At 59.6% G+C, this 115343-nt stretch carries 97 protein-coding genes, 1 tRNA gene and 5 pseudogenes (2 of these 103 only partly in view); 43 read left to right on the top strand and 60 right to left on the bottom strand.

Features of this window, described 5'->3' with window-relative positions; genetic code table 11:
• The 6 genes from LQ231_RS13205 to LQ231_RS13180 all read left to right on the top strand — a co-directional run.
• On the top strand, nt 1-2282 hold the 3' portion of the coding sequence (locus tag LQ231_RS13205; protein ID WP_230171662.1) for a glycoside hydrolase family 2 protein. 175 nt of this gene lie to the left of the window's left edge; 2282 of the gene's 2457 nt are visible here — the last part of the coding sequence; its start codon lies beyond the left edge, outside the window; it ends in the stop codon at nt 2280-2282.
• 54 nt (nt 2283-2336) lie between these two features.
• A complete protein-coding gene (locus LQ231_RS13200) occupies nt 2337-3098 on the top strand; it encodes a sugar phosphate isomerase/epimerase (RefSeq protein WP_230171661.1) in 762 nt (253 codons plus the stop codon).
• 26 nt (nt 3099-3124) lie between these two features.
• Entirely contained in the window at nt 3125-4258 is a 1134-nt protein-coding gene (locus LQ231_RS13195) for a Gfo/Idh/MocA family oxidoreductase (RefSeq protein WP_230171660.1), read from the top strand.
• A 33-nt stretch (nt 4259-4291) separates the two neighbouring features.
• Complete coding sequence (gene mgrA, locus LQ231_RS13190) at nt 4292-5344, top strand: L-glyceraldehyde 3-phosphate reductase (RefSeq protein ID WP_230171659.1); 1053 nt, start codon at nt 4292-4294, stop codon at nt 5342-5344.
• Between the two features lie 221 nt (nt 5345-5565).
• Nucleotides 5566-7176 (top strand): glycoside hydrolase family 43 protein, encoded by a 1611-nt coding sequence (locus LQ231_RS13185; RefSeq protein ID WP_230171658.1) that lies wholly within the window; start codon nt 5566-5568, stop codon nt 7174-7176.
• Between the two features lie 66 nt (nt 7177-7242).
• Nucleotides 7243-7584: a YciI family protein gene (locus LQ231_RS13180; RefSeq protein ID WP_230171657.1), complete on the top strand. Its 342-nt coding sequence runs from the start codon at nt 7243-7245 to the stop codon at nt 7582-7584.
• A 53-nt stretch (nt 7585-7637) separates the two neighbouring features.
• On the opposite strand, the gene fghA is transcribed toward LQ231_RS13180, so the two are convergent.
• The 9 genes from fghA to LQ231_RS13135 form a co-directional block, all read right to left on the bottom strand.
• Complete coding sequence (gene fghA / locus LQ231_RS13175) at nt 7638-8471, bottom strand: S-formylglutathione hydrolase (protein WP_230171656.1); 834 nt, start codon at nt 8469-8471, stop codon at nt 7638-7640.
• Between the two features lie 58 nt (nt 8472-8529).
• Nucleotides 8530-9195, bottom strand: a complete 666-nt coding sequence (locus LQ231_RS13170) for a DUF1345 domain-containing protein (protein ID WP_230171655.1) — start codon at nt 9193-9195, stop codon at nt 8530-8532.
• A gap of 55 nt (nt 9196-9250) precedes the next feature.
• Nucleotides 9251-9691, bottom strand: coding sequence for a YaiI/YqxD family protein (locus LQ231_RS13165; protein WP_113141466.1), 441 nt, complete (start codon nt 9689-9691; stop codon nt 9251-9253).
• A gap of 31 nt (nt 9692-9722) precedes the next feature.
• Nucleotides 9723-10196 carry a GNAT family N-acetyltransferase gene (locus LQ231_RS13160; RefSeq protein WP_230171654.1) on the bottom strand — a complete coding sequence of 158 codons (474 nt, stop codon included), beginning with the start codon at nt 10194-10196 and terminating at the stop codon, nt 9723-9725.
• Nucleotides 10196-11323, bottom strand: coding sequence for an S-(hydroxymethyl)glutathione dehydrogenase/class III alcohol dehydrogenase (locus tag LQ231_RS13155; protein WP_113141464.1), 1128 nt, complete (start codon nt 11321-11323; stop codon nt 10196-10198). The genes LQ231_RS13160 and LQ231_RS13155 overlap by 1 nt, the downstream gene beginning before the upstream one ends.
• A 112-nt stretch (nt 11324-11435) precedes the next feature.
• The gene (locus LQ231_RS13150; RefSeq protein WP_230171653.1) at nt 11436-12065 is read right to left on the bottom strand and encodes a GNAT family N-acetyltransferase; all 630 of its coding nucleotides are present in this window, start codon (nt 12063-12065) and stop codon (nt 11436-11438) included.
• A gap of 81 nt (nt 12066-12146) precedes the next feature.
• Nucleotides 12147-13418: a hypothetical protein gene (locus LQ231_RS13145; protein ID WP_230171652.1), complete on the bottom strand. Its 1272-nt coding sequence runs from the start codon at nt 13416-13418 to the stop codon at nt 12147-12149.
• Between the two features lie 110 nt (nt 13419-13528).
• Complete coding sequence (locus LQ231_RS13140; protein ID WP_230171651.1) at nt 13529-13879, bottom strand: hypothetical protein; 351 nt, start codon at nt 13877-13879, stop codon at nt 13529-13531.
• Between the two features lie 89 nt (nt 13880-13968).
• Nucleotides 13969-14907 carry a DMT family transporter gene (locus LQ231_RS13135; protein WP_230171650.1) on the bottom strand — a complete coding sequence of 313 codons (939 nt, stop codon included), beginning with the start codon at nt 14905-14907 and terminating at the stop codon, nt 13969-13971.
• A 245-nt stretch (nt 14908-15152) separates the two neighbouring features.
• Here LQ231_RS13135 and LQ231_RS13130 point away from each other — a divergent pair, with 245 nt between their 5' ends.
• Nucleotides 15153-15587 (top strand): helix-turn-helix transcriptional regulator, encoded by a 435-nt coding sequence (locus LQ231_RS13130; RefSeq protein WP_230171649.1) that lies wholly within the window; start codon nt 15153-15155, stop codon nt 15585-15587.
• A gap of 4 nt (nt 15588-15591) precedes the next feature.
• On the opposite strand, the gene lipB is transcribed toward LQ231_RS13130, so the two are convergent.
• On the bottom strand, nt 15592-16314 hold the full coding sequence (gene lipB, locus LQ231_RS13125) for a lipoyl(octanoyl) transferase LipB (protein ID WP_230171648.1): 723 nt from the start codon (nt 16312-16314) through the stop codon (nt 15592-15594).
• A gap of 215 nt (nt 16315-16529) precedes the next feature.
• Between lipB and LQ231_RS13120 the strand changes: the two genes are divergently transcribed.
• Nucleotides 16530-16614 (top strand) — tRNA-Leu (locus LQ231_RS13120).
• An 83-nt stretch (nt 16615-16697) separates the two neighbouring features.
• Here LQ231_RS13120 and LQ231_RS13115 read toward each other — a convergent pair.
• A complete protein-coding gene (locus LQ231_RS13115) occupies nt 16698-17198 on the bottom strand; it encodes a BON domain-containing protein (protein ID WP_230171647.1) in 501 nt (166 codons plus the stop codon).
• A gap of 82 nt (nt 17199-17280) precedes the next feature.
• Nucleotides 17281-17775 carry a peptide deformylase gene (locus LQ231_RS13110; RefSeq protein ID WP_230171646.1) on the bottom strand — a complete coding sequence of 165 codons (495 nt, stop codon included), beginning with the start codon at nt 17773-17775 and terminating at the stop codon, nt 17281-17283.
• A 238-nt stretch (nt 17776-18013) separates the two neighbouring features.
• Here LQ231_RS13110 and mgtE point away from each other — a divergent pair, with 238 nt between their 5' ends.
• Entirely contained in the window at nt 18014-19441 is a 1428-nt protein-coding gene (mgtE, locus tag LQ231_RS13105) for a magnesium transporter (protein WP_230171645.1), read from the top strand.
• 59 nt (nt 19442-19500) lie between these two features.
• The gene (locus LQ231_RS13100; RefSeq protein ID WP_113141454.1) at nt 19501-19887 is read left to right on the top strand and encodes a MerR family DNA-binding transcriptional regulator; all 387 of its coding nucleotides are present in this window, start codon (nt 19501-19503) and stop codon (nt 19885-19887) included.
• Between the two features lie 18 nt (nt 19888-19905).
• Here the strand turns inward: LQ231_RS13100 and LQ231_RS13095 are convergent, their stop codons facing one another.
• From LQ231_RS13095 to LQ231_RS13085, 3 genes are all read right to left on the bottom strand, one after another.
• Complete coding sequence (locus LQ231_RS13095) at nt 19906-20376, bottom strand: isoprenylcysteine carboxylmethyltransferase family protein (protein WP_113141453.1); 471 nt, start codon at nt 20374-20376, stop codon at nt 19906-19908.
• A gap of 24 nt (nt 20377-20400) precedes the next feature.
• On the bottom strand, nt 20401-21357 hold the full coding sequence (locus LQ231_RS13090; protein WP_230173341.1) for a heparan-alpha-glucosaminide N-acetyltransferase: 957 nt from the start codon (nt 21355-21357) through the stop codon (nt 20401-20403).
• Nucleotides 21358-21487: 130 nt separating this feature from the next.
• Nucleotides 21488-22180 carry a DUF599 family protein gene (locus LQ231_RS13085; RefSeq protein WP_113141451.1) on the bottom strand — a complete coding sequence of 231 codons (693 nt, stop codon included), beginning with the start codon at nt 22178-22180 and terminating at the stop codon, nt 21488-21490.
• 589 nt (nt 22181-22769) lie between these two features.
• Between LQ231_RS13085 and LQ231_RS13080 the strand changes: the two genes are divergently transcribed.
• From LQ231_RS13080 to LQ231_RS13070, 3 genes are all read left to right on the top strand, one after another.
• Nucleotides 22770-24170 carry an L-serine ammonia-lyase gene (locus tag LQ231_RS13080; RefSeq protein WP_230171644.1) on the top strand — a complete coding sequence of 467 codons (1401 nt, stop codon included), beginning with the start codon at nt 22770-22772 and terminating at the stop codon, nt 24168-24170.
• 108 nt (nt 24171-24278) lie between these two features.
• The gene (locus tag LQ231_RS13075; protein ID WP_230171643.1) at nt 24279-24716 is read left to right on the top strand and encodes a DUF1489 family protein; all 438 of its coding nucleotides are present in this window, start codon (nt 24279-24281) and stop codon (nt 24714-24716) included.
• Between the two features lie 118 nt (nt 24717-24834).
• Nucleotides 24835-25461, top strand: coding sequence for a tyrosine-protein phosphatase (locus tag LQ231_RS13070; protein ID WP_230171642.1), 627 nt, complete (start codon nt 24835-24837; stop codon nt 25459-25461).
• A gap of 102 nt (nt 25462-25563) precedes the next feature.
• On the opposite strand, the gene LQ231_RS13065 is transcribed toward LQ231_RS13070, so the two are convergent.
• The 5 genes from LQ231_RS13065 to LQ231_RS13045 are packed head-to-tail and all read right to left on the bottom strand — an operon-like array spanning nt 25564 to nt 31521.
• Nucleotides 25564-27081, bottom strand: coding sequence for an ABC transporter substrate-binding protein (locus LQ231_RS13065; protein ID WP_230171641.1), 1518 nt, complete (start codon nt 27079-27081; stop codon nt 25564-25566).
• A 23-nt stretch (nt 27082-27104) separates the two neighbouring features.
• On the bottom strand, nt 27105-28793 hold the full coding sequence (locus LQ231_RS13060; protein WP_230171640.1) for an ABC transporter ATP-binding protein: 1689 nt from the start codon (nt 28791-28793) through the stop codon (nt 27105-27107).
• A complete protein-coding gene (locus LQ231_RS13055; protein ID WP_230173340.1) occupies nt 28790-29617 on the bottom strand; it encodes an ABC transporter permease in 828 nt (275 codons plus the stop codon). Before LQ231_RS13055 ends, LQ231_RS13060 begins: the two co-directional genes overlap by 4 nt.
• A 17-nt stretch (nt 29618-29634) precedes the next feature.
• On the bottom strand, nt 29635-30573 hold the full coding sequence (locus LQ231_RS13050; RefSeq protein WP_230171639.1) for an ABC transporter permease: 939 nt from the start codon (nt 30571-30573) through the stop codon (nt 29635-29637).
• 54 nt (nt 30574-30627) lie between these two features.
• Nucleotides 30628-31521, bottom strand: coding sequence for a proline iminopeptidase-family hydrolase (locus LQ231_RS13045; protein WP_230171638.1), 894 nt, complete (start codon nt 31519-31521; stop codon nt 30628-30630).
• A gap of 147 nt (nt 31522-31668) precedes the next feature.
• On the opposite strand from LQ231_RS13045, the gene LQ231_RS13040 reads away from it, so the two are divergent.
• Together LQ231_RS13040 and LQ231_RS13035 are read left to right on the top strand one after the other, a co-directional pair.
• Nucleotides 31669-32451: a LuxR family transcriptional regulator gene (locus LQ231_RS13040; protein WP_230171637.1), complete on the top strand. Its 783-nt coding sequence runs from the start codon at nt 31669-31671 to the stop codon at nt 32449-32451.
• A gap of 67 nt (nt 32452-32518) precedes the next feature.
• Nucleotides 32519-33427 (top strand): proline iminopeptidase-family hydrolase, encoded by a 909-nt coding sequence (locus LQ231_RS13035; protein ID WP_230171636.1) that lies wholly within the window; start codon nt 32519-32521, stop codon nt 33425-33427.
• Nucleotides 33428-33475: 48 nt separating this feature from the next.
• Here the strand turns inward: LQ231_RS13035 and LQ231_RS13030 are convergent.
• Nucleotides 33476-33571, bottom strand: a pseudogene (locus LQ231_RS13030) (AraC family transcriptional regulator); the annotation flags it as partial.
• A 326-nt stretch (nt 33572-33897) separates the two neighbouring features.
• On the opposite strand from LQ231_RS13030, the gene LQ231_RS13025 reads away from it, so the two are divergent.
• The 5 genes from LQ231_RS13025 to LQ231_RS13005 all read left to right on the top strand — a co-directional run bounded on the left by LQ231_RS13025 (nt 33898) and on the right by LQ231_RS13005 (nt 38545).
• Nucleotides 33898-35235, top strand: coding sequence for an amidase (locus LQ231_RS13025; protein WP_230171635.1), 1338 nt, complete (start codon nt 33898-33900; stop codon nt 35233-35235).
• 44 nt (nt 35236-35279) lie between these two features.
• Nucleotides 35280-36065, top strand: coding sequence for a transporter substrate-binding domain-containing protein (locus tag LQ231_RS13020; protein WP_113141440.1), 786 nt, complete (start codon nt 35280-35282; stop codon nt 36063-36065).
• Between the two features lie 76 nt (nt 36066-36141).
• Entirely contained in the window at nt 36142-36864 is a 723-nt protein-coding gene (locus LQ231_RS13015) for an ABC transporter permease subunit (RefSeq protein WP_230171634.1), read from the top strand.
• Between the two features lies 1 nt (nt 36865).
• Entirely contained in the window at nt 36866-37552 is a 687-nt protein-coding gene (locus LQ231_RS13010) for an ABC transporter permease subunit (RefSeq protein WP_113141438.1), read from the top strand.
• 42 nt (nt 37553-37594) lie between these two features.
• The gene (locus tag LQ231_RS13005) at nt 37595-38545 is read left to right on the top strand and encodes a LysR substrate-binding domain-containing protein (RefSeq protein ID WP_230171633.1); all 951 of its coding nucleotides are present in this window, start codon (nt 37595-37597) and stop codon (nt 38543-38545) included.
• Nucleotides 38546-38573: 28 nt separating this feature from the next.
• Here the strand turns inward: LQ231_RS13005 and LQ231_RS13000 are convergent, their stop codons facing one another.
• Nucleotides 38574-39722, bottom strand: coding sequence for an aminotransferase class V-fold PLP-dependent enzyme (locus LQ231_RS13000; RefSeq protein ID WP_230171632.1), 1149 nt, complete (start codon nt 39720-39722; stop codon nt 38574-38576).
• Nucleotides 39723-39732: 10 nt separating this feature from the next.
• Nucleotides 39733-40752, bottom strand: coding sequence for an ornithine cyclodeaminase family protein (locus LQ231_RS12995; protein WP_230171631.1), 1020 nt, complete (start codon nt 40750-40752; stop codon nt 39733-39735).
• 289 nt (nt 40753-41041) lie between these two features.
• Here LQ231_RS12995 and LQ231_RS12990 point away from each other — a divergent pair, with 289 nt between their 5' ends.
• The 6 genes from LQ231_RS12990 (at nt 41042) to LQ231_RS12965 (ending at nt 46253) form a co-directional block, all read left to right on the top strand.
• A complete protein-coding gene (locus LQ231_RS12990) occupies nt 41042-42169 on the top strand; it encodes an FAD-binding oxidoreductase (RefSeq protein ID WP_230171630.1) in 1128 nt (375 codons plus the stop codon).
• Nucleotides 42166-42519 (top strand): RidA family protein, encoded by a 354-nt coding sequence (locus LQ231_RS12985; protein WP_230171629.1) that lies wholly within the window; start codon nt 42166-42168, stop codon nt 42517-42519. The genes LQ231_RS12990 and LQ231_RS12985 overlap by 4 nt, the downstream gene beginning before the upstream one ends.
• A 71-nt stretch (nt 42520-42590) precedes the next feature.
• Nucleotides 42591-43361, top strand: a complete 771-nt coding sequence (locus LQ231_RS12980) for an amino acid ABC transporter ATP-binding protein (protein WP_230171628.1) — start codon at nt 42591-42593, stop codon at nt 43359-43361.
• 63 nt (nt 43362-43424) lie between these two features.
• On the top strand, nt 43425-43742 hold the full coding sequence (locus LQ231_RS12975) for a (2Fe-2S)-binding protein (protein WP_230171627.1): 318 nt from the start codon (nt 43425-43427) through the stop codon (nt 43740-43742).
• Nucleotides 43739-45163: an NAD(P)/FAD-dependent oxidoreductase gene (locus tag LQ231_RS12970; RefSeq protein ID WP_230171626.1), complete on the top strand. Its 1425-nt coding sequence runs from the start codon at nt 43739-43741 to the stop codon at nt 45161-45163. The genes LQ231_RS12975 and LQ231_RS12970 overlap by 4 nt, the downstream gene beginning before the upstream one ends.
• Nucleotides 45153-46253, top strand: a complete 1101-nt coding sequence (locus tag LQ231_RS12965) for an FAD-dependent oxidoreductase (RefSeq protein WP_230171625.1) — start codon at nt 45153-45155, stop codon at nt 46251-46253. Before LQ231_RS12970 ends, LQ231_RS12965 begins: the two co-directional genes overlap by 11 nt.
• A gap of 109 nt (nt 46254-46362) precedes the next feature.
• Here LQ231_RS12965 and LQ231_RS12960 read toward each other — a convergent pair whose 3' ends face one another.
• The 9 genes from LQ231_RS12960 to LQ231_RS12920 form a co-directional block, all read right to left on the bottom strand.
• Complete coding sequence (locus tag LQ231_RS12960) at nt 46363-47331, bottom strand: aminotransferase class IV (protein ID WP_113141429.1); 969 nt, start codon at nt 47329-47331, stop codon at nt 46363-46365.
• A gap of 42 nt (nt 47332-47373) precedes the next feature.
• Nucleotides 47374-48258, bottom strand: a complete 885-nt coding sequence (locus LQ231_RS12955; RefSeq protein ID WP_162742635.1) for an EamA family transporter — start codon at nt 48256-48258, stop codon at nt 47374-47376.
• Nucleotides 48258-49277, bottom strand: a complete 1020-nt coding sequence (locus LQ231_RS12950) for an oligopeptide/dipeptide ABC transporter ATP-binding protein (RefSeq protein WP_230171624.1) — start codon at nt 49275-49277, stop codon at nt 48258-48260. Before LQ231_RS12950 ends, LQ231_RS12955 begins: the two co-directional genes overlap by 1 nt.
• A complete protein-coding gene (locus LQ231_RS12945; protein ID WP_230171623.1) occupies nt 49274-50269 on the bottom strand; it encodes an ABC transporter ATP-binding protein in 996 nt (331 codons plus the stop codon). Before LQ231_RS12945 ends, LQ231_RS12950 begins: the two co-directional genes overlap by 4 nt.
• A 12-nt stretch (nt 50270-50281) precedes the next feature.
• A complete protein-coding gene (locus LQ231_RS12940) occupies nt 50282-51175 on the bottom strand; it encodes an ABC transporter permease (RefSeq protein WP_230171622.1) in 894 nt (297 codons plus the stop codon).
• 10 nt (nt 51176-51185) lie between these two features.
• Nucleotides 51186-52199 carry an ABC transporter permease gene (locus tag LQ231_RS12935; RefSeq protein ID WP_230171621.1) on the bottom strand — a complete coding sequence of 338 codons (1014 nt, stop codon included), beginning with the start codon at nt 52197-52199 and terminating at the stop codon, nt 51186-51188.
• Nucleotide 52200: 1 nt separating this feature from the next.
• Nucleotides 52201-53811: an ABC transporter substrate-binding protein gene (locus tag LQ231_RS12930; RefSeq protein WP_230171620.1), complete on the bottom strand. Its 1611-nt coding sequence runs from the start codon at nt 53809-53811 to the stop codon at nt 52201-52203.
• Nucleotides 53812-53852: 41 nt separating this feature from the next.
• Nucleotides 53853-55139 carry an aminotransferase class III-fold pyridoxal phosphate-dependent enzyme gene (locus LQ231_RS12925; protein WP_230171619.1) on the bottom strand — a complete coding sequence of 429 codons (1287 nt, stop codon included), beginning with the start codon at nt 55137-55139 and terminating at the stop codon, nt 53853-53855.
• A 285-nt stretch (nt 55140-55424) separates the two neighbouring features.
• Nucleotides 55425-56351: a TetR/AcrR family transcriptional regulator gene (locus tag LQ231_RS12920; protein WP_230171618.1), complete on the bottom strand. Its 927-nt coding sequence runs from the start codon at nt 56349-56351 to the stop codon at nt 55425-55427.
• Here LQ231_RS12920 and LQ231_RS12915 point away from each other — a divergent pair.
• On the top strand, nt 56312-57157 hold the full coding sequence (locus tag LQ231_RS12915) for a DUF2182 domain-containing protein (RefSeq protein ID WP_230171617.1): 846 nt from the start codon (nt 56312-56314) through the stop codon (nt 57155-57157). The two genes, LQ231_RS12920 and LQ231_RS12915, sit on opposite strands and share 40 nt — an antisense overlap.
• Nucleotides 57158-57421: 264 nt before the next feature.
• On the opposite strand, the gene LQ231_RS12910 is transcribed toward LQ231_RS12915, so the two are convergent.
• The 7 genes and pseudogenes from LQ231_RS12910 to LQ231_RS12880 form a co-directional block, all read right to left on the bottom strand.
• A complete protein-coding gene (locus tag LQ231_RS12910; RefSeq protein ID WP_230171616.1) occupies nt 57422-58225 on the bottom strand; it encodes an ABC transporter permease in 804 nt (267 codons plus the stop codon).
• Between the two features lie 13 nt (nt 58226-58238).
• On the bottom strand, nt 58239-59174 hold the full coding sequence (locus tag LQ231_RS12905) for an ABC transporter permease (RefSeq protein ID WP_230171615.1): 936 nt from the start codon (nt 59172-59174) through the stop codon (nt 58239-58241).
• A 30-nt stretch (nt 59175-59204) separates the two neighbouring features.
• Nucleotides 59205-60323 (bottom strand): ABC transporter ATP-binding protein, encoded by a 1119-nt coding sequence (locus LQ231_RS12900; RefSeq protein ID WP_230171614.1) that lies wholly within the window; start codon nt 60321-60323, stop codon nt 59205-59207.
• Between the two features lie 69 nt (nt 60324-60392).
• A complete protein-coding gene (locus LQ231_RS12895) occupies nt 60393-61571 on the bottom strand; it encodes a PotD/PotF family extracellular solute-binding protein (RefSeq protein WP_230171613.1) in 1179 nt (392 codons plus the stop codon).
• Between the two features lie 97 nt (nt 61572-61668).
• Nucleotides 61669-63654: a primary-amine oxidase gene (locus LQ231_RS12890; protein ID WP_230171612.1), complete on the bottom strand. Its 1986-nt coding sequence runs from the start codon at nt 63652-63654 to the stop codon at nt 61669-61671.
• A gap of 255 nt (nt 63655-63909) precedes the next feature.
• Nucleotides 63910-64605 (bottom strand): helix-turn-helix transcriptional regulator, encoded by a 696-nt coding sequence (locus LQ231_RS12885; protein WP_230171611.1) that lies wholly within the window; start codon nt 64603-64605, stop codon nt 63910-63912.
• A gap of 152 nt (nt 64606-64757) precedes the next feature.
• Nucleotides 64758-65228, bottom strand: a pseudogene (locus LQ231_RS12880) (transketolase); the annotation flags it as partial.
• Between LQ231_RS12880 and LQ231_RS12875 the strand changes: the two are divergent.
• Nucleotides 65229-65648 (top strand): annotated as a pseudogene (locus LQ231_RS12875) (transposase); the annotation flags it as partial. It lies immediately after the preceding pseudogene.
• Nucleotides 65649-65873: 225 nt separating this feature from the next.
• Here the strand turns inward: LQ231_RS12875 and putA are convergent.
• The gene (gene putA, locus LQ231_RS12870; protein ID WP_290371358.1) at nt 65874-69590 is read right to left on the bottom strand and encodes a trifunctional transcriptional regulator/proline dehydrogenase/L-glutamate gamma-semialdehyde dehydrogenase; all 3717 of its coding nucleotides are present in this window, start codon (nt 69588-69590) and stop codon (nt 65874-65876) included.
• A gap of 120 nt (nt 69591-69710) precedes the next feature.
• On the opposite strand from putA, the gene LQ231_RS12865 reads away from it, so the two are divergent.
• Nucleotides 69711-70196, top strand: a complete 486-nt coding sequence (locus LQ231_RS12865; protein WP_230171609.1) for an Lrp/AsnC ligand binding domain-containing protein — start codon at nt 69711-69713, stop codon at nt 70194-70196.
• Nucleotides 70197-70362: 166 nt separating this feature from the next.
• Here LQ231_RS12865 and LQ231_RS12860 read toward each other — a convergent pair whose 3' ends face one another.
• The 4 genes from LQ231_RS12860 to LQ231_RS12845 all read right to left on the bottom strand — a co-directional run bounded on the left by LQ231_RS12860 (nt 70363) and on the right by LQ231_RS12845 (nt 74483).
• Nucleotides 70363-70803, bottom strand: a complete 441-nt coding sequence (locus LQ231_RS12860) for a hypothetical protein (RefSeq protein ID WP_230171608.1) — start codon at nt 70801-70803, stop codon at nt 70363-70365.
• 9 nt (nt 70804-70812) lie between these two features.
• On the bottom strand, nt 70813-71010 hold the full coding sequence (locus LQ231_RS12855; protein WP_162742633.1) for a hypothetical protein: 198 nt from the start codon (nt 71008-71010) through the stop codon (nt 70813-70815).
• A 240-nt stretch (nt 71011-71250) separates the two neighbouring features.
• A complete protein-coding gene (locus tag LQ231_RS12850) occupies nt 71251-72141 on the bottom strand; it encodes a hypothetical protein (protein ID WP_230171607.1) in 891 nt (296 codons plus the stop codon).
• A gap of 167 nt (nt 72142-72308) precedes the next feature.
• Nucleotides 72309-74483, bottom strand: a complete 2175-nt coding sequence (locus tag LQ231_RS12845) for a TonB-dependent receptor (protein WP_230171606.1) — start codon at nt 74481-74483, stop codon at nt 72309-72311.
• Between the two features lie 517 nt (nt 74484-75000).
• Here LQ231_RS12845 and LQ231_RS12840 point away from each other — a divergent pair.
• On the top strand, nt 75001-75267 hold the full coding sequence (locus tag LQ231_RS12840; RefSeq protein ID WP_230171605.1) for a hypothetical protein: 267 nt from the start codon (nt 75001-75003) through the stop codon (nt 75265-75267).
• A gap of 100 nt (nt 75268-75367) precedes the next feature.
• Here LQ231_RS12840 and LQ231_RS12835 read toward each other — a convergent pair.
• Nucleotides 75368-75544, bottom strand: a pseudogene (locus LQ231_RS12835) (integrase); the annotation flags it as partial.
• Nucleotides 75545-77776: a GGDEF and EAL domain-containing protein gene (locus LQ231_RS12830; RefSeq protein WP_230171604.1), complete on the bottom strand. Its 2232-nt coding sequence runs from the start codon at nt 77774-77776 to the stop codon at nt 75545-75547. It lies immediately after the preceding pseudogene.
• Nucleotides 77777-79137: 1361 nt separating this feature from the next.
• Between LQ231_RS12830 and LQ231_RS12825 the strand changes: the two genes are divergently transcribed.
• From LQ231_RS12825 to LQ231_RS12805, 5 genes are all read left to right on the top strand, one after another.
• Nucleotides 79138-79749 carry a glutathione S-transferase gene (locus tag LQ231_RS12825; protein ID WP_230171603.1) on the top strand — a complete coding sequence of 204 codons (612 nt, stop codon included), beginning with the start codon at nt 79138-79140 and terminating at the stop codon, nt 79747-79749.
• A 56-nt stretch (nt 79750-79805) separates the two neighbouring features.
• Complete coding sequence (locus LQ231_RS12820; protein WP_230171602.1) at nt 79806-81872, top strand: pyridoxamine 5'-phosphate oxidase family protein; 2067 nt, start codon at nt 79806-79808, stop codon at nt 81870-81872.
• 203 nt (nt 81873-82075) lie between these two features.
• On the top strand, nt 82076-82540 hold the full coding sequence (locus LQ231_RS12815; protein WP_230171601.1) for a DUF1348 family protein: 465 nt from the start codon (nt 82076-82078) through the stop codon (nt 82538-82540).
• 30 nt (nt 82541-82570) lie between these two features.
• The gene (locus LQ231_RS12810; RefSeq protein ID WP_230171600.1) at nt 82571-82888 is read left to right on the top strand and encodes a hypothetical protein; all 318 of its coding nucleotides are present in this window, start codon (nt 82571-82573) and stop codon (nt 82886-82888) included.
• 115 nt (nt 82889-83003) lie between these two features.
• Nucleotides 83004-83894: a LysR family transcriptional regulator gene (locus LQ231_RS12805; protein ID WP_230171599.1), complete on the top strand. Its 891-nt coding sequence runs from the start codon at nt 83004-83006 to the stop codon at nt 83892-83894.
• 309 nt (nt 83895-84203) lie between these two features.
• Here the strand turns inward: LQ231_RS12805 and LQ231_RS12800 are convergent, their stop codons facing one another.
• The 7 genes from LQ231_RS12800 to LQ231_RS12770 all read right to left on the bottom strand — a co-directional run bounded on the left by LQ231_RS12800 (nt 84204) and on the right by LQ231_RS12770 (nt 93719).
• The gene (locus tag LQ231_RS12800) at nt 84204-85190 is read right to left on the bottom strand and encodes an MBL fold metallo-hydrolase (RefSeq protein WP_230171598.1); all 987 of its coding nucleotides are present in this window, start codon (nt 85188-85190) and stop codon (nt 84204-84206) included.
• 484 nt (nt 85191-85674) lie between these two features.
• Nucleotides 85675-88113: an NB-ARC domain-containing protein gene (locus LQ231_RS12795; protein ID WP_230171597.1), complete on the bottom strand. Its 2439-nt coding sequence runs from the start codon at nt 88111-88113 to the stop codon at nt 85675-85677.
• A 617-nt stretch (nt 88114-88730) separates the two neighbouring features.
• Nucleotides 88731-89324 carry a pyridoxamine 5'-phosphate oxidase family protein gene (locus LQ231_RS12790; RefSeq protein WP_230171596.1) on the bottom strand — a complete coding sequence of 198 codons (594 nt, stop codon included), beginning with the start codon at nt 89322-89324 and terminating at the stop codon, nt 88731-88733.
• Nucleotides 89325-89363: 39 nt separating this feature from the next.
• Nucleotides 89364-90959 carry an MFS transporter gene (locus LQ231_RS12785; protein WP_230171595.1) on the bottom strand — a complete coding sequence of 532 codons (1596 nt, stop codon included), beginning with the start codon at nt 90957-90959 and terminating at the stop codon, nt 89364-89366.
• Nucleotides 90956-91408 carry a DoxX family protein gene (locus tag LQ231_RS12780; protein ID WP_230171594.1) on the bottom strand — a complete coding sequence of 151 codons (453 nt, stop codon included), beginning with the start codon at nt 91406-91408 and terminating at the stop codon, nt 90956-90958. The genes LQ231_RS12785 and LQ231_RS12780 overlap by 4 nt, the downstream gene beginning before the upstream one ends.
• Nucleotides 91409-91530: 122 nt before the next feature.
• Nucleotides 91531-93408 carry an amidohydrolase gene (locus LQ231_RS12775; RefSeq protein ID WP_356635975.1) on the bottom strand — a complete coding sequence of 626 codons (1878 nt, stop codon included), beginning with the start codon at nt 93406-93408 and terminating at the stop codon, nt 91531-91533.
• Nucleotides 93409-93440: 32 nt separating this feature from the next.
• Nucleotides 93441-93719 carry a XapX domain-containing protein gene (locus LQ231_RS12770; RefSeq protein ID WP_230171592.1) on the bottom strand — a complete coding sequence of 93 codons (279 nt, stop codon included), beginning with the start codon at nt 93717-93719 and terminating at the stop codon, nt 93441-93443.
• A gap of 449 nt (nt 93720-94168) precedes the next feature.
• Here LQ231_RS12770 and LQ231_RS12765 point away from each other — a divergent pair, with 449 nt between their 5' ends.
• Nucleotides 94169-94999, top strand: a complete 831-nt coding sequence (locus LQ231_RS12765; RefSeq protein WP_230171591.1) for an alpha/beta hydrolase — start codon at nt 94169-94171, stop codon at nt 94997-94999.
• Between the two features lie 104 nt (nt 95000-95103).
• Here the strand turns inward: LQ231_RS12765 and LQ231_RS12760 are convergent, their stop codons facing one another.
• The 4 genes from LQ231_RS12760 to LQ231_RS12745 all read right to left on the bottom strand — a co-directional run bounded on the left by LQ231_RS12760 (nt 95104) and on the right by LQ231_RS12745 (nt 102685).
• Entirely contained in the window at nt 95104-95676 is a 573-nt protein-coding gene (locus LQ231_RS12760; protein ID WP_230171590.1) for a cupin domain-containing protein, read from the bottom strand.
• A 42-nt stretch (nt 95677-95718) separates the two neighbouring features.
• Nucleotides 95719-98604 carry a winged helix-turn-helix domain-containing protein gene (locus LQ231_RS12755; RefSeq protein WP_230171589.1) on the bottom strand — a complete coding sequence of 962 codons (2886 nt, stop codon included), beginning with the start codon at nt 98602-98604 and terminating at the stop codon, nt 95719-95721.
• 41 nt (nt 98605-98645) lie between these two features.
• Entirely contained in the window at nt 98646-101513 is a 2868-nt protein-coding gene (locus LQ231_RS12750) for a winged helix-turn-helix domain-containing protein (protein WP_230171588.1), read from the bottom strand.
• Between the two features lie 185 nt (nt 101514-101698).
• Nucleotides 101699-102685, bottom strand: coding sequence for an alpha/beta hydrolase (locus LQ231_RS12745; RefSeq protein WP_230171587.1), 987 nt, complete (start codon nt 102683-102685; stop codon nt 101699-101701).
• Between the two features lie 272 nt (nt 102686-102957).
• Here LQ231_RS12745 and LQ231_RS12740 point away from each other — a divergent pair, with 272 nt between their 5' ends.
• The 4 genes from LQ231_RS12740 (at nt 102958) to LQ231_RS12725 (ending at nt 107251) form a co-directional block, all read left to right on the top strand.
• Complete coding sequence (locus LQ231_RS12740; protein WP_230171586.1) at nt 102958-104490, top strand: winged helix-turn-helix domain-containing protein; 1533 nt, start codon at nt 102958-102960, stop codon at nt 104488-104490.
• A gap of 134 nt (nt 104491-104624) precedes the next feature.
• Complete coding sequence (locus tag LQ231_RS12735; RefSeq protein WP_230171585.1) at nt 104625-105422, top strand: N-acetyltransferase; 798 nt, start codon at nt 104625-104627, stop codon at nt 105420-105422.
• A gap of 581 nt (nt 105423-106003) precedes the next feature.
• Nucleotides 106004-106684 carry an isochorismatase family protein gene (locus LQ231_RS12730; RefSeq protein WP_230171584.1) on the top strand — a complete coding sequence of 227 codons (681 nt, stop codon included), beginning with the start codon at nt 106004-106006 and terminating at the stop codon, nt 106682-106684.
• A gap of 102 nt (nt 106685-106786) precedes the next feature.
• Entirely contained in the window at nt 106787-107251 is a 465-nt protein-coding gene (locus LQ231_RS12725; protein ID WP_230171583.1) for a nuclear transport factor 2 family protein, read from the top strand.
• Between the two features lie 42 nt (nt 107252-107293).
• Here LQ231_RS12725 and LQ231_RS12720 read toward each other — a convergent pair whose 3' ends face one another.
• Entirely contained in the window at nt 107294-109771 is a 2478-nt protein-coding gene (locus LQ231_RS12720) for an ATPase (protein WP_230171582.1), read from the bottom strand.
• Between the two features lie 791 nt (nt 109772-110562).
• On the opposite strand from LQ231_RS12720, the gene LQ231_RS12715 reads away from it, so the two are divergent.
• Nucleotides 110563-111012, top strand: coding sequence for a Rid family hydrolase (locus LQ231_RS12715; protein WP_230173339.1), 450 nt, complete (start codon nt 110563-110565; stop codon nt 111010-111012).
• Between the two features lie 90 nt (nt 111013-111102).
• On the opposite strand, the pseudogene LQ231_RS12710 reads toward LQ231_RS12715, so the two are convergent.
• Both LQ231_RS12710 and LQ231_RS12705 read right to left on the bottom strand, forming a co-directional pair.
• Nucleotides 111103-111258: pseudogene (locus tag LQ231_RS12710) on the bottom strand (amino acid permease); the annotation flags it as partial.
• A gap of 443 nt (nt 111259-111701) precedes the next feature.
• Nucleotides 111702-114104, bottom strand: a complete 2403-nt coding sequence (locus LQ231_RS12705; protein WP_230171581.1) for a transketolase — start codon at nt 114102-114104, stop codon at nt 111702-111704.
• A gap of 126 nt (nt 114105-114230) precedes the next feature.
• Here LQ231_RS12705 and LQ231_RS12700 point away from each other — a divergent pair, with 126 nt between their 5' ends.
• A complete protein-coding gene (locus tag LQ231_RS12700; RefSeq protein WP_230171580.1) occupies nt 114231-114713 on the top strand; it encodes an Lrp/AsnC family transcriptional regulator in 483 nt (160 codons plus the stop codon).
• A gap of 286 nt (nt 114714-114999) precedes the next feature.
• Nucleotides 115000-115343: the beginning of a catalase family peroxidase gene (locus LQ231_RS12695; RefSeq protein ID WP_230171579.1), read on the top strand. 631 nt of this gene lie beyond the right edge of the window; 344 of the gene's 975 nt are visible here — the first part of the coding sequence; the start codon lies at nt 115000-115002; its stop codon lies off the right edge, out of view.

Raw genomic sequence — 115343 nt, 5'->3', positions numbered from 1 at the left:
TCGCAGAGCGTGACTGGTCGGTCGAGCGCAGCTTCGTTGTTCCTGACGCATCGGGCAGCTGGTATCTCGACATCGACTATCTCGACACGGTCGCCGTCGTCTTCGTCAACGACGTGCCGGTGTTGTCGGCCGACAATTGTTTTCGTCGCTACCGGCCGGACATCTCGGCCGCCCTCCAGCCCGGCGAGAACCGCATCCGCATCGTCTTTCACTCGAGCATAGCAGCCGGCGCCGAGCGCCAGGCACGCCAGCCGTTCTATGTGCCGTATCAGAAAGGAAACTCACCGATTCCGAACGGCAATATGCTGCGCAAGCCGCAATGCCATTTCGGCTGGGACTGGAATATTGCGATTGCACCGCTCGGCGTCTATGGCACGGTGTCGGTGAAAAAGCTCGATCCGGCCCGGATCGAGCATGTCGAGACCGAGCAGCTGCACCATGCCGACGGTCGCGTCGATCTCAAGGTGACCGCCACGATCCATTCGGTCGAGCCGGCCGTGGTGCCGGTGCATTTTATCCTGGACGGCGAGAAGGTCCGGCTCGATGTCGGCATCAATGCCGGTGAGACCAAGGTAGTCTATGTCTTCGAAATCGACAACCCGCGGCTCTGGTGGCCGGCCGGCAATGGTGAGCAGGCGCTCTATACGCTCACCGTCGACATTCCGACCGAGACGGTCACCCGCCAGATCGGCCTGCGTACCGTCGAACTGATCACCGATCCGGACGCCGCCGGCAGCCGGTTTGCGCTGAAAGTCAACGGCCGCGAGATCTTCTGCCGGGGCGCAAACTGGATCCCTTCCGATGCGCTCTATTCGCTGAGCTCGGTTGCCAAGACCGAGGACCTGCTCAATTCCGCCGTCGATGCTAACATGAACATGATCCGCATTTGGGGCGGTGGTTTCTACGAGCAGAACTGGTTCTACGATCTCTGTGACCGGAAGGGTCTGATGGTCTGGCAGGATTTCATGTTCGCCTGCAATCTCTATCCCTGCAGCGACGACTTCCTCGCCAATGTTGCCCACGAAGTCGATTATCAGGTCCGCCGGCTCGCCTCGCATCCGTCGATCGTGCTCTGGTGCGGCGACAATGAACTGGTCGGCGCACTGACCTGGTTCGAGGAATCGGTGAAGAACCGCGACCGTTATCTGGTCGCCTATGACCGGCTCAATCGGGTCATCGAACAGGGGGTGCGCAAGGCCTTCCCGCAAGCCATCTGGTGGCCGTCGAGCCCGGCGTCGGGTTATCTCGACTATAATGATGCCTGGCATGCCGACGGCTCAGGTGACATGCACTACTGGTCCGTCTGGCACGAGAACAAGAGCTTCGACAACTATCGCCGTGTCCGCCCGCGCTTCTGCTCGGAATTCGGCTTCCAGTCCTATACCTCGCTGCCGGTGATCGAGAGCTTCGCCGACAAGGCCGACATGAACATCGCCTCGCCGGTGATCGAGCTTCACCAGAAGAATGCCGGTGGCAATGAGCGGATCGCCGGCACGATGTTCCGCTATTTCCGGTTTCCCAAGGATTTCGCCAATTTCGTCTATCTCAGCCAGATCCAGCAGGGACTGGCGATCAAGACGGCCGTTGATTTCTGGCGATCGCTGAAGCCGCATTGCATGGGCACGCTCTACTGGCAGCTGAACGACACGTGGCCGGTGGCCTCGTGGTCGAGCCTCGACTATGGCGGCAGCTGGAAGGCTCTGCATTACATGGCAAAGCGGTTCTTCCAGCCGGTCGCTGTGGCGGCAATCCCGTCAGAAGACGGCACTTCGCTGACGCTCACCATGGTCAATGACACGCTCGACCCGGTGACCATCGATGCGAACCTGTTTTCACTTGCGCTCGACGGCAAGCGCAGTCCGCTGAAAAGCGTGCAGGGCGATTGCAGCCCGGATCGCGCCGAGGTGCTGCTGACACTCGATACCACGGAAATCCCAGTCGATGGACTGCTCGCCTGGGAATTCACCGCGTCGAACGGCATGCGCGGCGAGGGGCATTTCATTAGCGGCACCTATAAATCGCTCGACCTGATGCCGCCGAAGCTCTCGGCCAAGGTCACAGCACTTGGCGATGGCGCGTTCGAGATTTCGGCCTCGGCCGAAGGGCTTGCCCTGTTCGTGATGATCGAAAGTGCCACGCCTGGTCGCTACAGCGACAATGCCTTCGATCTATCAGCCGGCGAAAACAGGCGGATCGTCTTCACGCCGTCTTCGCCGCTTGAGCCCGGCGCTCTGCCAGACTTTCGCATCTATGATCTCTATTCCTGCCAAGCGGCGGACTGAAACACCAAGGACACAGACCCGGCTCCTGACCGGGCAGCATGAGGAAGAAACACCATGACGAAACTCGGCTTCCAGCTTTACAGCGCCCGCAATTTCCAGCCGTTCAGCGATATCCTGCCCAAGCTCGCCGCGGCCGGTTACAGTGCCGTCGAAGGCTATGGCGCCATGTATGCAGCGCTCGACGATGCCGGTCTCGATGCGTTGAAATCGGATCTCGACAAGAATGGTCTTACGATGCCGACGGCGCATTTCGGTCTCGACATGATCGAAGGCGATCCGGCCAAGGTGATCAGGATTGCCAAGGCGCTCGGCATCGAGGCTGTCTATTGCCCGTATCTTCTGCCCGACCAGCGCCCGAGCGACGCATCCGGCTGGTTTGCCTTCGGTCAGCGCCTGCAGGCGGCCGGCAAGCCGATCCGTGATGCCGGCCTGATCTTCGGCTGGCACAATCACGATTTCGAATTCGCCACGCTTGAGGACGATTCCACGCCGCAGGAGCAGATCCTGGCCGGCGGTCCGGAGCTCGACTGGGAAGCCGACATCGCCTGGGTGATCCGCGGCCATGCGGACCCGTTCGCCTGGATCGAAAGCTACGGCAAGCGTATCAGCGCCGTGCATGTCAAGGATATCGCACCGGCCGGTGAAAATACCGACGAGGATGGCTGGGCCGATGTCGGCCACGGCACCGTCGACTGGAAGGGACTGATGGCCGCACTGCAAGGCACCAAGGTCAAGTATTTCGTCGTCGAGCATGACAATCCGAAGGATATCGACCGTCTGATTTCCCGCTCGATTACCTCTTTCAACGCCTACTGATCCCATTTCAAAGCAGGACATTTCCCATGGCACGCGAACTCGGCGTCGGCATCATCGGATGCGGCAATATCTCCACCACCTACTTCTCGCTGGCACCGCTCTTCCGGGGGCTGAAAGTGCTGGCTTGCAGCGATCTGAACATGAACGCGGCGGAACTCCGGGCCGACGAATACGGCGTCAAGGCGCAGACGCTCGACGAGCTTCTCGCCAATGACGAGCTCGACCTCATCGTCAACCTGACCATCCCGGATGCACACTACGGCGTGTCGAAGCGCATTCTTGAAGCCGGCAAACACGTCTACTCGGAAAAGCCGCTGGTGCTCACGCTCGAACAAGGTGAGGACCTGCGCCGGATCGCGCGCGACAAGGGTCTCTGGGTCGGCTGCGCACCGGACACGTTCCTCGGCGGTTCGCACCAGCTGGCGCGCGCCCATATCGAAAAGGGCGGCATCGGCCGGGTCACGTCCGGTACCTGCCATGTGATGAGCCCGGGTATGGAAATGTGGCACCCCAATCCCGACTTCTTCTTCCTGCCCGGCGGCGGCCCGGTCCTCGACCTCGGCCCCTACTATATCGCCAACCTCGTCAACCTGATCGGTCCGGTCAAGCGGGTTGCGGCCCTGACCTCGATGGCCAGCGAAACGCGCACCATCACCAGCCAACCGCGCGCTGGCGAAACCATCCCGGTCAAGACGCCGACGAATATCCATGCGCTGCTGGAATTCGAAAACGGTGCGACGATCACGCTCTCGGCGAGCTGGGATGTCTGGTCGCATCGCCACGCCAATATGGAACTCTACGGCACAGAAGGCTCGATCTACGTGCCGGATCCGAATTTCTTCGGCGGTGCGGTCGAAGCGTCCGGGCGCGACAAGAATATCCAGCCGCTCGAGGTCTGGGATCATCCGTTCGGCGTCAACAACCAGGAGAGCCCGCAGGGACCGCGTGCCAACTATCGCACCGCTGGCCTTGCCGACATGGCGATCGCCATCCTCGAAGGCCGCGATGCGCGTTGCTCGCTCGACAGGGCGCTGCATGGTGTGGACGTGATGACCTCGATCCTGAAGTCCGGCGAGACGGGAGAATTCGTAACATTGACCACGACATGTACCCAACCGGCCGCACTCGGGATAGAAGAGGCGCAGGCACTGCTTCGTTGAAGCAGTTTGCCCTCAGTATTCCGGAGGATAGACATGAACTGGACCCCAGCCGAAGACCGCTATGAGCGGATGACCTACAACCGTTGCGGCAAGAGCGGCCTCAAGCTGCCGGCGATTTCGCTCGGTCTGTGGCACAATTTCGGCGATGACACGCCACATCAGACCAAGCAGGCAATTTGCCGCAAGGCGTTCGACCTGGGCATTACCCATTTCGATCTCGCCAATAACTATGGTCCACCGCCCGGTTCGGCGGAAACCGCATTCGGTGACATCCTGCGCACCGATTTCCGAGGGCTGCGCGACGAGATGATCATCTCGTCCAAGGCCGGCTACAACATGTGGCCAGGCCCTTACGGCGAATGGGGCAGCCGCAAATATGTGATCGCGTCCTGCGACCAGAGCCTGAAGCGCATGGGGCTCGACTATGTCGATATCTTCTACTCCCATCGTTTCGATCCCGACACACCGCTGGAAGAAACCTGCGGTGCGCTCGATCACATCGTCCGCTCGGGCAGGGCGCAATATGTCGGTATCTCGTCCTATAATTCGAAGCGCACCCGCGAAGCGTATGACATCCTGAAAAGCCTCGGCACGCCGCTGCTGATCCACCAGCCGAGTTATTCGATGATCAACCGCTGGATCGAAGAGGATGGTCTGGTCGATACGCTGGAGGAACTTGGCGTCGGCTCGATCGTGTTCTCGCCGCTCGCCCAGGGCATGCTGACGGCGAAATATCTCGGCGGCGTTCCCGAAGGTAGCCGTGCGGCGCAGGATAAGTCGCTCAATCCCGACTTCCTCACCGAGCGCAATATCGAGAACATCCGCGGCCTCAACCGCATTGCCGAACGCCGTGGCCAGACATTGGCCCAGATGGCGCTCGCCTGGGTTCTGCGTGGCGGCCATATCACCACGGCGCTGATCGGTGCGTCGAAGCCGAGCCAGGTGGAGGATTGCGTCAAGGCGATCGAGAAACCCGATTTTACCGCCGAGGAACTGGCGGAAATCGATGTCTTTGCCAAGGACGCCGACATCAACCTGTGGGCAGCGTCGGCGGAACGCAAGGGGCCGGCGCGGAAGAAGAAGTAGGGGCTGAGGGCTGGGTTACCCCCCTCTGGCCTGTCGGCCATCTCCCCCACAAGGGGGGAGATCGAACCCACGCCGGCGGTAGCGTGCTTGGGCGTGTGACATGGGGAATGAAGACCCTGAGTAAAGGACGTCGCAGCGCCGGCGAATAATCTCCCCCTTGTGGGGGAGATGTCGGCGTCGCCGACAGAGGGGGGTATTTCCCGCACATGGAGGAGACAAACATGATCCACAACCCCATCCTGCCCGGCTTCAATCCGGACCCGTCCTTCGTCAGGGTGGGGGAGGACTACTATATCGCGACCTCGACCTTCGAATGGTATCCGGGCGTGCAGATCCACCATTCGCGCGATCTGGCCAACTGGACGCTGGTGTCGCGCCCGCTGAACCGGGCAAGTCAGCTCGACATGCGCGGCAATCCGGACAGCGGCGGCGTCTGGGCACCGTGCCTGTCTCATGCGGACGGTCTGTTCTGGCTGGTCTATACCGATGTGAAGCGCTTCGAAGGCAGCTTCAAGGATGCGCATAACTATATCGTCACGTCACCAACGATCGAGGGTCCCTGGTCCGATCCGGTCTATATCAACTCGTCGGGTTTTGATCCGTCGCTGTTCCATGACGACGATGGCCGCAAGTGGTTCGTCAATATGCAGTGGAACCACCGGCCAAAGGCCAGCAACACGATCGGCAGACATCCGGCCTTCGATGGTATCCTGCTGCAGGAGTGGGATGCGAAGACGAAGAGCCTTGTCGGCCCGATCCGCAACATCTTTGCCGGCAGCCCGCTCGGGTTGGTCGAGGCACCGCATCTGTTCAAGCGCAATGGCTGGTATTACCTGACGACGGCCGAAGGTGGCACCGGTTACGAGCATGCCGTCACCATGGCCCGCTCGCGGACGATCGACGGCACTTATGAATTGCATCCGAACCAGTATCTGATCACGTCGAAGGACAATCCCGAGGCCGTGCTGCAGCGTTCGGGCCATGGTCAGTATGTCGAGACGCCGGAGGGCGACGTCTATCACACCCATCTGTGCGGCCGGCCGCTGGCGCCGAAACGGCGCTGCACGCTCGGACGCGAGACCGGCATCCAGAAATGCGTGTGGAAGGAGGACGGCTGGCTCTATCTCGAACAGGGCGGCGTCGTGCCGGCGGTCGAGGTTCAGGCGCTGAACGATGCGATGAAGGTGCCGGAGCCCATCGAGATCCTGCGGACCTTCGATTCCGCCGCGCTACCAAATGAGTTCCAGTGGCTGCGAACGCCTGAGCCGGAGCGGATCTTCACGCTGTCGGAACGGGCAGGGCATCTGCGGCTCTTCGGCCGCGAGGGCATCGGTTCGTGGTTCGAGCAGGCGCTGGTCGCGCGTCGGCAGGAGCATCACCGCTTCCGCGTCGAAACCCGCCTCGAATTTTCACCCGAGACCTACCAGCAGGTCGCCGGCATCACGCATTACTACAATCGCTACAAATTCCACGCCCTCGGTGTCTCGACTGACGAGGAAATAGGACGCTGCCTGATCGTGCTATCGGTTCCGGGGGACTATCCGGCCGGCAAACTGACCTTTCCGATCGGCCAGGGCATCGCGATTGGTGACGGTCCTGTCGACCTGGCGATGGAGGTCATCGACAACGACCTGCAATTCTTCTGGCGCTTGTCGGGAGATCCGGACTGGCAGGCGCTCGGGCCGGTTCTCGACGCAGGTGTCATCTCGGATGAAGGCGGCTTCGGCGAACATGGCTCCTTTACCGGGGCGTTCACCGGCATGTTCTGTTTCGACATCACCGGCGGGGCGAAGCCCGCCGACTTCGACCATTTTTTCTATCGCAGGCTGTGAAACCAACGTCGGTTCAATCCAGGTCGCAGGTCTTGCGATCAGGGGGAGCCGCTGAAAGGAGACCTAATGACGCGGTATCTGGTGGCCATTCATCACCCCGACGGCTACGATCCATCGATTGCAGAGGACGAGGCGATGTCGCGCGACATCGACGCGCTGAACGACGAGATGGTGTCTGCCGGCGTTCGTGTTTTTGTCGGCGGATTGCATCCGGCAAGCCGTGCAATGTCGCTCACTTTGCAGGCCGATGGTTCTGTGCGTGTCGCCGATGGGCCGTATCTGCAAACCTCTGAACATGTCGGCGGTTTCTGGGTGCTGGAGGCCGCCGACCTGGGCGCGGCGCTGGCATGGGGTCGCAAAGCCGCCATTGCCTGCCGCGCACCGGTCGAGGTCCGCGCGTTTCACTGACAGCCTCGCCAATGCAGCGTACCCGGGGAAGCCGAGTTGCACGCGACGGCCGGTCAGCCCAGCCGTTCGGCATGCCACTTCAGGTGATCTTCCATGAAGGTTGAGATGAAGTAGTAGGAATGGTCGTAGCGCTCGTGCATCCTGAGCGTCAGCCCGATATCGGTTCCCTTGATCGCCTCTTCGAACAGCCAGGGTGCCAGTCCGGTTTCGAGGAAACTGTCGGCCTTGCCCTGATCAATGAGGAATTCGGGGAAGCGGGCGCCGTCCTCGACCAGTGCGCAGGCATCATACTGCCGCCATTTCGCCCGGTCGGCGCCGAGGTATTTCTCGAAGGCGTCCTGCGTCCAGTCGGCGGTCAGCGGGTTGACAATCGGGGCGAAGGCCGAGCAGCTCTTGTAGCGTTCCGGGTTCTTCAGGGCGATGGTCATGGCGCCGTGGCCGCCCATGGAGTGGCCGAATATGCCCTGGCGGTCCATGTCGACACGGAACTGTTCGGCGATCAGGGCCGGCAGTTCCTCGGTGATGTAGGAATACATCTGGTAGTGCTCTGCCCAGGGCGCCTCGGTGGCGTCGAGATACATGCCGGCGCCCTTGCCCATCTTCCAGTTGGTGAGTTCATCGGCGACGTCGTTGCCGCGCGGGCTGGTGTCGGGGCAGACGATGATCAAGCCGAGTTCGGCGGCCATGCGGCGGTACTCGCCCTTTTCCATCACATTGGCATGGCTGCAGGTCAGGCCCGACAGGTACCAAAGCACGGGCCGCTTCTCGGCAATCGCCTGCGGCGGCACGAAGACGGCGAAGGTCATCTCGGTCCCGGTGGTTTCGCTGTCATGGGCAAAGACGCCCTGCATGCCACCGAAGGCGGTGTTCTGGGAAAGGATCTTCATCGGTCTTCCTTGTCTGGTCTTGGTCGTATCTGTGATGTCGTCTGGGTCATGTGGCGGATCAGCCGGCCAGCGCCACGGCTGCATTGACGGCTGCGGCGATCAGCACGGTGTTGAAAAAATAGGATGTGGTGGCGTGGATCATGTTGAGCTTGCGCATCGATGTGCTGGTAATCGAGACATCGGCGGTCTGCGCCGTCATGCCGATGACCAGGGCGAAATAGACGAAGTCATGGCCGCAGGGCTCCGGCGTGCCAGGAAACTCGAGCCCGCCGCGATGCGGCCGTGCGCCGCCCTTCTGCGCCGGGCTAGGTTTCCAGAAGACATGGGCATAATGCATGGCGGCCATGGTGTGGATGGTCAGCCAGCCGAAAATGACTGATCCGGCAGCTGTGACCAGTTCCAGCGAGCCGCCTTTGACGTCGCGATTGAGCACGGCGAACAGGGATACTATGGCGGCCACGATGGCGAGCGCCGTGACGATGAAGATGACAAAGGCCGGGGCATCCGCCGTCTCGGCATGCTGGCGCAGAAAGGCCGGCGTCAGGCGCCGCAGTCGCCACCAGGCGAGCGTCAGATAGGCGACGAAAAACACGATCGCCGGTCCTTCGACGGCAATCGCCGGCTCCAGGCGTGCGATTACCGGCAGGGCGACCAGTGTCAGCGCACCGGCACCCATGAAGCTGCTGTAGCGGTGGTTGAGGATCCAGTTGCGCTCTTGTGTCATCGGTTCATCCGCTGATGCCTGCCTAGTCCCGGCTTTGGAGCCCGGTCGGGCGTCGTCACTTCTTGAGGCGGCGGCAGAGCCTGTCAAGCGTTTCGAGGAAGGCGGAACGGTCGCGCGGCGAAAACGCGGCGTTGTAGCCCTTGCTCTCGCCGGTCTCGCGCAGATGGGCGCCGAGATCGCGCATCGCGGTCGCCATGCCGATATTGGCAACGTCGAAAACGCGGCCGGTCGGACCGGTGACCTGCGCACCCGCCGCCACGCAGCGGCCGGCCAGCGGCACGTCGGCGGTGATGACGATGTCCTCGGGGCCGGCGCGTTCGGCGATCCAGTCGTCGGCCGCGTCAAAGCCGCTCGAGACGATGACGTTCTTCACCATCGGATCACGCGACGGGCGCAGGCCGGAATTGGCGACAAAGGTCACTTCCATGCCATGGCGCTCGGCCACTTTGAGGATTTCCGGCTTCACCGGGCAGGCATCGGCATCGACATAGATCATCAGGCAGTTTCCCGGCGCAATGGCCGCATGGTCACTTGACGGCGACCGTGGTGGGGCGGAACATGTCGACATGCGGGATGCCGTCTTCGAGATATTCCGCCGAGCAGACCTCGAAGCCGAACGAGGCATAAAAGGCCTTCAGATGGCTCTGCGCCGACAGGGCAAGGGTGCAGGCGGGAAACCGCGCCTCGCAGAGCGCGATCGCCTCGCGCATCACCGCATCGCCAAGCCGCTTGCCGCGGTGCGCTGGCGACACGACGACCCGGCCGATCTTCGCCGGGCCTGCTGCCTCGGAGGGCGCGAAAATCCGCGCCGCAGCGAGCAGATCACCGTCCTGCATCAGCCGCAGATGCAGGGCATGCCGGTCCTTGCCGTCGATCTCCGGATAGGGGCATTTCTGCTCCACCACAAAGACATCGACGCGCATCTTCAGCAGGTCATGAAGTTCGAGCGCGGAGAGCTCTTCCAGTCTCCGCGCATCGACCCGGTAGCTTTCCGCCGTCATCAGTAGACCACGACGCCGCGAATGCTTTCGCCCGAATGCATCAGTTCGAAGCCCTTGTTGATGTCTTCCAATGGCATGGTGTGAGTGATCATAGGATCGATCTGGATCTTGCCGTCCATATACCAGTCGACGATCTTCGGCACGTCGGTGCGGCCGCGCGCGCCACCGAAGGCCGTGCCCATCCAGTTGCGGCCGGTGACCAGCTGGAACGGACGGGTGGAGATTTCCTGTCCGGCACCGGCAACACCGATGATGACCGACTTGCCCCAGCCGCGATGGGATGCTTCGAGCGCCTGGCGCATGACCTTGGTATTGCCGGTGCAGTCGAACGTATAGTCCGCGCCGCCGATCAGGTCGCCATTGCGCTTGGTCAGGTTGACCAGATAGGGCACGATGTCGTCGCCGACTTCCTTCGGATTGACGAAATGCGTCATGCCGAACTTCTCGCCCCAGGCCTTGCGGTCATTGTTGATGTCGACGCCGATGATCATGTCGGCGCCGGCAAGACGCAGGCCCTGCAGAACATTGAGGCCGATGCCGCCGAGGCCGAAGACGATGGCGGTGGCGCCGATCTCGACCTTGGCGGTGTTGATGACAGCGCCGATGCCGGTGGTGACGCCACAGCCGATATAGCAGATCTTGTCGAACGGTGCGTCCGGGTTGACCTTGGCGAGTGCAATTTCCGGCAGAACGGTGAAATTGGCAAAGGTCGAGCAGCCCATATAGTGATGGATCTTGTCCTTGCCGATCGAAAAGCGGCTGGTGCCATCCGGCATCAGGCCCTGGCCCTGCGTGGCGCGGATCGAGGTACAGAGATTGGTCTTGCGGCTGAGGCAGGAGTAGCACTCGCGGCATTCCGGCGTATAGAGCGGAATCACGTGATCGCCCTTCTTCACCGAAGTGACGCCCGGACCGACATCGACGACAATGCCAGCGCCCTCATGGCCGAGAATGGCCGGGAACAGGCCCTCCGGATCGGCACCGGAAAGCGTGAAATCGTCGGTATGACAAATACCTGTGGCCTTTACTTCAATCAGAACCTCACCCGCACGCGGGCCTTCCAACTGAACGGTCATGATTTCCAGCGGCTTGCCAGCCTGCACGGCGACGGCGGCGCGAACGTCCATGATATAGTCTCCCTGTCTGATTTGTCGGCGCGACATTGGCACGCCGGACCAAGGCCGCTCAAGGGCTTTTGGCCGGCTTTTCGTCCTGTGATCGTTTTTGTGAGGGCGGCGGTTACGAAACCGGATCGACCGGACGGATCAACGGCACGTGCTGGGCCGCATCGATCCGCATCTTGCCGGTCAGGCGCGGATCCTCGGTCACCTCGACAAACGTGTCGTACGGCTCGAAGCCGGAGCGGCGATAAAAGGCAATCGCGCCGGGATGGTCGAAATGACAGGTGTGCAGCCAGAGCCTGGTGATCGGCTTTGCCCAGGCCTTTTGCAGTGCCTGGTTCATCAGCCAGCGCCCGGCGCCCTGGCCGATCGCTTCCGGCACGAGGCCGAAAAACACCAGTTCGCATTCGCCGGGCTGTCGAAAGTCCAGTTCAAGTATGCCGACTGGTACATCCTCTTTCATCGCCGCAAAGAGTTCGACACCCGTGTCGGCGAGGATGGCGCTCAGTTCCTCGTCCGGCATGACGAGCCGCGAGACCCACATCCAGTCCTCGCCGACGCGCCGAAACAGGTCGCGATACATGTCGAGGTCGACATCGATCCAACGCTCGAGCGTCAGATTCGGCCCCAAGTGTATTTCGGTGACATCGGGCTTCCTGCGCATTTCCAGACAGGTGACGACATTGGCAAGGGTGCCGGCGGGAAGGGCGGAGTAGCCCATGGGCAGAGGAGGATTGTCGGTTTTCATGGCTCTTTTGGAGCCAGTTCGGGTCTTGAAGTCAAGATCAGCATTCCCGTGTCGGACGATTTTCCTCACCCTGTGCCGGGCTCAGCCAAACAGCCGGTCGCAGGCATAGATTACCGCATACGCATGGATCGAAATGGCGGCGTAGAGGCCGAAGCCGGTCATCAGCCGTTCCGGACCGGACATGGGTATGAGCTCATGGCGCGGCTTGACCGTGCTGGTGCGGATCATGCTCAGCAGCGTAAAGATCGCCAGGCCGGACACCAGCACCATCGAAGGCAGACCGATGCGCCAGCAGGTCCACAAGATGATGCCCGTGATGCCGAAGCTCGCCAGCGCCAACATTTTCTGGCTGACGAAGATCTGGCGCAGAACCTGGCCACCATCGAAGCGGTAGGTGGGCAGCAGGTTGAGGAGGTTGAAGGCGCCGAGAATGACCAGGAAGATCAGGATCGGCCCTTCTGTTGCGGCGGAGTGCTGAATGGTCAGCGCGGACTGATGGCCCGCGACAATGATCGGCACCAGCAGTGCAGACACGCCAGCGCCCATCAGCGCACATGTCGCGACCTCGAACAGACTGTTATAGGGCCGCCCACCAATCGCGATCCCGCCGAGAAACGGGATGAAGACCATGCGCACCCTGGCATGGCCGAAGGCGCGGTAGGCGACCATGTGGCCGAGTTCGTGCAACACGATGACCAGTGTCAGGAAGATCGAGATCATCAGGCCCGCAGGGGTCAGGCCGAAGAACGGCCAGAGCGCCAGAGTAGAGCCGATGACCAGCAGGCTCTGCCAGAACGGATGTTCGATATGGGTGCGGCCCGTATGCGACCGTCCCTCGACATGATCGTCGAGCGCCTGCAGTTCGCGGCGTATGGAAAACAGGCGCAGCAGATAGAAGGCAAGGCCGCGATAGCTGTCGGTTTGCTCGAACGTCACAAGCGCGCCCTTATCGGCGGGTTCGATATGGCGGCTTTCGCGATATCCTGCCCAGAAGGATTGATGCAGCGTGCTGTCGGAAATGACGCGCAGATCGCAGGAGAAACTGCCATTGGCGTTCATCGAGGCACGGTCGACGATCATCGTTCGCTTGGTCGGCTTGCCGTTCCTGTCCGGTTGCCGATAGACAAATTCCACCCGGTCCGGATGCCCAGCGACCGGTTCGACGGCGATGACCGACGGGTGCCAGTCGGTCAATGCGCCGGCGGGTCGGGTGATGTTCCAGAGATCTTCGGGGCGCTTGCGCACCATTCTGCTGATCCGGATGGTCCGGCGACCGAGAGGGGCCGCCATCAGCAGCCAGAGCAGGCCGAGGTTGATCACGAGCAGGAAGATTGCGGCTTGATGGGTCGCCAAAATGAACTCCTCGGGCCGTGGCTGATGCCAAACTAGGCCGCATATCTTACGTTCGAGTTTCTGAAATTGCTAAAATGCGACGCAAGCGCCAGCCAACGGCATCGCTGCCGCTAGCTTGCGTGACCGTTCTCGAGAAAGACCCTGTCCGGCACCTTGAGCCACCGGTCGGCAAGATCATCCACAAGGACGCGCCGCATGCTGTCGTCCTTGGTCGTGCCGACAGCGCCGAAGGGCGCACGGTCTTGGAGGCAATGGTGCGGGGGGTGCTCGACGCAAAAGCTGTTCCCCTCTGCAGATCTGTCAGAGCGGGAATTGTTCGTCGCCGGATGCGGCGTGACATCATCCAATGTCAGCCCGTCATCGGGAAACGTCAGAATGCGTGAAAGAAGAATGTCGTCAGCCGACAGCTTCTGTTTGCCGGCAACGACACGTGCCGGAAACGAGAGGCGAAACTCGCTCATGTTTCTCTATCCTGTTTCATCATGAAACTGGAGGACAGGATAGAGCTCGATCCCTTGCATTTTCGCCAACAAACGACGTTAGCAGGATCTTACCGAGCTGCCTCTGATCTGGCGATCTTGGTGGACTGTTGCTGCTCGCGCCAGAGAATGAAGAGACCCGATCCGACGATGATCACGATACCGAGCCATTTCGAGGCAGTCGGGAATTCGTCGAAGAACAGATAGCCGAGGGCGACAGCGGCAATGATTTCGAAATACTGGAACGGTGCGAGCACCGACAGCGGCGCCATGCGAAACGCGCGCACGACGAGAAGATGGATGAACCCCGATATTGTGCCCAAAAGGGCGAGAAGCATGAGGCCAAACCAGGATGCCGGCAGGGAGGCCGCAAAATTGGCATCCCCTGCGCTTGTTCCGATCGCCATGGCGCCGACCATGAACAGCGTTCCACCGATACCGGCAAATGTCTGCATGGTCATCGGCGAATCGGCTTCACCGATCGCCCGGTTGAGGAACATGTAGAGGGCAAAGAGAAAGGCGCAGGCGACCGGCAGCAGCGCCGTCAGGCCGAAGATCTCATAGCTTGGCTGGATCACGATCATCGCGCCACCGAAGCCGACGACGATGGCCAGCCAGCGGCGCCAGCCGACTTTTTCACCCAGAAACATCGCCGACAAGGCCGTGAGGATGAACGGCTCGACAAAATAGATGGCAAAAACGTCGGCGAGCGGCATGTATTTGACCGCCATGAAGAACAACAGGCTCGCCGCCCCATGCAGCGCGCCACGCAAAAGGTTCATCCACGGACGCTTGGCAGCCAAGGCAGCAATTCCGCGCAAAGCGAACAGGAAGGGCAGGGTGGAAGCGAGTTGGAACAGGAACCGGTAGAATGTCACCTGTCCCGGCGACATGCCCTCGACAGTCGCCATGTATTTGGCAATCGCATCCATTACCGGCAGGACCAGCATGCAACCGGCCATCAGGACCATGCCGCGCAGGGGATTGGACGACGATTGCGACTGCTGCATGAAGGATTGCCTTGCGAATTGTCAGGCCATCAAGCACAGGCTGCAGGGCAGTTCAAGGATACCGTCGATCTCATGACCCGTTGCGAACAGGCATTGTGCGGTGCTGTGGCGAATTCCCGCATGTGCATGGCGTTGCCGGGGTGGCGGCCGCATGTGAGCTATCCTATATTCGTCTGGAGGATGCAAAAGACTGGCTGACAACCGGACGCTTCCGGGCTTGGCTCTTTGCAAAAGGAGGATAAGGCATGCCGACACGCAGCGTTTCACGGATGATCGATTCGAGCGATGACACGCTGGGCGGGCGCCTGTCGGCCGCGCGCGATGCGGCTGGCGTTACGCTGCCCGATCTCGCCAACCGTCTCGGGGTCAAAGCGGACAGCCTGCTCAACTGGGAGGCTGACCGCTGCGAGCCGCGGCCGTCGCGCCTGATTGATCTTGCCGGCATTCTCGGTGTCTCACCGATGTGGCTGATAACCGGCCATGGTTACGGGCCGCTCGAAGAAACCGATGACCTGCCGATTGAGGCGTTGCAGGTGCAACTGCGCCGGCTGAATGATGCCCATCAGGAATGCGGTCGGCTTATCCGCCAGATCAGCCAGCAGATCGAACGCTACGAGGATCGGCAGGACGGCAAGCAGGCGGTGTCCGACCTCGATGGGCCGGCAATCGGGCGGGCTTGACGCATTACGCCTGGCTTTCGTTGACCGTCTCGCCGAAGACCTCCTGGAAGGCATCGCGCAGGCGCATGTCGACATCGGTCATCATCACCGGAAGCCCTAGGTCGACCAGGCTGGTCACGCCATAGGTCCTGATTCCGCAGGGCACGATGCCGGAAAAATGGTCGAGGTCGGGATCGACATTGATCGACAGGCCGTGAAAACTGACCCAGCGGCGCAAGCGGATACCCAGCGCCGCGATCTTGTCCTCGGCCATCGTGCCGTCCGGCAAAAGCGGCTTTTCTGGCCTTCGCACCCAGACGCCGACCCGGTCTTCGCGCCGTTCGCCGCGCACATTCATGCTGTCGAGCGTGCGGATCACCACGTCTTCGAGGGCCGCCACATAGGCGCGCACATCCTGGCGCCTGCGCTTCAGGTCGAGCATGACATAGGCCACCCGCTGGCCGGGGCCGTGATAGGTATATTCGCCGCCACGACCAGTGGCAAAAACCGGAAAGCGGTCGGGCTGGATCAGGTCGGCAGAATCGGCGCTGGTGCCGGCGGTATAAAGCGGCGGATGTTCGACCAGCCAGACGAGTTCATCGGCCGTGCCGTCGGCGATTGCCGCCACCTGGCGCTCCATTTCGGCGACGGCTTCTTCATACGGTACGAGCCCTTCGGTAATCCGCCAGCGAACGGCGGGACAGCCATCGGCCGCCTGCATGGAAAGATCGAGATCGGTGCGTTGCATGAAATTTGCCTTCGGGTGAAAACCCTTGTTTTCCCTTTACTTGGCAAGAAACTCCCGGGAGTTCAAGGGGAGTTGGACGCTTGTCGCTCGCGGCTGTTCACAGGCTTATCCACCGGTTGTACCGAATTTTCAAAAATCTGTCATGGCGGGCTTGTGGACCCCGGATGCTTTTGCTACATGCAGCCCCGCCGGAGCAATTCGGCGCCTACCACGATGCGGTCGTGGCGGAATTGGTAGACGCGCAGCGTTGAGGTCGCTGTGTCGCAAGACGTGGAAGTTCGAGTCTTCTCGACCGCACCAAAAAAAGCCCGGCCATTTGGCCGGGTTTTTTGTTTTCTACTGCAGGATCAACATTCTAGCTGACGACATTATTGTTTCGATCGTTAATCGGTGTCGCTTGGAATGTGGCTGTCGATGCCCAGCGTCGTGATGTGATTGTGCACCGCGTTGACGCCGTCGATCGCGAGCACCTTCAATTCGATCATTCGGCGCTCCTCGGCGGTATCAACAGCGCCGCGCAACGTCACCAGATGGCCATCGACCTGGATGTCGATGCCTGCCAGCGTCGTCTCATCGAGATCGGCGAGCGCTGCATCGATGTCCGATTCGAGCTGGTCGTCGTCGCCGCCAAAGTCCTCGCTCGGAACTTCCGGCGTCGTGGGCGCCCGCTGGGCACCGTTCGCCTCGACCGTGCTCACCCCAAATCCCTTGTTGCGATCACGGTCGAAATTGGCGCCGGTCTCGCCGTAGCCATGGTTGCCGACCGGCTCTGCCGCCGTGCCCGCGCCGTCGGCATAGGGCCAGCCATTGTCGATATCGCGCTGTTCATAGTCGCGGTAATCGTCTTCGCGGGAAAATTCGGTCGTGCTGCGGTCCTTGGCCATGGATCTGCTCCTTCGCTTGCCAGTTGAAGAGCAAACGCATGGGGGGCGGCTTTGTTCTCCGGCACAGGCGGCGGAATGCAATTCAGCGCGCATGCTTGTCCCACTTCTTCAACAGCCGCTCGCGTTTCAGGCGTGACAGTCGATGGATCCAGAAGATGCCTTCGAGCTGGTCGATTTCATGCTGCATGCAGATCGCAGCAAAACCGTCGAGCGTTTCATGTGTCTCCACGCCGTCGAGGGTGCAGTAGCGGATGTCGATGCGGCGCGGCCGCACCACCGTGTCGGTCATTCCCGGCATCGAGACACTGCCCTCGGTGTGTTCCATGGTCTCGTCCGACACAGACACAAGCTCTGGATTGACATAGTCGCGTCGGCCGCCAAGTTCGGCCAGGTCGAGCACGACGACCCGCTGCAAGATGCCGCAATGGGCAGCGGTGATGCCGACGCCCGGTGCTGCCGTCATCGCGGCATGCAGGCCATCGGCCAGGGCCTTGAGGCCGGCGTCGAATACGGTCACCGGCAGGCAGTGGGTTTTCAGGGCGGGATCGGGGTAGCGGCGGATCGAAAGCACTGTCACGGTGGTTGTCGGTCTCGTGTTGCGGGCCGGTCGAGACCCGTTGATGTGGCGGACGCAAGCGACCTCGCGGTCTGCCGGAACGGGACTCGACCGGGCCGCGCCGATAGGTTAGCAGGGAGCCTTCGCATTTGCACATCCGGGCGAGATCAAATCGCTATGCAGTTGTTGACAATACGTTTTTAGCCGCCATTCTGCGGCGGCCGGGCGCGGCACGACAGAATGATGCGAGGGTGCTTGTATGACGGACAACGAGGAAGACCTCCGCACCCGCCCGACGCCGGAAGAGGTGCATGAGGACATCTACGGCGACGATGGCTCGATCCGGCTGGACTTTCTGGCCATGGTCGGCGCAGCTATCGCCGACCGCGACCTGCTCTTCCTGCGCCAGCATGTCGCCCGCCTGCACGAATCGGAACTCGGCGACCTGATCGAGGCTATCCAGCCGGATCAGCGCATCGCGCTTGTCCGCCTGCTTGGCGACGATTTCGACATGACGGCGCTGACCGAGGTCGACGAGGCGATCCGCCTGCAGATCGTCGGCCATCTGCCGAATGCCCAGATTGCGGCTGCCATCGGCGATCTCGATTCCGATGACGCGGTCTACATTCTCGAAGACCTCGACAAGGAAGACCGCGACGAGATCCTGGCGCAGCTGCCATTCACCGAGCGCGTTCGCCTGCGCCGGGCACTTGAATATCCGGAAAGCTCGGCCGGTCGCCGTATGCAGACCGAGTTCGTCGCCGTGCCGCCGTTCTGGACGGTCGGTCAGACGATCGACTACATGCGCGACGAAGAGGGGTTACCGGACAGCTTCACCCAGATCTTCGTCATCGACCCGACCTTCAAACTGCTCGGCGTCATCGATCTCGACCGTATCCTGCGCACCAAACGCCAGGTGAAGATCGAAACCATCATGCGCGAGACCAATCATCCGATTCCGGCCGAAATGGACCAGGAAGAGGCCGCACAGCTTTTCGAGCAGTATGACCTTCTCTCGGCCGCCGTCGTCGACGAGAGTGGCCGTCTGGTCGGCGTCCTGACCATCGACGACGTGGTCGATGTCATCCAGGAAGAGGCCGAGGAAGACCTGATGCGCCTCGGCGGCGTCGGCGACGAAGAACTGTCTGACAGTGTCGCCGAAACGTCGCGCTCACGCGTGCCGTGGCTGGCGGTCAACCTGTTCACCGCCTTCGTCTCGGCCTCGGTCATCTCGCTGTTCGAGGCAACGATCGAGCAGGTGGTGGCTTTGGCGATCCTGATGCCGATCGTTGCCGGCATGGGCGGCAATGCCGGTTCGCAGACCATGACCGTGACCGTCCGGGCGCTGGCAACCCGCAATCTTGACATCCACAATGCCTGGCGCGTCGTGCGTCGTGAAGCGGGGGTTGGGCTGATCAACGGCGTCCTGTTCGGCTGTCTGGTCGGCACGGTTGCGGCGATCTGGTTCCAGAACATCTACATCGGCGGACTGATCACCACGGCCATGCTGATCAACATGTTCGCAGCCGCCATGGCCGGGATCACCATCCCCATACTGCTGGTAAGGAGCGGCGCCGATCCGGCGGTCTCGTCCGCGGTGTTTGTCACGGCGATCACCGATACCATCGGATTTTTCAGTTTCCTCGGCCTTGCCACATGGTGGTTCGGGATTGGGATCGGCAGCTAAAAATTGACTTTTACGTAAATGTAAATATGCTGTCGGTTCTTGATTGAGCAGGAACGCATGTGAAGAAATTTTATAGCATCACCGAGCTGACACGGGAATTCGGCGTGTCGACGCGCACTCTACGCTTCTACGAGGATGAGGGCCTGCTTCATCCCGAGCGGCGCGGCAGAACCCGTCTCTACCGCTCGGCAGATCGTCGACTGCTGCAGGAGATCCTGCGCGGCCGCCGCATCGGCTTCACCATCGCCGAGATCCGCGAGATCGTGCATGTCTACAAGGAACCGCCGGGCGAGATCGGTCAGTTGAAGCTGATGATGAAGCGCATCGACGAGAAACGCGAAGAATTGCGCCAGAAGCGGCGCGATATCGACGAGACCCTGACGGAACTCAACAATGCCGAGGAAGCCTGCCTGACCCGCCTGGTCGAAATCGGCGTCGGCAGCTGACCTTCGCTTGCCTCCGCCTCAGACCCAGCGCCGGGTGTGGCGGCAATACCGTTCGAAATCGATGCCGAAGCGGGCGAGCAGGTGCATTTCCTCACAGCGTATGGCCACCAGACTTGTGGCAAATGCCGCAACGCCAGCGGCGATCAGGAACCAGCCGTTGCCGCTGATCAGGCCTAGGGAAATCGTCAACAACGTATAGCCGAGATATATCGGATTGCGGCTGAGCCTGAACGGCCCGGTGGTGACAAGCCGCTGGGCGCATCGGGTCGGCAGGACTGGCGTGTGGCAGTCCATCAAGGTCTTCACGGCCCAGACATCAAGCGCGACAGCAAAGGCAGCGAGAAGGAGCCCGGCAATCCATCGCCACCTGTCGCCACCGAGCGGCAGAGTGGCGATGAATTTATGCGCAAGCAGCGCAACGATGATGGCAATCCCAAACAGCATGGGTGGCCAGGGATAACGCAAGGGCTGCAGCCGATAGGCATTCATGGCCAGCTTCCGTTTCAGCTAAAGTCATTGGCTTGTGGTCGTACACTCACTTGCAAGCTTCAGGATGCGGTCATCCTGACTGGGCAAGATTGCGCCAGACTGGAGCGGTTCGAGCAGTGATTGCTGCTGCAACTGGTCGAGCGTGCAGCTGCAGAAGCGCTGGCAGAGCTGAAGGTTGCTGCCTTCGGCCAGGCAGCCGCTCTCGCAACTGCGGATATAGGTGAGTGCCGGGTCCGGTTTTGCCGGGGGCACCACCTGGGACACCAGATAGACCAGGGCAAACAGCAGCGGCTGATGCAACAGGTAGACGATCAAGCTGTGGCGACCGCCCCAACGCAGCCAGCCGGGTCCCGCCGGGAGCTTGGCGAGTGCTGCAAACGCGCCGCGATCACGCAGGATGCGGGCTAGCGCTATGCCGCATAGCAAGGCACCCAGCCAGGGAAGCAGCGGGACGAAGTCATTCGAGCGTGGAACGGTCTGCGACAGGCCGGTAAACCAAAACCAGGGTGTGTCGAAGATCTCCGACCGCCATAGGTTCGGCAGGGCGATGGCGCCACCTGCTGCCACCAGCGTGACCAGCGGCGGCAGTCGCAGAAACAGCAGGCCGATGAGACTGGCCGTTGCGATGGAATGCAGGATGCCGAAGAAAATCCAGCCGTCGGGGACGAACCACCATGTTGCCGCCGAGATCGCCAGAGCTGCGGCAACAATGACGGCCAGACGCTTGAGAAAGGCCTGAAGCTTCAGTTGCGGATAATGGGCAAGCACAAGGCTGAAGCCGGCGAGAAAGAGAAAGCTGGAGGCGATGATCCTGGCATAGAGCCGGAGGAAGCCTTCCGTCGATGTTCCGGGCGCCAGATAGCCAAAGAATTCGAGATCCCAGGAAAAGTGGTAGGTTGCCATGGCGATCAGGGCAATGCCGCGCAGGGCATCGAGCCACAAGAGCCGGTGTGTCACCGGCGCTGCTCCGGCGCTGTTCATTTCCGCCACGCTGTGTCCTTCCGGTCTGATTGCCTGCGCCGACATCTTATCCGCGCCGTGCTCGTGGCAAAGCCGTCAAACGCGGCCTTTTCATGGCTGCAGGTCGGCATCGATCGTGTCCCCCGGCCACTTACCGGTCCTTGTCGCTCAACAGTGCCAGCCGTGCTTCGGAAAAGAATTGCCGGCGCAGGAGCACGAAGAAGACAAGGACCGTCGACAGCATGAAGATATACGGGCTGACGAACCAGCCGAGATAGCCGATCGAATAAAAAATGGCGCGCAGGCCGGCGTTGAAATGGCTTGCGGCGATAATGTTCATGCGGATCGTGATTTCGGCCGCCTCGCGTGCCTTTTCCGGGTTCTTTTCGGCTTCGCTCATCATCGGAATGGCGCCGAACAGGATGGTGCAATAGTTGAACAGGCGGTAGGACCAGCCGAACTTGAAGAAGGAGTAGGCAAACAGCGCGATCAGGCCACTGACCTTCATTTCGAAGGCCGCGCGGCCACCCTGGACGAGATAGGGAATGTCCTTGATGATGGCGTCGACCTGCTCGGTCGCGCCGAGCAGGGCAAAACAGCCGCCGATGGCAAAGATCGTGGTCGACGCGAAAAATGCCGTTCCGTTCTGCAAGCCCCCCATGATCTGCGTGTCGATCATCTTCAGATCGCGCGACAGCGAATTGAGGATCCATTCACGCCGGCGCTCTGCCATGGCTTTTGTCAGGCTCGTCCGCTTCAGGATGCGCTTTTGTCCGGTAATCCAGGCATAGGTCACCCAGAGAAAGACGAAGAGTGCCATGGCGCAGTAGTCGATCGTTGTCATTCCGTGAGTCCACCGTAAGATTCCCCGCCCATTGTTAGCTTTGGAGTGCCGACCTCGCTACGGAAATTAACTCTCCCCAATGATTTTGGGCCAAAATGAGGCAGGCTGTCTCGGTGGTGGCTCAAGCGCATATGGCTACAAGCCATTGAAATTACATGTATCCATGCATTGAATGCATACCTGCATCCCGGAATCAGTCTTCGTTTCGCCTTTTTTGCGGTTGCGAAGAGCCGGAAATTTTAATAGATCGTTCTCCACAAGGCGGTCGGGGGACAGCTTTTGTCAACAATGCGTTCTCATTCGGAGTTTCCATGGAAGGCAGTGTCCAGAAGTCGTGCTGGAGCGTTACTATTCGGGCTTTGATGGGGTTTGCCGGCGTTCTTTGCCTGGCTTATCTTTTCAGCAGTATGTAACGCCTACACGCAATTAATTGCCAACAGCGCGGTCTTCGGGTCGCGCTGTTTGCGTTTGTAGCGACATAATCATTCCTTTCGATGTCGCGGCGGTGAAAGCCGATGTCGATCCTCGCCCGCATTCGTGCTACGCGATCCTTTAGCCTCTGATAATTGCAGTGCAGAAGGACGGATCCATGTTTCTTTCGGTTTTCGACGTGTTCAAGATCGGGGTCGGTCCTTCGAGTTCCCATACGATGGGACCGATGACGGCGGCCAACCGGTTTCTCGATCTGATCCTGTCCGACGAGTGGCCGCGGCCTGCGGGTGCGCATGTGACTGCGCTGAAAGCCAGCCTGCACGGGTCGCTCGCCTATACCGGCATCGGCCATGGCACCGGCAATGCCGTGATCATCGGCCTGATGGGCGAGGCGCCCGACAAGGTCGATCCGGACCGGATGGACGAGATCATCGCTGAGGTCGAACGCACCGGACGCGTCACGCCGCCCGGCCATCCGGGTTATCATTTCAAGCCGAAGGACGATCTCGTCTACGACAAGAAGACACCGCTGCCTGGTCATGCCAATGCCATGCGGCTGACGGCCCTCGATCGTGACGGCCGCGTGCTGCTGACCCAGGTCTACTTCTCCATCGGCGGCGGTTTTGTCGTCACCGAGACGGAGTTGCTCGCGATGCAGAAGAACAAGAAGGCAGCCTCGACGCAGAAGGTGCCTTATCCCTTCGCCTCGGCCAAGGAGATGCTGGCCATGGCGGCTAGTTCCGGTCTGAGCATTGCCCAGATGAAGCGGGCGAATGAAGAGGCGGTGATGGACCGCGCCACGCTCGATGCCGGGCTCGACCGGATCTGGGATGCGATGAGCGGCTGCATCGACCGCGGACTGAAACAGGACGGCAGGCTGCCGGGCGGACTGAATGTGCGCCGCCGCGCCCGGTCGATCCATGACAAGCTGCAGGAGGAATGGCGCAGCAACCGGCAGAATCCGCTTCTCGCCAATGACTGGCTCTCCGTCTATGCAATGGCGGTCAACGAGGAAAATGCCGCCGGCGGCCGCGTCGTCACTTCGCCGACCAATGGTGCGGCCGGCGTTGTTCCGGCCACGGTGCGCTACTACCTGCATTTCCATCCGGAAGCGGACCAGGAAGGGGTGCGCGACTATCTGCTGACGGCGGCTGCCATCGGCGGCATCATCAAGCACAATGCCTCGATCTCGGGCGCGGAAGTCGGCTGTCAGGGCGAAGTCGGCTCGGCCTCGGCCATGGCGGCCGCAGGTCTGGCGGCCGTGATGGGCGGCTCGCCGGAGCAGATCGAGAATGCCGCGGAGATCGCGCTGGAACATCATCTCGGCATGACCTGCGACCCGATTGCCGGCCTCGTGCAGGTGCCGTGCATCGAGCGCAATGCCCTCGGTGCCGTCAAGGCGGTGACGGCTGCGTCGCTGGCGATGAAAGGCGACGGCGAACATTTCGTGCCGCTTGACGCCTGTATCGAGACCATGCGCCAGACCGGCAATGACATGAACGAGAAATACAAGGAAACCTCGCTCGGAGGTCTGGCCGTCAACGTCGTCGAATGTTGACGCGCTGCCATTGCCGGCAGCGATCCACGTGATCGATCGGTTGGGGAGGGAAGGGCCTGCGGCACCAGTGCCTCTTGACGGCGGCGTGGAACCGGCTATCTCCGAGGCATGACCCTTCATCTGATCAAGCTCTGTGTCGGCTGCGAAGCCATCGACGACCTGCGGGAATGGGTTGCCGAGCGCGCGCTGGTATCGGTCGCGGCCGGCCTTCAGCCGCAAAGCAGCCACGTCACCCGCATGGTGCCGAAGCGTGCTGAGGAATTGCTCGATGGCGGTTCGCTCTACTGGATCATCAAGGGGCAGGTGGCCGCGCGCCAGGTTTTGCTCAACATCAAGACCTTTACCGGCGGTGACGGGATCAGCCGTTGCGAACTGATCCTCGGCCCTGAGGTAATCGAGACCTCGCCCGTGCCACGCCGGCCGTTTCAGGGATGGCGCTATCTCGAGCCCGATGCCGCTCCGCGCGACCTCGGCGCTTCCGGTGCCAATCTCGAGGCGATGCCGGATGAGCTGAAGCGTGAATTGTCGGAACTCGGTCTTCTCTAGGCCACACACTCATTTTGGCCTGTCGGTTCACAGGCCTTGATCCGCACCGCGCGGCGCCACAGGAAAGCCTTGGTGCGCGGTCATAGGCGTCTGGTCTTGTGGTTGGGGTCTTTGAAGAATGTCGAATACGGCCGGGGTTGAAACACCGATCTCCAATACGCGCGGCGCTGACATTGGTCGCGTCGCGCTGAAAACGCTCAAGCGTTTCGGCATCTTACTCGCTGCGGTTTGCCTCGCCTACGGCGTCTATATCGGGGTCACCTTGCTGCGCGGCAATTTCCACGAAATCCTACCGGGGCAATACTACCGGTCGGCACAACTGTCGGGCAATGCGCTTGGCCAGTATATCGACCAGTACAAGATCAAGACGGTCATCAACCTGCGTGGTGAGCATGTCGGCACGCCCTGGTACGATGCGGAGGCCGCGGCGACAGCGTCGCGGGATACGGCGCTGGTCAATTTCCCGATGTCGGCCCTCAAGGAACTGAAGGCCGAGGATGTGCAGCGACTGCTCGGCATCCTGAAGACCGCGCAGCAGCCGGTCCTGGTGCATTGCGCCTCCGGCGCTGACCGCACCGGTCTGGCCTCGGTGATCTTCCTGCAGCAGGTCGCCGGCATTGACGAAGAGACCGCCGAATGGCAGCTCTCGCCGATCTACGGCCATATCGGCCTGCCGTTCCTTGGTCCCTATGCGATGGACACGACCTGGGAAGCGCTGGAAAAGGTAATCGGCCTGGACAGCTGAACCGTGCACCCGTCATGTTTGCGATGCCGGCGTAGATGATGCAGTCATTCACCATTCGCTGCCAAGACAGCGAATGGTGTGCTCAAGCAGGCTGCTGGCAGCTCAGTTCTTGACGGTGTCTTCGAGGAAGAAGCGACCGAGCGGATTCTGGTAGAAGTTCTCGATATTCTTGCGCGAAACGTTGATGTACGGGCTGTAGTAGAGGTCGATCCAGTGCACGTCGTCCTTGGCGGTCTTCTGGATATCGATATACAGCGCCTCGCGCTTGGCCGGATCCAGTTCAAGGCGGGCCGCGGCGACCATGTCCTTGACCTTGTCGCTGTTGTAGCGGGTCATGTAGTTCATATTGGTGTCGTGGCCGAGCACGAAAGTGGTCTTCTGGTCAGCATCGAGAATGTCATTGGTCCAGTACATCACCGAGATGTCGTAGTCTCCGGCCACCAGCATGTCCCAGCTCTGGCTCGGATCGACCTTCTGCAGGTTGACGGTGACGCCGGCCTTGGCCAGTTGCTGCTGCAGGAGAACGGCGATCTGCTCGTCGACCTCGTTGCCGGCGTTGACGATGTAGTTCAGCGACAGATCGGATGCGCCGGCTTCCGCCAGCATGGCCTTGGCCTTTTCCGGCTCATAGGGATACTGATAATTGGCGTCATAGTGATACAGCGAGCCCTTCGGAATGTAGGAATTGGCGACCGTGCCGAGACCGAAGGTCACGGTATCGACGATCGCCTTCTTGTCGATCGCCATGTCCAGCGCCTGGCGCACTTCCTTCTTGGCCAGCGCACCATGTTCATGGTTGATCAGCAGATGGTCCTCGCGGGTCGAGGTATCGACATGCACTTGAAGGTTCGCATCTTTCTTCAGTTCCTCGACGCGCGAGAAAGGCACGAAGATCGCGGTGTCCAGTTCGCCGGCCTGCACATTGAGCATGCGGGTATTGTCATCAGGCACCGAGATCCACTCGACACCGTCGAGCTTCACCCGGTCCGCCTGCCAGAAATTCGGGTTCTTCTCGAGGATGACGCGGTCGCCGCGGCGCCATTCCTTGACCGTGAAGGCGCCGGATGAGGCAATCGGCTTTTCGGCAAATGCTTCCTCGCCGGCTTCTTCCAGCCCCTTCTTGGAAAGGACGGAGACGTTGGGCAGGGCGAGCGTCGAAAGGAACGGCGCCGACGGCGTCTTCAGCTTGACGACCAGCGTCTTGTCGTCGGCGGCCTCTGCCGTGTCGACCACCTTGTAGCTGTCGCTCCAGAGTGAGCCTTCATTGTCGCGGATGCGAAGCAGGCTGAAGGCGGCGTCGCCGGCCGTGATCGGCGATCCGTCGGAGAACTTGGCGTCGCGCATCTTGAACGTGTAGGTCAGGCCGTCATCGGAAATGGTCCAGCTTTCGGCAAGGCCGGGCTCCAGTTTGGTGCCGGACTTGTCGACGCGCACCAGCACGTCGAAGACGTTGGAGAACACCCAGTTGTCGACGTTCTGCGCAGACTTGATCGGGTCGAATGTTGTCGAGTCCTCGCGGCGGCCGATGGTCAGCACGCCGGCCGCTTGCGCCAGCGTCGAGCCCAGCGTCAGCATCGCGAGCACGGTGGCCACGCTGATGGTCTTCCATTTGCTTGTCATGTCGTTCGTTCCCTTTGTTGTTATCAGGCAGTCAGGAGATGCGGTATGGTCTCCGCCGGCAGGCCGCCCAACAGCGGTTTGTCGGGGTCGATATCGGGAATGGCGGCGATCAAAGCCGCGGTATAGGCGTGCTGCGGCCGGGCAAAGACGTCCTCGCAGCGGCCCTCCTCGACGATCTGGCCGCGATACATCACCACAACCCGGTCGCAGAGGTTGCGGACGATGGCGAGGTCGTGAGCAATGAACAGGAGCGTCAGGTTCATGGCGCTCTTCAGATCGCGAAACAGGTCGATGATCTGTGCCTGGATCGTCACATCCAGTGCCGCCACGCATTCGTCGGCGATGATCAGTTTCGGATCGACGGCCAGTGCCCGCGCGATGCCGGCGCGCTGGCACTGGCCTCCGCTCATCGATTGCGGGCGGCGTGTGGCAAATTCCCGATCCAGTCCGACCAGATCGAGCAGTTCGTGGACGCGGGCGGGTATCCGGTTGGCCGGCACCTTGTTTTGCACCGCCAAAACCTCGGCCAGCATCGCGCCGATGCTCATGCGCGGGTTCAGCGCGTTGTAGGGATCCTGAAACACCATGGCCGCCTGTGTCCGGATCTTGGCCAATGCCTGGCGGCGCTGCTGGGCGAGGTCCAGACCCTCGAAGCTGATATGGCCCGAGGACAGCGGTGTCAGGCCCAGGATGGCGCGCGCCAGCGTGCTCTTGCCGGACCCACTTTCACCGACGATGCCGACTGTTTCGCCGGGCATCACGCGCAGGCTGACGCCATTGACGGCGGCTACATGGGACTTGCCGCTCTTCAACAGGCTGAAACCGGGAGTCGGGAAGCGAACCACGAGATCATCGATTTCGAGCAACGGCTTTGCCGCCGGAGCCGATGCACTCTGGATGCTTGCTGGACCATCTTCCTCCGGCATGGACGGGTGGCTCTCGAGCAGGCTGACGGTATAGGCATGCCGCGGGTTCGACAGCACTTGCCGCTTGTCGCCGAGTTCCAGCAACTGGCCGTGACGCAGCACGGCAATCCGGTCGCAGGTCTGGGCGACGATGCCGAGATCATGGGTGATCAGGATGATCGACAGGCCGCGCGCGTCGCGAAGGTCCATCAGCAGCTTGAGGATCTGCGCCTGGATTGTGACGTCGAGCGCCGTCGTCGGCTCGTCGGCGATCAGGATTTCCGGATTGCAGGACAGTGCGACGGCAATCATCGCCCGCTGGCGCATGCCGCCGGAGAATTCATGCGGATAATTGTCGTATTGCCGCTCGGGATCGGGAAAGCCGACCTGGGCGAGGATGTCGATGGCCATGGCTTTCGCATCGCGGCGCGACTTGCCCTGGTGATAGCGAATGCCTTCCGCAATCTGGTCGCCGATGCGCATCACCGGGTCGAGATGGCTGGTCGGGTTCTGGAACACCATGCCGATCTTGGCACCGCGCACGGCGCGCATGGATTCTTCGTCCAGTGTCGTCAGGTCGCGGGCGCCGAGCATCACCGACCCACCGGTGATGGTGATCGCCTTGGACGGCAGGAGTTGCACCAGCGCCCGGCAGATCATGCTCTTGCCGGAGCCGCTTTCGCCGACAAGGCCGAGTATTTCGCCGCGGCCGAGATCGAAGGACACGGCATCAATGAGCGTGCGCGTCTCGCCGTCGAGCAGGGCGTGTACGGTCAGATCGCGGATGGAGAGGACCGGCTCGCTCATTCTCGCACTCCCAGCCATTCCCCCAGCCCGTCGCCGAGAAGGCTGAAGCCGAAGGCCAGCACGACGATGGAAAGGCCCGGAAAAAGCGTGATCCACCAGGCCGTGGTGATGAAGCTCTGGCCTTCCGCAACCATGACACCCCATTCGGCGACCGGCGGCTGAACACCGAGGCCGAGATAGCTGATGGCGGCGCCACTGAGCAGCACCAGAACCGCATCCGACATGGAGAATACGATCGATCCGGCAATCGCGTTCGGCAACAGGTGGCGGAACATGATGCGACTGCGGCTGAAACCGAGGCTGACGGCGGCCACCGCATAATCGCTGTTCTTCAGTACCAGCATCTGTGCGCGGATCAGCCGGGCGTAGGAGACCCAGCCCACCAGCGCCATGGCGATATAGAAGCTCGACAGGCCCGGCCCGAGAATGGCGATGATCGACAGCATCAGCACGAGGAAGGGAAAGGCGAGGATGATATCGACCAGCCGCATGAAGATCGTATCGACGATGCCGCCGAAGAAGCCGGCGATCGTGCCGATGAAGGTGCCGATCAGGAACGGGAAGGCGACGCCGATGACGGCGATCTGCAGGTCGATGCGCGTACCCCAGAGAACACGCGAGAAGATGTCGCGGCCGAAATTGTCGGTGCCGAAGGGGTGAGCCAGAGAAGGCACAGCGAGCCGAACGGCCGCATCCTGATAGATCGGATCGTATGGCGCGATCAGGGGGGCGGCGAGCGCGACCAGCAGAAACAGACCCAGGATAGCTGCGCCCGTCGCCAGCGTCAGGTTGCGGCCGAGAAATTGGCTCCACGGAACGGTCATGCGAATGGCGGCGGCGGTCATAGGCGCACCCTCGGGTCAAGGGTCACGGTGACGATATCTGCCAGGAAGTTGACCAGCACGGTGGCGCAGGCAAAGACCATGGCGACGCCCTGGACGACCATGTAGTCGCGCGAGAAGATGGCGCGCACCAGAAGCTGTCCCATACCCGGAATGGCAAACACGGTTTCGACCACGACCGTGCCGCCGATGAGCCAACCGATGTTGACGGCCAGCAGATTGATTGTCGGCACCAGCGAATTGGGCAGCACGTGCCGCCAGAACACGATGCTTTCCGGCATGCCACGGGCGCGGGCCGCGGTCGCCAGGTCCGATTGCAGCTCGACGATCATCGCCGCTCGCAGGCTGCGCGTCAAAACCGCCGATAGCGACAGCGCAATTGTCAGGCTCGGCAGGACCAGATGCGCTGCCTTGTCGAGAAAGCCAGTCCCATAGCCTGAGACCGGCAGGACGCCGAGTTTGACGGAAAACAGGATGATCAGCATCAGCGCCAACCAGAAGGGCGGAAAGCCGATACCGAGCGTCGAGACGATGCGCACGGCGTGGTCCGGCAGGCGACCGCTGTTGCGTGCCGCCAGAGCTGCCATCGGAACGGCAATCAGGATCGACAGTAGGACGCTGGTCAGCACCAGCACCAACGTCGGCTCGATGCGGGTGACAATCAGCTTCAGCACGTCGATCTTGTAGAGGATCGACTTGCCCATCTCGCCCTTGCCGAGGTTTTGGATGAAATAGAAATATTGCAGCCAGATCGGCTCGTCGAGACCGTATTGGGCGCGGATGCGGGCGATTGCCGTCGGGGTCGAACGGGCGCCGAGGAGAACGCGGGCGGGATCGCCCGGGATCAGCCGGACCAGGATGAAGGTGATGACGCTGATGCCGAACAGCACCGGCAGAAACTGCAGCGGGCGGAACAGCACGAACCTATAGCGGTGCATGGGCCTGCACCTTTCCGGCCTGTCGGCCTTGAAGCGAACGTCGCGCGCTGCCGATCATGCCGCCGTCCTGTGACGCGCGAGGAAATCGAGAAGCACCGGATAATAGCCATCCGGATTTTCATAGAACGGCATGTGGCTGGCATTGTCGATGACGCTCAGTTGTGCGTCGGGGAGGTTCAGTTTCATGCGCAGCGCGCAGGCCGGGGTCAACTCGTCGTGCTCGCCGCAGGTGATCAGCACCGGGACGGTGATTTTCGGAAGATCCGGCACACGGTTCCAGTCTTTCAGGTTGCCGATATAGAGGAATTCGTTCGGGCCCTGCATCGTGCCGTAAGGCGCCATGTTCCAGTCGTCGAGGGATCGTTTGACCGGTGCCGGCCAATCCGAAAGCCGGCAGACATGCCGATAGTTGAGAAGGGTAATCGCCGCCAGATATTCCGGGTGATCGATGCTGCCGCGCGCCTCGTGTTTCTGCATCATCGCCACGGTCTCAGAACCGAGTGCTGCCCGCAGCCGCTCGAGTTCAAGGATCAGATGCGGCATGTCGGCAACTGTGTCCTCGAGGATCAGTGTCTTGAGGTTTTCCGGATAGGTGAGCGCATAATCGATGGCGAGCCAGCCGCCCCAGGAATGACCCAGCATATGCACCTTGCCGAGCCCCAGCGCCTTGCGCACGGTCTCGGTTTCCTCGACATAGCGGCCGATGGTCCACAGCGCCGTGTCGGTCGGGCGGTCGGAGGCGCCGGTGCCGAGCTGGTCGAAGGCCACGACCCTATAACCCTGGTCGACGAGGCAGGAATGGGCTTCACGCAGATAGTCGCAGGGCAGGCCAGGTCCACCATTGAGACAGAACACCGTGTCCGGACCCGAGCCGAAACTGTAGGCGACGACCTTGTGGCCCGTCACATCGATTTCGATCCGCTCATCCGGTTCCATCTCGCGCCACATCGTGCGTCTCCTGCATGCCGCAAACACTGCTCATCTTTTCAGCAAGGCTAATTTTTAGCGTTTTATCGGTTCCGCACCAGCTATAAGAAGTGATAGGATGAGAACTCCGCTGCACTACAGATCCCGGTTCGACATTAGGGTTTGCGCATGTTTGACGATATTGGTTCGATCCGATCGCGGCTCACCGCGGGTGAGACACTGGACGGGAGGATCGACACCGCGTTCGAGGTCATCAAGGGTTTCGGTTTCGATGCCCTGATCTACGACTACACGCCGGTTCCCTACGATCTCGACGGCGCGCTGATGCTGCCCTCGCTCCTGAAGCTGCGCAACATTTCCGAGGACATGCGCGAATACTGGTTCGACCGCGAATATTTCCGCATCGACCCGGTGCAGCTGCTGGCGATGCGCACCACGACACCCTTCTTCTGGAACTACGACCACAGCGCCGGGACGCAGATCAACCGCTTCCTCGACGAGCGCAGCGCGCCGGTGTCACGCTATCTGCATGAGCGCAACATGTCCTGCGGCGTGACCGTGCCGGTGCATTTGCCGCGCGGCGATTGCGCGACCGTAACGGGGGTGCGCTTCGGCGCGGGCCGCGGATTCCAGAGCGATGCGGACCGCCATATGGCGGATTTCGGCCTCTTGGCCCATCTCTTCCACGAGGCCGCCTTTGCAGCCTTCGACGAGACGGCGAAGACCGGAGCGCGCGCACACCTGACGGCTCGCGAGCGCGAGTGCCTGCGACATTCGGCGGAAGGCCTGTCGGCCAAGGAAATTTCCCGCGTCATCGGCCGCTCGGTTCCAACCGTGGTCATGCATCTCAATGCCGCTGCCAAGAAGCTCGGGGCAAAGAACCGGACACAGGCCGTGGTGCGCGCCACCCACTACCGGCTGCTGGAAGAGCCTCCATCCTATTACTTGTGATAGCTGCCGCGACCTAGATCAGGAGGCTATGCTTTCTCCATCGGAACAACCGCATGGAGATGAAGACGTGGCACCGGTCGAAGTTCAGGAATCCTACCTGCCGTTTCGCGGCTATCAGACCTGGTACCGGATCACCGGATTATTGGATTCGCCGCTGCTGCCACTCGTCGTCGCCCATGGCGGGCCCGGCTGTACCCATGACTATGTCGACAGCTTCAAGGATATCGCCGCGCTCGATGGCCGGCCGGTCATCCACTACGATCAGCTCGGCAATGGCAACTCAACGCGTTTGCCGGAAAAAGGCCCGGACTTCTGGACGGTCGACCTGTTTCTCGAAGAGCTGGATGCGCTTTTGGCTCATCTCGGCATCGCGGAGCGTTACGCCTTTCTCGGCCAGTCCTGGGGCGGCATGCTCGGTGCCGAACATGCGGTATTGCGACCGAAGGGGCTGAAGGCGCTTGTGATCGCCAATTCGCCGGCCAACATGCACACCTGGGTCTCGGAGGCCAACCGCTTGCGCCGTGACCTGCCGGCCGAGGTGCAAGTGACGCTTCTCAGGCACGAGGACGCTGGAACACTCACCGATCCAGACTATATCGCCGCCTCGCGTGTCTTCTACGATCGTCATGTCTGCCGCGTCTCACCCTGGCCACCGGAAGTGGCGCGCACCTTCGCCATCATGGACGAAGACAATACCGTCTACCGCAACATGAACGGTCCGACCGAGTTCCACGTCATCGGCACGATGAAGGACTGGACGATCGAGGACCGGTTGCCACAGATCGAAGCGCCCACCTTGCTGATCTCCGGTCGTCACGACGAGGCAACACCCGAAGTGGTGCGCCCCTATGTCGAGCGCGTGCCGGGATGCCGCTGGGTTGTGTTCGAGCAGTCCAGTCACATGCCGCATGTCGAGGAGAAGGACCTTTGCCTGGCAACTGTCTCAGATTTCCTCAAGCTGCACGACGAGAATTGAGCACAGTAGCGGAAGACGCGTGACGAGTGGCGAACACCATTGGTGGGGGGATCCATATCCCAAGTCGCTTGAAAATCCCTGAACCGTCGCGCTGCTGGCGAGTTCATATAGCGCGATAACCCGATGCAGTTGCCGCCGCCACCGCGCGACGGTAAGCGCCCCGTGTCCATCACAAAGCGCGGTTTGCAGAACAAGGCTCCGCCGCAGGCACGGATAGGGAGATATCCCAGCGTCTCGAAAGTGACGAGAGCAGAATAAGCGGGCAGGGTGGTGGGTTGCCCCGACCTACCTTGCACCGTCTCTTGCTCGAGCGAGATGACCAACTCGACTGTCGAGAGAATCACATGCGCTTGGCACTGGGTTAATAACAATTGGTAATTAACCGCGCGCTCCTGGGAATTAGGGCCGGATGGAGCTTCCTGCTAGCTTGCATGTGACGGTCGCAGTGACCAACAGGCGGGCTCAAAGTAATGACAGATGATACTCCTCGGTCGATCGCTCAGATACAGAGAGATTTTGCCGACGGTCTGTCTCCGGTGGCTTTCGTTGAGGGCTGTTTCGCCCGGATCGAGCGCGGCAACGACGCTTGCAAGGCGATGATCTTCATCGGCCGCGAAGAGGCACTCGACGATGCACGGCAGTTGGAAGGGGAGCTTCGCTCCGGTCGGAGCCGCGGACCACTCCATGGCATCCCGATTGCCGTTAAGGATGTCATCGAGGTCAAAGGTTGGCCGACCACGGCCGGCTCGTGTCTTTTCCGGGATCATGTCGCGGTTGACGATGCTGCCTGCATTAAAAACCTCCGTGCCGCCGGCGCCGTGATCATCGGCAAGACAAATCTGCATGAGTTGACGGCCGGGGGTCATGAAAACCCGTGGTTCGGCAAAGTCACCAATCCGCTTGATCCTTCCCGCGGCACCGGTGGAACAAGCAGCGGTTCGGCAGCGGCCGTGGCTGCAGGGTATTGCGTCGCAGCCCTTGGCACGGACACCGGCGGATCGAACCGGTCGACGGCCGCTGCCACCGGCCTTTTCGGGTTCAAGCCGACGAATGGCTGTGCCGATCGCGCAGGGGTCCGTCCTACCGCACCAAGCCTGGATACAATCGGGCCGATCGCGAACAGTATCGAAGATGCACGCCTGGTCCATTTCGCCAGTGAAGGCCGCGATGTCCCGCAACGGGAGACGGTCGACCTTGGAGGCCTTCGGATCGGCCTTTGTCCTGATCTCCATGCCGCAGCGATCGATCCAGCCGTGGCGGATGCCCATGCCTTATGGCTCCGCGCTTTGGAAGAGGCGGGTGCCACAATTCAGTATCTGGAATTCCCGCTCGCCGGACGCGTCAAGGACGCGGGCTTGACGATCCTGCAATACGAGTTCGCCGCGCAGTATGCAGATCTCATCGACAGAGAGCCGGACGCCGTCGGCAGCCAGGTGCGCAGCTTCCTGGCCGCCGGCGTTGCCATCGATGCGGCGACCTACCAAGAGGCACTCGCGTTTCGCGCCGAGGCTTGCACGGCTTTTCAGCACGTGATGTCGGCGGTGGATCTTCTCGCTGCCCCCGTGGCACCCGGACTGGCGCCACGCCTGTCCGACGAGAAGACAGCGGTCGGCTCCGATCTGGTGCCCTATGGCATCGCGGGCGGCACCTTCCGCCGGTGGGCGAATTTTCTCAGACTTCCGACGCTCGCCATGCCCCTGAAGACGCAGGGCAGGTTGCCGGCATCCATTCAAATCTCGACACGACCCGATACCGACGCGCACCTGTTTTCGATATGCGAAGCGCTTCGCACGGTGGAGGCGCGCTGAGACGAGAACCCAAGACGACCATACAAACCAAAAGGGGAATGAAAATGAAAAAAATATTGATTGCATTGTCTATTCTTGTCGCGCCGCTGGGAGCCGCCAGCGCGTCGATGGCGGCAGATGAAGTGTTGCGCTTCGGCGTCGCCGCAGAGCCTTACGCGCCCTTCTCCGTCAAGGATGCGAGCGGCAAATGGCAGGGTTGGGAAATCGATCTCATGGATGCCGTTTGCGCTGAAATGAAAGCAAAGTGCGAGATCGTCGATATTGCCTGGGATGGGATCATTCCGGCCTTGCTCGAAAAGAAATTCGACGTCATCTGGAGCTCGATGTCGATCACCGACAAGCGCAAGGAAGTGATCGATTTCACCGACAAATACTACTACTCGGCGAATGTGCTCGTCGGTGCCAAGGCCGATACGAGAGCATTCGACGTGACCAAGCCTGACACGTTCAAAGGTGTCGCTGTCGCCGCGCAGAGCGCCAGCCTGCAGGCAACCTATATGCAGGAAAAGTTCGGCGGCGTGGCCGATCTCAAGCTCTATCCTACACTGGACGACGAGATCGCCGACCTGCAGGCAGGACGTGTCGATCTCATGGCGGCCTCGGCCATCCAGATCTCCGATTTCCTGAAGAAGCCGGAAGGGCAGGGCTACGAGATCAAGGTCGAGATGCCGCATGAAAAGATGTTCGGCTACGGTGACGGCGGCGGCGTCCGCAAGGAAGACGTTGCTCTTCGGGATCGTCTCAACGTGGCGATCAAGGCGGTTCGCGCAAGCGGCGAATACGACACGATCACCAAGCGCTACTTCGACTTCGACATTTACGGTGATTGAGTCTTGAATTCAAAGTCGGTGCCGGCTGGTCTCCTGGCCGCCGGCACCATCCTTGTCGAATTGGAACACATGCAGCATGGACTCGACGGTCTCTTGGCTAACTCTCCTCAGTTTTGGCGACCAGGGCTGGGGCGATGAACTGGTTCGTGGCGCGTGCCTGAGCCTCGGCATCTCCATCAGTGCCTATCTCATCGGTCTCTGTATTGGGCTGGTCGGCGCAATCGCCAAGGTGTCGAATAGTCCTATCGCCAGGGGCGCTGCCGCCGGATACACCACGATCATTCGCTCGATCCCGGACATTCTCATCATCTTCCTGGTCTACTATTCGGCAACCGATGCCCTGAGATCGCTTCTCGGCATGACCGGCCTGCTCGCCGATTTCCAGCTGAATGGCTTCGTTGCGGCGGCGATCTCTCTTGGTATCGTCCAGGGCGGCTACAGCACCGAAGTTCTGCGCGGCGCGATCGTTGCGGTCTCGGCCGGACAATCGGAGGCAGCCTTCGCGGTCGGTCTGACACGCCGCCAGACATTTCTTCTGGTGGTGATGCCGCAAATGGTCCCTTTGGCTCTGCCGGGATTGGGCAATTTGTGGCTGGTCGTCCTCAAGGAAAGTTCACTCGTCAGTCTCATCGGGTTCACCGAACTTGTGCTTGCGGGAAAGATGGCTGCGGGCGCAACACGCCACTACTTCCTGTTCTATTCGGCAATCGCATTCATGTTTCTGCTGATGTCGGCCGTTTCGACAGCCTTGCTGCACGTCTGCGAAGTGAGATCTTACCACGTCTGGAGGCAAAAGTAGCATGACGGATTTTGGCACCTATCTCGCGACCCAATTGTTGACCGGACTGCAGTCGACGATCCTGTTGTTCGTCGGGTGTGCGCTGGTCGGCAATGCGCTGGCCATTCCCGTGGCTCTCGCCAGGCTGTCGCCATCGCGCTGGTTGCGATATCCGGCCATCGGATTTGTCCTCGCATTCCGGGGCACACCTCTTCTGGTCCAACTCTACCTTGTCTATTTCGGCGTCGGGCAGATCCTGTCCGGCATCCCGAGCATCCGGTATAGTCCCCTTTGGCCCCTGTTCCGCAGCGCCTACAGCTACGCTTTCTTCGCGTTGTCGCTGAACACGGCTGCCTATTGCAGCGAGATCTGGCGGGGTGCCTTGCAGGGGGTGCCCAGTGGCCAGAGCGAGGCCGGCAGGTCCCTGGGGCTGTCGAAACGCCAGATTCTGCGTTCGATCCTTCTGCCGCAGGCATTCCGCCTCGCGTTGCCGGCCATCGGCGGGCAGAACATCCTGCTGCTGAAGGGTACCGCATTGACCGCGACCATCACGCTTTTCGAACTCATGGGGGCGGCAAACCTCGTCCGCGCGCAAACCTTCCGCGTCTATGAACCCCTTCTCGCCGCGGCTTTCGCCTATTTTATGCTGGCAATCGTCATCACATCCGGATTCAAGTTTGTGGAAAGGCGATTACCCTCATACTCTTGAGGGGCTGATCGTCTGCGTGCCATACCTGTTTGGGAGATCGAGTTGCTGACCAATGACGGCGAATTCACACCGCGGGAGATCGAAGTCTTCGCTGCGGTCATGTCGCATGGCACGACGACCAAGGCGGCCGATGCGCTCAACATCACGCAACCGGCCGTCAGCAAAATCCTGCTTCAATTGACGACGAAGGCAGGCTTTCCACTTTTCCGCAATCATCGCCAGCGCCTGATCCCAACGCCCGAGGCGCATATGCTGCACGCGGAGGTTCGGCGGGTCTACGATACCGTGCGCGGTATTTCGAGGGTGGCGCGGGAGATCAAGGAGCTGCGGAGCGGTCGGCTCAATATATCGGCTTTACCGGCATTCGGCCTGACATTGCTGCCGTCGATCATCGCGGGCTTCACCAAGGACTATCCCGATGTTGCCGTGACCGTCGACATCAGAAGCTCATCCACGATCATTCAGCGTGCAAGCCGAAACCAGCTCGACATCGGGGTCGCGGCCGAGGTCAATGACGAGACACCGTCCGTGGTCCGGCGGGCGCTGGTCGCGACGCCACCGGTGTGCATCATGCCGAAGGGCCATCCGTTGAGCAGGCTTTCGGTCGTGCAGGTTGACGATCTGGAAGGGCTGAATTTCGTCTCGCTGGGGGTCGGCGACCCGATGCGGCGGCAACTCGACGCCTTGTGCGAGGAACGCGGCGTGGCGCGTTCGCTGAAGATCGAAGCCGCCCTTTCCAACACCTGCGCCAATCTGGTTGCAAACGGCGTGGGCGTTGCCGTCATCGACAGGCTTTCCGCATGGATGGCGAGGGACCTGCCCATCGAAATACGCGACTTCCAGCCGCATCTCGACATCAATCTGAGCGTTTACAGGCCATGGGGTACCATCGCCTCGTCGGTCGCCGATACCTTTGTCGAACACCTCATCCAGTCCACCAGGGACTATATGAATGGTGTCGACCGCGGCGTCAGGGCACTCACGGGTTCCTGAGTGCCCACTTGCTTTTATCCAGCCGACCCTATCGGGTGAGCGCCTCGACGATCTCGAACAGTTTCAGAATGTCGGCCTCGTCATTGTAGACATGCGGCGTTATCCGCATCTTGCTGCCCCGGATGGTGACAAAGGCTTTCTTTTCCCTCAGCCGTCTCGCCAGATCGTCGCGGTATCGCTCCCCGAGTTCGACGACGGAAATATGCCCGGCCCGCTGGGCCTCGTCCGGTCCGGAAAACCCGTGTCTTTCCGCCTGTTGCCAGATGCAGCGATTGAGGTGCAGCAGCCGCTCATGCACGGCCTCTCCGCCCCATTGCTGCAAGAGTTCCATCGCATCGATGGCGATCGGCAGGACGGCGAAGTCGGAGCGCTCACCCATGTCAAACCGGCGGGCGCCCGGCAGATAATCCAGCATTGTTGGCAGGTAGAAATCGGGGCGTTCGCCACCGGCCCGGTTCCAGGAGTGAAATTCAAGCGGGCGTCCTTTCTGCTGCCAGTCCTGATTGGCATAGAGAAAGGCAAGCCGGTAGGGGCCGAGAAGAAACTTGTAGGTCGCGAATGTCAGGAAGTCGGGGCGAACGCGCGTGACATCGAAAGGCACGGCACCCACCCATTGGGTGCCATCCATCACCAGGCTTGCGCCGGCCTCCCGGGTTGCTTCTGCCACCGCTTCGATGTCGACATGCGTTCCCTCGAACCAGTGGACAATCGTTCCGGCGACGACCGAGACCGGCGCCTCCGAATCCCGGATCGCCGCGATGAGCTTGTCCGCCCATGCTTCATGCGGCAACCGCTGCACGGTCACGACACGCGCGCCTTTTTGCTTGGCCAGTTCCAGCCATGCGTATCGATGCGAGGTATGTTCGTTCTCCATCATCAGGATCACGGATCCTGCGGCGACCGGCACATTCGCGGCGGCAACCGCGATGCCGTAGCTGGTCGCGGGTACGATCGCGACATCGTCCGGCTGCACGCCGATGAAGGAGGCGGCGAGTGCCCGGGCCCTTTCCACCTCGTCATAGTAGGAATTGATGGTCATATCCCAAGGCGCCGCCTTGACCTTGACGCCGCGAATGCCGGCCTCGACGGCAGTCTTGGGGATGGGCGACATATAGGCCACGTCCAGATAGGTGACGTCGTCGGGAATGGAAAACAGATGCCTTTGGCTGGCCAGCATGGGACTATCCTTACAGTGAGACCTTGACGCCGAGACCGAGGTCTTTCGCCTTCTGGTAAATGAAGTTCGCAAGTTCGATGTCCTGGGCGGGGACGCCCAGCGAACGATACAGGGTGATTTCGGACGGGTCGCGACGGCCCCGGACCTCACCATTCAGGGTCGCGCCGATTTCTCCGATAATCCTTGTCGGATCGAGCCTGCCGTCGGCGAGCGGCTCGAACAGATCCGACGCCGAGGTCATGGCCATCGGCATGTAGTCAACCCAGATGCTGGAGCGAATGACGCAGTCCGTGTCCAGTTCCTTGAGCGAGGCGATGCTGGCGCCGACCGCATTGATATGCGTTCCGTCGGTGATCCATTTGCCTTCCAGCACCGGAAATTTCGCGGATGTGACGGTGCAGACGATATCGGCTCCTTCGACGGCCTGCCGAGCGGTCGGATAGACCGTTGTCGGGTAACCCTTCCGGCTTTGAACCTCGGCGAACAGCGCAGCCTTTTGCGGATCGCGCCCCCACACCTGAACCCGGCTGATGGGGCGTACGAGCGCAATTGCTTCAATATGCCGGGCGGCCTGCTCGCCATAACCGATCATCGCCAGGCAGCCGGAATCAGGACGGGAAAGGGTTCGCGTCGCGACGGCACTGGCAGCCGGTGTGCGCAGACCGGTGATTGCGTGTCCGTTGATCAAGGCGACCGGACGCCCATGCTCCTTTTCGAACAGGAGCACGCCGCCCTGGTGCGATGGCAGGCCACGTTGGAAATTCTGCGGACTGACCGACAGGACTTTGGCTCCGAACAGCGGTCGGTCTCCCGACGAGGCATACATGACGGAAAGGCAGGCACCGTCCGCCGCCGGCAGATCCAGAGTGCGTCGGATATCCTGATGTGCAACGCGGTTGGATGTGTTTCGCAACGCCGCTTCCGCCAGCTCGATGGCATCCTGCTGCGTCACGAGCGCCTCGACGGTCGGTCCATCGACTACGAGCAATCCGGCTGTGGGGCTTACGATCTGCGGGGAGCGCAACGACATGGGGAACCTCTGACATTTCAGCTGCCCCCAGAGATATCATTGCGAAAATAGTCTGGGCCGGGAAACTTCATAACTGCAGGGCGACACGTTCGCTTGTTTTCTCATAATTCCCGCATTCTCAGGCTTTCCGGCAAGTCCGCCGGCGCTTCATAACTATTCATTATAAGCGGCCCCGATGCGGTTGTTTGACCTAAAACACCCCGTTCTCCAAAACAACAGACATCGCCAACTCGGCGCCGGCTTCGCTCGAAGCAGGACAGAATCGTCGAAATTTATACCGGAGAATAGAATGCGCGTTGTCGTCATAGGGGCAGGGATCATCGGGAGTTCAGTGGCATATGAAACGGCCAAGGCCGGTGCGCAGGTCACTGTTCTCGAAGCCGGAAAGATTGCCGGTGGAGCGTCCGCGGCCAGTTTTGCCTGGACCAACGCCACCGGAAAGAGACCGCAGAGCTACTTCGCCCTGAACGTTGCCGGCATGCGCGCCCACCTGGACCTCAGTCGAGAATTCGGCAAGGCGCCGTGGTTCCACCAGGCCGGCAGCCTCGAATGGTATTCGAAGGAAGAGGACTGGGCTTCGCAGGCGGAAAATGCTGACCAGATGCGGGACTGGGGTTACGGTGTCGAGTGGATCAGCAAGGACCGCCTGGCTGAGCTGGAGCCCGAGATCGATCTTTCCGCCATCGCCAAGTCTCCGATCGTCTACTATCCGGAAGAAGGCTGGGTTCATCCGGTGCTCTATTCTGCCAGCCTCTTGCGGGCGGCCAAGGAACGATGGAATGCGTCGGTCCATGCCTTCTCCCCTGTCGCGGCGCTTGACCTGAGCGGTGAGACAAAGACGGTGCGCACGACGAACGGCGATGTCTACGAAGCCGACGTTGTCATCAACTGCACCGGCAGCTGGGCAGATCGTAGTCTCGAGGGTGCGCCACCCATACCGATGGCCTCGAACATCGGTGTCCTCGGCTTCACCCTGCCGGTAGCCCTGACGCTCCAGAGGCAATTTCACATGGACGATCTTGATGTTCGTCCCGATGGTGCCGGGAGGCTGATGATCCACAAGATCTCGGTGGATGATGTCGTCCCGGAACTGGGTGACCTCGATCCGAAGGGCTGGGAAGCCGGCCTCCTGATCGATGCCGTTCGCCGGGTGCTGCCGGCGGTTCAGCCAGGCGATCTTGAATCCATCCGCACGACCATGCGTCCGATCCCGAGCGATCGCCTGACCTGCAGTGGATGGGTGCCCGGTGTCAGCGGCTACTACGCCGCGGTCACCCATAGCGGCGTGACGATCGCCCCCTATCTCGGCAAGGCCGTCGCAGACGAGGTCGTTCGCGGACACGTTCACCAGAGCCTGGCCGACTTTCGCCCGGACCGATTCATCGCAGCGAAAAATGGCATGGGACAGAGATCATGACGATACAGAGAATTGACAAGACCGAGCGACTGAGCCGTGTCGTCGTGCACAAAGGGATCGCTTACTTTTCCGGGCTGACCGCCGATGACAAGCAGCAGGATGTGCGCGGCCAGACCGCACAGATCCTCGCCAAGGCCGATGGCTATCTGGAGCGAATTGGCTCCAATCGCGCCGCGATCATCAGTGCGATGATCTGGCTTCGCGATATCGACGATTTCGACCAAATGAACGTGGCCTGGGTCGACTGGATCGACAAGGATGCGCCGCCGGCACGGGCGACGGTGGAAGCCAAACTCGGTCTGCCGGAGATCCTGGTCGAGATCCAGTTCACGGTTGCCATGCCGGACTGAAAAATCGGGGCCGGAACCCGCTTGTCGCGTTCCGGCCACCTGCTTCGATGCACAACATCAGGACACCGACGATGGCCAAAGCCCACCCTGCAGCGCTCGCGTCCGCTTCGGACTATTCGATCGAACTGATCGGCATGAACAAGTGGTTCGGTGAATTCCACGTCTTGCGCGACATTGATCTTCAGGTCCGGAAGGGCGAGCGCATTGTCGTTGCCGGCCCATCGGGCTCGGGAAAATCGACGATGATCCGTTGCATCAACCGGCTGGAAGAACACCAGTCGGGAACGATTATCGTCGACAAGATCGAACTCACCAATGATCTGAAGAAGATCGACGAGGTGCGTCGCGAGGTCGGCATGGTGTTCCAGCACTTCAACCTGTTTCCGCATCTGACCATTCTGCAAAATTGTACCCTTGCGCCGATCTGGGTCCGCAAGATGTCTCGGAAGGACGCCGAAGACATCGCCATGCATTATCTGAAACGGGTCAAGATCCCGGAGCAGGCGAACAAGTATCCCGGCCAGCTCTCCGGTGGCCAGCAGCAGCGCGTGGCGATCGCCCGGGCGCTCTGCATGACGCCGAAGATCATGCTGTTCGACGAGCCGACCTCGGCGCTCGATCCGGAAATGGTGAAGGAAGTGCTCGACGCGATGGTGGGCCTGGCTGACGAAGGCATGACGATGGTCTGTGTCACGCATGAAATGGGCTTTGCTCGGCAGGTCGCCAACCGGGTCATCTTCATGGACCAGGGGAAGATCGTCGAGCAGAATGCGCCGGCCGAATTCTTCGACAATCCACAGCACGAACGCACGAAGCTCTTTCTCAGCCAGATCCTTCACTGACCGATACAGACGCGAGAGCGGACGCCTGGTCCGCAGGCCCTTCAAAACTGAGAGGAAGGATCCATGTTCAGCAAGTTGAATGTGATCGACGATCGAGACGCGGTGAGCATCACGATAGACGGCCATGACGTCTTGTGCCGGGACGGTGACACCGTGGCGGCCGTGGTGATGCTCCATGCCGCGCGCCCTTACCGCCACAGCATCCTGTCCGGTTCCGCGCGGGCGCCGTTCTGCATGATGGGCATCTGTTTCGAATGTCTCATCGAAATCGACGGCGTGGCAAATCAGCAGGGCTGTCTGCGGCGCGTCGAGCCTGGCATGCGGATCCGGCGCCAGGTCGGGATTGCAACCGCCTCGTCTGAACGGAAGCCGCAGCTATGATCCAGGCCTTCGATCTCTGCGTGGTGGGGGGCGGTCCTGCCGGAATGGCGGCGGCTGTCATGGCGGCGAGACACGGGCTCTCCGTGGCGCTGCTCGACGAGCGCCCGAGCGCCGGCGGGCAGATCTATCGGGGCATGGAGGACGGGCTGTTCCGGAACTCGGCTGCTCTCGGGACCGATTATCGGCAGGGAGCAGGAGCAATCGCACGCTTGCGGGCAGCCGACGTGACGACCTATTTCGGGGCGAGCCTCTGGCGGATCGACATGACTGAAAACGGCGGTGTAGTGAGCTACAGCCACGATGGCGTGTCCCGGCGCCTGGCGTTTGCCGATCTGGTTCTGGCGAACGGGGCAATCGAACGTCCGGTTCCTTTCGAAGGCTGGACACTGCCCGGTGTCATGGGCATTGGCGCGGCGCAACTGCTGTTGAAGACATCGGCGATTGTGCCGGCCGGCCCGATTGCGCTCGCCGGCAATGGTCCCTTGATGCTGTTACTCGCATCGCAGCTGTTGCGCCTGGGGGTCGAGATCGCCGCCATTCTCGATACGTCTCCAAGCCGGTTCGGCTTATCCGGTGCGCTTGCAAATATCCACGGGCTCCTGCTCAATCTCGACAAGGTTTACAAAGGTGCGCGCCTGTTGCGCGACATCCGCCGTGCCGGCATCCCTGTTCATCGCAATGTCTCCAGCCTGTCTGCCTCCGGTGGCGACCGGGTCGATGCCATCCGCTTCGAAGCGGATGGAGCCCACCAGCAGCTCGACGTCGACGCCTTGCTGGTCCATGAAGGTATCATTCCGAACACGCAGCTGCCGCGTGCTCTGGGGTGCGGACATGTGTGGGACAACGGACAAAAATGCCTGCGCCCGGACATTGACCGCTTCGGTGAAAGCAGTATCGCGCATGTCTATATCGTCGGCGACGGCGCTGCCATCAATGGCGCGATCGCCGCACCTGCATCCGCAGAGATCGCTATCGGCCGTATCCTGGAGCGGACCGGGCGTGATGACGAGCGATCGCGTGCAACGGTTCGCCGAGCGTCGGCCGTGCTTGCACGGGAACGGGCCTTTCGCCCCTTTCTCGACGCCCTCTATCCGCCGCGCCTGTCTGCATTCTCGCCAAGCGATCTGACCGTCATCTGTCGTTGCGAGGAGGTCGATGCGGGCACGCTCCGGGCGGCCGTCAAGGATGGCGCCATCGGTCCCTCCCAGGCCAAGGCTTTTACGCGGTGCGGCATGGGCGCCTGTCAGGGAAGGAGCTGCGGGCCGATTGTCAGCCAAGTGATCGCAACGGAAACCGACCGGCCGATCGGAGAGGTCGGCACCTACACTGTGCGCTTTCCTCTCAAGCCCGTCACCGTCTTCGACATGGCCCGCTGTGGTCGCGACGGGGACCTGACGGAGGGCAATGATCATGCGGCTTGAGACAGATGTGGCGGTGATCGGCGGCGGTCTGGTCGGAATCTCGGTGGCTTATGGTCTTGCCCAGCGCCAAGTCGACACGGTGGTGCTGGACGAGGGCGACGGTGCCATTCGCGCCAGTCGGGGAAATTTTGGCCTCGTTTGGGTTCAGGGCAAGGGGCTGTCCCTTCCGGCCTATACCGGCTGGGCCATGCGCGCCGTCGAACAATGGCCGGAATTGGCCGAGCGGCTCGGCTCCGAAACCGGGATCGACGTCGGGCTGACGCAAATAGGGGGCCTCTATCTGAGCAGAACTCCGGAAGCTTACGCGCAAAGGTCGCAGGGCCTGGCCGCCGTGAAATCGCGTTTCAATGGCGACTATGACTTCGACATGCTGGACAATGAAGGGATCCGAAAGCGGGTGCCGGAGATCGGACCGGATGTCGTGGGTGGAAGCTACTCGCGATATGACGGCCAGGCCAATCCTCTGCGATTGCTCCATGCCCTTCATCGGGGCTATCTTCGCCGCGGCGGTCGCGTTTTGTCGGATGGCGGCGTTACAGATATTGACCACCAGGGCGAAAAGTTCGTGCTCACGACGGCGGCGGGGCAGGTGATTGCCAGTCGCATCGTCCTGGCCGCAGGTCTGGGCAATGCGGGTCTTGGCGAGATGCTCGGGGTCACCATTCCTGTCAAACCCATCCGGGGTCAGATCCTGGTGACCGAGCGCATGCCGCCGATCTTCGACATCGCGATAGAGCAGGTCCGCCAGACGGAGGATGGCACGTTGATGATTGGCGGCAGCTGGGAGGATGTCGGCTTCGATCTCGGCACCACGTTCGACGTGTCACGCCGGATTGCCGAAGACGCACTTCACTTTTTCCCCTTCTTGAAGAACGTTCGTATCATCCGCAGTTGGTCGGCACTGCGGATCATCTCGCCCGATGCCGCGCCGATCTATGAGCAAGTCCTACCCGGCGCCTTTCTGGTCACATGTCACAGTGGTGTTTCGCTTGCCGCGATCCACGCGAACGAAACTGCGGGGTGGGTTGAGCAGGGAGCCATTCCGCAAGAAATGGTCAGCTTTGATCGGCGACGGTTTTCCGCAACATGAAGTTGACTGCCGTGCAGCATTGTCGAATGAACCAAGTCGCGGGGATGCCAAAGAGTCTGGACTTTCAAGGTGGACGTGCCAACACGTGACCGCAAACAGAGTTTCGATTTCAATTGTCGGGATAAGTGACTGCGAAGCTGTAGGAGGGATCATCGTGCAACAACCAGTATTCCTCCCAGATCATGCGTGTAATGGGACCGACCTGACCACCACCGACCGGTTGGTCATCCAAGCGGGTCACCGGCATGATGCCTCCTGCCGTGGTGCAGAAGAACAACTCGTCGCAATGATAGGCTAAATCGACCGGTACATGCTCCAGCCGGATCTCGATGCCCTTCCTGCGGGCGATATCGAAAACCGTCATACGTGTCACGCCTTCCAGCACGCCGTGTTCCGGCGTGTAGAGCACACCGTCCTTGATCAGCGCGACGTTGAAGCCGGAGCCCTCGGTGATGTTGCCGTCGCCGTCGGGCAGGATGGGATAGATGGCATTGCGGTCCTGGGCTTCAAACAGGCCGCGGACGAAATCGCCCCATTGCAGGTTCTTGACTGTCGGGTCAATGGCACCCGGCGGCACGCGCCGCACCGTGCGGGTGATGACGGCGCTGCCGCCTGATCGCTGAAGGTCGGGCGGCATCACCCAGACATAGGGCATCACCAACATATAGAGCGAATTGACGATGTCCTCTGGCTTGTTGCCGCGGACGAATTTCAGGCCGCGGGTGACGATCATCTCGACATAGGCGTCGCGGATGCCGCTGCGGGCCACCATGTCAACCAGCGTCGCGCGCATCTCCGCGCGCGGCATGGGAAGCCTCAGCCTCAGCTTTTCGCAACTGGCTTCCAGGCGGTCGATATGGTCGTCGAGCCGGAAAAACCGGCCGTTCCACACCGCAGGCACGTCATAGGTGAGGTCGGAATGCAGGAAGCCCTGGTCGAGCAACGGAATACGCGCTTCGGCCAGCGGCACGAATTCGCCCTCGATCCAGGCAATCCCGTTGGCGAAGGGGCTGCAGCTTTCCGCAAGCTTTGCTGCGCGCTCGGCATGGGGGGCAAAGACTGTTTCCATGAAAGACATCGGCTGCTCCTTGGAGATGGGAATGGACGGCGGGATCGCCGATCAGGTCTGTGACGGAACGGGATCGCGGCGCGCCGGCGGCTGGGCCTTAAGGGTGATGAGAACGCCGGCAAGCGCCACAGTCGAGCCGGCAATGGTGCGCAGGCTAAGATGGCCGCCGATCAGCAGCACGTCGAGCAGGATGGTCATGATCGGCATGGCCAGCGTCAACGGCGCGATCATGCTGGCCTCATAGCGCTGCAGCAAGCCGAAATAGGCCGTATGGGCAATGACCGTCACCACGAGAACCGAAAACAGCGTTGCGGCGAGGAAGACATAGCCGCCGTCGAGCGAGGTGGTTATCTGACCCGCTTCGAGCTGCCAGGAGGCGAGCAGCAGTGGGACCCACGAGACGAGGCCGACCCAGGCCTGCAATTTCAGCGGCGCGATCGGCGGCAGGCGCTTCAAGAAGATACCGCCGACGGCAAGCGAACTCGTGGAAATCACGATCGCCACCAGGCCGATCGAGGCGGTCATCTGTTCAGGGTTCCACATGACCGCGATCACGCCGGCAAGCGCCAACGCGATGCCGGTAATCCTGAGGCTCGAGATGCGTTCACCCAAGAAGATGACTGACAACATGGCGGTTAGTGGAATGCCGAGTTGCAGGACAATCGCCGCGCTCGAGGGTGAGGCGGCCGACAGGCCGAGGAACAGGAAGCCGAAATGGCTGGCGCCAACCAGCAGACCGACCAGCGCAACCTGTCCGATCCGCTGAGGAATGGGACGCAGCAGTGGCGAAAGCACAATCGCGACGCCGAGGAACCGAATGCCGGCATAATAGAAGGGCGGGATGTCGTAGCTGCTCAGCATCACTTTACCAATGATCACGTTGAGCGACCAGATGAGGCAGACGCCCATCAGGACCAGAAAGTCGCGGTAGCGCATTATTGTGCTCCAGCGGTCTGTAGAGCTGCATCGTCGGGATGATGGCATGCGAAGAAATGTCCGTCGGTGCGCTGCCGCAGCGCAGGCTCCAGCCGTGCGCATGTGTTGGTCGCCTTCCAGCAGCGGGTGCGGAACCGGCAGCCGCTCGGCGGATCCATCGGGCTTGGCACGTCGCCCTGCAGCACGATGCGGTTGCGACCCTTCTCCGCGTCGGGATCCGGCAATGGCACGGCGGACAGCAGCGCCTGCGTGTAAGGGTGCTGTGGCCTGTGATAGAGGTCTTCAGCCGACGCGATCTCGACGATGCCGCCGAGATACATCACGGCCACACGGTGTGAGATGTGTTTGACCACCGCCAGATCGTGGGCGATGAACAGGTAGGAAATGCCAAATCGTTGTTGCAGGCCCTGAAGCAGGTTGAGCACGCCGGCTTGGACCGAGACATCGAGCGCCGAGACAGGCTCGTCCAGCACGATCAGCTTCGGCTGGAGCGCCAGCGCGCGAGCGATGCCAATGCGCTGGCGCTGGCCGCCCGAGAGCTCGTGGGGAAAGCGATCCGCCATCTCCAGCGACAGTTGCACGAGGTCCAGCAATTCGTCGACGCGCCGGCGCATGTCGGGCCGCGACACGTTTTTCAGCCGCAAGGGCTCTTCGAGGATGCGCCGCACCGTCATGCGCGGATGTAGCGAGGCCATCGGGTCCTGGAAGACGATCTGCAGGTCCTGGCGGATGGCGCGCAGTTCCTTGGGGGATGCTGCAGCGATATCGCGGCCGGCCATGCGGACTTCGCCGGACGAGGGTGTCAGCAGCCGCATGATGCAGCGGCCGAGCGTGGACTTGCCGCAGCCTGATTCACCCACCAGGCCGAGCGTCTCGCCGGGCGCCAGCTTGAACGAAACGCCGTTGACGGCGCGAACATGGCCGGTCGGCTTGTTGAAGATCAGCCCGCGCCCGACGGCAAATTCCTTGACCAGGCCATGGACTTCCAGAAGCGGCGTGGCGGTTTCGGGCTCGATCATGCGGCATTCTCCGCCAGGGCTTGGGAGAAGTGGCAGGCGCTTTCGACGACGCCGGCCGGCAGGAGCGCGGGCACCTCAGCAGCGCAGATGCATGCGGCGCTCAGACAGCGCGGCCGAAACGCGCAGCCGGGCGGGCGGTTGCGCAGCGACGGCGGCATGCCCTCGATGGCGACGAGCGGACCGCCGCCGCCATTGAGCTTGGGCAGGGATCCTAGAAGGCCGCGTGTATAGGGATGGCGCGAATGACGGAAGACATCACGGACGGCACCGCGCTCGACGATACGGCCGGAATACATCACCGCGACCTGGTCGGCCGCGCCGGCAACCACGCCGAGATCGTGGGTGATCAGCACCATGCCGATCTTGAGGTCCTCGCGCAGCTTCTGCAGGAGATCCATGATCTGTGCCTGCACCGTGACGTCTAGTGCCGTCGTCGGCTCGTCGGCAATCAGCAGAACCGGCCGGTTGGCAATTGCCATGGCGATCATGGCACGCTGGCGCATGCCGCCGGAAAACTCGTGCGGATATTGATGCACCCGCCGATCGGGCTGCGGGATCGATACCTCGGCCAGCAGTTCAATGGTGCGGTTCAGCGCTGCTTTCCGCGATAAGCTGCGATCATGCAGGCGCAGGGCCTCGACGATCTGCTGTCCGATGGTGAGCACCGGATTGAAGGCCGTCAGCGGGTCCTGGAAGATCATGCCGATGCGCGAACCGCGCAGTTTCGTCATCTCCGACGCCGACATGCCGACCAGCTCCTGGCCCTGGAAGCGGACGCTGCCCGAGATGCGCGAGGAGGACGGAAGTAGGTGCATCAGCGCCATCATGGTTACGCTCTTTCCGGAACCTGATTCCCCGACAATGCCAAGGACTTCGCCGGCGTTCAGCGAGAGATCGATGCCGCATATGGCGTCGGCCGCATCGTCACCGGTGCCGAAGCTGACGCGCAGGTCTCTGATTTCGAGGAGGGGCGTGTTGACGGGATCTTGCATGGTCTCCCCCTTTCATTTCGAACGCGGATCGAGCCGATCACGCAGGCCGTCGCCGAGGAAGCTGAAGGCGAGCACGAGGCTGAGAATGGCCAGGCCCGGGCCAAGCGCGATCCACCAGTTGTAGAAGCGCGATGCGCCTTCGGAGATCATCGAGCCCCATTCCGGCGAGGGTGGCGTCGCACCCAGTCCGATGAAGCTGAGTGACGCGGCCAGCAACACGACCTGGCCGAAATCCATCGTCGCATTGATCAGAACCGGGGTCCAACAGAGCGGCAGGATATGAACCCGAAGAATGCGAAGATGTCCCGCGCCGCCGGCAATGGCAGCCTCTACATGTTCGCGCTCCTTAACTTCCAGCACCTGCGCCCGCATCAGCCGGGCATAGACCGGCCACCAGACGATGACCATGGCCAGCGCTGCATTGACGATGCCTGGACCGAGCGTCGCTGCAACCGTCATGGCCAGCAGGATCGGCGGGAAGGACACGGTCACGTCGACCAGCCGCATGATGGCGCTGTCGACCAGACCGCCGACATAGCCGGCGATTGCGCCGAGCAGGGCGCCAATGGTGACACCGGCGACAACCACGAAGATCGCGATCGGAACGGAATAGATGGCGCCGTGCAGCGTGCGGGAGAAGACGTCGCGGCCCAGCGCATCGGTGCCGAGCCAGTTCTGCAGGCTCGGGGCCTGAAGGCGGCGTCCGGCCATCTGCAGCGGATCAGGCAGGCCCCAATGGGAAACCGTCAGTGCCGTGACGATCCAGAAGAGAACCACCACACCGCCGATTTTGGCCGGCAGCGACAGCTTGGCGAGCCATGTCAGGAATGATGGCGGACGGCGTTTTCTGGCCGACGAATTGCTGATGGCCTTGGGCTCCGATCCAACCATTGACGATAATTCCATTCGGTTGGCCTCACTGAAGCTTTACGCGGGGATTTGCGAAGGCATAGGCAATGTCGGTCAGCAGATTGGTCAGCAGGAAAGCCGTTGATCCGACCAGCGTCACGCCGACAATGCCGGGAAAATCGAGCGATCTCGCTGACGTCACCGCATAGGAGCCGATGCCCGGCCAGGAAAATACCGCCTCCGTCAGCACGGCGCCGGTTATCAGATAGGCGAAGGAAAAGCCGATGATCGTCAGTGTCGGGATCAAGGCGTTGCGTAGCGCATGATGGATCATGACGCGCGCTTCACCGGCGCCCTTCGCCCGTGCGGTGCGAATGTAATCCTGTCCCATCACCTCCAGCAGACTGGAGCGCACAAGCCGGACGATAATGCCGACCACCGACCAGGCGAGCACGAGCGCGGGCAGGACAAGATGATGCAGGCTTTCGAGGAAGAGGGGGAAGTTTCCAGCAAGAAGCGAGTCGATGGTGTAGAATCCAGTGAAATCCGGCGGTGCCGTCGTTCTTGCGTCAAGCCTGCCTGGGCCGGGAAACAGATCGAGCTTTACCGAGAAGAGGAAAAGCAGGATCAATCCGGACCAAAAGACGGGAAGCGATGATCCGATCAGCGAAAACATGCGCGAGAGATAATCGACCGGTCCGTCGCGGTAACGGGCGGCAATCACGCCGATGGCGACGCCCGACAGCGTGGCAATCAGCATCGCCACGCTTACAAGCTCAAAGGTTGCGGGCAGCCTGTCGGCAATATCCGCGCTGACCGGGCGACGGGTCGAAAACGATACGCCGAGATCACCCTGGACCAGATTGCCGATATAGATCGCGTAACGTTCGACAAGCGGCTTATCCAGTCCCCACTTCTCCTTCGCTGCCGCCACGATCTCCGGGTTGTTCATCTGCCGCTCCGGGACGATGGCCGAGAGCGGGTCGCCCTTGGTCATCTGCGAAAGGAAGAAGGCAACGGTTGCAACACCGAGCAGGAGCAAGGGCGTTGCGAGGAGGCGGCGAAGGATGAAGCGCAGCATGTCACTTCTTCCGGCTGATGTCGGCGAGCGGTAGGTTGCAGCAGGCGCTATATCGGACCCCTTCGATATCGCCGCGATACGCGAGGACCAGATTGGGGCTGACCATCGGGATGATGATGTTGTCCTTCATCATTTCCAGCCCGAGATCATGATAGATGCCCTCCTGTTCGGCCGCTGGTGCGGCCAGCGCCTTGGCGAGGAGTTCCGCTTCCTTCGGATTGATCACCGAAGGATCGTTTGCCGCGCCAGCGCGCTTCGACCAGGACGTGCCCGGCATCATCGCGAAGTAGTTCGCATACTGACCCGACCCGTAGTAGTCCGGAGCATAATAGACGGCGGTGAGTGGTATGCCATCGCCATTGATCTGGTCGCGCCAGACGGGATAGGTGGAAGGCTTGAGCTGGACCTTGATGCCGACTTCTGCCAGATCCTGTTGGACCTTCTGCATCATCAGATTGATGTCGACGCCATAGATGTTGTCATTGGGATAGACGGCCTCGATCTCGAAGCCGTCGGCCACACCAGCCTTGGCCAGCAGCGTCTTTGCCTTGTCGAGATCGCGCTTGCGTTCCGGCAGTCCTGCTGTTCCGGGAAAACCGTTGGGGATCGGCGAGGACTGCTTGGCGCCCTGGCCGCCGACGGTAAACTCGATCACGCCTTCATAGTCGATGGCCGCCGCAATGGCTTCGCGGATGTCTGGGGTCATGGGAATGGGGGCCGACTTCGCGCCAGCGCCGATGGCGATGTAGAGGAAGTTGTAGGATGGGATGACCTCGGTCTTGACTTCGTCGGTTCCGAGCGAGCCGGCGGTGTCAAAATCGATCTGCATGGCAATGTCGGCATCGCCCGATTCCAGCATTTGTGCCTGGGAGACGGCATCCTGCGACTGGCGGAACACCACTTCGGAAAATGCCGGCGCTACGCCCCAATAGGCATCGTTGCGCGCCAAGCGCAACTCGTCATCCGGACGGTACGAGGTAAGCTTGAACGGTCCGCTGCCAGCGGAATTGGCGAGGAACCAATTCTCTGCCTTGTCGGCGGATGCCGCATCGGCATCGGCTGTCGCCCCATTGGCCGTTGCGACATCCTTGTTGACGATGCCGGTGAAGCCGGCCGTCAGCTTGTTGAGGAATTCACCGTTGGACGCATCAAGCGTGACCACGATCGTCGCTGCATCCTTCGCCTCGACCGACTTCACGCCGTCCATAAAGAAGGACGGGCTGCCCTGGATGTTCTTCAGCCGCTCCAGGCTCCATTTGACGTCCTGAGCTTCGACGGGCGAACCATCGGAAAAGACCGCCTTGGTATCGAGGAAGAAAGTGAAGACCGTCTGGTCGGCATTGATTTCCCAGCTTTTGGCCAATCGCGGCTCGACGGACTTGTTGTCCTTGCCGAGTGTCACCAGCGTGTCATAGACCGAGGTCAGGTAGATCTGGCAGGTATCGCAAAAGGCGCGGGCCGGATCGAGGGCGTTGACATCCATCGATCGCGCGATGACCAGCGTATCAGTGTCGGCCGCCAGCACCTGGGGCGCAACCGAGGAGGCAAGTGCCAGGGCATAGGCAAGTCTGCGGGCATTACGGAGTTTTTTCGTGAAAGCCGTCATTGTCATGTCATTCCCCATTATTGTTGGTGATTGGCTGCGATCTGGCGTTATGCGGCGGCTATCGCGCCCAGGCGGGCGGCAACGAACGGATTGGATTGTGGCTCGATCGATGAATAAGACCGCTTCAGCTCTTCAAAGGCCGCATTGGTGACCTCGAACGTCTTTTCGATGTCTGCCTCGGTCAGCGCCGAGGTGACGAACATGTTGTGATAGGGGTGCAGGTAGACCCCGCGGCGGACGGCGGCAGCCGTCCAGAAATAACCGTAGCGCATGTCCGGATCATTCTCGAACAGGATCTGCGGCATCTGGGCGGGGCCGGTCTGGCGGATGCCGATGCCATGGGAGGACGCCTGTTCGGCAATGCCTGCGCGCAGGCGATCGGCGATGGCGATCATGCGCTCGAGGTAATCTGTTTCGCGTATGAGCCTCAGGGTTTCGACGCCTGCAGCCATCGGCACGGCGGAAAACCAAAATGACCCGGTGACGAAAATCGTCTGTGCGGCAGCGCGGATCTTTTCGGCTCCGAGAAGCGCAGAGAGCGGATAGCCGTTTGCAAGAACCTTGCCCCAGGTGCTGAGATCGGGCTTGACGCCGAACCGCGCCCAGCTGCAATCACGCGACAGCCGGAAGCCGGTGCGGATCTCATCGATGATCAGCAATGCGCCGGCCTCGTCGCAGATCTGGCGCACGCCTTTGGCATAGACGTCAAATGGTGTGGTCTGATCCTGGAATACTTCGTGGCGGAAAGGCGTGGCAAAGACGGCTGCGACATCGCCGTCGGCGCTCTTGACCGCGTCGCGCAGACTATCGAGATCGTTATATGCAAAATATATGATGTGGGCGCGATCTTCCGGCAGAATGCCCTTGGGCGACGGTGTGTTCCAGGGAGAGGCCCCGTGATAGGCCCCTCTGGCTACGAGGATCTTGCGACGCCCGGTATGGGCTCGCGACAACACCATTGCCATGGAGGTGGCGTCCGAACCGTTCTTGCAAAACATCGCCCAGTCGGCGTGGTCGATCATGCCGACAAAATCCTCCGCCAGCCGCACCATGAATTCGGAAGGACCGGTCATTGTGTCTCCGAGTTCGGCCTGTGCACGCGCTGCAGCCTCAACCGTCGGATGATTGTAGCCGAGAAGGTTCGGGCCAAAGGCGCACATGTAGTCGACATAGGCATTGCCATCGGCGTCCCAAAGCCGGGCACCATCAGCCCTTGAGAAAAACTGCGGGAACTCTGACGGCAGGAGAGCCACAGATTCGTGGCCGTACATTCCGCCCGGGATGACTTTGCGGGCGCGCTCCAGCAGTTCACTGTTTTTCGAATTTGTTCGCATTTTGTATAGCCCGAAATTTGAGATGATCGGCCAGTCGCACTTAGATCGACCTTCCACCCAGAAAGTTATTGATAAAAAAATCGATTATCAAACTGAATCTGACAATTGGGTAGGCATTTTTTCGCACTGCACAAATCATGGGCGCCGCGGTTAAAATATCCGCGGAATTTCCAGACTGAAGGCTATTCGGCGTGCATGCCGGCAATAGGGGAGGCTCGTCGCCAACCTTCGATGCAACGACACAGTTCAAAAATGTTGCTAGAAATTTCGATTATTGAATTGTGCTCAAGACACGGTGGCGCGCTTCTGCAGGTGTTCCGGCAAATAGCAGCGCAGATAGGTCAAGGCAGCAAGGACGGCCTCCTCGACATATTCGTCGGTAATATGTCCGTGCATGGCATAGGACAGGGCCCAGATGCCGTCGATCAAGGCCAGGGAAATTGCGATCCGCTTCTCCAGTTCCGGCATGGCAGGCAGATCGAATACCTCCCGCAGATACTCTGCACGACGGGTGGCAATCGCGGCGTTACCCGATACATCGACGTTGCGGATTTCAACACTGACACCAGCGCCCATAAACAGACGAAGTGCCGCCGGCTCACTGTTCAGAAAGGCGGCGCTTCGACGCAGGCGATAAATGAAGACATCTTGCCAGCGATCTGGAATGTTCGATCCTTCCGTCATCGCCAGTTCAAAGATCTGACCATGGTATCGACTGGCCAAGGCTTCGAGCGCAGCATTACGATTGGGAAAAAAATGGTAGACCGACGCCAGCGGTACGCCTGCGTTCTCTGCGATTTGCGCCAGACTGATATCTTCATTCGGTCGTTGACCGAGAACGGCCGCAGCAGCATCCAGAAGGAGCTCATATCGCTCGATGCCGCGCTTGCGCCGCGACGGGCGCAACTGGTTCGGTGAGATAGTGTCCGCTTTTTCGTTCATCCTTATCAGATAGCCGATCTTCTCCGTGAAGGTAAAGAATATGATGGCGCGATTGTAAGCACTGTCATCTGGTCCGGCGCTGACAACGATCGATAGCCACAATCGCACAACGGTCGGCTGAATACCTCGTTTCCCTCCCTCCACCAAACGGTTGATTGCGTAGTGTCGGTCCAGTGCGGAGACTTGCGTCTCGTATCGAGATACGGTCAGCCTGGAAAGGAACGACTGGGATGACTTCGCTGCAATTTTTGCCTTCCATGCGGTTGCCACCTTTCGCACCACTGCCATTTGTGATCGCGGCAAGCTTTGTCGCGCTGGGATGGCTGGCGATCTTCGACATGCTCGGTACGGCCATTTTCTTGCCTGAAAACGGGTCGCTTGGCCCCGGTATGGCGACCGCCAGTGCAATCTTCCTTATGATGAAAGGTATCCGCATTGAACTCTGGCAGTCACTTTGTATCGCAGATGTAGCGCCATCTTTCTCATGGGTTTCCTGGAGCCAGTTCTGCAGCATGGGGGCAATAATGACGCTGGCGATGATGTTGCCCTGCGCAACGCCCGCATGGAGGATGCTCAAAACCGGATGTTCTGCCGCCACTGGTTTCGCCTTCCTCGGCGGCTACAGCGTCATCTGGATCCTGTTTTCCCTGGTGCTCGCGACAATCGATATGACATTGCATCTTCACGTCGGATCACACCTCGTCTCCACCGCGGGAATGACAGGTGTTGTGGCCGCAGGCGCTATTATCGGTGCCGGAGCATTTCAATGGACACCAATCAAAAACAGCGCACGCCTCAAAATCGCAACAGGCAAAGTTCTGGCAAGTCATAGTAACGAGAGTATCTGCGCATCGTTTGCGGCAGGCCTTCGCTATGCCGGATGTTGTGTAAAATCCAACGGGCCGTTGATGATGACCATGATCTTTCTTGGCATGATGAACATCGTCGCCATGGCGCTTCTTCTCTTGGCAATGATTCTAGAGAAAGGAGTGGTGCGAAACCGTGTATCGCACGGCATCGGCATTGCCCTCGTTCTGGCCGGATCTACGTGGGCTTATTGGGCAGCAACGGCATAATACTTTTCTTGCATCACGGTTGCTACTGCCGGAAAGGTCGTCGTCTGGCTTGTCGCCCTCGGCAATTTCATTGCCACAGCAATTCCGTCGCTAAGGTGCAATCGACATCGCCTGAAATCAACCGGTCATTCGTGGACAAAAACGCCGTACGCCAGCACTAAACCTGATCCGATCTAGCGCGTTTTGTCCTTCACGAAGCTTGGGTGATTTCGGCCAATCAAGCGGCGGCCCCAATCAGCCGCCAACCCGCTGCATCTGGTTTAGCTAGCCTTTGATCTGGCGGCGCTTCATGAGAGCCGAGATGTGGTGGCCGGATGCCATGACCACGGCAGCGGCCAGGATCGTTAGCGTGCCGACGGCGGGCACCTGCGGCGTATAGCCGGATTGCAGCTTGGCGCTGACCCATTCGGGAATGGTCGAATCGGCGCCGGACGACAGCATGGACAGCGGGAAATTTGCCCAGGACAGCAGGAAGGCGAAGGTGAAGCCGGAAAATATGCCCGGAGCCAGCAAGGGCAGGGTGATTTCACGCATCACCTGCCAGCGGCTCGCTCCCAGATCATAGGCGGCCTCCTCCACTGCCGGATCGAAGGAATAGACCTGGATGGCGATCACCAGCGTGGCGATCGGCGCGATCCAGACCAGATGGGCAAAGACGGTCGCCTGCCAGGAGGGCGTGATGCCGAGCGCGGTGAACCACAGCAGCAGGGCAAGCCCCAGCACGGCCTGCGGAAAGAGGATGGGCAGCAGAATGATCTTCTGGAACAGGCGCCGGCCCTTCCAGTCGTAGCGGGCAAAGGCGAGCGCCCCGAAAAAGGCCAGCACCGTCGACAGGCAGGCGACGGCTATCGCGACGACGGTTGAGGTCCAGAAGAAATCGCGGATCGACAGGGATTCAAAGACTTCGAGATACCATTTGTCCGAATATTTCGGCACCGGGAAGCTGAAATATTTGGAGCGCGAGAAGGAGGCCAGCGCCATGGTGATCATCGGCAGATACATGAAGATTATGAGGGCTGCCATGGCGCTGCCATAGGCGAGGGTGGCGCGGCGGCTGAAATCGTTCATGAGCGTGTTCCTCTCATCGCTTGCGGCCGAAGATTGCGTCGAGATCGACGCGCTTGAACATGGCCAGCGCCAGGGATCCGGCCAGTATGATCATCAGCATCGACAGGGCCGAGCCTTTCGGCCAGTTCTGCGCGAAGGTGAATTCCTTCTGGATGTCCTGGGCAATCATCACTACGGCCGTGCCGCCGAGCACCTTGGCCTCGGTGATGGCACCGGCGGCGAGGATGAAGGTGATTAGCGCGCCGATCATGATGCCGGGCATGGCGAGCGGTATGTCGACCTCCTTCATCACTTGCCAGCGGCTGGCGCCGAGATCGAAGGCGGCTTCGCGCATCTGGGGTGGAACCATCGAGACGCCGAGGATCATCGGGAAGAGCATCATCGGCAGGTTGATGTAGACGAGGCCGAACAGCGTCGCGCTAAAGGTATAGAGCATGGAATCGACGGGGATGCCGAAATAGGTCTGGATGGTGCCGGAGACGACGCCGCCCTTGACCAGGAACAGCATCCAGCCCATCAGCCGCAGATTGTCGGCAACGAACAGCGGCGCGGCCAGCACCAGCGCCAGAATTCCGGCCTTTCGGGTAAACACCCGCACCATGGCCACGGCCAACGGATAGCAGATCACCAGCAGGATGGCGACGGTGGAGGCGGCCAGTTGCAGGGAGGCGAGGAAGGACAGGTAATAACTGTCGGCAAAGATCGTGCGGAAATTCTCAAACGTTGGCATCTGCAGGACAGAAAAGGTCTGCGGCGGCATGAAGGCGAAGACGAAGACCAGTGTCAGGGGGCCGAGAAAACCGAACAGCAGCAGAAGGCCGACCGGGACCGCTGCCAGGAAACCGGGTTTCATCATGCCGCGGCCGAGCCGCACCGCCCAGGGTTCGGCGCGGGAAACCTTACGCGGCAGGGCGGCATTGTGGCTGAGCGTTTCGCTTGCATCCGTCATGCGCGACGTCCTTCGTCAATACTGCTCATATCAATTGGCAAAACGGGCGGTCGGAAAAATGGTCGAATCCTTGGCGTCCCAGGCGATCGTGACGCGACCGCCGCGGGCGCGGGCCAGCTGCTGCTCGCGCAGTTTCTCGACCAGGAAGACCTGGGCATCTCCGACACGCACCTGATATTGCACCCGCGATCCCAGCAGATATTCATTGTAGACCACGCCTTCGAGCTTGTTGGCGGCCGGAGAAGCGGGGTCGTCGAGAAAGCGGATGTCTTCGGGGCGGATGACCAGCGAACCGCCGGCAAAGGCGTCGGCAATCGGCGGCGCCAGATAACTGGCGCCGGTCGCCTGATCGATCACGGTGCCGTCCGGGCCGGGGCCGACATCGAGAATATTGACCTCGCCCATGAATTCCGAGACGAAGCGGGTCGAGGGATTGCCGTAGATCTCGTTGGGCGTGCCGATCTGCACGAAGCGGCCCTTGTTCATCACGCCGATGCGGTCCGACATCACCATGGCTTCCTCGAGCGAATGGGTGATGTAGACGAAGGTCTTGCCGGTTTCGCGGTGGATGTCCTTCAGTTCCTTTTCCAGAATCTTGCGCAGCTTGTAGTCGAGCGCCGACAGCGGTTCGTCGAAGAACAGGATTTCGGGATCGAAGGCCAGCGCCCGGGCAAGCGCGACGCGCTGGCGTTCGCCGCCGGAGCATTGCAGCACGCCCTTGCCGTAATAGCTTTCCGGCAGGCGCAATTGCGCCATCAGTTCCAGCGCCCGTTCCTTGCGGCTTCCTGCCTTCACGCCGCGGATCTTCAAGGGGAATTCGATGTTCTGGCCGACGGTGCGATGGGGAAACAACGCCAGGGACTGGAAGACCATGCAGGTCGGGCGCTTGTTGGCCGGCACGTCGTTGATGCGTTCGCCGCGCAAGAGGATATCGCCATTGGTCGGCTTGTCCATGCCGACCAGCATGCGCACCATAGTCGTCTTGCCGCTGCCGGACGGGCCGACGATGGTGAAGAACTCGCCCTCGCGAATATCCAGGCTGATGCGGTCGACGGCCGGAAATTCGCCGAAGAACTTGTCGACGCCGCGCAGTTGGAGAATGGGCAGGGGCGTTGTGGATGCGATGTCGGCGGTGGCTGCTGTCATCATGCGGTCCCATCTGTCTGTTGGCAGGGTCGGAACGGCGGGAAGGCCAGGAGCGGCGGCTTCCCGTCGTCATCAGGCCTTCTCGCGCACGGCGGCGGAGAAGATCTCGTGCAGCTTTGTGTAGCTCGGGATGATGTCGAAGTCGGCGCATTTGGCCATGTCGGCCGCCAGCGTGTCGTACTGGAAGGCATCGAGTTCTTCGGTGTTGAACAGCGACATGACCTTGGGATCGCCCATCTGACCGACCGGGTTGTAGGTGCCCTCGGCAAAGGACACGTTCTTGGCGGTTTCCGGGCGGAAGCAATATTCGAGGAAATCCTCGGCGCGCGGCGAGAGCTCAGGGTTGTTGACCAGCGAGGTCAGTTCCATCCAGCAGACGCCGGCCTTGCCGCCCATTTCCTCCGGTCCCTTGTTGGGCACGATACAGCGCAGGTTGGGATTACCATCGTAGCGCGCCGCGGAAACAGAATAGACGCTGCCGGGGAACGAGCCTTCGATCGAGCCGTTGATCATGCCAAGCGCAATGGCGTTCATGTCGTCCGACAGGAAGGCGGCATTGTTGATCAGCTTGCGCATCAACACTTCGTATTTGCCGATTTCGTCGTCGGTCATTTCGCGGAACGGGCTGAAGCCGGCGGCGATCACCACATGCATGATGACCCAGTCGTCATACATCAGCACGGCATATTTGCCCTTGTAGCTGTCCTGCAGCATCAGGTCGTAGCCCTCGTCTTCAAGGGTGGCGGCCGAGACCTTGTCGGTGTTGACCAACATGCCCGAAGGTCCATAGCGCTGGATCATGCCCAGCAATTGGTTACCGTCGTCGGAGGTCGACCATTTGTACGGCCATTTGAATTCGGGAATCATCATCTCCCAGAGCGGCTCGAACTTGGCCTTGTCGAGCGGCTTGATGAGGTTTTCCGGATAGAGCTGCCGGCGGCCCCAGGCATTGTTGAGGTTGATGATGTCCCAGACCTTGGTATCGCCGGCGCGCAACTGGTTGACGGCTTCCGGGTCGGAGATCAGCCCCTGCGCCTTGACGTTGCAGTCGAATTCCTTGCGGAACGGGTCGAGCACCTTGTCGGAATTGTAGCCCTCCCAGCAGTAGATGTTCATTTCCTTTTCGCGGGCCGCAAAGGCGCCACGCGGCAACATGGAGGCTGCGGCAATGCCGGCCGAAATCGAGACAGTGTCGCGCAGGAAGGCGCGCCGCGACTGGCTGAAGGATTGCAAGAGGTTTCTACGCTTCATGGATGGACCCTCTGGTTGGACATCGACATCATTGCGATTTGGCATTGCGAATGGGCATTGTGAGACAGGCAGGAGGCGGGGCGAGCCCGCCACCCGCTCAGCTGTGGCAGCAGGCAGCGCCTTGCGCATTGGACTTGCTGGCCTTGTTGGTTTCGGGCGGCAGGTTGATCAGCGGATTGCCGTTGAAGAAGCCGACCGGCATCAGCTTGAAACCGCACAGCACGCAGGGCTGGACCGGATGGTCCTCGACGCGGGGAATGTGGTGCAGGCCGAAGGAATGCCAGACGACGATATCGGTATTGTCGGTCGGCCGGTCCTTGGCCGTCCAGGTGGGCAGGCCGTCATTGCCGCTGGAATGGTTCATGTATTCGCCGGCCGGGAAGCGTTCCTCGGGATCGTAGGGTGTGACCCAGAGATGGTTGTAGACGAAGCCGCCGCGCTTGCCGGATGGGCCTTCCGGATTTGTGTAGGACTGGATGGCCGAAGGGGTTTCCAGCTTGTAGGCGGTTGGCTTGCCGACCCAGTTCTTGACGTTGGGATTGGTGATCTTCCAGTAACGCGACTTTTCGAAATCGACCCGGCGGCGTGCCTTCAACTCGCTGGTGAGCGGCGTCTGCTCGACATAGAAGGCATTGCCCATCGGATTGTCCGGGCCGATCGGCGGGGCCACGGTGTCGCATTCGACGACGGTGTTGTCAGGGCCGTCGACCTCCATGTCGAGGCGCATGCAGAAGACGTGCTGATGGATGTGGCCGACTACGCCGGGGGCGACTTCGGTGCCGTATTTCTGCTCTGAACCGGGAATGCAGGCGGCGGTGTTGATGACGCCGGTCGCCTTCATCTCGAATTCGATGGTGCCATCCTGGAACAGGTACCAGTAGCAGCAGTATTCGTAATTGCCGACCGTGGTGATCGAGGAAATGACGAGGCGGCGCATGCGGCGGGTCTCGGTGCGTTCCGAGCGGAAGTCGAAATGCTTCCAGGCAAGGCCAGCATCCTCTTCATGGATGCAGATCGCGCTCGGGATCAGGCGCGGATTGCCCATCATGTCGGGCAGAACGACGTCCATGTAGTGGATATGGCCGAGGCAATCGCAGCCGAGCGCCAGGGAATTGACCAGCTTGCCGAAGCCGTATTCGCCGCTGTCGAAGACGTTCTTGCGGTAATGCACGCCTTCCGGTGTGCCATAAGGCACGACCATTTCGGCCATCGACACCCGGTAGAGGATCGGCCGGCGCAGGCCGTCGACGGTATAGCCGACCTGCTGGAGGACGAGGCCCTCGCGACCGTTGAAGGAGATGCGCACATCCCAGTTGTCCCAGTTCAGCTTGTTGCCCTCGATGGTGAAGCTCGGGCCTTCGCTCTGGACCACATCCAGCGGCTTTAGCGGCTTGCGGAAATCGGTGAGCAGTTCCGGATCGTAGTTGATCAGTGTTTCCGGTATCGGAATATGCTGGCCGGAGGCGGGCAGATGATCATCGACCCGCAGCACCTCAAGCTTGTCGATATCCACGACGACATTCAGACCTTCGACGGGATGGGCGTAATAGTTGTCGAAGTCGGACATGCGCAGCCAGACGAACGCATGCGACAGGCGCCGGTTCTCTTCACCGGCAACCGGGAAATTGCCGGCCGGCCAGGGGTCGACGCAGACATAGGCCATGTTCTCGATGCCGCGTGCGCGGATGGCATCCTGGAAGCGCGGATCGGCCTTTGCGACCTCCTCGATCAGCAGGAATTCCTCCGGCGAGATCATCGGCCGTGCTTCGGCCAGGAACTCGACCTTGGTCACCGTGCCGAGCCCAAGATCCAGGCGACCGCGCCAGACACCTGTGCCGCCGCGCTTGTGCACGTTGAAGCGGGCCTTGCGCTCGATCGGCATGCCGGGAATGAACGCCCGCACGACATCCTTGGCCGGTTCCAGCAATTCGATCGTCTCGAACAGCAGAGCAGGGCCGAAATCGAAGTGGGCCCGCAGGATCGAGGCGGCCTTGACGAGCTCTTCCGCCGTCAGCGGATCGAGCGGATGGCTAAAGGCGGGTGAGGCCTGCAGGGACAGGGAAACATTGGGCCTCTCGTTCATGGCCGATCCTCCTTTGAAAGGTTTTTCACCGTCGACGTCGGCAACCATCATTTTGCGTCTCATCAACTCTTGGAGGTCAATATTTGTGCATGCCCAAATAATGTCCATCCACCGAACGGTTGACATACGTCAAAGAAGACAGGGTTTGGCCCGCAACGGCAAAGAGATAGGCCGGCACACGGCAAGCCGGCCGGCAGCGGTCACCGCAGGATGCGATGGTCGGACCTGTTCTGGGTATCCAGTGGCTTTGAAGGTTCAGCTGAACTGCATCATCCGTGACACCAGGCCGGCGCGATTGTCGACGCCGGCCTTGTCGAAGATGTGGATGAGATGGGTCTTCACGGTTGAAAGCCCGATTCCCAGACATTCGGCGATATCGGCATTCGTGCGGCCGCAGCACAGCAGTCTGGCAACTTCCGCCTCGCGCTGGGTCAGGTGCAGTAGGGCATTGGCTTTCTGGGCGGTGCCGGCCTTGGAGCGCGGCAACACCTCCTTGAGATTGAAGGAGATGTAGGGATGCAGCGTATCGGCTAGGTGGAACTGACTGTCAGTCGGCATGGTGTCGTCGGCCGTCCACATCACGCTGATACCGGCATAGATCTGGCTGTCGCGCTGAAAGATCAGTTCGATGGTGTTGCTGACCTGGAAGACGTCGAGGAACTGCCTGTAGAGGGCCACCTCGCTTGCCGGCGCATAGCGCCCAGCATCCATCATCTTGATCACCGGGTTCTGCTCATGCTCGATCTGGCGCACATGGAGCGGGTCATGGGCGTGCATCTCGCGGATGTAGATTTTCAGGAAGTCGGAGGGCACACGTGAACAGACGAAATTGTGCAGGTTATTGTTGTCATCAACTGAGTAAAACACCAGTCTGCTTGCTCCCAGTGCCCCGGAAAGCAGCCGAAACGTCTCATCGATGAATTCCCGCTTGCGAACCTCTGAGAAAGCCATGGCCATACTCCACAGTGCGCTAAAACGCCGCACTGCAATTAATGGTGCGATGCAGCAAGCGAGTCAAGCGCCCCTTCGATGCCGCTTTTAACAGTGTGCTGAGAGCTCCGTGTTCAGAATCGAGTGGGGCACGTCGAAATCGATAAATAGACTCAGGCGTCACTCCATGGTCGAACTCTACGCCTCTGGCTGTGCCGAACGGCTGCCTCCGCCGCTTCGATGATCGAATAGGTATCGATGCCGAAATGGGTATAGAGATCGGCGATCGTCCCGGTCTGGCAGAAATGCTCCACGCTGAAGCTGGTCAGCGCATGACCATGAACCGAGCCGAGCCAGCCGAGTGTTGCCGGATGACCATCGGTGACGGTTATCACATGGGCATGCTGGGGCAGGGGTGCGAGCAGCTCTTCCACGTGGCTACGGCCGCGCCATATCCGTGCCGCCTTGCGCGCTGTGCTGCCGTCCATCCAGCATTGAGCCGGTCGGACGACGTGACGGCCAGAACCGCCACGTCGCGATGCCGCTCCGCCGGTTGCCCTGCAGCGGTCAGCACTTCCGGTGCGGCACAGCCCTGGTACGCCAATACGAGAGGTGTTCGGTTGCGGTTCGCGAAGCCAGTAGGCCGCAAGTTCTTCGTGCTGGCCGACATCGGCGCGAACGCCAAACGTGGCAACAAAGCTGCGCCGATCTCGCCAATGGCATTGGAGGCCGTCAAACGGATCGATGCCCTGTTCGAAATCGAACGGGAGATCAACGGTCTTGCCGCCGATCAACGCATGGAGCGTCGCCGCCAGGACAGCCTGACAATCGTCGAAGAGCTGCATGATTGGCTCCAAACCGAACGGACTAAACTGTCGCGCAGTTCTCCCGTCGCTGAGCCGATCGACTACATGCTGAAGCGCTGGGATGGCTTCACGTCATTCCTCGATGACGGCCGGATTTGCCTGACGAACAATGCCGCCGAGCGAGTGCTTCGGGGCTTTGCGCTCGGACGGAAGTCATGGCTCTTCGCCGGATCGGATCGTGATGCTGAACGTGCGGCGTCCAGACCGGTGAACCTGCACACAATAAGGGCCCCCACGCGGTCATCAACGGATGCTTACGATGTTTCAAGTTTCCGCGGCGGACATCCTAATGATCACTGTTGCCAAGCCGGACCGGCATAGTCCACCGAAGCGCGGAAACGCATAATCGAAGGCGTAGAGATCCGTCGCCGTTTGGATGACAAGATGAGGCTGCCGGCGGTCAGCCGAGCAGCCTCAGTGGTTTTAGCCAATTGTCATCAGACTGGCATTCCCTCCAGCGGCGGCCGTGTTGATTGACGTCGAAACCTCTTCAAGAAGCCAATTGAGGCAATATGCACAACTATCCGAGGTCAGCTCTTCAGTTGTGGCAGCCTGGACGAGCACGAGCGGCCCTTCCATCGTCGCGATACGCTTATTGGCTTCTTGGACACGAGCCATGTCGCCTTCTACAAGCGCGCCCGCGAACGGACCTGCTCCGTTCCAATCTGAACTCCACGATACTCTTGAAGCTATGGCGAGGGGCAGGCCCGTCAACGCAGTTTCTAGATTGGAGTCCTTGTCAATGACGACATGGTTGCCTGTGGCGAGGGCAGCAGCCAGCTGACGGAACAAGCCCTTTTCGGTTTGAGGCGCGAGCAGTATGCGCCCGCGCGGATGCAGGGCATAGAGGTTGCGCTCGCCGACAGGCCCAGCCAGTTCGTAGTTGAGACCGAGCGCGGAAACATCCACAAGATCACGGGCAGCTTCTGCATCCGCGTTGTGACCCCTGCGGCCGAGCCACGACGCGAAGTCACGAAGACCGGGATCGGTGTGCACCGAACTGTGACGTGGCGGCACCGGGGCAGTCTGTACGAGGCGACCGATATAGAGCGGACCACCCGCCTTTGGACCGGTACCGGACAAACCTCGACCGCCGAAGGGCTGCACGCCGACAACTGCACCGATTATGTTGCGGTTCACATAGAGATTTCCGGCCTTGATCTTGCTGGTGACGTGCTCGATCGTCTCATCCAGACGTGTGTGAAGGCCGAAGGTCAGCCCGTAGCCGGACTCGTTGACCTCGTCGATGAGACGGTCGAGGTCCTCACGGCGGTAACGGATGATGTGGAGCACAGGGCCGAACACCTCGCGGGTCAGATCGGACATCTTGGTCAGCTCTATGATCGTCGGCGCAACGAACGTTCCGAGTTTTGCGCATTCTGGCAGAGGCAGCTGCTCCACCTTGCAGCCGAGCGACCGCATGCGTTCAATGTGCGTTTCGATGTCAGCCTGGGCGAATTCAGTGATGACAGGGCCGATATCCACGTTCAGTCTGTCGGTGCGACCAATGCTCAGTTCCTTGAGCGCTCCCTTGAGCATTGCCAAAGTGCGGTCGGCGATGTCTTCCTGAAGGCAAAGCACACGAAGTGCGGAGCAGCGCTGCCCAGCGCTGTCGAAGGCGGATGCAATAACGTCAGAAACGACCTGTTCCGCAAGCGCGGAGGAATCAACGATCATACCATTTTGTCCGCCCGTTTCTGCGACCAGCGGAATGGGCTTGCCCGTTTCGGATAGCCGTTCGGCAAGCTGCGCCTGGATCTGCCGTGCCACGTCGGTGGAGCCGGTGAACATTACGCCCGCGGTTTCGGGCGCAGCAACCAGAGCCGCACCCACACGGCCGCTGCCAGGCACGAATTGCAGCGCGCTGCGTGGCACGCCCGCTTCGTGTAGGATCTTTACGCTCTCGAATGCGATAATTGGGGTAACGCCCGCAGGCTTGGCCATGACAGAATTGCCAGCGACGAGGGCGGCCGCAACCTGGCCGGTGAAAATCGCCAGCGGGAAGTTCCATGGGCTGATGCAGAGCACAGCACCCAATGGTTTATGAGATGGACCGAGCGTCTTGCGCGCTTGAACGGCATAATAGCGCAGGAAGTCAATCGCCTCGCGAACCTCACCGACCGCGTTTGCGGCAGATTTGCCGGCTTCACGCATGGCGATCGCCATCAGTACCTCAAGCCGTTGCTGCATCAGGTTGGCGGCCCGGTCCAGGCAGTCCGCACGTTCGGCAGGCGACGTTGCCGCCCATTGCGCTACGCCCTGAGCCGCCATCTGGGCAATCCTGCCCGCGTCTTCAACGGAAAGCTCGGTGACCTTGCCGACAATGTCATTGTGATCGGCGGGATTCAGGATCGGGCGCTCAGCTCCTGACAGCGAACCGTCAGCCAGGAGCGGGGTCGCGTGCCAGTTCACCCTGACCGTTGCCGCCAGCTCTGCCGCCAACTTGGCAAGCGTTGTCTCGTTTGACAAGTCGAGACCACTCGAGTTCAACCGCTCCCGGCCAAAGAGTGCTGCTGGCAGCGCGATTTGGTCGTGCGGCATTCCGACCACCGGCATCGCTTCAACGATATCGACCGGATCGGCCACGAGTTCGTCGACCGAGACGTTCTCGTCGGAGATGCGATTGACGAAGGAGGAGTTCGCACCATTTTCTAGGAGCCTGCGTACCAAATAGGCGAGAAGCGTCTCATGCGTGCCGACGGGAGCATAGATTCGGCAAGGGCGGTCGAGCTTGGCGTTGCCAACAACTTCGTCATAGAGGGGTTCCCCCATTCCGTGAAGGCACTGGAATTCGTACTTGCCGACCTGGAACTCCGGCCCCGCAAGGTGATAGATTGTCGCGAGCGACTGGGCGTTGTGCGTGGCAAATTGCGGGAAAACGGCCTCCGGCGCGGCGAGCAGCTTTTGCGCGCATGCGATATACGCGACGTCCGTGTGAATCTTGCGGGTGTAGACCGGGAAACCCTCCAAGCCCTCCAACTGGGCGCGCTTGATTTCGGCGTCCCAATAAGCGCCCTTGACGAGGCGGACCATAATTCGGCGGTTCGAGCGTCTTGCGAGATCGATGATGTAGTCCAGCACGAAGGGGCAGCGCTTGCCATACGCCTGGACCACGAACCCGAGGCCGTTCCATCCACCCAGGTCCTCGTCCAAGCTCAACTCTTCAAGTAGGTCCAGCGAGATCTCAAGCCTGTCCGCTTCCTCAGCATCGATATTCAGCCCGATATCGTAGCTTTTCGATAGCACTGCCAAGCGCTTCACGAGCGGTAGCAGCTCACTCATCACGCGCTGTGCCTGACTACGGCTGTAGCGGGGATGGAGCGCGGAGAGTTTAATGGAAATTCCAGGCCCTTCGTACACGCCGCGACCTTGAGAGGCTTTGCCGATTGCGTGGATGGCATTTTCGTAGTCGCGCAAATATCGAACTGCATCCGCGGCGGTAGTCGCCGCTTCCCCGAGCATGTCGTATGAATAGCGGAATCCGCGCGCTTCCAGTGCCTTAGATCGCTTGATGGCTTCGTCGATGGTTTCGCCCGTTACAAATTGTTCGCCCATCATTCGCATTGCCATGTCCACACCGCGGCGGATGACTGGCTCGCCCGCACGTGCGATCAGCCGGGTCAACGCTGCTGACAGGCTTCGATCATTCACCGTGGAGGTCAGCTTTCCTGTGACGACCAGGCCCCAGGTGGCTGCATTGACAAACATGGACTTCGTGCCGCCGAGGTGGGCCTTCCAGTCCCCTTCCGAGATCTTATCCCGGATGAGGGCGTCACGTGTCTCGGTGTCGGGGATACGAAGCAGCGCTTCGGCGAGGCACATAAGCGCTACGCCTTCCTGGCTCGACAATGAATATTCGTGAACGAGCCCTTCGACCCCGGTTCCCTTGTGCTTGGCACGCAGTGCTCCGATCAGCTTGCGGGCTGTAATTGAGATCTGCGTTTTGGTGGCCTCGCCGAGACGGGCGGACGCGACAAGTGGAGGTAGGCAGTCCGGCTCCGGTGTACGGTAGGCGGCCGTTATAGCCTGCCGAAAAGCTGACTGCGTGCGGATCGGCGGGGCGAACACTGCGAAAGGTCGCGAGATCTCGATTTCGGCATTTGATTGAGGCTGTGAGGACATTTGTTGACCTTTCGACAATAGCTTGCAGACCGATTCTAGCAGGGAAACCCTAGGCAGTTCGCCTTTGTTTCGCTATCATGCAGCACTTAGTGAGCTATTTTCCCGGTAAAGATAGGTGGAACGACCATGGAATTATGGATGTCTAGTGAACTTGACCAATTTGACCGCAGCATCCTTGAAGTGCTATCAAAGGATGGAAGAATTCCCGTCACAGAATTGTCGGAAAGGGTAGGGCTATCCCGCACACCTTGCCAGATTCGCATGAACCGCCTTATAGCCGACGGTTACATTGAAGGCTTTACCGCAATAATCAACTTATCGAAGCTTCAGCTTGAGCATATCGCGTTCGCCGAAGTGAAACTGTCCAACACTCAGGAAGATGCTCTTCTGAAGTTCAACGCGGCAGTGAGAAAGATCAAGGAAGTCGAAGAGTGCCATATGATTGCCGGCAGGTTTGACTATCTTTTGAAAATTAGAACTCGTGATATCCGACGGTACCGTGAGGTCTTGGGGGAACGTATCTCCAGTCTGCCCTACGTCGCAAACACTTCAACGAATGTGGCGATGGAGACGATCAAAGAGAGCGGAAACAACGGCGTGCTTGCGATTTCGGCCGCTGGGTAAGGACGCCCCAATTTGACAAAAGTCGGCTGACAGGTGGCAGGGGGCCTAACGGCAAGGTGTGGGAGCCTAACAATCGAAGTCCAGAGCCGTCCCCCTGGTTCACACTCCTCGTGCAATCGGCGTGAGCCCCCACGCGAACGTGAGGGCTCTGTTCAAGGCCTGTGCATCAAGCCGTGCGGTACTGCTTGACGAACTGGCGACCGTCCATCTCCAGCTTGCGACCGGTGATATGGCGATCTTCGCCAAGGTATTGCATGTGAAGGTATTCGCGATCATCGAAGTCGGCATGCTTGATCTTGATGTGACGGATGGCATGGCCACCTTCCACGACGATCTTGCGTGCCTCCGGCGTGAGCACGGATAGAACTTCGTTGATCACGATCGCTTCCGTGCCGCCAAGAATCTTCTTGGTGGTGTCGTCCCAGATCAGCTTGTAAACCGCACCATGGCGGAAATAGTTGATCTCGACCTCGGTGACACCATGCGCCTTCGCGACGATGATTTCCCCGAGCTTGGAACCGACGAGAAACCGGGCAACGGCTTGCTGAATATCGACTGAGAGTTCCCAGAACGAATTCAAAAGCACTTTGCTTTCGTGCATCGTCATGAGCAATCCTCAGTGCTTGTGAGCGCCGAGCTCAATCTTGCTCTTGTCGATGTCGATCTCACCCTTGCCGGCAAGTTCCGCAACAACGGATTGCAGACGCTGCTGAGCCTGGGCAAAAGCGTCGTCGTGGCTGGTGGCCTCGACGAATGCCTCAAGCTCCAGCTTGTCTCCATTGTCCAGCATGTGGGCGATTTTGGTCTTGAACATCTGCTTCATATGTATCCTCATTTTTTGAAGCTTGCAGTTTCGTCGCCACTAAAGCGACGTCGGTATGTGCCGAGTTCTGAAATTCACTCAGCACACTTCTCACCAGCGGAATGCAGTTGTTGCACTTGGGCATGCATCCGATGGATCTGAAGCAGGTTTTGACATTGTGAGCCCCGGCGCGGCAGGCGGCACGGAAGGTCTCCTCGTCAATATCGTGGCAGGTGCAGCTGGTCCGGCAGGTCATACGGTATACTCCTCTGCGCGGGTTTCATGCGGGCGAAGCGCGCGTCGCACAGAAGGCCAGCATTCACGGATCTTGTTGTGCATCTTGGTGACGGCGCTAAGCGGCTGATTGAGAAGTTTCAGGTTGACCAGAAACACCCCGATCTGCACCGCTGACAGTTCGTCCGGCAGGAGTTTCCATAGGCCGCTCAGTGACATGATGAGCAGGAAAACCAGCGAAACCCAGAAGGCGAAGTCGCTGATCGCCTCGCTGGCCTGTTTGTAGAGCTCGAAGCGGATGCGGTTGGAATAGAGCTTTTCCTGTTCGCGGTGGAGTTTCAGCCGATCGCCATCGGCAACGGCGGAGCTGACGCTGCCAAGCAGCACCAGTCCGGTATGACTGAGCCGCTGGATCAAGGTACCGAATGTCAAGGATGCCAGAAACGGGACGAGGGCCGATACCAGCAATGCCGGAAGCAGTTCCGGAGACAGTGTCGTCTGCCAGATCAGCACGGCCGGAACGCCGATCAGAACGACCCACATGTCCTTTTGCGCGAGATCGAAAATCTTGACGACATTCTTGCAGTCATTGGTGGCCTTGGCGACATGATTGCCCGGATTGCCATCCCCGCGGATTTCGAACCAGCGCCGCTGCACGTCGATCAGCAGTCGGTCGTCATACATGCGGTTGGTGACTTTCTCGACGATGTGCAGAAGGGACAGGCCGAGGAAAATCGCGACGGCGTATGGCGTGTAGGTCAGCAGTTCAACCAGGCTGAACATCCTGTCGCCTTCGGAGATTTCCAGAAGCACTTCCTTGGCGAACCACGCCTGAATTGGCGCAAGCGCCGGGGTGACGATGTTGGGCAGAACCGTCAGGGCCAAAAGCCAGGGGTGAGCCAGCATCATGATCACCAACTCCCAAATCAGGGTAGGGATTGGCGTGCGCGGACAATGCCCGGCTCCGGCTATCGATGCGATCGGCCCTTTTGTTTCCAGCACCTGCATGACCATTCCTGATGGGGTGACGTTGACTTGCACAGCCCGCTGACGATTGCGGGCTGTGCGTCCTTGGGTCAGAATTTCGCGCGGATGCCGGCGAAATAGCTCTTTACGCCTTCCTGGATTTCCGTCGTGCCGTCCGATTTATGCGTGACGCGCTCGGTCCCTGTGACGTTCTTGGCGAGTGCATAAAGCTCGAATGTCTCGGTGAGTTGGTAGTTCATTGCCAGATCAAGCGAGAGTTCCGCGTCGCGGGATTCGTTGGCGCTGTCGCCGGCGGAATCGATTTTCGCGGTATATCCGAAGCCCGCGGACAGTGAGAGCCTGTCGCTCGGATCTGTCCATTCGACCGCCAGATCGGCGAAGAACGGCGCCTGTTCCTTGAATTCCCGCGTCGTACCGTCGGCCTCAGTCACCTTGCTGCGGGCAAAGGTTTGCGTCGCAAAGATAGAGAAGCCGTTCAGCACCGGTGCGTTCAGTGCCGCGAGGCTGACGCGCTGGCTGAGGATGATGCCGTTTGTCCAGCCGTTGCCGACATTCTGATACTGATAGATGCTGTCGCCGTCGCTGTTCAGACGTCCGGTATCGACAGTCTCCATCAGATCCTCAATCGCGCGATGGAAGATGCCGAAGGAGAGCTCGAGATCATCGGTCTCATAGGTGACGCTGGTATCGAAGGCCCAGGCCCGCTCCGGATCGAGATCAGGATTGCCGAGCAGCGTATTCGACTGCTGGGGGATCAGGTTGTCGAATTTCGGCCTGTTGACCAAACGTGCGACGCTGGCATCGATGGACCAGTCATCCGTCGCCTGGAAATGGACCGGTAGCGATGGCAGGATATCGAACACATTGCCACCGCCAGATGTGCCGTCTGCAATCGCTGCATCCAGATCGCTCGCCTCAAACCGGACGCCTGGTGCGATGGTCAAGCCGTTGCCGAAGTTGATTTCATCCAGAACATAACCTGCCCAGACGGTTTCATCGATCGCATAGACTTCCTTGGCTTCCTGCACCTGAACTACGCCGCCAACGGTCTTCTGCTTGTCCTTGGTCCGGTCACGGACGCGCAGCAGAGTGCCGGTCTTGACATCGTGCTGTATGCCGCCCAGTTGGAAGGGCAGAAGAACATCGACCTGGGCAAAGGTCACCCGATCGAGTTTGTCCTCGATTTCCGTCTCGTATTTGTTGGTGGTTTCGACGCCGGCTGCGGTGAAGATGCGCTTGCCCTTGTCCTTCTTTTCCGTGGTGCGGTAGTGCCCCGCGAGCATTTCCACGCTGGCACCCACCCAGCTATCGAAATCGTGTCGCCAGGACCCGCTGGCGCCATAGGTGCGCTTTTCCTTTTCCTCGACTTCCGTTTCAGTGCCGTTCGACGTGCCGTTTGCCTTGTACTTGTATTTGATCTTGTCCTTGTCCTCATCGAGGCCAAGCAGCAAGGGTTTCAAGTGGAACGCATTGGCATCGTTCTGCCACAGAATGTCGGCGAGGGCGCCGAAGGTATTCATCGACTTGTTCTCATCCTCGGCTTCGGACAGGAGACCGCTCGAGGTGAACTTTTCCTTGGTCTTGCTGTTGGAATTTCTCGCGCGCGTCAGGCCGCCCTGGGCACCGAAATCGTCGGAATACATGCCGCCGCCGAGGATGCCGAGATCGAACAGTGTCTGACCATCTGAACTGCCACCGATCGCGCTGTGGGCCTCATAACGCGGTGTCTCCGGAATGTCTGCGAGCTTGACGTCGATGCGTCCGGCCAGACCGTCAGCCTCCATGTCCGCGCGGCGACCGCGGATCACTTCGACGGAGTCGACCAGGCCAGCCGGAAGGCTGTCGAGGTTGAATTCGCGCTTTTCACCGTCATCCGGCAGAATGACGCCGTCGATAGAGGTGCGGGTGTATTCCTTGTCCATGCCAAGAACGCGGGCATCTTTGTCTTCGCCCGGAGCACCTCCAGTCATGACGCCGGGAAGGCGCTTGACGAAATCCTGTGCCTGGGAACCGGCCGGCAAACGATCAAGCTGGTTGCGGTCGAAAGTGTCGCCGGGCACGTTGTTGCGAGCAATGCCTTCGCCAACGCAGAGCGGTCGCCGGTCGTCCTCGGCGCGCTTCTGTCCCGCCGGAATGCAAAGACGATCGCTTTTCCCCGAGATTATAATTGGGTTCAGAACTGTGTCTGCGGCTTGCGCATATGCGCCATTCGTGCCGACGAAACCCAAAAGAGCCACTGCAAGCGGCCCGACAGTCAAACGCATCACCTATCCCCCAATTAACATGACTCGAAGAGTCATGTTTCACATCGGAAATATGAGTACGTGTGTCAAGATTGAGTCTCGGGAATGACATAAAATATACGGTACCCCAGCAAGTCCAAGGGGTCACAAGGCCGGCAGCAAGATCTAGAAGGTGTATCTCGACGGCTACAACCTTCTGCCGTATCTCTCAGGCAAGGAGAAGAGAAGTCCGCGCAAGGGTTCATCCACGTCACAGACGATGGGGGCGTCGCGGCCCTGCGCTACGACAACTGGAACTGATGTTCATGGAACATCGCGTCCAGGGCACTTTGAAAATCTGGCAGGAGCCCTTCATTGTGCCGCCGCGCGTGGATGTGAACACGATCTGCAGCACGTTCCGTCTGGTGATCGAAAATTGAATGATCACGCAGCCTTGAAATGCCCAGTCGAGGTCAATGGATTATCTATACCTATTCGGCGCAGGATCGGCCCGATGAACGGTGGCAGAATTGGGTGCAAAGTCATGGGATGCAAGGCTATGAGAAATGTCGCATCGACTATTTTGATGATGATGGCACTTGCCGGGTGTTCCGCGCCGGCTGTCGAGCCTATTCCGGGCAGCATAACCTATGGTGGCCAGCCACAGACGAAGCTGACCAAAGCGCCGGTCGGCAGTACGTTTACGAAACGCCTCATCGATCAAAACGGCCGCCGGGCGGAAGAAACCTACAGGGTTCAGCCCGACCGTTCGCTGAAACTGATCAGCCGGCGTTCCATCGAATTCGATTTCCCCGACGGACGTTAGAATTTCGGCTACCGACGCGATGCTGATAAACCTGCGGTCTTCGTCCAGCCCGTGTAGCCACTTCAAGACGCCTTCATTGGGGTGAGGTCTCGTCGCTTCCGACGTAGCGTTCGTCGACGTCATCAGAGCATCCAAGCTCAGCGCGAAGCGGATGACCGGAGAACTTGAAAGCGCTCTGGATCTCGCTGAGGTCACCTCGAACACTGGCGGTCATTGCAGTCCGTTTCACAAGCCGGGCTACGTCCTCGTCGTTCAGTCGCTCCGAGGCAACAGCTTTTCACAAGGTCTGATTAGACTTTTCGCCGGGGAGGAGCCGCTCAATCGCTTCCGGCGGTTCGGGCCGGCCAAGCAGGAATCCTTGAACCTCATCGCAGCCCGCCGAAAGGAGAAACTGTGCCTGCGCCTCGGTCTCCACGCCCTCTGCCAGTACATCTAACCCCAGTGTCTTTGCGAGCGAGATGATGGCCGACACGATCGCGCGGTCGTCGGGATTGTTTGGAGATTCGACAATGAAGGAGCGATCAATTTTAAGTTTCGACAGTGGAAAGCGCTTCAGCATGCTCAGGCTCGAATAGCCCGTGCCAAAATCGTCCAGTGCCAGGGCAACTCCGAGCGTCGTCAACTCTTCCATTCGAATGACGGCTGCATCGATGTCCTTCATGATGAGGCTCTCAGTGATCTCAATTTCGAGCCATCGGGGATCAAGCCCCGTGCGTGCGAGCACGTCCGCCACCATCTCGGTCAGACCAGTATCCTGGAACTGTCGTGCCGACATGTTTACCCCGATCTTCACAGGGGCAAATCCCGAATCTTGCCAATCTTTCCCCTGGCGACAAGCCCTTTCCAAGACCCACGCGCCAAGCTCGAGGATAAGCCCACTTTCCTCCGCCATTGGTATGAAGTTGCAGGGCGCGATCATGCCCTCTGTCGGGTGGTTCCACCTGACAAGCGCCTCGACGCCTGTGATGCCCCCCGTCCGCAGGTTCTTCTGCGGCTGATAGTGGAGGAGGAATTCGCCCCGGTTCAAAGCGCGCCTCAATTCTTCTTGGCGAAGAAGCTTTTGAGAAGCCTCCTGCGCCATGTCGAAGGCAAAGAGGGTCACCCCGTCACGACCGTCTCGCTTCGTGCGATACATTGCTAGATCCGCACGCGCAAGAAGCTGGGAGGGACTTGCACCATGGTCAGGAAACACCGCCAGACCGATGCTCGCTGTTGCTCGCAACTCATGCCCTTCCACAAGGTGAAGACGACCGATGGATCCTCTCAGTTGTTGTGCCCGAGCCATAAGGTCTTCACCGGCGCCAGGAACGACGACGACGAATTCGTCACCGCCAATGCGCGCCGCTATTCCCTCGGGTCCAATCGTGTCAGCGATGGCGGCCGCAACCTCCCTAAGAAGCTCGTCCCCCGCGTCGTGACCAAGAGTGTCATTGATCAGCTTGAAGTTATCCAGGTCTATAAATGCGACAGCCACCCGCGTGCCTTCGTGTGCCGCTTGGGTAAGGATTCCTTTCAGCTTGTGGTCGAGACCGTCGCGTTTCAGCAATCCTGTCAATGCGTCGTGCTCCGCCAGGAACCGGATTCGTTTCTCAGCCAGGATGCGGTCAACAGCGATGCCAGCCAATCGCGCCGCAGAGGTAACGAACTCGCTGAACGAGGGTTCGGGGCTGCGACCGAACAGTGTCAGGACCAGTAGGGCGTGCAGGCTGCCGTCGGAGGCGCGAATTTCGACACTCCGGACGTAGTCCCTCGGGTGCCGCAGGCTTGCTGCGAACTGCTCCATCTCATGCGCTGCCGTGCTCATGTCAGCGACGCTTACTCTCGTGTCCTTGAGCCATCCAGGAGCGGAGCGGGATGCCAGCCTTAGTTCGGCCTTGCCATGGGGCACGAACATGGCTGTTTCGACATCAGCGGCGGCCTTCTCAAGCAGGGCAGAAAACGTCTCGAAGAACTCATTCGCGGGCACCGCCGCAATGATCATCTCGAGTAGCTGCGCCTGTACTGACATCAGTCGCTCGGACATCTTCCGGGCGGTAATGTCGCGCGACGCACCGACGACACCAACGATTTTCCCTTCGCTGTCCTTCAAGGGAACGCGTGACATCATCAGCCATCGGTCGGGCCCACCCTTGAGGGCGCGTTCTTCATATCCAAGATCGGCAATGCCCGATTCGATAACTCTTAGCTCGATCTCTGCAATCGGCGCGGCGAGTTCCGGGCCATGCAGGTCGTAATCGGTCAGGCCGATGAGTTCGTCAACGCTCGACAGACCATTGTTGAGAACAACAGCGTTGTTCGCGAACAGGAACCTTCCATTGAGATCCTTCGCGTAGATGTAATCGGGGACGTGGTTGATCATCGCCTCAAGCCAGCTGTACCGGTCGGCGAGCGTCGGCCCGTTCTCCCTGAGCAAACTGGCCACGTATTCCAGATCCTGGGAAAGGGTCGACGTAGGCTGTTCCTCCTGGCAAACAAGCAGATTACGGAGAAGGTCAGATTCAATGCGCACGCGGGTTGCTCCCAGTTCGATGCAAATCTACCGTAGAGACGTTAGAGCATTGTTACAGTCAGCCTGTTTGCTGAATTCCAAGGGCCTGCCGGCAACTACGACTTAGTTCTTCCGGGACTGGCGGGGAGGGATCAGCCAATGACCGTCGGGGCTTTCATTGCTGCTGGTGTCTCCGTGCAAGCAATTGCCGAGGCGACCGGTCGCGGTCCTTCGTAAAGACACAGATCATTGGAAAATGGAGCCGCCCTGTCACTATCAAAAGTAAGCCTGCATTCGTTTAGAGCGGCCGAGACAAGCAGCGATTTAGCACCAGCGTCGTTGTTACGTATTCGATAGAGGCGCCTGATTTACAAGTCGCCGTGCGCTCAGGCTCGCGCTCAGCGATTATTTTCTCGCTCAACTGCGAGCACCTGTGATTCCTGAAAGAATAGTGTTGCGGGGATCATCATTTTATATTTGGCCACTGCCCCTGTTCTGGAGAGTTCCCGTTCCCGCTCTGAAACCCAGGCTGCAGCCGCAGGACGTCTGTCAAAGGTCTCGGTCTCGTGATAAGTCACGTCATCCCGCACACCCCGCACCCACGCCATGTAGCCGATACTGTCGTGCGTGCGGTGCCAGTGCCCAAGCCGGCGTTAATCGCGCCAATAGAGCGTAAACGAGACGATGAAGAAAGTGCCGTAAGTGCTGGTAAAACAACACAACCTCAATTACTTCAAAGCGCCCGTCTTTGCCGTTGCGCCGATGATCGACTGGACGGATAGGTGAAATTTAGTCAATTTTAACAATGTTGTAAGTCAAGCCTCGTGTACCAAGTACCAACTATTCATCGATTGGCTGTGAATGTTGGAAATCATTTGTCGGATATGGGGCTGGTTGAGTGGCCTACGCCAAATATTGGGTTGCTAGCAATTGCTCGTATGTGTTTCGCAAGCTTTCGCAATCCCGATCCTTCAATGGCACATTCATCTCCCTGCTGCGATCCGCCAATGAATTGTCGCATGATAGATTTCTGCTCGCGGAAAGTGCGGCCTCAATCCATTCTGCAATCATGATGTTGTCGTACATTTTTCAACCTTGTCAGCTGTGTTCCTAACCTGAGAAATCCATCGATTTTGCTCGATGGAGAAGGCTGTATATGCGCAAGACATTATTCCAGTTGGTGAAGGATTGGCGCACCCAAGGGCGCGCAGCGGGTCACATGTTGAATGGCATGTTCCACCGTCCGCTTCCTGGCAGCAGGATTGTTGCGTCAGCCGTAATTATGAACTGCGAAACCTGGCTGTTCTCATGGGCGGCCGCTTGTTGCACCTTCGGAGCATGGATTGGGAATGGACCCTCCAACAGTTTTGCAGGAGCACACAATGAAACTCTATCATCACCCGCTTTCCGGTCACGCGCATCGGGCTTGCCTAATGGTCTCGCTGCTTGGCTTGCCACACGAGCTGGTCGAGGTAGACCTGCAATCCGGCGCGCACAAGAAACCGGAATTCCTCAAACTGAACCCGTTCGGCCAGGTGCCGGTGTTGGAAGACGATGGCGTCGTTGTCGCCGATAGCAACGCCATTCTCGTGTACCTTGCCAAGAAAGCGGCCCGCGCCGATTGGCTTCCTGAAGACGCCGCGGGCGCTGCCGCCATCCAGCGTTGGCTGTCAGTGGCCGCCGGCGAAGTCGCCTATGGTCCAGCCGCTGCGCGTCTGATCACTGTCTTCGGCGCAAAGTTCAATCCTGAAGAAGTCATCGGTCGTGCTCACACTTTATTGGCACGGCTCGAAAGCCACCTTGCCGATCGTCAATGGCTTGTCGGCAACGGGCCGACCGTCGCCGATGTGGCCATCTACAGTTATGTCGCCCGGGCACCGGAGGGCAATGTTGATCTCTCCAGCTATCCGGCAGTCGATGCATTTCTCCGTCGCATCGAAGCTTTGCCGGGCTTCGTCCCCTTCGTTCAAACGCCAGCCGGCCTTGCAGCCTGATGTCCTGATGCGGGCGTGCGGCCGCGCGCGCCCGAACTTCTTGAGGGAGATGCGACATGAACGAGATGCTGGAAACGTTGCCTGCGTGGCACGAAGGCGAAATCTACCTTCAAGAGAAGGTTGGCGTGGTGGAGCGCATGGCATCTGTGGGCCAGCGCTTCATTCGTGACTTCATGCCCGATCAACACCGCGACTTCTACGCGCAACTGCCTTACATTGTCGTGGGCAGTGTGGACAGAAGCGGTGATGCCTGGGCGACCCTTCTCGAAGGCCCCCCCGGCTTCATCTCCTCTCCCTCATCCACAATCCTCGCCATCGAAGCACAGGCGGATACGAGCGATCCCGCAGGCGAGGGGTTGAACGATGGTCAGCCCGTCGGCCTTCTCGGAATGGAGATGCACACCAGGCGCCGCAATCGCATGAACGGGTTCGTCTCCCAAACCCCTGGTGGTTTTCGCGTCGATGTCGACCAGAGCTTCGGAAACTGCCCGCGTTACATCCAGTTGCGTGACTTCGAGTTCGTTCGAGAACCTCGCCAGCCCTATTCGGGCACCGTCGAAGACATGCCTGTGGTCGACGATGCTGCAATATCGATGATCGCTGCGGCCGATGCCTTTTTCGTGGCGTCCTATGCCGACCGGAAGGACCGGCGTCAGGTCGATGTGTCGCATCGTGGTGGCAAGGCGGGTTTTGTTCGGGTCAGTGAAGACGGCACGCTGACCATTCCCGACTTCGATGGCAATCTCTTCTTCAATACGCTTGGCAATATCGTCCTGAACGGCAAGGCCGGGCTTTTGTTCATCGACTATACGAACGGCGACATGCTGCAGATGGCCGGCGATGCCGAAGTCATTCTGGATTCGGCCGAGATCGCCGCCTTCCAGGGGGCCGAACGGCTTTGGACGTTCAAGGCCCGCCGCGTAGTCCGTCGGCGCAATACGCTGGCATTGCGCTGGGCCTTCCGGGAAAATGGCTGGTCTCAGAATTCCCTGATGACGGGTGACTGGGCGCAGACAGCCGACCGGCTGCAAGCTGCAACGCTGGCTAACCAATGGCGCGCGCTGACTGTGACGAAGATCCTCGAGGAGAGCGCCTCTATCCGTTCGCTTCATCTGCAGCCCGGCGATGGTGCAGGCTTGTTGCCGCATAGTGCCGGCCAGCACCTGCCGATCCGGGTCACGATCCCGGGTGCGGACAAGCCGGCAATCCGGACCTACACGCTGTCGGCAGCTCCCTCCGACGGATTTTACCGGATCAGTGTCAAGCGCGACGGTGCCGTGTCGCAGTACCTCCACGACCACATCCGCGTCGGCGACACGATCGAGGCGCGGGCGCCAGCCGGAGACTTCATCATCGACGCCCGCAGCGACCGCCCGGCGGTTCTGCTTGCCGGCGGTGTCGGGATCACACCGTTGCTCGCCATGCTGCGCCATGTCGTCTACGAAGGTCTCCGGAAGCAACATATCCGTCCGGTCATCCTGTTTCATGCGGCACGTTCGATGAAAGAGCGGCCGTTCGACCGGGAAATCGCCGAATTGGTCAATGCCGGCCAGGGTGCCGTCAGGCTGATCCGGGTCCTCAGTGACGCCGACGGGGCCAGAGAAGGCATCGACTACGATGCGATTGGCCGCATCGATATGGGACTGCTCTCCCGTCACCTGCCGTTCGGCGACTATGATTTCTACGTCTGCGGCCCGCCGCAGTTTACCCAGTCCCTTTATGACGGGTTGCGGGGCTGCAATATTGCAGACAGCCGCATCCACGCGGAATCCTTTGGGCCTTCGTCTCTGACGCGAACGCTTGACGCCGGGGTGACGGCACCTGTGCGCCCGCCGCCATCGACAAAGCCCGTGCCGGTTGCCTTCATGGCATCGCTGAAGGAGGCGCGCTGGACGCCCGAAGCCGGCACCCTGCTGGAACTGGCTGAGGCGCGCGGCCTGGAACCGGAGTTCAGCTGCCGGGAAGGCACATGCGGCACGTGCCGTACCAAACTCACCAAGGGCGCCGTGACCTACATAAAGGAACCAACGGCCGCGATTGGCGAAGGCGAAGTCTTGCTGTGCTGCGCGGTTCCGGCTGAACAGGACAATGGCCAGGAAAACCGGATCCAGATTGAACTCTGATGCACTGGATTGATGCGTCTGACGCAACAGTCTCTGCCTCGGTTTCAACATTCACCATCAAGCCAAACCGGCGCATCGTCGCCAGAACGAAAGGGGGCGAAAGGGACCGCCTTTTTGTCCCGGTGCCACTATGACCCCGTGATGCGTAAATGCCGGCCTATGGCCACCCTCCCATCTTCTGCCAACTGAAAAAGGAAATACTGATGTCCCGCCCACCGCTTCCGCCCTTCGATCAACAAAGTGCCGTCGAGAAGGTCCGCCTCGCCGAAGATGGTTGGAACAGCCGCGATGCCGCCAAGGTGGCGCAGGCTTATACGGCAGACACGCGCTGGCGCAACCGCGTGGAATTCGTGACCAGCCGCGCCGAGGCTGAAGCCTTCCTGACACGCAAATGGAACCGGGAACTCGATTATCGGCTGATCAAGGAAATCTGGGCATTCCAGGGAAACCGTATCGCCGTACGGTATGCGTATGAGTACCATGACGATAGCGGCCAGTGGTTTCGGGCCTATGGCAACGAGAACTGGGAATTCGCTGAGGATGGTTTGATGCGCGCGCGCCATGCCAGCATCAACGAGCAGCCGATCAAGGAATCGGACCGCAAGTTTCACTGGCCGCTTGGCCGTCGGCCGGACGATCATCCGGGCCTGAGCGAATTCGGATTTTGAGGTCGAACAGCTCTTTTCAGGACAAATATCATGACTGGTTTCAACCTCGGTCCGCGAGCACGCTTGTCGATAGAACTTGCCCTTGCCGCCACCAGCGGTGATGATCATATGATGCGACCTCTGGAGAAGGACGCAAGGACGTTGGGAATGACCGGGGCGGAAATCGACATGGCCCGCAGCGGTTCGAGCTTCGATTTCCAAGTGTCCAAGGCGATAGCTCTTGCACTTGCACCGAACAGCGAGCGCCGCACTTGCGCCATGGCCGCCGGCATCGATGCTCAGGTCTGCGCAGAAATTGAAGCTATCGCCGCGTCGCACATGACGCGATCCGGATTGACGTCCGCATAGAACTCGTAAGCAATTATTGTTTGACCACCGCAAGGCTCGAATGGTCTTTCGAGATTGTTACAACCTCATGTGTATTGCGGTGCTCATTGAGTGCAGGTGAATTTGGGGCAAGAAAATGGATCGACTGCAGGCGATGAAAATCTTCGCGAAGGTTGCCGAGACTGAGAGCTTTGCGGAAACGGCGCGCCTGATGCATATGAGCGCACCCGCCGTAACCCGGGCAGTTGCCGCCCTTGAGGATGTCATCGGTGCGCGTCTTTTCGTCCGCACGACACGATCTGTTAAGCTGACGGAGGCAGGGACGCGATACTTCGAAGACTGCCGTCGTATTTTGGCGGATATTGCCGAAGCAGAAGCGGCAGCAAGCGGCTCCTATGCCACTCCGACCGGGACTTTGGCCATCACCGCATCCATGCTGTTCGGGCAGATGTATGTGCTGCCGATCGTGACGGAATATCTGAAGACCTATCCCACCATGCATGTCAGAACGTTGTTCATCGACCGGCCCGTCAACATCATCGAAGAAGGGGTTGATGTCGCAGTTCGTATCGGTCACCTCAAGGATTCCGGTTTCTCTGCTGTCAAAGTTGGCACAGTCAGGCACGTCATCTGCGGCTCGCCACGCTATCTGGAGATTAATGGTGTCCCACTGACGCCTGCCGACCTCAAGAGCCATCGAATCGTGGCATCAACGAGCGCCTGGGCTTCACCGGAGTGGCGGTTTGCGGACGATCATCGCGTGACAATTGACCCTGTCTTGCAGTGCAATACCAATGAAGCGGCGATTACACTAGCCCGTTCGGACTGGGGATTGACTCGTGCTCTGCACTATCAGGTTGGTCCAGCACTGCTCGCGGGCGAACTTAAGATCGTTCTCAGCGACTATGAGGAGCCGCCGATCCCCATTCATATTCTTCATCCCGAGGGACGAAGTGCACCCGCCAAGGTTCGGGCCTTCGTAGACATGGCTGCGGCCCGTTTGCGGGAGAACCGGCTGTTGAACTGACCGCCACGGCTGTTCCGACGACTTAAACGGTCTTGGAACGCCACGTAGAGCAGGGGATTTCCTCTTTGGCTAGCTAGCGTCTCTCAAGGTGAGTGGGAGCGCCTGACCCGATCCGATCTGTGTCCGTCTGGCTGGGCAGCTTGGTGCATGACATCATCGCAACGTCATGCATCGAACTGGGATTGCCCGGTGTCCTTTTAGTTGGGCCCGCATGGTCCTGAGGTGCGAGCCCAATCTCAGCTGCTTCCTTCCATCGTCGAACAGAGTCAGGACCGGTGATTGGTCCCCTGAGTCTGGCGAATGTTTACGCTATTCCTGCAAGGCCCAGTCGGCGATCTGCCAGCGCATTTCACCTCGGTCAGAGACGATGCGGCCAAGCCCCGGGAAGGGCATGTGCGTCGCGGCAATGAGAGCGCCTTCGGATGCGGCACGAGGAAAAAATCGATCTCGCATTGCTTTGGCCGCGGCAGGATCCTGTTCAAACAGGAAGAAGACATCAGTCGCCCCAGGGTGGACGACCGGAAAAACCATATCCGACACCATGATCAGGCTCTGCCCGCCATCCTCAACGCGCACCCCAATCTGACCAGGCGTGTGGCCGGTGAGATCGACGATTGTAACACCCGGCATGATCTCACGCTCTCCGTCAATCGCCTGCAGCCGCGGATACAAGCGAACTACCTCCTCCGCCATTCTGAAGCTGGTCTGCAGATAATCAGGTGCGCCATTGCGCTTGGACGGATCGGTCCAGTGCTTGACGTCACGACGATCGATGTAGAGTTCCGCCTTGGGGTAATTGTTCTTGCCGCCCAGAACTAGACCACCCATGTGGTCCTGATGCATGTGCGTCACGATGACCGCATCGATCTGGTCCGGCGTGATGCCGAGTGTGGCAAGCGCCTGTGGCAGTTGCCCGGTCTGCCCGATCGAGCCCGCAGCGCCGGCATCAATCAGGATCCGGCGGTCTCCGTCCTCTACCAGGTATTGGTTGAAGAGGAACCGCACACCGCTCTGCCGTGCCGTAAACTGTGCGACGGCCGCCTTCTCTACCTCTGCCGCACTGCGCCCAGGAAAATAGTCATAGGGCATATCGGCAAATCCGTCCGTCAACGCTGTCACCGTGAAGCGGCCGATCCGGATCTGTGCGAAAGGCGTAATGCCTGCTGGCGCCTTGGAGGCATCCTGCGCCATGGCCGGAGCAGACGCGCGTCCGATTATGGCTGGACCAAAAAGGCTTCCTCCGAGGAGGCCGATGGGGAGGGCTCCGGCAAAGGCACGACGTGAAAGTAGAGGCATAATGTTTCTCCTTCGGGTGGGTGTCAGGTCAATGAAGCTGGATTGCTGGAAATGGACTTGTATGCCGGACGCGAGCCGCTCGACCTGTGGAGACGATGAGCGCGCCCTACCTGGTACCTCTCGGGCGGGCGTGAGGCCCAGGTAACGCGCGCTCTGGCGGCTCCCTCTCAGAGAGGGATCCATCGAGCGAGCCGAATGGCGATAGTTTCCAGGCGGAATGACTTTCGGCTACCTGGCGGCGAACCTGCTCAACTCGGTCGATAGAAATAGGATGACCGAAGATGCAAAAATGGACGAGTTAAGCGCGATAAAATTGCGTGAAAGCCAGTGAATCCCGGATGTGGCGCAGAGGCGCGGTGCAAAAAGACAAGGAGAAACAGTGGCGCCACGTGGCCGGGGCGCCGAAGCCATGTGTCACTGGAATTTTTTGGGGTTCAGGGCGGACGGGTCTTCGCGTTCGGAGAGAACGACTCGTTGTTTGAGATTATCGTGCTGACTGCAGCAACCCGCGCGCGCGTTGAAGATCTCCGGTATCGTCGTCGGCCGTAAAGCGTGAATAGATGGGCGACAAAACAGCACGTGCCTCATGGCTGCGTGACGCCGCTTGGCAGAGTTCGGCAAGATCGGTAGCCGCACGCAGCTGCCATGAAAGCATGCCCAGATCATTGGCAATAGTCATTGAATTAATGAAAAGCGTTTCAGCCTCAGCCGGGCGTCCCTGCGCAAGCAAGATCGATCCTTGAATGCGTATCAATTCGGGAAGGCACCAACGTTCATTGTTCCGGTCTGATACGGTCAGTGCGGTCTCGATCGTCGACATCGCCTCTGCGAGATGCCCGGCTTTGGCAAACGCAGACGCAAGATTCCCTAGAAAATAGGCGCGGCGAAGCTTTTGGCTTTTTGCATCTAGGCCTCTCAGGGATGCCTTCAAAATCTCGAGACCTTCGCTCAATGTAGCTTCTTCACTGCACATTAAAGCGCCGCGATAATGCAGGGCAACTGGGCGCCATACTTCCAGCCCACTCTCGTCCAAGACCTGATCGAGGATTTCCAAATACCGGCGAGCATCATCTCGATGGTTTCGAAGCAGGGCAATCAAGCATCCCGACATCACCAGCGAACTGGCGATTTCCATTTTGTGACCAGTCCGAAGCGAATCCTGCACAACTCGTTCTATCGTGCGTGCGGCGCGACCGGGCCATCCCTTGTTCCATTGTGTGATTGAAAGAATAACGCCGAACGTGGAGTTCGAAACGAATTGAAAACGGGCTAGCCGAGGTCTTTCCAGTACGTTCTCATCGGGGTTGAAATGCGCTTCGACACGCCGAAGTGCGTTGTCCAGATCGCCCACGTAGAATTCCGCAGTGGCCAGCATCGCCTCTCCGCCTGGGACAGCGGTGCTGTCTCTCGCTTCCGCAATTGCTAGAAATGCCTTCATGCGATCGATCGCATCGTCATATTCGCCAGCGAAGATCTTGTAGCTCCCGATGGTCCACAGACTGCGCAGCTGGAACTCAGTATCATCAAGCGCGACTGCGATGCTGAGTGCCCTCTCTGATGCCATCAGCATCTCGGGTCCCGGACCGCGTGTGAAAATCGCAGCGCCCGACAGAAAGGTCTGCAACTTCATCTCTGTTGCAGTGCCCGTAAGACCGAGGTGCTCAAGTTGCGCAATGGCGCGAAGAATCGCATCTCTGCATTCTTCGGTCAGCGAGAAGTGATTCCACAAGATCGTTGCAGCAGTTGTGATGTCGATGAGCAATTTTTGATCGCTGACCTCTGCCCAGGCGAGAGCAATTCGCAGATCTTTCAAAACCGGCCGATAGCGCTCGCCCCATTCTCGGGCGGGCACTCTGCTCCATTCTTCGCCAGCCGCCCGCAAAACCGCGTAGACGCGTTCCGCATGGCGACGTTGCATCGCGTTGAGCTGTCCGGCGGCACGCAACCGCATGACGCAATAAGATCGTGTGGTTTCCAGAAGGCGATACCACGTGCGATCGCTGGTGAAATTGATTGAAACGAGCGATTTGACTGCGATCTGCGCTAACAGATCAACGGTTTCTTCCGGCGAAGTTCCAGCGATGGCGGCGGCATCCTCCACACTGAAGGCACCAGCAAAGACCGCAACTGCGTTCAGCAGGCCGGCTTCGGCAGCGGACAGAAGTTCGAAGCTCCAGTCCAGAGTGGCGACCAGCGAACGGTGCCGTTCCGGACCCGTTTTCGGTCCCACCAAAGCCCTGAAACGGTCATCGAGCTGTTCAAGGATGCCGTCGACCGTAAATGTGTCGACACGCGTCCCGGCAAGCTCGATCGCGAGGGCAAGCCCATCCAGTTGCCTGCAGATCTCCGCGGCCGCCGGTGCATCTTGATCGCGCAAGACGAATGTTTCCTTTCGTGTTGTCGCACGCTCGACGAAAAGCTGGATTGCAGGAAACATCAGAGCATCCTTGGCCCTCAGCCCGATGGATCTCTCCGGAAAGCTCAGGCCGGCGAGCGCGCGGACACGTTCGCCGTTTACGCCAAGTGGCTCCCGACTGGTGGCGAGAATGCGCACGCCACTTGCCGCCGACAGGATACGGAATACGCTGATCGCGGCGGCTTCGATAACATGCTCACAGTTATCGAAAAGGAGCAGCATTTTGCGGTCGCGCAGACTTTCGCACACGCTGTCCAGAACCGGTGCCGCCCCCGTTTTAAGCCCAATTGTTTCCGCAATTGCGACTGGCACCATCTCGGAGTCCCGCAAGGTTGCGAAATCAACGAACCAGGCGCCGTCTTCGAACTCGTCCAGCAGGGAGTTGGCCACCTCTATGGCAACCGTAGTCTTGCCAACGCCCCCGGCGCCGACGATCGAAACGAGGGGAGAGGACCTCAAGTCGGCGGCAAAGTTCGCAACAACGTCCTCTCTGCCGAAGACAGGCAAGTTGGGCGTCGGTAAACTGTGATTACGTGGCAGTCCCATATGTATCAAGCAATATTGTGTTCGACAGCTGTCTAATTGTGGCGGGAGCAAACAACCTGTATGCGCTGCCCCAGATGCGGCGGCTGCGCCCAGCGGGCAACAGCAGTATGAACTGTATTTTTTCTAGCGTTGTTCAACTGATTGTGAGCTATCAAATCTTCTGAAATGCAGGATAAAAATAGATCAATTTGGTAAATAAATTTGGTATTCAAGTGCAGCAAGTCAATACCTGTTCCCAAAGCTCGCGAAATCAACATACGCCTTCGATCCGGTTCCGGTGAACTGGATCGAATCTGCGTCCGGCGATGATTATGGCTGATCTCAGGACTCGGCGGAGGGAACTTTGCCACATCGGGGAGCGCTAGGGAAGGCGTCGGGTGCGCGAGGTTGTGATGTGTTCGGCGCTCGGCGTCGCGAACATGGGGTTGGTCCGCACGTCGGCTCTGGGTGGAGCCGAGGTTGCAGGAGCAGCAACTTATAGACGCTTCAGTTTTGCAGCTTGAGCTTGTTGCGAGCTGCCGGCGGCACCGGCTCGCACCAATGAACCGTCTCTTGCCGAGTGAATTCAAAGGGAGACGCTATTTCCCCCGTAGAGCTTCAAGCTCGCTACGGAGCTTCGCGATCGTCTCGTCACGTTCCGCCAACGCGTGGGCGACATCTTCGGCAAAGAACATCTGCGGAATATGCTGCGGACAATTGATGTCCCAGGCTTTCACATCGAAGATGATGATTTGCTCGGCTCGTCCACGATATCCTTCGGAGCTGAGGGGTTCGACCATCGTGTGATCGTCTTTCTCGACCTTCGCGTTGCCCCAGATTTTGATGCGACGTCGGTTTGCATAGTCCATAAGGAAAATGAAAGCGCGTGGGTTTGCGGTGAGATTGCCCGTGGTGATAAATTGTCGGTTGCCGACGAAATCGACGAAGGCAAGCCTGGTCTTGTCGACGACGCGGAGGAAGCCAGGAGGGCCGCCCCTGTGTTGAATGTAGGGCTGGCCGTCTTCGCTCACTGTCGCCAGATAGAAGCTGCGAACGGTGGCCAGGAAGTTCGTCAGGTAGGTGTCTATGTCCTGTCTGAAGTGGTGGTGCTCATACATGTCGAACGAGCCCTTGCGCTTTTGTGCGGCTCGGACTGATGCGGGAAAGACAATATCCTCGTTTGCTTCTTGCATTGTCGCCCTTTCTGTCTGCGGTTGGCCCATTGATGCTGTTCAAAGAGTAGAGGTTCGTTCGTCTATCGCCAGCAAGTGCCGGACGCGGGGCGGGTCCTCGGATACGTGGAAAGACACCACCTCCAATTGAAGCTCGGCGGCGGCGCGAGACGTGCGGCGATGCTGCCGCAGGTGTTCGGCCCAGGATTCAACCATGAACCATTCCACCATGATTTCCGGAGCGGAAGTGTCCTCGGTAACACCCCAGGCATAGGCGCCGTCACGCCGACGTTCGGCGGAAAGGCGTCCGATTGCGGCCAGAAACGGCTTGGTCTCGGCGCGATCTATTCTGTATTCGACTGTGACCAGCAGCGGACCACGATCCGTTTTGACAGGCTTGGCCAGAAGGGGAACTGGCCAGTGATCCGACGGCAGAAGATCTGCCTCGCCCTTCGGAAGCTTCAGGAAGTGAAAAATGATCCCCGCTATCGCGACACCGCCGGCGGCAAGCAGCAATGCCATTTCCAAACCGATATGTTGAGCGACCGCACCCCATATAAGACTTCCTGACGTTATGGCACCATTGAACACTGTCAGGTAGATCGCCAAAGAACGGCCGCGCACCCAATTGGGCAGGACGGCCTGGGCCGCGCCGTTCAGCGTCGTTAGCGCGATGATCCAGGCTCCGCCCATCACCAGCAGAATAATGATGGCCACCGAACGCGGTGGGACCATCGCAAACAGGGCCATCGAGAATGCTGACAAAAGCGCGGCGAGCAACATCAAGCCGTCGACGCTGAACAGTGTTCGCAAGGTGGGGAGAAGAAACGCGCCGACAATAGCGCCCACTCCGACCGCACCCAATAGAACACCGTAGAAGCCTGCGGTCCCGGAGAGCAGGGAGCGAGCGACCAGTGGCAGAAGTGCCCAAATGGCACTGGAGAATAAGAAGAACACAGCCGCGCGGAGCAAGATGATGTGCAACTCGCGACTGGCTCGCGCATAGCGGAGGCCGGCACGGAATGCGCCGAAAAAGTGCTCTGCCAGCGGATCCCGGGCGCGGCTATCCCGTTTCCACAAGATCAATGCGGCCACCACGAAGACGTAGCTGAGCGCATCTAGTCCATAAGTGACGGCGGCTCCGAAAGATACCAGCAGGATCCCACCTAAGGCCGGGCCGATTGCCCGGGCAACATTGATGCCGATTGAATTCAGGGCTATCGCGCTCGCCAACTGTGATCGTTCGACAAGCTCTGGCACGATTGCCTGCCAGGTTGGTGCCATCAGCGCGGCACCGACACCACCTACGAGGGTGAGTGCCACCAAAGATGTCATGGATTGCATTCCTGTGGCCGAGACCAGCAAGAGGCCAAGGCTGGCTGCACACAGAATGAGCTGGGTCACCAGCAGGAAGCGGCGACGATCCAGGATGTCTGCGAGGACACCTGCTGGAATGGCGAGAAGAAATATTGGTAGGGTGGACGCAGCCTGGATCAACGCGACGTCGGATGGCGCGCTGCTCAAGTCCGTGACCTGCCAGGAACTGGCGACATCGCGAATGAAGGTGCCGGTATTGCCAATTACCGTCGCGATCCAGAGTATGAGGAAGGTTCGTTGACGAAACGGCGCGAGCGGAGAACCGGTTTCTTTGCTCATCTCGTCCACCGTGCTCCGGTCTGCCACCGCTTCGCCAGATCGTGCCCGGCCAAAAGCAGGAAAGCCCCAGCAAGGCCGACATGCTCGAAAAACGCGTTCATTGCCATCGTCTGCTGCATGCCGGCGGGCAATTCCCAGAAACGCAGCGCGATAAAGCTGGCGAGCACGGTGAACATGCACAGGGCACCGGCGCCGATCCAACGGAAGCAACCGCTTATGACCATGGCAGAGGCGGTAATTTCGAAAAGGATCAGCGCCACGGCGAGAGGTGCTTCGGGGCGAAGACCGAAATGACGCATCTCTTGGATTGCATCCTCAAAATTCAGCAATTTGGTCATGGCGCCCTGTAGATAGGCAGCACAAAGCATGAGGTGACCGGTCGTGCTCCATAGAGAACGGAGATATTGCGACGGCGCCCTGCGGCTTCTTGTCGTCGTAATCGTGGTCATGTGCGTCTCCACAGTGCAGCATTGCCGTAAAAACGGCGACGCCCTGGTGCTCTATCTTTTCGTTTTCATGCAATTCTGGACGCAGGACGGCTTCGCACCGTCGCAGGACGTATTCGAGAAAGTCACACTGCCCAGCACTGACACCCGAGCGTTCCGAAGAAGCCCTTGAGATCGCGTGTCGGCAATGACGAGGACCAGGCGGCGGCATGGTCGTGGCCATGGACATTGCAGCTTGATGCGCAATTGCAGGCGTTGATGACCTGACGCCGCAGATTGTACTCACCTCCGTTGCCGGCCCAGTCGGGCGCCCCATAGCCGCCGAACGTGCGGACAGGAGACCAGTCGGGCATTGCAGGGGGGAGGGTGTTCTCATCAAGCTCGCGGAAGTCGCCGGCGCTGAAAACTATCCTGCCGCCGACCATCGTCAGTTCTGAGGTTAAAAACGAGATCTCCTGCTCCGCACAGCTAAAGAAGTCCCGATCCGGAACAACGAGGTCAGCAAAATGGCCCACCTGGACGCGCCCTTTGCAACCGACTTCGTTGGAAAACCAGGCGACATTCTCGGTGAGCATTCGAAGGGCGGTCTCGCGGTCCAGGCAGTTGGAACGTGGATAAAGCTTGGTGCCACCCACGGTCCTGCCTGTAATCAGCCAGGCAAGTGCCACCCAAGGATTATAGGAAGCGACGCGCGTGGCGTCGGTGCCGGCAGAGACCTTCACACCCTTGTCCAGCATGCGAGCGACCGGCGGTGTCGCTTCTGCCGCGCCGTGGCCGTAGCGCTCCACAAAATATTCGCCCTGGTAGGCCATCCTATGCTGGACGGCGATCCCGCCGCCGAGGGCCGCGACCCGATCGATTGACCGTTCCGAAATGGTCTCGGCATGATCGAAAAACCAGTTGAGGCCCTCAAGCGGAATATCCTGGTTGACCTTTTCGAAAACATCGAGAGCCCGTGTGATCGTCTCGTCGTAGGTAGCGTGCATGCGCCAGGGCCAGCGGTTCTCCGCCAGTATCCGAACGACCTCCTCAAGATCGGACTCCATCGTCTCGGGCAGATTGGGTTTCGGTTCGCGAAAATCCTCGAAATCGGCAGCCGAGAACACCAGCATTTCGCCTGCGCCATTATGCCGGAAATAGTCGTTCCCTTGCTTGTATTTGACCGAGGAGGTCCAGGCGAGGAAGTCCTCTGTCTCCTCCTTGGGTTTCTGGGTGAACAGGTTGTAAGCCAGGCGCACGGTCATATGGCCATCGTCGTCCAATTTTTGGATAACGGCATAATCGTCCGGATAGTTTTGAAACCCGCCACCCGCATCGATCACCGAAGTGACGCCGAGACGATTAAGTTCGCGCAGAAAGTGCCGTGTCGAATTCAACTGGTAGTCGAAGGGCAGTTTCGGTCCCTTGGCGAGTGTAGCATACAGCACGCCGGCATTTGGGCGGGCAAGCAAAAGTCCTGTCGGATTGCCGGCGGCATCGCGCTGGATTTCGCCCCCGGGTGGATTGGGGGTATCCCTGGTGTAGCCAACTGCACGAAGGGCGGCGCCGTTTAAAAGCGCGCGGTCATAGAGATGTAGAATGAAGACCGGCGTATCGGGTGCTAGCGCGTTGATCTCGTCGAGTGTCGGGAGACGCTTCTCCAAAAACTGGTTCTCGCTGAACCCTCCGATCACGCGAACCCATTGTGGAGGGGGCGTCACGGCCACCTGATGTCGCAACATGTTCATGGCATCGCCGAGAGAGGCAACACCATCCCAGCGCAGTTCCATGTTGAAGTTCAAGCCGCCACGGACGACATGGGTGTGATTGTCGCAAAGGCCGGGCAAAACCCGCCGCCCTTTCAGATCGACGACCTTCGTATCGGCACAAACCAAAGGCATCACCTCGGCTTCGGTGCCGACCAAAAGGAACTTCTGGTCCTTGATCGCGACAGCACTGGCATGAGGGTTTCCCCGGTCAAGCGTCGTAAAACGTCCGTTGTGAAGTACCACGTCGGCTGTCATCGGACCGCGTAATGATGATTTTGAAGTTCGCATCATCCCATCCCCGTCTCGGTCGGCAGGTCCGCAGACTGCGGCTTTGCGCCCGGCAGTTCGCCAAAGACATGGGGTACGCAATGCGACCGAAACCATGAAATGTCGATCGGCGCGCCGGAGATCAGACGCCTTGCCGCCGGTACCGCCTGTTCGCCGGCAAGAATGCCGAGCAAGCCTAGCAGGGCGATGATCGGTGGGGCTGGAGACCGGACGTTGAGCAGGCCGTAGATCACGCCGACCAGGAGGCCGGCTGCCAGCGAAAGCAGATAGATTTTCATCGTTTCAGTCCTCCGGGCAGCGGCCGAGCGGGGTGCTGCGACGTCTGGTGGCCCTTTGGGTCAGAAGGCTAGGGCCATTTCACGATGCGTCTGAGTAAAGCGTTGAAAAATGCCGTGAAGCCGGGGGAGGGAGCTCGAAGGCTGCGGTCGCCGCGGCGAAAGCGGCGATGTGCATTCGTCACAGGATTCGCGCAGACGAGATTTTGATTTCACGGAAATTCCCGGTCTTTAACTCGCCTGTCGTCCTGTCTTCCGCCACGCTTGGCATGCCACGAGACTGGCGCCAGCTTTCATCGGATGGGAACGGCGTCGATCGCCACGACACCCTTTCGGTCGCAACTCAGCGACGGCTTCCACCAGATGGAGCCGGAGAGACGATAGGATTTCTACTTTTTCACCGAGCACTGGCTGCACACCCGCAGACCCAGTTCAACACGGAGACTGTCGACATGACGTTTTTTACACTCACCGACGGGACGGAGCTCTACTTCAAGGACTGGGGGCCGCGTGACGGCAAGCCGGTCGTCTTTCACCACGGCTGGCCCCTCAGTTCCGACGATTGGGACAGTCAGATGCTGTTCTTCGCCAAGAAGGGTTATCGCGTGATCGCGCCTGATCGGCGCGGCCATGGTCGCTCGACCCAGACCACATCCGGGAATGACATGGACACCTATGCATCCGACGTCGCCGAACTGGTACGCCATCTCGATTTGAGGGATGCCATCCATGTCGGGCACTCGACCGGCGGGGGGGAAGTTGCTCGCTATGTGTCACGGGCCGACAAGGGTAGGGTCGCGAAGGCAGTCTTGATTGCAGCAATCACCCCGCTGATGTTGAATACCGAGCAGAATCCGGCTGGAATCCCCATCGAAGCATTCGACGGGTTCCGTCATGCGATTTCTGCCAATCGTGCCCAGTTCTTTCTCGAAATCCCATCCGGCCCGTTCTTCGGGTACAACAGGCCGGGCGTCGAACCCAGCGACGGTGTCATCCGAAACTGGTGGCGGCAGGCGATGACGGGTGGGGCAAAGGCGCAGTATGACTGTGTCAAGGCTCTCTCCGAGACCGATTTCACCCAGGACCTGAAGGCAATAGATCAGCCGGTGCTTGTTCTGCATGGGGAAGACGACCAGATCGTGCCCTTTGCGCTGGCGGCGGCGTCGACTGTCGCCTTGTTGCGAAACGGCAGGCTGAAATCCTATGAAGGGCTGAGCCACGGTATGTGCACGACACATCCGGATGTGATCAACGAGGATCTGTTGGTGTTCTTCCAGAGCTGATCTAGTCATGTTATGGCACGCCTTTTTTGGTGTGCTCCAGGCGCGATCATTTCATTTGCCGCCGCTTCTCCTAGGGTCGGCATGCTCGGTCAGGACACCGCCGCTCATTGCCGTGAAAGAGCGGCCTCCACCGTGGGGCCGTATCTGCCATCGATCTGGATAAAGACCATCCGACATGGCTTTCCCGACCGATTGGACCAGGCGTGATTGGTCCCTCGCTGAATGACGACGCTGCCAGGCCGCAGCGCGATCTCTTCTCTTTCGAGGACCAGGACCACTTCGCCTTCAAGCACGATGCCATAGTCGACTGCTTCGTGGCGATGCATCATCGGGTGCGGCGAATCGTCCCTCAGCATCATCGCATCTACACCGTTAAGTTCGACGAAGAGCTCCTTGATCTGTGACTCCCCGCCGGTCAGGTTTTCATCGGGTGGCATATCGACGAATCGGATGCGTGTCCCGTTTGCCGGTGCGCGGTGTGTCATCGGTTGCAGCGTTGGGTCTGGCCCATTGTCCACGGGTGCTGGAGTGCCTTGCGTTTCCCAAACTTCATGAAAGATCAATCCGGGAAGCGCGGCGATATCGACCACGGTGGGGAGCGGTCCATTCAGGGCGACTACAGATTTGCCGTCGGCATCATGCGCGGTAACGACCCGATGGATTGGCGGAAAGCTCATGACGCGATCTCCTCTGATAAACATGGTCGGTGATTGACCGTGTCACTCGGCGAGCCTGGTTCGATCCATGGTTCTGATCGTGCGGTCGCCATCCTGGCAATCCACGAGTCTCTCCAGCAGCCGGTTTGCCGCAAGATGATCGCGTGTCCAGGCGCCCTCTGTAAAGGCCCTGACCACGGGCGCCAGCGTATCAAAGGCCTCGTGATGCCTCGCCTCAGACGCCTGAAGTCGGGCAAGATCGGTAGCGGAGCGCAGTTGCCACGACAGAGCTCCAGCATCGCGTGCGACAACGATCGACCTTGCCAGCAAAGCCTCGGCCTCAGCGGTCCGCCCCATGCTCATCCGGATAGAGGCCTTGATACGCAACAGTTCTGCAAAACACCACATCTCGCCTTGAATGTGTGCATGCTTCAGCGCGGTCCCGATTTTCTCTTCCGCGCGGTTTGTCTGGCCGGATTTTGCCAGGAACTCGGCCTGGACTCCCAGATAGTAGGGCATCCGAGCAAGATGCCCCTTCGCCCGGAAGTGGCCGATGGCGCGTTCGAGTTCGTAAAGCCCCGTTTCACTTGAGTTATCTCGCAGGCAAGTCACTGCTGCGCGATAGAACATGGGCACTGGCTTTCGTACGTCGAAGCCGTGGCGATCGACGATGCTTTGCAGCAACTCAAGGCACAGTGTGCAACTCTCGATATCCCCGATCCAAAAGAAGACGGGACATGCATACGAAAGAGCACTCGTAAGAGAAAGATGATGATTGCTCGCCCTTGCCCTCTCGATTGCGCCGTTTGCCAAGTCTGAAGCGATTTCGGGAGATCCCGTCAGCCATTGAACCTGTGAGAGGACGCAGCAAACATCGACGGATCTATTCGAATGATATCGCAGCTGCGGCGAAGGATTCGAGTGGTGAATTTCGATTACCCTCAACCTTTCGAGACGATTCCGAGTGTCCAACAGCCGGCCGAGGAAGAGCTCGCCGATTGCAATGTGCGATTCATTATCGGGTATTGCAGTTTTATCGCGCTCTGTGGCAACCGCTGCAAACTTCTCCAGAAAGGCTAGGCCGTCAATGTAATCTGCGGTGAAAAGGTGGTGAGTTCCGAGATTTCTCAGACAGCGCAGTATGCTCTCCGTGTCATCGAGATCCTTGGCAATCGCCAGGGCCTGCTGGAGCGCATGGATGGTTTCCGGCAAAAGTCCCCGGGTGAACATGGTCGTGCTGCCCAACCAAATCTTCAGTTGCATTTCGTACGCGCTACCTGAGAGGTGCGCCATGTCTAGCTTGCCAATCGCCAGCTCAACCTGGGAGCGGCATTCTTCGGTCAGCGAGAAGTGATTCCACAAGAGTAGACCGGCCGTCACCAGCTTGATCTGCAAAATTGCCGCCCCCTCCGTTTGGGCAGCCCAATGAAGCGCGTTGCGCAATTCATCGACAACGTTCCAATGGGCTGCGCCCCATTCCTGGTCGGCGCTGATAGCCCAATCCCTGGAGGCGTCGTCAAGGATTGAGAGCACGTATTCTGCATGGCGCTGCCGGCTGAGCCATTCTTCGCCGTCACTCCTTAGGCGCTCCAGGCAGTAGGCGCGTGTCGTCTGCAAGAGGCGATAGACGATCCCGTTCGCGTTGTGTTCAATCACGAGAAGGGATTTCGCCGCAAGCCTTGACAGTGCCTGTGTCGTAACGCTTGTCGGCATCCCGGACACGGCGCAGCCTCCGGAGACATTGAACAGACCAGCAAACACCGACACGGCACGCAGCATTTGCGCGTCGGATGGTGGAAGCAGGCTGTAGCTCCAGTCGAGGGTCGCGCTCAGAGTTCGGTGTCGCTCCAGTCCGCCCCGTCTGCCGGCCAGAAGGTGCAAGCGGTCTTCGATCTGACTGTGAAGTCCGCGAACCCCAAAAACATCGATGCGCATTGCGGCAAGTTCGATCGCAAGTGCGATACCGTCGAGGCCTCGGCAAATATCCGCAACGATGGATGCATCTGCATCACTCAGCTTGAAATCTTCCACGCGTTCCGCAGCGCGGTCGGCAAAAAGCTGGATTGCCGGGAACTTCATCGCCTGCGCTGCAGTCAAAATGTTCGATGACGTCGGGGTCGCGAGTCCCGAGAGGTGATGGATGTCTTCCCCAAGCATGTTGAGGGGTTCCCGACTGGTCGTCAGAAGCCTGGCGGCGGGCGCCACTTCCAGAATCCGAGCTGCGCAGGCTGCGATGGTATCCGTCAGGTGTTCGCAGTTATCCAGCACGATCAGAATTTCTTGTTTGTGGATGTGTCGGCAGATGGAGGTGAGTACGTCAGCCGAGTGCACTTCGATTGCCATCGCCATGGCAATTGCATTGGCAACGAGGTCAGGCCCTCGTAGACGCGCGAAATCGACCAGCACGACTCCATCCCGGAAATCGTTGATGGACCGCTCTGCAACGGCCAGCGCCACCGTCGTCTTGCCAATCCCGCCTGTGCCGACAATCGAGATGAGCCGCCCGCGCGCAAGCGCCGCCAGCAAAGCTTCAATCTCCCTGGAACGGCCAAAAACCCGTGGAACAGTGGGCAAATGGGAAACGCGAGTGGGGGGCAGGGCTGTGGCGACGCCATGGCCGACTTTGACCTCCTCGACAAACTTGTAACCTTTGCCTGGAACCGTTTCGATGAAGACGCCATGGCCAACCGTGGCCAATGCCCGCCTGAGCGCAGCCATGTTTACCTTGAGATTGCCCTCGTCGACGATAAGATTGGGCCAGACATGCTGCATGAGTTCTGCTTTGCCGACCGCCTCGCCGGCCCGTTCAACGAGCAGCGTCAAGATGTCAAGTGCCCGGCCGCCGATGCGAACTGCTTCATTACCTCGCATCAACGACTGGCGTTCGGGTACGAACACGAAGGGTCCGAATCTATACGTCGCTGCGCTCTCGGATTCAAAAACGCTCATTGACATCCCCGTTTAGGCGATCTTCGCTGCCCGGACATGCGTCACGCTTGATCAAGAAGTGTGCGTGCGCGCTGCAAGTCCGCGGTCCAGAAGCCCTCCTCAAATTTCATATAGACTGAAGATAGCATTTCCTCTGCTTTTTGATTGCCGCCCGCCTCACGCCACAAAGTGACGTACTGCATCGCCGAACGGAGTTCCCAGGTCAGCGCACCATGTTGGCGGGCGAGGTCGATCGCCTCCCGATAGCAGGCTGCCGCTTGATCGAAGCAGTTGGCGCGACCACCGGTACGAATGAAGTTCCCCTTCATCATCAGCATTTCCGGCAGACCCCAATCCTGCCCGCTTCCCGAGTAGAGCGTGATCGCCTCATTGATGCAGGCCAGCGCTCCGTCGACATCGCCACGAAGCGACAGGACATGGCCGTAGTTTCCGAGGAACGGCGGGTAGCGCATGCCGAGGCCGCTTTGGCGCAGTTCATCGAGGGCGAGCCTGTAAACCTCGAGATTGACGGGCCGGTTCATATCGATATGGAGTTTGGCGCGCATGCAGATGGAGATGGCGCTCCACAGCATCAGTCCATGTTCGGCTGCAAACTGATCTGCGAAATCCAACATCTCCTCTGCTTCGGCGAAGTTTCCGACATAGATGGCGATGCACACCGATGTGATGAGGATCGCGGCGCAATGAGGAACGGGATAGTGGTGGCTCTCTGCCTCCTTCAGCTGGTGCCGGGCCATCGTCAGTGCCTGATCGGAGTAGCCTTGCAGCCAAAGAACCATTGCCAGGGAGCCGCGTGCTTCCGACTGATGGTCGAAATCGAAGCGCGAAAGTTCGAGGCTCGAGGACACTGCCGTGACTGAAGCGATAAAGCCCTCAAGTTGCTTGCGCGCAGCCGTAAGGTCGCCGAGATAGTGAAGTGCACTGCCGGTCTGGCCATCGACCTTTCGCGCGAGATGTTCCTCGCCGATACCGGCGGCGATGTTCCTGACCTGCTCGGCATAGCTCAGAGACGCGCGCGAGTCACCGGCCCATAGCTCGTATTGGGAAAGTCCACGCAGGCATTCGATGCAAAGGTCGGTGTCGCCGAGCTTGCTTGCGACGTCCAGAGCCATCGTGAAAGCTTCTTTCACCTCCGGGACGGGTCCGCGCGTGAAGAGGCGGGTCGCACCCTTGGACAGCAGGAGTTCCAGTTTGTCGCGCTCATTTCTATGCTCGGCATAGCGGTCGTCCAGCGCCCGCTCAACGGCAGTTCGACACTCTTCGAGAAGCGACAGCCTTTCCCAAAGGGGAATGGCCGCAACGGTCAGTTTTACCCCGAGCGCCTCGTCGCCGCGACCAGAGAAGGCAAAGTTCAAGCTGTTTCTGATGTCGTCGATCTTTGAACGATAGCGCTCCAGCCAAGTGGCCATCGGTATTGCCGCGAGTTCAGCTTTCGCCTGGATGGCAAGATCGAGCGCGTGATGCGCATGCCGCCGGCGAACATGCTCGAACTCGGCCGTCGCGGCCAATTTTTCCGATGCATAGGCTCGGGTCGTCTCCAACATTCGGTAGGTGACATCTGTGTCGAGGAGGTCAACGGCGAGGAGGGACTTCGCCACGAGTCCGCTGAGATCGTCGATGACTTGCAACTCGTCGATCGTTTCGTCAGATGCCACCCGGCAGGCCTCGGCGAGAGTGAACGTGCCGGAGAATACCGACAACCGGCGCATGAGTGTTTGCTCGCCGTTGGCCAGCAGCTCATAGCTCCAGTCGATCGTGGCTGCGAGGGTGCGGTGGCGTTCCGGTCCTGCACGCCGGCCGAGTAGGAGGCGGAAGCGGTCGTCGAGCCGGTCGAGTAGTTCTGCCGGACGAAAGGTATCGATGCGGGTCGCGGCCAGTTCAATGGCCAAAGCGAGGCCGTCGAGACGCCGGCAGATGCCAGCGATGATCGCGGCATCGGCATCCTGCATAGAGAATGTCGCGCTCCTGTCTGATGCCCGATCGACGAACAGCTGCACTGCGGAGAAGCCGAGTGCATCTTCCGCATTCATCTTTGAAGCGGTCGAGACTGGTGGCAATGCCAGCCCGGATAGCCGTCGAACACGTTCGCCCTTAATCGAGAGAGGTTCCCGTGACGTCGTTAGGATTTTGACGTTTCCCGCGCTCGCCAGGAGTTTCTGGGCGCATACTGCAACAGCGTCGATCACATGCTCGCAATTGTCCAGAACGAGCAACATCGAGCGCTCCTGGAGCGCGGCGCCAAGAGCTGCTGTCAAATTGGTCGTGTGGGCCGTCAATCCAACGGCCGTGGCAATCGCGTTGGGAACGAGGTTTGGATCCTTCAGCGCGGCGAGGTCCACAAACCAGACGCCATCCACGAAACGATCGATGGATCGCTCTGCGACGGCAAGTACGACCGTTGTTTTGCCGATCCCGCCGGTGCCGACAATCGACACGAGCCGCGCACCGTCGAGTTCCCGCAGGATCGAAGCGATCGTCTCTTCGCGCCCGACGATACGTGTGGTGCCGATGGGCAGGTTATGCCTGCGATCGACAGTCTTGTCTTCGATTTGGATTGGGCTCGGTGCGCCACTCAGAGAAACCGGCGCGACGAACCGATAGCCTCGTCCCACGACGGTTGCGATGTACTGCGGATGGCCCGCGCCTTCACCGAGTGCTCGGCGGATTACTCCCATGTTGACCTTGAGGTTTGCCTCATCGACCGCGACGCCGGGCCAGACGCGCAACAGAAGTTCTCGCTTGTCGACGACCTGTCCGGGGCGCTCGACCAGCGCAGTGAGCACGTCGAGCGCCCGCCCGCCTATGCGAACAGGCTTTTCCCCTTCCACGAGCAGTTGTCTCTCGGGAATAAGGACAAACGGTCCGAAGGAGTAAGAGCGCTGAAGGCTCTCCGCCAAAACTCCGGTCAATGTGATTCCCTCAAGTCTATTGAATGCCAGCCGAGGGTCACATGGTAGCCCAGAAATGCTCCAGTAAAAAACGGTAAAGACCTTTACCGGATCGATCAGTCACAGATTGCAGAGCGTCCCAAGAGCACCGATCGCGCGACCGGTGCTCTTGCATGGAGGACTAAAATTCGTCCCGTCGCTTGCCCTCAGCGCGTTGCGTGATTGCGGTCGAGGAAATCGTGAATGAGCGGCGCCATGACCGAGAGCCGGTCCTCCAGCGCGAAGTGGCCTGAGTCGAGAATGTGAATTTCCGCCTTGGGCAAATCGCGCAGATAGGGATGAGCTCCGTCCTCCGGGAAGATCTTGTCATTCTTGCCCCAGACGATCAGTGTCGGCGGCTGGCGTTCGCGGAAAAAGGACTGGAACTGCGGGTATAGCGGCACGTTGGAGCCGTAATCGCCCAGCATGTCGAGCTGTACGTCCCTGTTGCCGGGGCGGTCGAGTAGCGCCTGATCATGAACCCAGTTGTCCGGACTGATGCGCTCGACGTCGCCCATGCCGTCGGTATACTGGAACTTTGTCGTCTCCAGCGTGACCAGACCGTTCAGTTCATCGCGGTTTTTCTGCGAACGGTCGTTCCAGTATAGCTTGATGGGATCCCAGAACGGCGACTGGAGACCCTCGTCATAGGCATTGCCGTTCTGAACGATCAGCCCGCTCACACGTTCAGGATGCTTCAGTGCCAAGCGATAGCCGATCGGCGCGCCGTAATCCATGACGTACATCGTATATCGGTCGGCTTGCAGCTTCGTAACCAGTTTGTCTACTATGTCGGCCTGGTTGGCAAAAGTGTAGGCGAACTCCGTATGGTCGGGGGCGTCACTCTGGCCATAGCCGGGATAATCTGGGGCGATGACCCGATACTTGTCCGCCAGCAGCGGAATGAGATTGCGGAACATATGCGACGAGGTGGGAAATCCGTGTAGGAGAAGGACCACCGGGCCGTCGGCTGGGCCAGCCTCCCGATAGAACACGTTAACCCCGTCGATCGCCATTGAGCGATAGTGGACGGTGCCGACCGATTCGAGAGTGCTTGAGGTGCCATTTGCGGATTGAGCGGCCTGAACCGGGATCGGCACAGCGGCCGAAGCGAGCACGGTGGTGAGCAGTAAGGACATCAAGACTTGGCGCATTGTTGTATCTCCGGGGTTTTGCGGGACTGAAGGCTCGACGCCTGTTCAGTGCGTGTGATGGTTCCGCAAATCTCGCCACACGGCGAGTTAATCCACGATAATCTCAGGGAAATTCTCGAAGTCCCCACTTCCCCCATTTTTGGGAAAGCCAAGTAAAAGCGAGGCATTTACTGGATTTAACGAGCCAGGTGGCGGGGATTAAAATAAATCTGACGTTACAACAACGAGTGAGTGGCCGCTTCTTTGCGAAGCGCTTCCTTTGGAGTGCTGACATGTCAGAGCAAAGCACGGGCAGTATCTATGTCTTTGGGCCTTACCGCCTTCAGCCGTCCGCCAGGATTCTATTGCGAGATGGTCTTCCAGTTGGGATTGGCAGTCGCGCTTTTGATATTCTGGTAGCCCTCGTCCAATGCCCAGGCCAGGTCCTGTCACGACGCGACCTGATGTCTCTGGCTTGGCCCGGTCTGACAGTCGAAGAATCCAATGTCCGGGTGCAAATGGCGCATCTGCGCAGGGAAATTCATTGCGGTGAAAACGGCGAGCGCTACATCGTGAGTATCGCTGGACGGGGCTATTGCTTCGTTGCGCCGGTTGACTGGGAGGACTACGTCGACCGTGGGACGGAGTTCGAAGTATCTGAGGTCTTCCCGTCCGGTGCAGACGGCGCCGGGAGCTTGCCGAGCCGACCTTTGCATCCTGTAGGACGCGACGAATGCCTGATTGAACTCACCAAGGCGATCGAAGAAAAGCGGCTCGTCACGGTCGTCGGGCCAGGCGGCGTCGGCAAGACCACGCTCGCAATCATGACAATCCATATGTCAACGAGTTTCGATCGAATTTACTTTGTCGATCTCAGCACGGTTCTGGACGGGGGTTCGATTGTGGACGCCATCGGCGCTGCCGCCGGAATTACGGGCGCGAACTGCACAATGGAGCTGTTGGCCACCTGCCTTTCGGGGAGCCGGACATTGCTCACGTTGGATAACTGTGAACACTTGATCGACGCTGCGGCCGAGGTGGTCGAGCGCATCCTTCACCATGCCTCGACTGCGCACATTCTCGCGACGAGCCGAGAAGCGTTTCGTTTGCCGGGCGAAACGGTGCATCTTCTCAAGCCGCTGGCAGTCCCGTCGCCGACCTCCGAGATCAGCGGTGAGCATGCCTTGCAATGGCCAGCGGTACGTCTGTTCATTGATCGCGCCATCGAGGGAGGATATTCCTGTCCGATGGATGACGAGCAAGTCGGTATCGTTGCTGCCATATGCCGGAGGCTGGAAGGCAACCCACTGGCGATCGAGCTGGTTGCGAGCCGCGCCGGTTCCTATGGGCTCGACCGTATCTGCGAGTTGCTCGACAACCAGCTTGCATTGGTCTGGCGCGGTAGCCGCGGTGCGCCCCAACGTCATCAAACTGTCCAGTCGATGCTCGACTGGAGCTATGCTGGCCTGTGCGATGAGGACCAAAGTGTGCTTCGTCGTCTGTCGATCTTCCAGGATGCGTTTTCACTGGACGCTGCTCTTGCGGTCGCACGCGGTGGTGGTATCGAGGATACAGATGTCGCAGCCTCGATTGCTGTGTTGGTAGATAAATCACTTCTGGTGCTGCAGCCTGGGCGCGGTGCTGCAACGCTGAAACTGTCGGGGTTCACAAAGACCTATGCTGCCGTCAAGCTGGCGGAGACAGCAGAATACGAAGGTGTCCACCAACGGTACGTATCGTACAGGTCAGGGATGTCCGATAAAGTATTCGATCTGAAAGACCCGTCACTGGAGCACCACCGGAAGATGGCGGTGCCGGCAGCGTGACGGTGAAATCGCACCGGCGCCTTTGCTGGTAGGCGCCATGTCGTGCCGCTCGGCACCAAAGCCAGGCGGCGAGATAGGCCGGGACTGACCGGCAGACCCACTCCTTTCACCCTCCACAATAAGAAAAGGCTCAAATGCCCCATCACACGCTTGCGCGCGAAGAAGCCATTGAAGTTCGGGCATTTCTCGACTTATTTCATTCGGCCCCTCGAACCATGGTTGACCACGACCAGCTCGCCTTCGCCTCAATCGGGGACGGATGTGTGGTTTCTCTGCCGTTCGCGCCAGCAATCGGGTTGAATCGTGTGCTCGGCTTAACCGACGTGAACGATCTCGATCGAGCTTTGAAGTGGTTTACCGGTCGGGCGGGTGCAAGGCATGTGCAGATTAACCGAAGCGGGGCCACTCGCGAGGTCCTTCAATGGATTTCAGACCGAGAGCTTCGGCAACTCGACGGCAGTTGGACGAAACTCTCGCGTGAGGCGCCAGCCTCCCCAATACAGTGGAGCAGTCCCGTAGAGGTTCGTCTGGCCGGAATCTCGGAAGCCAAGCTTTTCGGCGAATTGATGTGTCTTGGCTTTGGCTTCCCACCGAAGCTCGCGCCGTTCTGGTCGTCTCCCGTCGGCAAACAGGGATGGAGTTGTCACGTGGCCTATTGGAATGACATCCCGGTCGGGACTGCAACGATGTACGTCGCAGACGGCTATGCCTGGCTGGGTGGAGGCACGACATTGCCGGAGTATCGAAGCCGCGGTGTACAAGGTGCCCTCATCTGCGACCGCCTGAACGTAGGAGCTGGGCTTGGCGTCGATGTTTTTGCTGTCGAAACTGTCGAGCCCGCACCCGGGAAAAATCGGACGTCCTATGACAACCTCCTCAGATGGGGGTTTCGGCCGCTCTATACGCGAGAAAACTTTCTCATCACACGATAGCTGGGGACGTAAGGTCAAATGCGGCCGTTGGAACGGCTTTTGGATGCCTGCGAAACATCGTGATGCGCCATCTAAACCGGAACGAGTGGTTACCGTGGCCCTCGTCCGGAGAGAAAGAAGAGCGCGCCGGACCTAACGGGACAGGGGGCGGGGCGGGGATTGTCCGCATGATCTCGGCGCGCTCAGGCAGCCACCGGGGGAGGAGCCGGGGGCAGGGGAACCGATGGCCACCACTTTGGGGATCAGTGTTCATCAGATGGCTGAAGTATGTCGGTTGCCTGGTTGATTGACGAGTAAAACAGCGTCAATCGCTGTAAAAAGGAATGGCTCCTAATCGAGCGCTTGTTCCGAGATTTCACCGTGTCGAATTCACAGAGTTGGTCAGTCTTCATTTCTATGCTCGAAACTTCGACTGTTTGTATTCACATTGGGAATATTGGTTCATGCTTCTTCATGTCGGTTTTCGGACTTTAACGAATATTGGCGGCGTTTAACTTACCCCCTCTGCCCCATCCGGTTATCCATTGATCCGGCGCAATCATCTGATTGTCGCTGTTGAACCTGGATCATGGAGAAAGACAGTGAGTATTGAAACCCGCAGCAAGACGAGCATCCTGGCCTCCGGCGGAGGCGCCGCTCTGATCGATCCCTCCGACACTGTGATCCTTCTGCTTGATCATCAGTCAGGACTGTTCCAGACGGTCAAGGATATCCCTGTCGCCGATTTGCGAAGAAACGTTGCAATGATTGCGAGACTGGCGACGCTTCTCGGCATTCCCGTCATCACGACCGCTTCCGAGCCCAACGGTAGCAATGGACCACTGATGCCCGAGATCCACGACGATGCACCGCACGCGGTCTATGTGCCCCGGAAAGGTGAAGTGAACGCCTGGGACAATGATGACTTCGTTGCGGTCGTGAAGGCCACCGGCCGCAAGACGCTGGTGATGGCTGGCGTATGGACGAGTGTTTGCGTCATGTTTCCGGCGCTTGATGCCCGTGTAGCAGGATATGACGTATACGCAGTGATCGATGCCTCTGGTGATCCCAGCGAGATGGCATCCCGCGTCACACTTGCCCGTTTCGTGCAGGGGGGCGTCAAGCCGACATCGACAAACGCGCTTCTGTCTGAACTTCACCGCACCTGGGCGCGGCCCGAGGCAGCAGCTTTGGCTCAGCTTTACGGTATGGTCGCCCCGAATTACGCGGCTGTCGCCGAGAGCTATCAGCGTGCCCAGCAAGCGGCTAGAGAAGCCGTCTGACCCGACAGCCTAAGGCAACCAAATCGGCGATAACTGGCGGGGACGCGCGACTGCGCGCCTCCGCCCGGTTTAGCACTTACCTCTTGTTGAAAGAAACGAGCCATGTCACGTCCTCCACTTCCGCCTTTCACCGAAGAATCCGCCAGGGAAAAGGTACGCCTCGCCGAAGATGGGTGGAACAGCCGTGACCCTGCCCGGGTAGCCTTGGCCTATACCGAGCAGACGGAGTGGCGCAATCGTGCTGAATTTCCGCGGGGACGCGCACAGGCGCAGGCATTTCTCGAACGGAAATGGGCGAAAGAGCTGGACTACAGACTCATCAAGGAGCTTTGGGCCTTCACCGACAATCGCATTGCCGTGCGATATGCCTACGAATACCGCGACGATAGCGGCAACTGGTTCCGCGCTTACGGCAATGAAAATTGGGAATTTGCGACAGATGGTCTGATGCAAAGGCGTTTCGCCAGCATCAATGAGCAACCGATCAGGGAGGAAGAACGGATATTCAGATGGCCGCTCGGCCGCAGGCCCGACCACCATCCGAGCCTCTCGGATCTTGGTCTCTGACGGGAGGCCCCTGCATCGTCAAGGCAGCCAGTTCAGCGCGCGCTATCGCAACGCTGAAAGAATGGCGCGTGCTGTGGCAACGTCCGGGCTCGTCGATCCTGAGATGGCTCTTAATGTGGTCTCCAGCAGGTGCGCGGCCTCTGACTCACGCGACTGCCTATGCCATAGTCGCGCCAGATCGTTGCAGGCCCTCAGCCGCCACGTGACAGAGTGTATCTCGTCCGCAGCGCCAATCGATTTAAGGAGTAGGTCTTCCGTCGTGTCGGGTAGATCTTGAACAAGAGCGATTGATGCTTGGAGACGGAGGATTTCCGGCAGGCACCATCGTTCCTCTTGCACATATGCCAGTTCGAGCGCTTCATGGGCCTTCTGCGCCGCTTCTTCGACCCGCCCCTGGCGGGAAAGTGCCTCGGCCAATACAGAAATATGGTATGGAAGCCGAACCAGGTGCCCGATTGCTCGAAAGTCCTCGATGGCCTGTTGCATTAAAATGATGCCCTCAGCCCTGATCTCCGGCTGCGTGCTCGCCACCGCACCGCGGCAGAATGTGGCGACGGGTTGCCACATGACGATTCCGTGGTGTTCGCACAATTCATGAAGCTTCAGCGCGTGCCGCTCGCAATCTTGCCACCGTCCATCCCATTGAAAGAGCATGCATGCCCAGGCGAGTGCAATGCTGTACGAGAGCTCGTGACCCGCATGCAACGCGAAGTTGATCGCCTGATTCATCGTCTCGATCGCAGCATCGGGCTCATCCGTTAGCCACTGTGCGTGGGAAAGCACGATCATCAATGCCACATTGTTGCTATACTGGTACTGCGCATATTTCTTGTCGGTAATATCCCGGTTTAGATGGGCGTAGAGGCGCTTCATCCGACGGCGAGCCATCGGTAACTTTCCGGTGCAGATTTCGCCGACGCCGAGGTGGGTCTCGCCCTCAGGGTAGGTGGCTGGATCTCCCGTCGATGCGATTGAGAGGAAGTATTCAAGCGTACTCATTCCCGCCTTGGGTTGTCCGCTAAAGAGCTGGTGAGTGCCCATGACGCGCAGACACTGCAGCTGGGCTGTCTTGTCGCCGAGCGAGTTCGCTATGTGCAGCGCGCGAAAGACCGCTGTGCGGACAGACGGGACATTGCCCCGTGTGAATAACAGGGCACCGGCGAGTTTGAGCTGCAGGTTCATTTCCACTGCGGTTGCTGACATGCCAGCATTCTCAAGCTCTGCGATCGCGCGAATGAGGTGAATTCGGCTCTCGTCGGTGAGGGAGAGCTCGTTCCAAAGCGTCGCAGCGGCTGCGGTCAAGTTGATCAAAAGGATTCGATGGGCAGGGGCGGTGGCCAGCCAAGCGAGGGCCGCGCGCACATCGGCAAGGAGCCTGCCAAGTAGCCATCCTCGTTGCTGCGACTGGGCATCGTGGTTTCCGGCCGCCGCTCGCTCCAGCATTCGCCAAACATGTTGGGCGTGGCGAAGGCGAATTTCCGGCTCCCTTCCACTTGCGGCCAGTTTGGCTAGGCAATAGGCCCGGGTGGATTCGAGCGGGCGGTACATAACATGTTGCCCCTCCGCGTCCACGTAGAGAAGCGATTGCGACCCGAGTTCGCTCAGCATGCCTGCGGCATCCGCACGGGGGATGTCGAAAGCTGCCGACGCATCATCGACTTCAAAGGCACCGGCGAAAACCGATACGGTTTGCAACAGCTCTGCTTCCTGCTCCGATAAAAGCCCATAGCTCCAATCCAGTGCCGCGGCCATGGTCCGGTGCCGCTCTAGGCCGGCCCGGCGTCCACCGAGAATGCGGAAGCGGTCGTCTAGCTGTTTGCGGAGGCTGCGCACTCCGAAAACGTCGATCCTCATGGCGGCCAGTTCGATGGCGAGTGCTATTCCGTCCAGCTTCCTGCAGATATCGACCACCGCAGGCGCATCCGTATCATTGAGGACGAAATTTTCCTGACGCGCGCGCGCGCGATCCACGAAAAGTTGGACGGCAGAAAACTTCAGTGCGGTCTCGGCCGTCAGTTCTCTATCATCCGGCGGTACGTCAAGTCCCGGAAGGCGGTGGGCATGCTCGCCGTCGACGCGCAAGGCGGTTCGGCTGGTTGCTAGGAGGCGCACCCGAGGCGCGTCCGCGACGATTTGGTGAATGGAAGATGATATTGCCTCGGCCAAGTGTTCGCAGTTGTCCAGTACCAGCAGCATTTCGCGATCCTTCAGAAAGCGAGATAGAGCGGTTTGTACGTCGGCGGAATGTACGTTCAAGCCCACTGCATTGGCGATCGAACCGCAAACGAGTTCGGGGTCGTGCAGAGAGGCGAAGTCGACCAGCCAGACGCCATCGGCGAATAGACCCATTGCGCGCTCTGCAACCGCCAAGGCCACGGTGGTCTTTCCAATACCTCCTGCACCGAGAATGGATACCACACCCCCTCGCGTCACATCATGGTAGACGAGCTTGATGAACTCTTCGCGACCTATGATGTTTGTGGCCCCGGCTGGCAAATTGTGACCGAGTTTAGCGCCCATCCGATAGTCCTTCGAATTGCAATGGCGCATCCGTTACAGGAGTTGCTAGATTCGTTCTGTCACACTGTTGATGGCTCACAAAAGGAGTGGTTTCAAGACGAAGCAAAGCTTTGCTGTATTGCAAAGGTACGGGTAGGATGGGCAATGGAATTTCGACCTTCCAATTCCGGGATTTGTCTTGACCGGGTAGATGCCATCGGTCGGCGGGGCAGATGGCGATTTGGGCTGTGCAGCCCTGTGAGCTTCGATGGGAGTATGTCTTCCGCCTGAGGCGGCCTCAAGTAAATTGCGGTAAATCCTACCAAAGCCGTTGTTGAGCCGTCAGATGTGAGGGTGTGAACGACCATGAGCCTCGGAAGTCGGGTCTACGCTCGATTTATCACGCGGATTGCGCCTTACATGTGGATACTCCAGCCTATCTTGAACAGCCGTGAAATGCAGGCGCTGCCATCATCGCGCTTGCACGCGCTAATCGTGCCCATGACCTGCTCATAATTTTGTCCAGGGATATTGCAGCTGGTCTCCTGGTACAAATCCAGCGCCAAAATTGGAGGAAATAACGGCGATATGCATGCAACATTAATAAGTAATAAAATGCGATATGTGTTTGAAGGAAATGATCAATACCGCGACTGAAACTCGAGAGAGGCGTTTTCAATGCGTGCAGGATTCCCGCCATTTTGCAGTGTTTTACACGACATGGCGAGAGCATTGATTTTCACTTGTACCTGGTCGGTCACGGAGACCGCCGGCGTGCCCGCAGGCATGTTCTGGATAAAGGGATCAAGAGAATGCAAAGACCGGACCACAAAAGACGGATCGAGAATTTCGGCGTCGCATGGGAAGCCTTGTTTGGCTACGCGCAAGCGGTTCAGGTCAAGGACACCATCTACCTCTCCGGCCAGCTCAGTCACGATGGACAAGGAAATCTGATCGCGCCAGCCGTTCTGGATGCGCATGGCAAGCCCGCCGATTTCTCCGCCATGGAGGCGCAGGTCCGGCAGACTTATATCAATGCGATCGAGTTGCTGGCCCGGTTTGGGGCGACCCTCGATGACGTGGTCGAGGAGACACTTTATGTTCTTGATGTTCCGGAAGCGTTTGCCGCTGCGAGCACTGTGCGTAAGCAGATGTACGGAGCGGCGATGCCGTCCGTGGCGAGTAACCTGATCGGAGTCTCCCGTCTTGCCTTCCCGGAACAGCTCGTGGAGGTTACATTTAGGGCTGTTCTCGATGGATGAATGGCCGTGGATTGCGGACAGTATATTGCCCTCGCCGAAAGACGGCACGAAGTAGGACGTGGCGCTGAACAGCACGACGGCATAGGAGACATTGCCGATCCAGGCCGAGATCCAGTAGCCCCAGGCACTGTTGAAGCCGATAAATGGACCGAAGCCGGCCTTGGCATAGGCATAGGGACCGGCAGTGAGTGCCGGCGTCCGGACGGCAAGGTTGCGATAGACCAGCGCCAGCGCCAGGATCCCCATGCCAGTAATGCGCCAGCCGATCAGGATCGCCAGCAGCCATGTTTTGCGACAGGCTGAACACGCCAGAGCCGATCATCGAGCCGATCACGATGGCTATCAGGGCGCCCAACCCCAGACCTCGCGAGGCAGTCACCGCGCCGATTGGCGCGGTATCTTCAGTGGATAGTGCTGTCTGTCATTGTCTGACTCCGTCCCTGCGGGACGCTAAGGCCGGGTCGGCTCATAGGAGGCTGCAACCGGTTTAAGTTTGGCTGAAAGTGCATAACCAGACTATTTCAATGCACTTGCGCCACCAGCTTCGGAAACTACCCAGTTGGATCATCTGCCGTAACGGACTGAGTTTCGTTCGCCTGCTATCGCAAACATGGCACTTTCGTCAAAGAAGCTGTCCGCTTATTTGGTTCGTCCGTCAGAAGCGGACTGTCTCCATGCGACCCAACTTTTCAGCCGACAATGAATGTTCGTGCCGTATGCCGATGGCTGTGTCGAACGGCTGCCTCCGCTGCTTCGACGATCGAAAAAGTATCGATGCCGAAATGCGCGTAGAGATCGGCTATCGTCCCGGTCTGGCCGAAATGCTCGACGCCGAGGCTGGTCGCGGCATGACCGTGCACCGAACCGAGCCAGCCGAGCGTTGCCGGATGACCGTCGGTCACGGTTATCATTTGGGCATGCTGGGGCAGGGGTGCGAGCAGGTTTTCCACGTGGCTGCGGGCGGCGGCATATCCGTGCCGTCTGGCGCGTTGTGCTGCCGTCCAGCCGGCATTGAGCCGGTCAGCCGACGTTACCGCCAGTACCGCCACGTCGCGATGCCGTTCCGCGAGCCGTCCCGCAGCGGTCAGCACTTCTGGCGCGACGCAACCCTGATAGGCCAGCACGAGAGACGTATTCGGTTGCGGTTCGCGAAGCCAGTAGGCGCCATCGACAACGCCTTGGCGAAACGCCTCGCTTTCTCGTCGCACCGGCTGTTCCAGAGGCCGGGTCGTCAGGCGCAGATAGACCGAGCCCCCCGCTTCGTCCCGCAGCCATGTCCGCGGGTCGTGGCCGCCTTTGCCTTCCCGCTGTATGTAGTCGAACGACCAGTCCATGATAACAGAGAGTTCGTCCAGATAGGCCGGTTCGAAGCTCGCCAATCCGTCCTGGCTCATGCCTATCAATTGCTGCCCGATGGACTGGTGCGCGCCGCCTTCCGGCGCCAGCGTCACGCCCGACGGCGTGCCAATGATCATGAAGCGGGCATCCTGATAGCAGGCGTAATTCAGCGCATCGAGACCTCGGGCGACGAAAGGATCGTAGACGGTGCCGATCGGGATGAGCCTTTCGCCAAACAGCGAATGCGAAAGCCCTGCTGCTCCCAGCAGCAGGAACAGGTTCATTTCCGCGATGCCGAGTTCGATATGCTGTCCCTTGGGGCCGAAAGACCACTTCTGGGTCGAGGCGACTTTCTCGTCCTGGAACGTATCTGCCAGCGCGTCACGCGCAAACAGCCCGCGCCGGTTAACCCAGGGACCGAGATTGGTGGAAACGGTGACGTCAGGTGCTGTCGTCACGATCCGGTTGGCGAGGTCGTCGTCGCGCCTTGCGATCGCATCCAGGATCTTGCCGAAGCCTGCCTGGGTGGACAGTTCGCGATCCTCCAGGAAGACCGGGCCCGGCGATGTAACACGAGCGGCGGCGTAGTGGCGCGTGCCCTTGGCGAAGAAGGGCACGGTCTTGAGGTAGGTCTTGACCGCCGATGTATTCTTGATGGCGCCGAACTCCTCCCATTCCTCGCCCGCGGCGACCCCAATGCCGTTCTGGAACGCCTCCATCTGGGCCTTGGTCATCAGGCCGGCGTGATTGTCCTTGTGGCCGGCAAGCGGCGTCCCCCAACCCTTGATCGTATAGGCCAGAAACACTGTCGGTCGATCATGCTCGATGCTGTCGAACGTATTCGTCAGCGTCTCGATGCAATGGCCGCCGAGATTGTTCATCAGCTCGGACAGTTCCGCATCCGTGCGCCGGTCGATCAGCCGTGTGACCTCTCCCTGGTCGCCGATCTCGTCGGTCAGGCGCTTTCGCCATGCCGCGCCGCCTTGAAAGGCAAGCGCCGAATAAAGCTGGTTCGGGCAGCGGTCGATCCAGTCGCGCAGTGCCGCGCCGCCAGGCTCGCGATAGGCGGCCTCCTGCAGAGCGCCGTATTTGATGACTTTCACGTCCCAGCCGAACGCCGTAAATATGGCCTGGATGCGCTTCCACAGTCCCTCGCGCACGACGCCGTCAAGGCTCTGCCTGTTATAGTCGATGATCCACCAGGTGTTGCGCAGGTCGTGCTTCCAGCCTTCCTGCAGGCATTCATAGATGTTGCCTTCATCCAGTTCGGCATCGCCGACGAGTGCGATCATGCGGCCCATGGGGCGCGGCGATGATAAGGACTTGGCGTCGATATAGTCCTGGATGAGTGAGGCAAAGGCCGTGATCGCCACGCCCAATCCGACCGACCCAGTGGAGAAATCGACGTCGTCTGTATCCTTGGTGCGGCTCGGATAGGATTGAGCGCCACCGAATCCGCGAAAGTTGACCAGCTTCTCTCGGCTCTGGTTGCCCATCAGATACTGGATCGCATGAAAGACTGGCGAAGCGTGCGGTTTGACTGCCACACGATCTTCCGGCCTGAGCGTGTAGAAGTACAGCGCCGTCATGATCGACACCATCGAGGCGGAGGAGGCCTGATGGCCGCCCACCTTCACCTCGCCCTTTTCGCGGATGTGGTTGGCGTTGTGGATCATCCAGCAGGCATGCCAAAGCACCTGACGTTCAAGATCCGTCAGAATCTGGAGTTTTTCTTGCGATAGACCAGATTTCATCTCTCATCCTCCCCGATTGTGGTGAAAAAGCTATCACCCTTGACGCGGTTTTACTGGTCTATCTCTCTTGCTCATTACCCATTTTTCGGCAAGATTTGCCGACGAGATCTGAAAAGTGGAAATTTCATGCCGACCGTGACTTATGACCCCGCGACGCTGAGGCTGTTAGATCTGCTGCAGAAGAATGCCGAACTCAGTACGGCGGAACTCGCGGCAGCGACCGGCCTGTCGGCTTCTCCCTGCTGGAGGCGTGTCAACGACCTGAAGGAGAACGGCGTGATCAAGGGGACGGTCGCGCTCGTGGATGCGCAATCGCTCGGTCTCGCCGTCAACGTCTTCGTGCATATTTCGTTGAAACAACAGGACCGGGCATCGCTCGACATCTTCGACGAGGCGGTGCGGTCGATGCCTGAAGTCATGGAATGTTATCTGATGACCGGGGAAGCCGACTATCTTCTTCGTGTTGTCGTCGAGGATCTCAGGAAATACCAGGCGCTCGTGGTAGACCGGCTGACGACCATTCCCTGCGTATCCAACATCCGGTCCAGCTTTGCCTTAGGGCAGGTAAAGTATACGACCGCATTGCCCACCACGCATCTGCGGAAATAGCCCAGAACGCAGGATTGACTTGGCTGATCGTCGTCCGAACCATCAGATCCTCGTACTCTGCGTTCACAGTGCCAAATCATTCTGAGTGAATGCAGCGGTGAATCGTTTGAGCAGAATGGTAGCTAGATGCGCGGTAGCGGCGAAGCAGTGGTATTGCCTGTAGATATGTCGGTAGCGAGCGCTGCGGGAACTCGCAACCCCCGGTAAAACTTATGTTTGGGTTGAACGCGCGAGGCAAACCGACAACTTTGTGTGCGCAGTTTTTTCCGCACATGAGGATAGAATATTGTCGCAAACTCAAGATATTCCGTTGATTGGTACTGCAATGGTGGATGCTCTAATTGGTGCATTTGGCCGGCACCCTCACAAGCGGGCGTCTCACGCAAAGGGGATTTTCGCCACTGGACGATTCATCGCTTCAGCAACAGCTGCGCAGTTTGGTCAGAGCCGCCTTTTCGCTGGCCAACACTCCGCCACAGTTCGTTTCTCAATTGCGGGCGGAAACCCAGCTGTATCCGACAAGGCAAATGCGGCCCGTGGGATGTCAATCGATGTCAATCTGGGAAACGGCGAACATCTCGTCCTCGTTATGATCAGCGCTCCGATGTTTTTTGCGGCTACACCCCAGGC

It is taken from the genome of Rhizobium sp. CECT 9324 (assembly GCF_918741265.1).
GTDB lineage: Bacteria > Pseudomonadota > Alphaproteobacteria > Rhizobiales > Rhizobiaceae > Allorhizobium.
This window is presented reverse-complemented; position numbering and strand designations above follow the sequence as displayed.

Coding starts and splice junctions, on each gene's coding strand:
- LQ231_RS13200 (WP_230171661.1), top strand. CDS start 2,337: ATGACGAAACTCGGCTTCCAGCTTTACAGCGCCCGCAATTTCCAGCCG.
- LQ231_RS13195 (WP_230171660.1), top strand. CDS start 3,125: ATGGCACGCGAACTCGGCGTCGGCATCATCGGATGCGGCAATATCTCC.
- mgrA (WP_230171659.1), top strand. CDS start 4,292: ATGAACTGGACCCCAGCCGAAGACCGCTATGAGCGGATGACCTACAAC.
- LQ231_RS13185 (WP_230171658.1), top strand. CDS start 5,566: ATGATCCACAACCCCATCCTGCCCGGCTTCAATCCGGACCCGTCCTTC.
- LQ231_RS13180 (WP_230171657.1), top strand. CDS start 7,243: ATGACGCGGTATCTGGTGGCCATTCATCACCCCGACGGCTACGATCCA.
- fghA (WP_230171656.1), bottom strand. CDS start 8,471: ATGAAGATCCTTTCCCAGAACACCGCCTTCGGTGGCATGCAGGGCGTC.
- LQ231_RS13170 (WP_230171655.1), bottom strand. CDS start 9,195: ATGACACAAGAGCGCAACTGGATCCTCAACCACCGCTACAGCAGCTTC.
- LQ231_RS13165 (WP_113141466.1), bottom strand. CDS start 9,691: ATGATCTATGTCGATGCCGATGCCTGCCCGGTGAAGCCGGAAATCCTC.
- LQ231_RS13160 (WP_230171654.1), bottom strand. CDS start 10,196: ATGACGGCGGAAAGCTACCGGGTCGATGCGCGGAGACTGGAAGAGCTC.
- LQ231_RS13155 (WP_113141464.1), bottom strand. CDS start 11,323: ATGGACGTTCGCGCCGCCGTCGCCGTGCAGGCTGGCAAGCCGCTGGAA.
- LQ231_RS13150 (WP_230171653.1), bottom strand. CDS start 12,065: ATGAAAACCGACAATCCTCCTCTGCCCATGGGCTACTCCGCCCTTCCC.
- LQ231_RS13140 (WP_230171651.1), bottom strand. CDS start 13,879: ATGAGCGAGTTTCGCCTCTCGTTTCCGGCACGTGTCGTTGCCGGCAAA.
- LQ231_RS13135 (WP_230171650.1), bottom strand. CDS start 14,907: ATGCAGCAGTCGCAATCGTCGTCCAATCCCCTGCGCGGCATGGTCCTG.
- LQ231_RS13130 (WP_230171649.1), top strand. CDS start 15,153: ATGCCGACACGCAGCGTTTCACGGATGATCGATTCGAGCGATGACACG.
- lipB (WP_230171648.1), bottom strand. CDS start 16,314: ATGCAACGCACCGATCTCGATCTTTCCATGCAGGCGGCCGATGGCTGT.
- LQ231_RS13115 (WP_230171647.1), bottom strand. CDS start 17,198: ATGGCCAAGGACCGCAGCACGACCGAATTTTCCCGCGAAGACGATTAC.
- mgtE (WP_230171645.1), top strand. CDS start 18,014: ATGACGGACAACGAGGAAGACCTCCGCACCCGCCCGACGCCGGAAGAG.
- LQ231_RS13095 (WP_113141453.1), bottom strand. CDS start 20,376: ATGAATGCCTATCGGCTGCAGCCCTTGCGTTATCCCTGGCCACCCATG.
- LQ231_RS13090 (WP_230173341.1), bottom strand. CDS start 21,357: ATGAACAGCGCCGGAGCAGCGCCGGTGACACACCGGCTCTTGTGGCTC.
- LQ231_RS13085 (WP_113141451.1), bottom strand. CDS start 22,180: ATGACAACGATCGACTACTGCGCCATGGCACTCTTCGTCTTTCTCTGG.
- LQ231_RS13080 (WP_230171644.1), top strand. CDS start 22,770: ATGTTTCTTTCGGTTTTCGACGTGTTCAAGATCGGGGTCGGTCCTTCG.
- LQ231_RS13075 (WP_230171643.1), top strand. CDS start 24,279: ATGACCCTTCATCTGATCAAGCTCTGTGTCGGCTGCGAAGCCATCGAC.
- LQ231_RS13070 (WP_230171642.1), top strand. CDS start 24,835: ATGTCGAATACGGCCGGGGTTGAAACACCGATCTCCAATACGCGCGGC.
- LQ231_RS13065 (WP_230171641.1), bottom strand. CDS start 27,081: ATGACAAGCAAATGGAAGACCATCAGCGTGGCCACCGTGCTCGCGATG.
- LQ231_RS13060 (WP_230171640.1), bottom strand. CDS start 28,793: ATGAGCGAGCCGGTCCTCTCCATCCGCGATCTGACCGTACACGCCCTG.
- LQ231_RS13055 (WP_230173340.1), bottom strand. CDS start 29,617: ATGACCGTTCCGTGGAGCCAATTTCTCGGCCGCAACCTGACGCTGGCG.
- LQ231_RS13050 (WP_230171639.1), bottom strand. CDS start 30,573: ATGCACCGCTATAGGTTCGTGCTGTTCCGCCCGCTGCAGTTTCTGCCG.
- LQ231_RS13045 (WP_230171638.1), bottom strand. CDS start 31,521: ATGTGGCGCGAGATGGAACCGGATGAGCGGATCGAAATCGATGTGACG.
- LQ231_RS13040 (WP_230171637.1), top strand. CDS start 31,669: ATGTTTGACGATATTGGTTCGATCCGATCGCGGCTCACCGCGGGTGAG.
- LQ231_RS13025 (WP_230171635.1), top strand. CDS start 33,898: ATGACAGATGATACTCCTCGGTCGATCGCTCAGATACAGAGAGATTTT.
- LQ231_RS13020 (WP_113141440.1), top strand. CDS start 35,280: ATGAAAAAAATATTGATTGCATTGTCTATTCTTGTCGCGCCGCTGGGA.
- LQ231_RS13015 (WP_230171634.1), top strand. CDS start 36,142: ATGGACTCGACGGTCTCTTGGCTAACTCTCCTCAGTTTTGGCGACCAG.
- LQ231_RS13010 (WP_113141438.1), top strand. CDS start 36,866: ATGACGGATTTTGGCACCTATCTCGCGACCCAATTGTTGACCGGACTG.
- LQ231_RS13000 (WP_230171632.1), bottom strand. CDS start 39,722: ATGCTGGCCAGCCAAAGGCATCTGTTTTCCATTCCCGACGACGTCACC.
- LQ231_RS12995 (WP_230171631.1), bottom strand. CDS start 40,752: ATGTCGTTGCGCTCCCCGCAGATCGTAAGCCCCACAGCCGGATTGCTC.
- LQ231_RS12990 (WP_230171630.1), top strand. CDS start 41,042: ATGCGCGTTGTCGTCATAGGGGCAGGGATCATCGGGAGTTCAGTGGCA.
- LQ231_RS12985 (WP_230171629.1), top strand. CDS start 42,166: ATGACGATACAGAGAATTGACAAGACCGAGCGACTGAGCCGTGTCGTC.
- LQ231_RS12980 (WP_230171628.1), top strand. CDS start 42,591: ATGGCCAAAGCCCACCCTGCAGCGCTCGCGTCCGCTTCGGACTATTCG.
- LQ231_RS12975 (WP_230171627.1), top strand. CDS start 43,425: ATGTTCAGCAAGTTGAATGTGATCGACGATCGAGACGCGGTGAGCATC.
- LQ231_RS12970 (WP_230171626.1), top strand. CDS start 43,739: ATGATCCAGGCCTTCGATCTCTGCGTGGTGGGGGGCGGTCCTGCCGGA.
- LQ231_RS12965 (WP_230171625.1), top strand. CDS start 45,153: ATGCGGCTTGAGACAGATGTGGCGGTGATCGGCGGCGGTCTGGTCGGA.
- LQ231_RS12960 (WP_113141429.1), bottom strand. CDS start 47,331: ATGTCTTTCATGGAAACAGTCTTTGCCCCCCATGCCGAGCGCGCAGCA.
- LQ231_RS12955 (WP_162742635.1), bottom strand. CDS start 48,258: ATGCGCTACCGCGACTTTCTGGTCCTGATGGGCGTCTGCCTCATCTGG.
- LQ231_RS12950 (WP_230171624.1), bottom strand. CDS start 49,277: ATGATCGAGCCCGAAACCGCCACGCCGCTTCTGGAAGTCCATGGCCTG.
- LQ231_RS12945 (WP_230171623.1), bottom strand. CDS start 50,269: ATGCAAGATCCCGTCAACACGCCCCTCCTCGAAATCAGAGACCTGCGC.
- LQ231_RS12940 (WP_230171622.1), bottom strand. CDS start 51,175: ATGGAATTATCGTCAATGGTTGGATCGGAGCCCAAGGCCATCAGCAAT.
- LQ231_RS12935 (WP_230171621.1), bottom strand. CDS start 52,199: ATGCTGCGCTTCATCCTTCGCCGCCTCCTCGCAACGCCCTTGCTCCTG.
- LQ231_RS12930 (WP_230171620.1), bottom strand. CDS start 53,811: ATGACAATGACGGCTTTCACGAAAAAACTCCGTAATGCCCGCAGACTT.
- LQ231_RS12925 (WP_230171619.1), bottom strand. CDS start 55,139: ATGCGAACAAATTCGAAAAACAGTGAACTGCTGGAGCGCGCCCGCAAA.
- LQ231_RS12915 (WP_230171617.1), top strand. CDS start 56,312: ATGACTTCGCTGCAATTTTTGCCTTCCATGCGGTTGCCACCTTTCGCA.
- LQ231_RS12910 (WP_230171616.1), bottom strand. CDS start 58,225: ATGAACGATTTCAGCCGCCGCGCCACCCTCGCCTATGGCAGCGCCATG.
- LQ231_RS12905 (WP_230171615.1), bottom strand. CDS start 59,174: ATGACGGATGCAAGCGAAACGCTCAGCCACAATGCCGCCCTGCCGCGT.
- LQ231_RS12900 (WP_230171614.1), bottom strand. CDS start 60,323: ATGATGACAGCAGCCACCGCCGACATCGCATCCACAACGCCCCTGCCC.
- LQ231_RS12895 (WP_230171613.1), bottom strand. CDS start 61,571: ATGAAGCGTAGAAACCTCTTGCAATCCTTCAGCCAGTCGCGGCGCGCC.
- LQ231_RS12890 (WP_230171612.1), bottom strand. CDS start 63,654: ATGAACGAGAGGCCCAATGTTTCCCTGTCCCTGCAGGCCTCACCCGCC.
- LQ231_RS12885 (WP_230171611.1), bottom strand. CDS start 64,605: ATGGCTTTCTCAGAGGTTCGCAAGCGGGAATTCATCGATGAGACGTTT.
- LQ231_RS12865 (WP_230171609.1), top strand. CDS start 69,711: ATGTCTAGTGAACTTGACCAATTTGACCGCAGCATCCTTGAAGTGCTA.
- LQ231_RS12860 (WP_230171608.1), bottom strand. CDS start 70,803: ATGACGATGCACGAAAGCAAAGTGCTTTTGAATTCGTTCTGGGAACTC.
- LQ231_RS12855 (WP_162742633.1), bottom strand. CDS start 71,010: ATGTTCAAGACCAAAATCGCCCACATGCTGGACAATGGAGACAAGCTG.
- LQ231_RS12850 (WP_230171607.1), bottom strand. CDS start 72,141: ATGATGCTGGCTCACCCCTGGCTTTTGGCCCTGACGGTTCTGCCCAAC.
- LQ231_RS12845 (WP_230171606.1), bottom strand. CDS start 74,483: ATGCGTTTGACTGTCGGGCCGCTTGCAGTGGCTCTTTTGGGTTTCGTC.
- LQ231_RS12840 (WP_230171605.1), top strand. CDS start 75,001: ATGAGAAATGTCGCATCGACTATTTTGATGATGATGGCACTTGCCGGG.
- LQ231_RS12825 (WP_230171603.1), top strand. CDS start 79,138: ATGAAACTCTATCATCACCCGCTTTCCGGTCACGCGCATCGGGCTTGC.
- LQ231_RS12820 (WP_230171602.1), top strand. CDS start 79,806: ATGAACGAGATGCTGGAAACGTTGCCTGCGTGGCACGAAGGCGAAATC.
- LQ231_RS12815 (WP_230171601.1), top strand. CDS start 82,076: ATGTCCCGCCCACCGCTTCCGCCCTTCGATCAACAAAGTGCCGTCGAG.
- LQ231_RS12810 (WP_230171600.1), top strand. CDS start 82,571: ATGACTGGTTTCAACCTCGGTCCGCGAGCACGCTTGTCGATAGAACTT.
- LQ231_RS12805 (WP_230171599.1), top strand. CDS start 83,004: ATGGATCGACTGCAGGCGATGAAAATCTTCGCGAAGGTTGCCGAGACT.
- LQ231_RS12800 (WP_230171598.1), bottom strand. CDS start 85,190: ATGCCTCTACTTTCACGTCGTGCCTTTGCCGGAGCCCTCCCCATCGGC.
- LQ231_RS12790 (WP_230171596.1), bottom strand. CDS start 89,324: ATGCAAGAAGCAAACGAGGATATTGTCTTTCCCGCATCAGTCCGAGCC.
- LQ231_RS12785 (WP_230171595.1), bottom strand. CDS start 90,959: ATGAGCAAAGAAACCGGTTCTCCGCTCGCGCCGTTTCGTCAACGAACC.
- LQ231_RS12780 (WP_230171594.1), bottom strand. CDS start 91,408: ATGACCACGATTACGACGACAAGAAGCCGCAGGGCGCCGTCGCAATAT.
- LQ231_RS12775 (WP_356635975.1), bottom strand. CDS start 93,408: ATGACAGCCGACGTGGTACTTCACAACGGACGTTTTACGACGCTTGAC.
- LQ231_RS12770 (WP_230171592.1), bottom strand. CDS start 93,719: ATGAAAATCTATCTGCTTTCGCTGGCAGCCGGCCTCCTGGTCGGCGTG.
- LQ231_RS12765 (WP_230171591.1), top strand. CDS start 94,169: ATGACGTTTTTTACACTCACCGACGGGACGGAGCTCTACTTCAAGGAC.
- LQ231_RS12760 (WP_230171590.1), bottom strand. CDS start 95,676: ATGAGCTTTCCGCCAATCCATCGGGTCGTTACCGCGCATGATGCCGAC.
- LQ231_RS12755 (WP_230171589.1), bottom strand. CDS start 98,604: ATGAGCGTTTTTGAATCCGAGAGCGCAGCGACGTATAGATTCGGACCC.
- LQ231_RS12745 (WP_230171587.1), bottom strand. CDS start 102,685: ATGCGCCAAGTCTTGATGTCCTTACTGCTCACCACCGTGCTCGCTTCG.
- LQ231_RS12740 (WP_230171586.1), top strand. CDS start 102,958: ATGTCAGAGCAAAGCACGGGCAGTATCTATGTCTTTGGGCCTTACCGC.
- LQ231_RS12735 (WP_230171585.1), top strand. CDS start 104,625: ATGCCCCATCACACGCTTGCGCGCGAAGAAGCCATTGAAGTTCGGGCA.
- LQ231_RS12725 (WP_230171583.1), top strand. CDS start 106,787: ATGTCACGTCCTCCACTTCCGCCTTTCACCGAAGAATCCGCCAGGGAA.
- LQ231_RS12720 (WP_230171582.1), bottom strand. CDS start 109,771: ATGGGCGCTAAACTCGGTCACAATTTGCCAGCCGGGGCCACAAACATC.
- LQ231_RS12715 (WP_230173339.1), top strand. CDS start 110,563: ATGCAAAGACCGGACCACAAAAGACGGATCGAGAATTTCGGCGTCGCA.
- LQ231_RS12705 (WP_230171581.1), bottom strand. CDS start 114,104: ATGAAATCTGGTCTATCGCAAGAAAAACTCCAGATTCTGACGGATCTT.
- LQ231_RS12700 (WP_230171580.1), top strand. CDS start 114,231: ATGCCGACCGTGACTTATGACCCCGCGACGCTGAGGCTGTTAGATCTG.